93 protein-coding genes (1 of these 93 only partly in view) are annotated in these 115,343 nt (G+C 37.4%); 36 read left to right on the forward strand and 57 right to left on the reverse strand.

From position 1 onward, the window contains the following. Positions 1 to 609, reverse strand: the 5' portion of a protein-coding gene (locus tag AB8P06_RS02420) for a helix-turn-helix domain-containing protein (RefSeq protein ID WP_369837374.1). 264 nt of this gene lie to the left of the window's left edge; only the first 609 of its 873 coding nucleotides appear in the window; the start codon lies at positions 607 to 609; its stop codon lies beyond the left edge, outside the window. 227 nt (positions 610 to 836) lie between these two features. Between AB8P06_RS02420 and AB8P06_RS02425 the strand changes: the two genes are divergently transcribed. From AB8P06_RS02425 to AB8P06_RS02485, 13 genes are all read left to right on the forward strand, one after another. Next, on the forward strand, positions 837 to 1,715 hold the full coding sequence (locus AB8P06_RS02425) for an AraC family transcriptional regulator (RefSeq protein WP_369837377.1): 879 nt from the start codon (positions 837 to 839) through the stop codon (positions 1,713 to 1,715). A 403-nt stretch (positions 1,716 to 2,118) separates the two neighbouring features. Beyond that, positions 2,119 to 5,061, forward strand: a complete 2,943-nt coding sequence (locus AB8P06_RS02430; protein WP_369837379.1) for a SusC/RagA family TonB-linked outer membrane protein — start codon at positions 2,119 to 2,121, stop codon at positions 5,059 to 5,061. A gap of 11 nt (positions 5,062 to 5,072) precedes the next feature. Beyond that, positions 5,073 to 6,704 carry a SusD/RagB family nutrient-binding outer membrane lipoprotein gene (locus AB8P06_RS02435; protein WP_369837382.1) on the forward strand — a complete coding sequence of 544 codons (1,632 nt, stop codon included), beginning with the start codon at positions 5,073 to 5,075 and terminating at the stop codon, positions 6,702 to 6,704. A 159-nt stretch (positions 6,705 to 6,863) separates the two neighbouring features. After that, a complete protein-coding gene (locus AB8P06_RS02440) occupies positions 6,864 to 8,156 on the forward strand; it encodes an MFS transporter (RefSeq protein ID WP_369838370.1) in 1,293 nt (430 codons plus the stop codon). A gap of 39 nt (positions 8,157 to 8,195) precedes the next feature. Further along, on the forward strand, positions 8,196 to 9,167 hold the full coding sequence (locus AB8P06_RS02445) for a glycoside hydrolase family 130 protein (protein ID WP_369837385.1): 972 nt from the start codon (positions 8,196 to 8,198) through the stop codon (positions 9,165 to 9,167). A gap of 123 nt (positions 9,168 to 9,290) precedes the next feature. Further along, the gene (locus AB8P06_RS02450) at positions 9,291 to 11,525 is read left to right on the forward strand and encodes a GH92 family glycosyl hydrolase (protein ID WP_369837387.1); all 2,235 of its coding nucleotides are present in this window, start codon (positions 9,291 to 9,293) and stop codon (positions 11,523 to 11,525) included. 36 nt (positions 11,526 to 11,561) lie between these two features. Beyond that, positions 11,562 to 12,989 carry a glycoside hydrolase family 125 protein gene (locus AB8P06_RS02455; protein ID WP_369837390.1) on the forward strand — a complete coding sequence of 476 codons (1,428 nt, stop codon included), beginning with the start codon at positions 11,562 to 11,564 and terminating at the stop codon, positions 12,987 to 12,989. Positions 12,990 to 13,036: 47 nt separating this feature from the next. After that, on the forward strand, positions 13,037 to 15,361 hold the full coding sequence (locus AB8P06_RS02460; RefSeq protein ID WP_369837393.1) for a glucosamine-6-phosphate isomerase: 2,325 nt from the start codon (positions 13,037 to 13,039) through the stop codon (positions 15,359 to 15,361). Between the two features lie 41 nt (positions 15,362 to 15,402). Continuing rightward, entirely contained in the window at positions 15,403 to 17,793 is a 2,391-nt protein-coding gene (locus tag AB8P06_RS02465) for an endo-beta-N-acetylglucosaminidase H (protein WP_369837396.1), read from the forward strand. 87 nt (positions 17,794 to 17,880) lie between these two features. Beyond that, positions 17,881 to 18,747 (forward strand): ROK family protein, encoded by an 867-nt coding sequence (locus tag AB8P06_RS02470; protein WP_369837399.1) that lies wholly within the window; start codon positions 17,881 to 17,883, stop codon positions 18,745 to 18,747. Positions 18,748 to 18,768: 21 nt separating this feature from the next. Beyond that, positions 18,769 to 21,039, forward strand: coding sequence for a GH92 family glycosyl hydrolase (locus AB8P06_RS02475; RefSeq protein WP_369837402.1), 2,271 nt, complete (start codon positions 18,769 to 18,771; stop codon positions 21,037 to 21,039). Positions 21,040 to 21,075: 36 nt separating this feature from the next. Then, entirely contained in the window at positions 21,076 to 21,573 is a 498-nt protein-coding gene (locus tag AB8P06_RS02480; RefSeq protein WP_369837405.1) for a cupin domain-containing protein, read from the forward strand. 80 nt (positions 21,574 to 21,653) lie between these two features. Continuing rightward, positions 21,654 to 23,762 carry a glycoside hydrolase family 97 protein gene (locus tag AB8P06_RS02485; protein ID WP_369837407.1) on the forward strand — a complete coding sequence of 703 codons (2,109 nt, stop codon included), beginning with the start codon at positions 21,654 to 21,656 and terminating at the stop codon, positions 23,760 to 23,762. Positions 23,763 to 23,819: 57 nt separating this feature from the next. Here AB8P06_RS02485 and AB8P06_RS02490 read toward each other — a convergent pair whose 3' ends face one another. The 5 genes from AB8P06_RS02490 to AB8P06_RS02510 all read right to left on the reverse strand — a co-directional run bounded on the left by AB8P06_RS02490 (position 23,820) and on the right by AB8P06_RS02510 (position 30,053). Then, complete coding sequence (locus AB8P06_RS02490) at positions 23,820 to 26,495, reverse strand: TonB-dependent receptor domain-containing protein (RefSeq protein ID WP_369837410.1); 2,676 nt, start codon at positions 26,493 to 26,495, stop codon at positions 23,820 to 23,822. A 65-nt stretch (positions 26,496 to 26,560) separates the two neighbouring features. Then, positions 26,561 to 26,917: a hypothetical protein gene (locus tag AB8P06_RS02495; protein ID WP_369837413.1), complete on the reverse strand. Its 357-nt coding sequence runs from the start codon at positions 26,915 to 26,917 to the stop codon at positions 26,561 to 26,563. Between the two features lie 19 nt (positions 26,918 to 26,936). Continuing rightward, entirely contained in the window at positions 26,937 to 27,596 is a 660-nt protein-coding gene (locus tag AB8P06_RS02500) for a hypothetical protein (protein ID WP_369837416.1), read from the reverse strand. 79 nt (positions 27,597 to 27,675) lie between these two features. After that, positions 27,676 to 28,362 (reverse strand): response regulator transcription factor, encoded by a 687-nt coding sequence (locus AB8P06_RS02505; RefSeq protein WP_007842513.1) that lies wholly within the window; start codon positions 28,360 to 28,362, stop codon positions 27,676 to 27,678. 143 nt (positions 28,363 to 28,505) lie between these two features. Further along, a complete protein-coding gene (locus AB8P06_RS02510; RefSeq protein WP_369837420.1) occupies positions 28,506 to 30,053 on the reverse strand; it encodes a sensor histidine kinase in 1,548 nt (515 codons plus the stop codon). A 200-nt stretch (positions 30,054 to 30,253) separates the two neighbouring features. Here AB8P06_RS02510 and AB8P06_RS02515 point away from each other — a divergent pair, with 200 nt between their 5' ends. Continuing rightward, positions 30,254 to 30,742: an SRPBCC family protein gene (locus AB8P06_RS02515; protein WP_369837422.1), complete on the forward strand. Its 489-nt coding sequence runs from the start codon at positions 30,254 to 30,256 to the stop codon at positions 30,740 to 30,742. 175 nt (positions 30,743 to 30,917) lie between these two features. Here AB8P06_RS02515 and AB8P06_RS02520 read toward each other — a convergent pair whose 3' ends face one another. From AB8P06_RS02520 to AB8P06_RS02535, 4 genes are all read right to left on the reverse strand, one after another. Next, positions 30,918 to 31,259, reverse strand: a complete 342-nt coding sequence (locus tag AB8P06_RS02520; protein ID WP_007842509.1) for a hypothetical protein — start codon at positions 31,257 to 31,259, stop codon at positions 30,918 to 30,920. After that, positions 31,256 to 33,304 carry a S9 family peptidase gene (locus tag AB8P06_RS02525; protein WP_369837425.1) on the reverse strand — a complete coding sequence of 683 codons (2,049 nt, stop codon included), beginning with the start codon at positions 33,302 to 33,304 and terminating at the stop codon, positions 31,256 to 31,258. Before AB8P06_RS02525 ends, AB8P06_RS02520 begins: the two co-directional genes overlap by 4 nt. Positions 33,305 to 33,392: 88 nt before the next feature. Next, the gene (locus tag AB8P06_RS02530) at positions 33,393 to 34,133 is read right to left on the reverse strand and encodes a uroporphyrinogen-III synthase (protein ID WP_369838373.1); all 741 of its coding nucleotides are present in this window, start codon (positions 34,131 to 34,133) and stop codon (positions 33,393 to 33,395) included. 12 nt (positions 34,134 to 34,145) lie between these two features. Continuing rightward, on the reverse strand, positions 34,146 to 34,907 hold the full coding sequence (locus AB8P06_RS02535; protein ID WP_369837428.1) for a DUF4271 domain-containing protein: 762 nt from the start codon (positions 34,905 to 34,907) through the stop codon (positions 34,146 to 34,148). Between AB8P06_RS02535 and AB8P06_RS02540 the strand changes: the two genes are divergently transcribed. The 4 genes from AB8P06_RS02540 (at position 34,891) to AB8P06_RS02555 (ending at position 38,299) form a co-directional block, all read left to right on the forward strand. After that, a complete protein-coding gene (locus tag AB8P06_RS02540) occupies positions 34,891 to 35,607 on the forward strand; it encodes a polyprenol monophosphomannose synthase (protein WP_369837431.1) in 717 nt (238 codons plus the stop codon). The genes AB8P06_RS02535 and AB8P06_RS02540 overlap by 17 nt on opposite strands. After that, positions 35,604 to 35,972, forward strand: a complete 369-nt coding sequence (locus AB8P06_RS02545; RefSeq protein WP_369837434.1) for a DUF4296 domain-containing protein — start codon at positions 35,604 to 35,606, stop codon at positions 35,970 to 35,972. Before AB8P06_RS02540 ends, AB8P06_RS02545 begins: the two co-directional genes overlap by 4 nt. A 75-nt stretch (positions 35,973 to 36,047) precedes the next feature. Further along, positions 36,048 to 37,178: a tRNA guanosine(34) transglycosylase Tgt gene (tgt, locus tag AB8P06_RS02550; RefSeq protein ID WP_369837437.1), complete on the forward strand. Its 1,131-nt coding sequence runs from the start codon at positions 36,048 to 36,050 to the stop codon at positions 37,176 to 37,178. Positions 37,179 to 37,189: 11 nt separating this feature from the next. Then, positions 37,190 to 38,299 carry an LptF/LptG family permease gene (locus tag AB8P06_RS02555; RefSeq protein WP_369838376.1) on the forward strand — a complete coding sequence of 370 codons (1,110 nt, stop codon included), beginning with the start codon at positions 37,190 to 37,192 and terminating at the stop codon, positions 38,297 to 38,299. Here the strand turns inward: AB8P06_RS02555 and AB8P06_RS02560 are convergent. After that, entirely contained in the window at positions 38,293 to 39,006 is a 714-nt protein-coding gene (locus tag AB8P06_RS02560; RefSeq protein ID WP_369837440.1) for a biotin--[acetyl-CoA-carboxylase] ligase, read from the reverse strand. The genes AB8P06_RS02555 and AB8P06_RS02560 overlap by 7 nt on opposite strands. An 87-nt stretch (positions 39,007 to 39,093) precedes the next feature. Between AB8P06_RS02560 and rsfS the strand changes: the two genes are divergently transcribed. The 5 genes from rsfS (at position 39,094) to AB8P06_RS02585 (ending at position 43,737) form a co-directional block, all read left to right on the forward strand. After that, positions 39,094 to 39,462 (forward strand): ribosome silencing factor, encoded by a 369-nt coding sequence (gene rsfS, locus AB8P06_RS02565; RefSeq protein ID WP_007842497.1) that lies wholly within the window; start codon positions 39,094 to 39,096, stop codon positions 39,460 to 39,462. Positions 39,463 to 39,478: 16 nt separating this feature from the next. Beyond that, complete coding sequence (ftsH, locus tag AB8P06_RS02570) at positions 39,479 to 41,464, forward strand: ATP-dependent zinc metalloprotease FtsH (protein ID WP_369837444.1); 1,986 nt, start codon at positions 39,479 to 39,481, stop codon at positions 41,462 to 41,464. 136 nt (positions 41,465 to 41,600) lie between these two features. Next, positions 41,601 to 42,182, forward strand: a complete 582-nt coding sequence (locus tag AB8P06_RS02575; protein WP_369837447.1) for an LUD domain-containing protein — start codon at positions 41,601 to 41,603, stop codon at positions 42,180 to 42,182. Positions 42,183 to 42,206: 24 nt separating this feature from the next. Beyond that, complete coding sequence (locus AB8P06_RS02580; protein ID WP_369837450.1) at positions 42,207 to 43,079, forward strand: phosphatidate cytidylyltransferase; 873 nt, start codon at positions 42,207 to 42,209, stop codon at positions 43,077 to 43,079. A 4-nt stretch (positions 43,080 to 43,083) separates the two neighbouring features. After that, on the forward strand, positions 43,084 to 43,737 hold the full coding sequence (locus tag AB8P06_RS02585; protein WP_369837452.1) for a phosphatidylserine decarboxylase family protein: 654 nt from the start codon (positions 43,084 to 43,086) through the stop codon (positions 43,735 to 43,737). Between the two features lie 230 nt (positions 43,738 to 43,967). Here AB8P06_RS02585 and AB8P06_RS02590 read toward each other — a convergent pair whose 3' ends face one another. From AB8P06_RS02590 to AB8P06_RS02605, 4 genes are all read right to left on the reverse strand, one after another. After that, a complete protein-coding gene (locus tag AB8P06_RS02590; protein ID WP_369837455.1) occupies positions 43,968 to 44,315 on the reverse strand; it encodes a DUF1801 domain-containing protein in 348 nt (115 codons plus the stop codon). Between the two features lie 24 nt (positions 44,316 to 44,339). Next, complete coding sequence (locus AB8P06_RS02595) at positions 44,340 to 46,178, reverse strand: ABC transporter ATP-binding protein (protein WP_369837458.1); 1,839 nt, start codon at positions 46,176 to 46,178, stop codon at positions 44,340 to 44,342. A gap of 53 nt (positions 46,179 to 46,231) precedes the next feature. After that, positions 46,232 to 47,155 (reverse strand): M28 family peptidase, encoded by a 924-nt coding sequence (locus AB8P06_RS02600; RefSeq protein WP_369837461.1) that lies wholly within the window; start codon positions 47,153 to 47,155, stop codon positions 46,232 to 46,234. A 194-nt stretch (positions 47,156 to 47,349) separates the two neighbouring features. Continuing rightward, positions 47,350 to 47,739 carry a DUF4293 family protein gene (locus AB8P06_RS02605; RefSeq protein WP_369837463.1) on the reverse strand — a complete coding sequence of 130 codons (390 nt, stop codon included), beginning with the start codon at positions 47,737 to 47,739 and terminating at the stop codon, positions 47,350 to 47,352. 143 nt (positions 47,740 to 47,882) lie between these two features. Between AB8P06_RS02605 and rho the strand changes: the two genes are divergently transcribed. Then, positions 47,883 to 49,691, forward strand: a complete 1,809-nt coding sequence (gene rho, locus AB8P06_RS02610; protein WP_369837466.1) for a transcription termination factor Rho — start codon at positions 47,883 to 47,885, stop codon at positions 49,689 to 49,691. A gap of 201 nt (positions 49,692 to 49,892) precedes the next feature. Beyond that, positions 49,893 to 50,489, forward strand: a complete 597-nt coding sequence (locus AB8P06_RS02615; RefSeq protein WP_369837469.1) for a superoxide dismutase — start codon at positions 49,893 to 49,895, stop codon at positions 50,487 to 50,489. 50 nt (positions 50,490 to 50,539) lie between these two features. Here the strand turns inward: AB8P06_RS02615 and AB8P06_RS02620 are convergent, their stop codons facing one another. After that, positions 50,540 to 50,962, reverse strand: a complete 423-nt coding sequence (locus AB8P06_RS02620) for a DUF6146 family protein (RefSeq protein ID WP_369837471.1) — start codon at positions 50,960 to 50,962, stop codon at positions 50,540 to 50,542. Between the two features lie 48 nt (positions 50,963 to 51,010). Beyond that, positions 51,011 to 52,210 (reverse strand): endonuclease/exonuclease/phosphatase family protein, encoded by a 1,200-nt coding sequence (locus AB8P06_RS02625; protein WP_369837474.1) that lies wholly within the window; start codon positions 52,208 to 52,210, stop codon positions 51,011 to 51,013. 239 nt (positions 52,211 to 52,449) lie between these two features. On the opposite strand from AB8P06_RS02625, the gene AB8P06_RS02630 reads away from it, so the two are divergent. Further along, the gene (locus AB8P06_RS02630; protein ID WP_369837477.1) at positions 52,450 to 55,185 is read left to right on the forward strand and encodes a carboxypeptidase regulatory-like domain-containing protein; all 2,736 of its coding nucleotides are present in this window, start codon (positions 52,450 to 52,452) and stop codon (positions 55,183 to 55,185) included. 10 nt (positions 55,186 to 55,195) lie between these two features. Continuing rightward, positions 55,196 to 57,310 (forward strand): DUF5689 domain-containing protein, encoded by a 2,115-nt coding sequence (locus AB8P06_RS02635; protein ID WP_369837478.1) that lies wholly within the window; start codon positions 55,196 to 55,198, stop codon positions 57,308 to 57,310. A 370-nt stretch (positions 57,311 to 57,680) separates the two neighbouring features. On the opposite strand, the gene AB8P06_RS02640 is transcribed toward AB8P06_RS02635, so the two are convergent. The 5 genes from AB8P06_RS02640 to AB8P06_RS02660 are packed head-to-tail and all read right to left on the reverse strand — an operon-like array spanning position 57,681 to position 61,249. After that, entirely contained in the window at positions 57,681 to 58,151 is a 471-nt protein-coding gene (locus AB8P06_RS02640) for a DUF6702 family protein (protein ID WP_238536291.1), read from the reverse strand. A gap of 60 nt (positions 58,152 to 58,211) precedes the next feature. Continuing rightward, the gene (locus AB8P06_RS02645) at positions 58,212 to 58,964 is read right to left on the reverse strand and encodes an LOG family protein (protein ID WP_369837481.1); all 753 of its coding nucleotides are present in this window, start codon (positions 58,962 to 58,964) and stop codon (positions 58,212 to 58,214) included. Between the two features lie 8 nt (positions 58,965 to 58,972). Further along, positions 58,973 to 59,686, reverse strand: coding sequence for a nucleotidyltransferase family protein (locus tag AB8P06_RS02650; RefSeq protein ID WP_369837483.1), 714 nt, complete (start codon positions 59,684 to 59,686; stop codon positions 58,973 to 58,975). Between the two features lie 60 nt (positions 59,687 to 59,746). Further along, entirely contained in the window at positions 59,747 to 60,160 is a 414-nt protein-coding gene (locus AB8P06_RS02655) for a RapZ C-terminal domain-containing protein (RefSeq protein WP_369837486.1), read from the reverse strand. A 57-nt stretch (positions 60,161 to 60,217) separates the two neighbouring features. Then, positions 60,218 to 61,249, reverse strand: a complete 1,032-nt coding sequence (locus AB8P06_RS02660; protein ID WP_369837489.1) for an aminoglycoside phosphotransferase family protein — start codon at positions 61,247 to 61,249, stop codon at positions 60,218 to 60,220. Positions 61,250 to 61,299: 50 nt separating this feature from the next. Here AB8P06_RS02660 and xrtF point away from each other — a divergent pair, with 50 nt between their 5' ends. Both xrtF and AB8P06_RS02670 read left to right on the forward strand, forming a co-directional pair. Further along, positions 61,300 to 61,830: an exosortase family protein XrtF gene (gene xrtF / locus AB8P06_RS02665; RefSeq protein ID WP_369837491.1), complete on the forward strand. Its 531-nt coding sequence runs from the start codon at positions 61,300 to 61,302 to the stop codon at positions 61,828 to 61,830. Next, complete coding sequence (locus AB8P06_RS02670) at positions 61,817 to 62,251, forward strand: exosortase F system-associated membrane protein (protein ID WP_369837494.1); 435 nt, start codon at positions 61,817 to 61,819, stop codon at positions 62,249 to 62,251. Before xrtF ends, AB8P06_RS02670 begins: the two co-directional genes overlap by 14 nt. A gap of 32 nt (positions 62,252 to 62,283) precedes the next feature. On the opposite strand, the gene AB8P06_RS02675 is transcribed toward AB8P06_RS02670, so the two are convergent. The 26 genes from AB8P06_RS02675 to AB8P06_RS02800 form a co-directional block, all read right to left on the reverse strand. After that, positions 62,284 to 63,282 carry a cation diffusion facilitator family transporter gene (locus AB8P06_RS02675; protein WP_369837497.1) on the reverse strand — a complete coding sequence of 333 codons (999 nt, stop codon included), beginning with the start codon at positions 63,280 to 63,282 and terminating at the stop codon, positions 62,284 to 62,286. Between the two features lie 54 nt (positions 63,283 to 63,336). Next, positions 63,337 to 64,329: an aspartate-semialdehyde dehydrogenase gene (locus tag AB8P06_RS02680; RefSeq protein WP_369837500.1), complete on the reverse strand. Its 993-nt coding sequence runs from the start codon at positions 64,327 to 64,329 to the stop codon at positions 63,337 to 63,339. A gap of 30 nt (positions 64,330 to 64,359) precedes the next feature. Continuing rightward, positions 64,360 to 64,791, reverse strand: coding sequence for a hypothetical protein (locus tag AB8P06_RS02685; RefSeq protein WP_007842450.1), 432 nt, complete (start codon positions 64,789 to 64,791; stop codon positions 64,360 to 64,362). A gap of 61 nt (positions 64,792 to 64,852) precedes the next feature. Further along, positions 64,853 to 65,758 carry a glycoside hydrolase family protein gene (locus tag AB8P06_RS02690; RefSeq protein ID WP_369837504.1) on the reverse strand — a complete coding sequence of 302 codons (906 nt, stop codon included), beginning with the start codon at positions 65,756 to 65,758 and terminating at the stop codon, positions 64,853 to 64,855. Between the two features lies 1 nt (position 65,759). Continuing rightward, positions 65,760 to 66,638 carry a thiopeptide-type bacteriocin biosynthesis protein gene (locus AB8P06_RS02695; protein WP_369837507.1) on the reverse strand — a complete coding sequence of 293 codons (879 nt, stop codon included), beginning with the start codon at positions 66,636 to 66,638 and terminating at the stop codon, positions 65,760 to 65,762. Continuing rightward, positions 66,631 to 68,889 (reverse strand): lantibiotic dehydratase family protein, encoded by a 2,259-nt coding sequence (locus AB8P06_RS02700; protein ID WP_369837510.1) that lies wholly within the window; start codon positions 68,887 to 68,889, stop codon positions 66,631 to 66,633. Before AB8P06_RS02700 ends, AB8P06_RS02695 begins: the two co-directional genes overlap by 8 nt. Positions 68,890 to 68,900: 11 nt before the next feature. Next, positions 68,901 to 70,061 carry a lanthionine synthetase LanC family protein gene (locus AB8P06_RS02705; protein ID WP_369837513.1) on the reverse strand — a complete coding sequence of 387 codons (1,161 nt, stop codon included), beginning with the start codon at positions 70,059 to 70,061 and terminating at the stop codon, positions 68,901 to 68,903. Positions 70,062 to 70,107: 46 nt separating this feature from the next. Further along, positions 70,108 to 70,281: a hypothetical protein gene (locus AB8P06_RS02710; protein ID WP_369837516.1), complete on the reverse strand. Its 174-nt coding sequence runs from the start codon at positions 70,279 to 70,281 to the stop codon at positions 70,108 to 70,110. 92 nt (positions 70,282 to 70,373) lie between these two features. Beyond that, positions 70,374 to 71,126: a nucleotidyltransferase domain-containing protein gene (locus AB8P06_RS02715; protein WP_369837519.1), complete on the reverse strand. Its 753-nt coding sequence runs from the start codon at positions 71,124 to 71,126 to the stop codon at positions 70,374 to 70,376. Positions 71,127 to 71,198: 72 nt separating this feature from the next. Further along, entirely contained in the window at positions 71,199 to 73,910 is a 2,712-nt protein-coding gene (locus AB8P06_RS02720; protein WP_369837521.1) for a TonB-dependent receptor, read from the reverse strand. Positions 73,911 to 74,120: 210 nt separating this feature from the next. After that, the gene (gene nadC, locus AB8P06_RS02725; protein WP_369837524.1) at positions 74,121 to 74,981 is read right to left on the reverse strand and encodes a carboxylating nicotinate-nucleotide diphosphorylase; all 861 of its coding nucleotides are present in this window, start codon (positions 74,979 to 74,981) and stop codon (positions 74,121 to 74,123) included. A 12-nt stretch (positions 74,982 to 74,993) separates the two neighbouring features. Further along, positions 74,994 to 76,565, reverse strand: a complete 1,572-nt coding sequence (nadB, locus tag AB8P06_RS02730; RefSeq protein WP_369837527.1) for an L-aspartate oxidase — start codon at positions 76,563 to 76,565, stop codon at positions 74,994 to 74,996. A gap of 30 nt (positions 76,566 to 76,595) precedes the next feature. Continuing rightward, positions 76,596 to 77,222, reverse strand: a complete 627-nt coding sequence (locus tag AB8P06_RS02735) for an NAD(P)H-dependent oxidoreductase (RefSeq protein WP_369837530.1) — start codon at positions 77,220 to 77,222, stop codon at positions 76,596 to 76,598. A gap of 124 nt (positions 77,223 to 77,346) precedes the next feature. After that, complete coding sequence (locus AB8P06_RS02740) at positions 77,347 to 79,605, reverse strand: FIDD domain-containing protein (RefSeq protein ID WP_369837533.1); 2,259 nt, start codon at positions 79,603 to 79,605, stop codon at positions 77,347 to 77,349. A gap of 237 nt (positions 79,606 to 79,842) precedes the next feature. Next, on the reverse strand, positions 79,843 to 82,107 hold the full coding sequence (locus AB8P06_RS02745) for an FIDD domain-containing protein (RefSeq protein ID WP_369837536.1): 2,265 nt from the start codon (positions 82,105 to 82,107) through the stop codon (positions 79,843 to 79,845). Between the two features lie 207 nt (positions 82,108 to 82,314). Then, positions 82,315 to 84,576, reverse strand: coding sequence for an FIDD domain-containing protein (locus AB8P06_RS02750; protein WP_369837539.1), 2,262 nt, complete (start codon positions 84,574 to 84,576; stop codon positions 82,315 to 82,317). 167 nt (positions 84,577 to 84,743) lie between these two features. Further along, positions 84,744 to 85,220, reverse strand: a complete 477-nt coding sequence (rnhA, locus tag AB8P06_RS02755) for a ribonuclease HI (protein ID WP_369837542.1) — start codon at positions 85,218 to 85,220, stop codon at positions 84,744 to 84,746. A 69-nt stretch (positions 85,221 to 85,289) separates the two neighbouring features. Further along, positions 85,290 to 86,870, reverse strand: a complete 1,581-nt coding sequence (gene dnaB / locus AB8P06_RS02760) for a replicative DNA helicase (RefSeq protein WP_369837544.1) — start codon at positions 86,868 to 86,870, stop codon at positions 85,290 to 85,292. A gap of 156 nt (positions 86,871 to 87,026) precedes the next feature. After that, the gene (locus AB8P06_RS02765; protein WP_369837547.1) at positions 87,027 to 89,093 is read right to left on the reverse strand and encodes an FIDD domain-containing protein; all 2,067 of its coding nucleotides are present in this window, start codon (positions 89,091 to 89,093) and stop codon (positions 87,027 to 87,029) included. A gap of 115 nt (positions 89,094 to 89,208) precedes the next feature. Further along, on the reverse strand, positions 89,209 to 91,293 hold the full coding sequence (locus tag AB8P06_RS02770) for an FIDD domain-containing protein (RefSeq protein WP_369837550.1): 2,085 nt from the start codon (positions 91,291 to 91,293) through the stop codon (positions 89,209 to 89,211). 89 nt (positions 91,294 to 91,382) lie between these two features. Further along, on the reverse strand, positions 91,383 to 92,618 hold the full coding sequence (locus tag AB8P06_RS02775; RefSeq protein WP_369837553.1) for an MFS transporter: 1,236 nt from the start codon (positions 92,616 to 92,618) through the stop codon (positions 91,383 to 91,385). Between the two features lie 93 nt (positions 92,619 to 92,711). Continuing rightward, on the reverse strand, positions 92,712 to 93,074 hold the full coding sequence (locus tag AB8P06_RS02780; RefSeq protein ID WP_007847320.1) for a hypothetical protein: 363 nt from the start codon (positions 93,072 to 93,074) through the stop codon (positions 92,712 to 92,714). 69 nt (positions 93,075 to 93,143) lie between these two features. Continuing rightward, positions 93,144 to 94,643, reverse strand: a complete 1,500-nt coding sequence (locus AB8P06_RS02785; protein WP_369837556.1) for a GH3 auxin-responsive promoter family protein — start codon at positions 94,641 to 94,643, stop codon at positions 93,144 to 93,146. Positions 94,644 to 94,769: 126 nt separating this feature from the next. Beyond that, the gene (locus AB8P06_RS02790; protein WP_369837558.1) at positions 94,770 to 95,033 is read right to left on the reverse strand and encodes a hypothetical protein; all 264 of its coding nucleotides are present in this window, start codon (positions 95,031 to 95,033) and stop codon (positions 94,770 to 94,772) included. Between the two features lie 178 nt (positions 95,034 to 95,211). Further along, complete coding sequence (locus AB8P06_RS02795) at positions 95,212 to 95,607, reverse strand: hypothetical protein (protein WP_369837561.1); 396 nt, start codon at positions 95,605 to 95,607, stop codon at positions 95,212 to 95,214. A 220-nt stretch (positions 95,608 to 95,827) separates the two neighbouring features. Then, positions 95,828 to 97,663: a T9SS type A sorting domain-containing protein gene (locus AB8P06_RS02800; RefSeq protein WP_369837564.1), complete on the reverse strand. Its 1,836-nt coding sequence runs from the start codon at positions 97,661 to 97,663 to the stop codon at positions 95,828 to 95,830. Between the two features lie 202 nt (positions 97,664 to 97,865). Between AB8P06_RS02800 and mfd the strand changes: the two genes are divergently transcribed. The 7 genes from mfd to pth all read left to right on the forward strand — a co-directional run bounded on the left by mfd (position 97,866) and on the right by pth (position 106,470). Further along, the gene (gene mfd, locus AB8P06_RS02805; RefSeq protein ID WP_369837566.1) at positions 97,866 to 101,231 is read left to right on the forward strand and encodes a transcription-repair coupling factor; all 3,366 of its coding nucleotides are present in this window, start codon (positions 97,866 to 97,868) and stop codon (positions 101,229 to 101,231) included. Positions 101,232 to 101,368: 137 nt separating this feature from the next. Further along, entirely contained in the window at positions 101,369 to 102,196 is an 828-nt protein-coding gene (locus tag AB8P06_RS02810) for a hypothetical protein (RefSeq protein ID WP_369837569.1), read from the forward strand. A gap of 3 nt (positions 102,197 to 102,199) precedes the next feature. Beyond that, positions 102,200 to 103,015 carry a hypothetical protein gene (locus AB8P06_RS02815; protein ID WP_369837572.1) on the forward strand — a complete coding sequence of 272 codons (816 nt, stop codon included), beginning with the start codon at positions 102,200 to 102,202 and terminating at the stop codon, positions 103,013 to 103,015. Between the two features lie 7 nt (positions 103,016 to 103,022). Next, positions 103,023 to 103,763 carry a hypothetical protein gene (locus AB8P06_RS02820; RefSeq protein ID WP_369837574.1) on the forward strand — a complete coding sequence of 247 codons (741 nt, stop codon included), beginning with the start codon at positions 103,023 to 103,025 and terminating at the stop codon, positions 103,761 to 103,763. A 117-nt stretch (positions 103,764 to 103,880) separates the two neighbouring features. Continuing rightward, positions 103,881 to 104,786 (forward strand): hypothetical protein, encoded by a 906-nt coding sequence (locus AB8P06_RS02825; protein WP_369837577.1) that lies wholly within the window; start codon positions 103,881 to 103,883, stop codon positions 104,784 to 104,786. Between the two features lie 101 nt (positions 104,787 to 104,887). After that, complete coding sequence (locus AB8P06_RS02830; protein WP_369837580.1) at positions 104,888 to 105,820, forward strand: hypothetical protein; 933 nt, start codon at positions 104,888 to 104,890, stop codon at positions 105,818 to 105,820. A gap of 86 nt (positions 105,821 to 105,906) precedes the next feature. Continuing rightward, the gene (gene pth, locus AB8P06_RS02835; protein WP_369837583.1) at positions 105,907 to 106,470 is read left to right on the forward strand and encodes an aminoacyl-tRNA hydrolase; all 564 of its coding nucleotides are present in this window, start codon (positions 105,907 to 105,909) and stop codon (positions 106,468 to 106,470) included. A gap of 50 nt (positions 106,471 to 106,520) precedes the next feature. Here pth and AB8P06_RS02840 read toward each other — a convergent pair whose 3' ends face one another. From AB8P06_RS02840 to AB8P06_RS02880, 9 genes are all read right to left on the reverse strand, one after another. Beyond that, positions 106,521 to 106,958: a hypothetical protein gene (locus tag AB8P06_RS02840; RefSeq protein ID WP_369837586.1), complete on the reverse strand. Its 438-nt coding sequence runs from the start codon at positions 106,956 to 106,958 to the stop codon at positions 106,521 to 106,523. Positions 106,959 to 107,112: 154 nt separating this feature from the next. Continuing rightward, positions 107,113 to 108,708 (reverse strand): SulP family inorganic anion transporter, encoded by a 1,596-nt coding sequence (locus AB8P06_RS02845; RefSeq protein WP_369837589.1) that lies wholly within the window; start codon positions 108,706 to 108,708, stop codon positions 107,113 to 107,115. A 142-nt stretch (positions 108,709 to 108,850) separates the two neighbouring features. Continuing rightward, complete coding sequence (locus tag AB8P06_RS02850) at positions 108,851 to 109,150, reverse strand: hypothetical protein (protein ID WP_007847301.1); 300 nt, start codon at positions 109,148 to 109,150, stop codon at positions 108,851 to 108,853. 24 nt (positions 109,151 to 109,174) lie between these two features. Further along, positions 109,175 to 109,843 (reverse strand): carbonic anhydrase, encoded by a 669-nt coding sequence (locus tag AB8P06_RS02855; protein WP_369837593.1) that lies wholly within the window; start codon positions 109,841 to 109,843, stop codon positions 109,175 to 109,177. A gap of 394 nt (positions 109,844 to 110,237) precedes the next feature. Beyond that, positions 110,238 to 110,795, reverse strand: a complete 558-nt coding sequence (locus tag AB8P06_RS02860) for a serine acetyltransferase (protein WP_369837596.1) — start codon at positions 110,793 to 110,795, stop codon at positions 110,238 to 110,240. Positions 110,796 to 110,915: 120 nt separating this feature from the next. Next, the gene (locus AB8P06_RS02865) at positions 110,916 to 112,127 is read right to left on the reverse strand and encodes a hypothetical protein (RefSeq protein WP_369837599.1); all 1,212 of its coding nucleotides are present in this window, start codon (positions 112,125 to 112,127) and stop codon (positions 110,916 to 110,918) included. Between the two features lie 324 nt (positions 112,128 to 112,451). Beyond that, a complete protein-coding gene (locus tag AB8P06_RS02870; protein WP_369837602.1) occupies positions 112,452 to 113,603 on the reverse strand; it encodes a glycosyltransferase in 1,152 nt (383 codons plus the stop codon). After that, complete coding sequence (locus AB8P06_RS02875) at positions 113,604 to 114,167, reverse strand: acyltransferase (RefSeq protein WP_369837605.1); 564 nt, start codon at positions 114,165 to 114,167, stop codon at positions 113,604 to 113,606. It lies immediately after the preceding gene. Between the two features lie 2 nt (positions 114,168 to 114,169). Further along, on the reverse strand, positions 114,170 to 115,327 hold the full coding sequence (locus AB8P06_RS02880; protein WP_369837608.1) for a glycosyltransferase: 1,158 nt from the start codon (positions 115,325 to 115,327) through the stop codon (positions 114,170 to 114,172). Positions 115,328 to 115,343 lie beyond the last annotated feature (16 nt).

Raw genomic sequence — 115,343 nt, forward strand, 5'->3', positions numbered from 1 at the left:
CGCATAATCTGCTACATTATGTTTTTCTCTGAAATGAATTTCCAGATTTCTGCTGAAGTCCCTGAAAATATCAAGTTCATTATTGGGAATATTCACCGTTTCGGTCTGCAGGTTTTGTTTTTTCCATTTCCGGGTCGCATGAATGATGATCTGTTTTAAATAGGTTCTGATCATTTCTTCACCGGAAGATTCTTTCCATTCAAGCTCATTCTTTATATGGCTGAATAAACTTCTGATAATATTTTCTTCTGAAGAATCAAGTTCTACTTTCGGAATTTCAAATACATTATGAAAAAGCAATCCGTCACAGGCAACCTCTTTGTCATGAATCTGGATACAGTAAAAATCCCTGTTATAATGGAGAAGGATAGACTCATCAGCATTTCCTTTTTTGACATCGAAATATTGATTGGTCAGGAAAAACAGGGTAGGCGTTTTTGTTTTATAATCATTAAAGTCTATCCTTAATTCATATCCCGGTGGGACAAAAAAAACTTTGATCTCAGAATTGAATTTATTTTCATTCAGGTGCTCTAAATTTTCCCCGGAAAAAATACCCAATCCAAACCTTTTGTAGTGATCTTCAAAAATGAAATTATGTAGCTGCATGAATAGACTTAAAGAATAAAGATACAAAAAAGGAGTAGTGAGGAATGTTAAATTATTGAATTATGCTTCAATTTTTAACAATAAGCTTGTACTGTCGTAGTGTAATCAGGATTCTATAAAAAATAAAAAATAAAATTTATATATTTCCATTTGCGTCATAGGATCAATGGTGTAAAGATTTGCGTTTGTGTTATAATTTAATTTTCTTTAAAAAAATAAATGGCTAAATGAGCAACTTAGAAAATATTTTAAGAGAAATAACCCCCTTATCTCTTGAAGACAGTTTTCTTGTATTTGACAGGATAAAGACCTCTTTTGATTTTCCGTATCATTATCACCCGGAAATTGAGATCAATTTTATCTACAAAGGAAAAGGGTATCGCCGGATGATCGGAGACCACACCGGAGAGATCGGGAATATTGAACTGGTACTGGTTGGTCCCAATCTGCCTCACTGCTGGGCAAATTATAAATGCAAAACAAGGAAAACCCACGAGATTACGGTGCAGTTTAATCAGGATTTTTTTAACCAGTCATTGATGGAAAAGAATATCCTGAAACCCATTAATAACCTGATCAAAGATTCAATCAGAGGAATTTTGTTTTCCCGTGAAACTGCTGAAAAGCTGATGGAATCTTTTCTCAATCTGTCCAAAATGAATAGTTTTGAATCTTTCATTGAGATCATGAAAATTCTTAACGAATTGGCGATTGCTGAAGACAAAACGTTTTTATCATCCTACAGCATAGAGCTTGAAACCTTCGTTGATAATGATAAAATGAAGGTTGTTCATGATTTTGTCCATAAAAATTTTGAAAATAAAATAACACTGGATGACGTTGCGTCACTTGTCAATATGAGCAATGTGACCTTCAACAGATTCATCAAAAAAAGAACGGGGAAGACTTTTGTGAATTATCTTAATGAAATAAGAATCGGGTATGCGGCCCGCTGGCTGATGGAAAAAAACCTTACCGTTTTCGAGATTGCTTTTGAGGCTGGCTTTAATAATATCGCCAATTTCAACAAGGTTTTTAAATCCATTAAAAAAACAACGCCTACCGAATTCAAAGAACAGTTCAAAGGAGTGAAAAAAATCGAATAATGTTTTTTTGGCTTAAAAAAAGTGAATACATATTTTCAAAATCCGGACAATAAGGTTCGGATTTTTCTTTTAAATCAGATAAAATTAACGGTAATCTGGAAAAAATGGCAGAAAAATTACATTACATTCTCAATTTTAAAAACTATGTATAGTGTTGTAAATCAGGGCTTAATTAAGGTTGTTGAAAATCATCAGAAAAAATAATATCGTTTTATGATAAAATAGTATTATATCCGGGTGGCTACAAAATTTAGATTTGCTAATATGAATTAAATCTTAACAAAACTTTAATTATTTGATGCCAATAAAACATAATATTTAACAAAATATGTTTTAAAGCTGAAAAATAATATTTAAAGCAATTTAATTGAATTCTCAAATAAACCTTAACTAAACTAAACTTATGAGAAAAACTGTTATTCCAATTTTATTAGCTTTTCCTTTGTTTGGGTATGCGCAAGATACAAAGTCTGCCGACACTACTAAAACAGTTAATATCCAAGAGGTGGTTGTTACTTCTCTGGGTATTAAAAGGCAGGCGCGTTCTTTGACATACTCCAGCCAGCAGATTGGCGGAGATGATCTTACTGAAGTGAAAACTCCCAATCTTTTAAACTCTATCAACGGAAAAGTTTCCAACGTGCAGATCAATAAAACCAACGGGGGTGTCGGTGGATCGGTAAGAGTGGTGATGAGGGGAGATAAATCTACCAGAAACAGCCAGCCGTTGTATGTCATTGACGGGATTCCTATCATTAATAACACAGGAGTCACGGGTACAGGAGGCCCAAATGTAGATTATTTTGCATCTATGCCTGATACAGGAGATGTATTGAGTACCATTAACCCTGAAGATATTGAGAGCATCAACTTTCTGAAAGGAGCTTCTGCCGCCGCTTTATACGGAGCACAAGGAAGTAACGGGGCGATACTTATTACGACGAAAAAAGGAACTGTTGGAAGAAGCAGTCTTTCTTATACTTCGAGTTTGACATTTGATAAAGTTTATAATCTTCCAAAGCTTCAGCACAGCTACCTTCAAACGACACCTTATGATCCGGCCAACGGAAACACAGGATCATACGATAGCTGGGGACCAAAAGGTTCTTCTAAAGATTATACTAAAGACTTTTTCCAAACCGGAGCTACATGGATTAACAGTGTAAGTTTTCAGGCGGGTAACGAAAAAACAACTAATTTTTTCTCTTTAGGAAATACGACCAATAAAGGAATTATTCCTACTTCTAACTTAGATCAGTATAACATAAATTATAGAACAACGAGTAAATTTCTGAATGATAAACTTGTTTTGGATGCGAATGTAATGGCCTCATTACAAAACTCCAAAAACAGATTGTCACCGGGATCATATTTTTCTCCTATTACCAATCTTTATTGGTTGCCGAGAGGAGTAGATTTTGATCAGTTTGCTCAAAATTATTCTTACTTTGAAAAATCGAGGTATCTGGATGCGCAAAACTGGTGGGCAATAAAACCAAATGGAGAATTTGTAGATAATGAAACCCAGAACCCGTATTGGATCCTTAATAAAAACCCGGTAATAACAAAAAATAAAAATTTATACGGATCTGCAGCGTTAAGCTATACGATCAATAGCTGGTTAACTGCAAAAGTCAGAGGGAATTATAATTATTTTAGTTCAGATTCTCAAAGAAATGTGGCAGCATATTCCCAACCAACTGTTTTGGGATTAGAAACTAAGATCAGTAATGGGAAAATTTATAAAAACACAATTGAGAAGACAACTACATACGGTGATTTCTTATTAATAGGTAATCCCAAAATTAATGATGACATCAGCTTGGATTTCACTTTAGGAACCAGTATTTCTGATCTGAAATATAGCATTACAAATATCGAAAATAACAGGCTTTTTGTTGCCAATTTATTTACCCTTAATAATTTAGATTGGGGAAATCAACAAGGTGAGGGAGTTTTTGGTAATGGAAGAAGCTATACGATTACAAACCCGCACAGACAGGATCAGTCTGTATTTGCAAGCGCAAGCTTTGGGTATAAGAGCAAAGTATATCTGGATCTTACATTCAGAAATGACTGGTCTTCAACCTTAGCCGGAACGGGTAATAACGGGATTGATTATGAATCGATAGGAGCGAATGGGATTCTGACAGAGATTTTCAGCCTTCCACAAGCTATTTCTTTCTGGAAAGTGAGAGCATCTTATGCCACAGTAGGAAATGCATTGGATCCTACCTCCACCATGCCACAACCGGAATTTAATGGCGGGGTTATCACAGGGTCTTATTCTTCTGCTCCTGTAAGTAATGAAATGTTTAGAGATTTATATCCAAAACCCGAATTCAACAGAACCTTTGAGGCCGGAACAGAATTAAGAATGTTCCATAATAAATTATCTTTTGATTTTACATTCTATAATTCTGTGGTTAGCAATCAATACCTGAAAGGGGTTGACGCAGCCACCAATTTTGGAGTACAGTCTGGTAAAGTGGATATTAATGCGGGCAAAATTCAGAACATAGGTTTTGAATCAAGTTTATCATACAAAATTTTTAACAGTGAAAAATTTGGATGGACAGCTACTCTTAATGCTTCAGCAAATAAAAACAGGATAAAAGAACTTTTACCTATGAAATATTATCCGGATCCGGATAAGCTCTTTGTATTGACCGGAGGTGGCTTCAATATGTTAAAGGTTGGAGGCTCGTTTGGTGATCTTTATGGTACCGTATTTAAAAGAGATTCTGAGGGAAGAATAATTGTAGGAGCTAATGGCGTTCCACTCATTGACAGTGATAAAAGAAAACAGTATCTTGGAAATCCTAATCCAAAATTTATGCTGGGTCTTAATAATAATTTCTCCATTGGAAAGCTTAATGTAAGTTTCCTTGTAGACGGAAGGTTTGGAGGCCAGGTTTTAGGGTTTACCCAATCGGTTAATGATGGTTTAGGAGTAAGCCAGGCATCGGCAGATGCCAGAGATGCTGGTGGGGTTTCTATTCCCAATGCAGTATATGAGAACGGTACTCCTTATACAGGGTTAACGGATGCTGAAGATTATTATAAGTCAGTTGGCGGAAGAGATGGTATAAACGAAGCTTATATTTACAAAGCTACTGCCGTTAGATTAAGACAGGCTTCCATTTCTTATACACTCAAAACGAATTCAAAAATTTTTAAAGATGCTACAGTAAGCATTATCGGAACTAACTTATTCTTCTTCTACAAGGATGCTCCTTTCGATCCTGAACAGGTATCGGGTGTAAATCCTGGCGGAGTGGGTGTTGATATGTTTGGAACACCGATTACGCGTTCTTTAGGTGTCTCTTTAAAAGCAAACTTCTAATCTCCTGAAATATGAAAAAAATAAATTCTAAAATAGTTATTTTGAGCATGGTAGCTGCTCTATTTGCCGGTAGCTGTACCAAAGACTTTGAAGATATAAATTCACAATATAGTGGCATCACCGACGAACAGTTACTTGCAGATTTTGTGGCTCTTACCAATCCGATGAAACAGATGCAGAAGAACCTTCAGAATCCTACAAACTGGATATATCAGCTACAAACTAATTTAAATGCTGATATGTACAGTGGTCTGTTCAGTACAGCCACTCCTTACAACGGCGGAAAAAACAACACTACTTATTTCATGATGGATGGTTGGAATGAAAGGATAATGATGAATCAGCTTGAAGATGTAAATCAGCAGTATAAAAATTTCTTCGCACAGTCAGAAGAAAAGTATCCGGGAGTAGATTTCTCTCAATCAAAAGCCATTCTTATGATTTTAAGAGTGATTGCCACTCAGAAAGTTTCAGATGCTCATGGACCTGTAATTTATAGCAAATTTCAATCTCCCAATTCAAATGGGGTTACTGATTTTGACTCACAGCAAGATGCCTACAACTATTTTGTTGCAGACCTTAATAAAGCGATTCAGGCTTTTTCCGGAACACTAAGTATAGAAGATAAAACAGTAATACAGAAATCTGATGTTGTGTTTTCCGGAAATACGGCAAATTGGGCAAGGCTTGCCAACACGCTTAAACTGAGACTTGCCATGAGAATCAGCTATGCAGACCCCGTAAAATCCAAGCAATATGCAGAAGAAGCACTTTCTTCTCCTGCAGGCTTAATTGAAGATAATTCACAAAATGCATTAGTAAGCTATGGTGGAGCTTCCCCATTAAATGATATTATTTATTCCTGGGGAGACTGTAAAATCGGAGCACCTTTAATGGCATTTATGAACGGATATAATGACCCCCGAATTTCAGCTTATGCCAAACCTGCTACAGATCCTACGGTAATCGGAAAATATATAGGGGTAAGACAAGGGGTTGATTTAGGTGGAAGTAAAGACCGATACGGAGATTTCTCTCAGCCAATTGCTGCTGCGGCAACAGGTGATTATTTTTCATCAAGCAACGGTAAAAATAAAATATGTACGGCAGCAGAAACCTGGTTCCTGAAGGCCGAAGCAGCTCTCAGGGGGTATGCAGGAGCAGGAGATGCCGGTGTAAATTACAACAAAGGGATCGAAATGTCATTCGCAGAATGGGGTAAAAATGCAGATTATGCTACTTATGTGGCAGATGCGGTTTCTACGGAAGCTCCATACATTGACCCTAAAGTTCCATCAAATAGTATTTTAGCGGGAGACCCGATGTTAAGTACAATTACAATCAAATGGAACGCGGGAGACTCTTTCGAAAAGAAATTAGAAAGAATTATAACCCAGAAATGGATTGCCATTTATCCTGACGGGTCCGAAGCATGGGCAGAGCAGAGAAGAACAGGCTATCCGGTCATTTTCAAAAATATTCTGAATGACAGCCAGGGAACGATCAGTACCAATGCAATGATCAGGAGAATTCCAATTCCAACCAAATATAGAAACAATACGCTTAATTATCCGCAGGCTGTACAATATCTCGGCGGACCGGATACAGGAGCCACAAAACTTTGGTGGGATAAAAAACCATAATATTAAAAGTACAGAGGCCGTCTCAAATGACAGATATCAATTGATATTTTTTATTCCGGGGTAGAAAAATCTACGTATTTTTTATTTTTCACAATGTTTCGTTTAGACCGGGATGAAACTTTTGAGATGTCCTCTTTCTTTATCATCTATAATTTTAATATGGGAAAAAACAATTCCGGAGCTCAGCTGATAAAACCGATTTTCTGGATCTCAACATTATATTTTGCAATGGGAATGCCCTTTGTAACCATTAATGCAGTCTCCGGGATTATGTATAAAGATATGGGAGTTTCGGATACAAAGATCACTTTCTGGACAGGGCTTATTATGCTTTCCTGGACCCTGAAGCCGCTTTGGAGCCCGTTTCTGGAAATCTATAAAACAAAGAAATTTTTTGTCGTTTTTACCCAGTTTGCCATAGGATTTCTGTTTGCTTTAATAGCATTAAGCCTGCCCCTGAACGATTTTTTCAGGTACAGCATTGCCCTTTTTGCAGTCATTGCATTTTTTGGAGCAACACATGATATTGCTGCAGACGGGACATATATCCATTTTCTGACAAACAAGGAACAGGCAAAATATATAGGATGGCAGGGAGCTTTTTATAACCTGGCTAAAATTATCAGCAGTGGAATTCTGGTGTATTTCGCCGGAGTTCTGGAAAAAAAGAATGGGGTGACCAATGCATGGATGATCATCATGGGAATTTATGCGGTGCTATTTTTCATGGTAGCGGTTTATCATTATTTTTTCTTACCGAAAGAAAACAGACAGGAAAGGCAGACAATGGGGAAAACTGCCGGCAATGTCCGTAAAGAGCTGCTGGAAGTGATCACCTCTTTCTTTACAAAACGAAATATCATATGGTCTGTATTGTTCATTATTTTATACCGTTTTGCAGAAGGATTTGCCATAAAAATTGCTCCTCTGTTTTTTAAAGCTCCGAGAGTCTCCGGAGGATTAGGATTATCCACTTCGGATATCGGGCTTATTTACGGAACATATGGTTCAGCCGCATTTATTTTAGGATCAGTGCTGGCGGGCTATCTGATCTCTTTCCGGGGATTGAAAAAGTCACTAATCTGGCTGTGCTGTGCATTTAATATTCCATTTGTAGTGTATGCATTATTGGCTCACTACCAGCCGGTTGATCTGCTTCCTGTAGGAGCTGCGGTTGTAATCGAATATTTCGGCTATGGCTTTGGCTTTGTGGGGCTTACATTGTATATGATGCAGCAGATTGCACCGGGAAAGCACAAAACCGCCCACTATGCTTTTGCAACAGGTATTATGAACCTTGGGGTAATGATTCCAGGAATGTTCAGCGGAATGATCAGCGACTGGATAGGATATAAAATGTTCTTTATCTGGGTAATGATCGCAGCGATCCCTGCATTCATCATTAGTGCACTGGTTCCTTTTACCTATCCGGAAAAACCAAAAGATCAGTAATCAATCATTTAATTTTAAATAAAAAAGTAAAAATACTTTATGACATCTCAATCAGTAATGATCCCTTGGCAGGATCGTCCGAAAGACTGCCACGATATTATGTGGCGTTTCTCTGAAAATCCGATTATCAACAGATACGCGATACCTACTTCCAACAGTATTTTCAACAGTGCGGTTGTTCCTTTTGAGGATGGGTTTGCAGGCGTTTTCCGATGTGATAACAAAGCGGTACAAATGAATATTTTTGCAGGATTCAGTAAGGATGCCATTAATTGGAATATCAACCATGATCCTATTGAAATGCAGGCCGGGAATACCGAAATGATCGAATCTGATTATAAATACGATCCGCGTGTTACCTTTATAGAAGACCGCTACTGGATCACATGGTGCAACGGATACAACGGGCCGACCATCGGAATTGGCTATACTTTTGATTTTAAAGAGTTTTTTCAGTGCGAAAATGCATTTCTTCCCTTCAACAGAAACGGAGTTCTCTTCCCTGAAAAAATCAATGGAAAATATGCCATGCTGAGCCGTCCGAGTGATAACGGGCATACGCCTTTCGGAGATATCTACATCAGCTACAGTCCTGATATGAAATACTGGGGCGAACACCGTTGTGTAATGAAAGTGACACCGTTTGAAGACAGCGCATGGCAGTGTACAAAAATAGGAGCAGGACCTGTTCCCATCAAAACAAACGAAGGGTGGCTGCTTTTCTATCATGGGGTGATCAATACCTGCAGAGGTTTCCGGTATTCTATGGGAGCGGCACTGCTTGATCTTGAAGACCCTTCAAAAGTATTATACCGTACAAAACCATACCTGCTGGCTCCGGCTGAGCTTTATGAGCTTACGGGAGATATTCCTAATGTGATCTTCCCTTGTGCTGCATTATCAGAAGACGATAAAGTAGCTGTTTACTACGGTGCTGCCGATACGGTGGTGGCCGTGGCGTTTGGATATATTTCAGAAATTATTGATTTTATAAAAAAGAATTCAATTTAAAACCAGCTCTAAGTTCCTGGAAATGATGATAAACATTGTTTTTCTTATTTATAGCATCATTGTTATGATTTTTATATTTTTAAATAAACTCTTATCTTAAAAAAAATTTGAGATCTCCTTATTATGAAAAAAGAACTGTTGATATATTTTTTGATCACTTTGTTTTCCCACACTGCGAATGCCCAGCAAAATAAGAATGATGTTCTTTCCTGGGTAGACCCGTTTATAGGAACCGGAGGGCATGGTCATACATTTCCGGGAGCTACGACACCATTCGGGATGATACAGCTAAGCCCGGACCAGAATACCAAAAGCGGTGACTGGGACTGGTGTTCAGGATATCATTACAGCAGCAAGACGATCATGGGATTCAGTCATAATCATCTTAGCGGAACCGGTTGGGCAGACCTTGGAGACATTCTGGTAATGCCTACCGTGGGAGATGTAAAAATGCTTCCGGGTTCAGAAGATAAACCTGAGACAGGATACCGCTCAAAATTCAGCCACGAAAGAGAAACGGCATCGCCGGGATACTATTCGGTTATGCTGGACAGTTACGGGATCAAGGCTGAGTTGACGGCTTCTCCGAGAGTGGGATTCCATAAATATACTTTTCCAAAAAGTGGAGAATCCAATATTATTATAGACCCTACCAATAAAATCTTCGGAAATGTATATCATACCCTTGTAAGCATAGAAGGAAACAATAAGATTAAAGGATATTGCTACAGCACAGGTTGGGGTGGAAAAAGATTTGCCTATTTTGTAATGGAGTTTTCAAAACCGTTTAAATCTTATGGGGTTTATTCAGAAGGAAAAATAAAAAACAATGAAAAAATAGCCCTTGCCAAAGATGCCAAAGCTTTTGTAAGATTTTCTACCCAAAAGGATGAAAGCATCGAGGTAAAAGTTTCCCTGTCTCCCGTAAGTACAGAAGGTGCACAGGAGAATTTTGATGCTGAAGCTAAAAATGTGGATTTTGCAAAAGCAAAAGAGACCGCACAAAATACATGGAGAGATCTTATCAACAGGTTCCAGGTAACAGGAGGTACAGACGATCAGAGAAAAATTTTCTATACAGGTGTATATCATACGTTCATTGCACCCAATCTTTATATGGATGCCAACGGTGACTATGTTGCCGCTGAAGAAAATATGAACACCAAATGGTTTACCAATTACAGCACCTATTCTTACTGGGACGGTTTCCGTGCAACCCATCCGCTGCTGACGATCATGGATCAGAAACATACCAAAGAATTTGCCAACTCGCTGATCAGCAGGTATACCGATCGAAAAGATCATATGCCGATCTGGGAACTTTGCGGCTATGATAATTTCTGTATGTTGGGTTATCACAGTGTATCGGTGATCTGGGATGCCATTTCCAAAGGTGTTCCCGGAATTGATCCGGAGAAAGCATTCGCTGCAATGAAAGATGCTTCTTTAACAGATAAAATGAGCAGCAGTGATGGCGGTGGCGGTCTTAACGATTATATTAAACTGGGCTATACACCGTCAGAAAACGGAGCTTCCGTTTCGGCAACTCTGGAATATTCATATGACGACTGGTGCATTCAGCAGCTGGCAGAAAAATTAGGTAAAAAAGAAGACGCTGAGGTTTACAAAAAACGTTCTATGAGCTTCCTCAACACATTCAATAAAGAGAATAATCATTTCTGGCCAAAACAGAAAAACGGAGAATTCCTGGCTGATTTCAAGTTAAATGACTGGAAAAAGCTCCAGCCTCACTGGGTTTCAGGAAATATCTGGGCCTATGACTTCTTCGCTCCCCATCAGATCGATGAAATGATGAACCTTTATGGCGGAAAGAAAGGATTTGAAGACAAGCTGGACAAAACTTTTACCGAAGCCCTGAAAATGGAAGGTGAGCAGCATGTTGATATCTCAGGATTCATCGGGTCTTTAGGATTCGGTGATGAGCCGGGACATCATGTTCCTTATCTCTACAATTATGCAGGTGCTCCTTACAAAACCCAGAAGATGGTAAAATTCATCCGTGACAATATGTATGCGGCAAAGCCTGATGGAATTGTAAATAATGAAGACTGCGGGCAAATGTCGGCATGGTACATCTTCTCTTCATTAGGCTTTTATCCGGTGACACCCGGTAAACCTGTATATGCCATTGGTGCACCGCAATTCCCGAAAGTTTCTCTAAAGCTGGAAAATGGGAAAACCTTCACCGTTGTTGCAGATAAGATATCCGATAAAAACATCTACGTTCAGAAAATGTTTCTGAATGGTAAAGAATTTAAAAGCTGGGAAATTAATCACAGCGATATTATGAACGGGGGAGAACTAAAGTTTGTAATGGGAAGCAAACCGGCAAAATAAAATTAATAGAAAAAGAATAACGAAATAAAAGTATCAATGGAAAGGAGAAAATTTATAAAAACAAGTGCATTGGCTGGAGCAGGCTTACTGTTTAGCCAGAATGTTTTCGCAAAAAGTTTCAGCATAGAAGAATTTCCTGTTGTTCGTGTACCGAAAGATAAAAGACATTTTACCAGTGAAGCGGTAGACGGCGCCATCTCAGCCTTCAAAAAGAAAGTTAAAAATAAAGAACTGGCATGGCTTTTCGAAAACTGCTTTCCAAACACCTTAGACACTACTGTTTTTTATAAAGAAACCAATGGAATACCGGATACCTATGTAATCACGGGAGATATCGATGCCATGTGGCTTCGTGACAGCTCCGCACAGGTTTTCCCCTATCTTCAGTTTTCAAAAAAAGATGAAAAGCTGCATAAGCTTATCTCGGGAGTTATCCATAAACAGACGGAATTTATCCTGAAAGACCCTTATGCCAACGCATTTTATAATGACGTTAATAAAATAAGCGAATGGAAAGAATTTGACCACACTGATATGAAACCCGGTATCCACGAAAGAAAGTGGGAAATCGATTCACTGTGTTATCCTATCCGTTTAGCGTATCATTTCTGGAAGACGACAGGTGATACAAAACCTTTTGATAATAATTGGCTGCAGGGTATTAAACTTACCTTACAGACTTTTACGGAGCAGCAGAGAAAAACAGGTTTAGGGCCATATAAATTCGAGCGTACTACAGCCTGGGCAACCGATGGTATTCCGATGGGAGGCTATGGTTATCCTACGAATCCGGTTGGGCTTATTCATTCCATGTTCCGTCCAAGTGATGATGCGACGATTTATGCATTCCTGATTCCTTCCAATCTATTCGCCGTAGTAAGCCTGCGCCAGGCTGCCGAAATGGTTTCGCAGATAAAAAATGAAAAAACTCTGGCTCAGCAACTTAACAGCCTTGCTGATGAGGTAGATGCAGCCATCAAAAAATACGGAATCTACAATCACCCTGAACACGGGAAAATATATGCTTTTGAAACCAACGGATTCGGAAGCTACAACCTGATGGATGATGCCAACTGTCCGAGCTTACTGGGATTGCCTTACCTTGATGCTGTAAAACCCGATGATCCGGTTTATCTCAACACCAGAAAATATATCTGGTCGAAAGATAATCCGTTCTTTTTCAAAGGTAAACTGGCAGAAGGAATCGGCGGACCTCATATAGGTCTTGATATGATCTGGCCGATGAGTATCATTATGAAAGCCCTTACGACTAAAGATAAAGCTGAAATTAAATGGTGTATAGAAACCTTACAGAAAACCCATGGCGGAACAGGTTTTATGCATGAATCTTTTCATAAGGATGACGATAAAAAGTTCACCAGGGTATGGTTTGCATGGGCTAATACCTTATTTGGCGAATTATTATGGAAAACCTATAATGAGAACCCGGATTTATTGACCTAAAATCAGCATTTTATAACAACATTCCCACAGATAAAAACTCTTGAAAAATGGAAAGTGCTAAAATTTTTACACCGGTGGAACAGTCTTTTTTAAATGATGTTCCGAGAAATAATAAGGCCAATGTGCCCTATATTGTAGTAGATAATTTTCCTGATTTAGGAATGCTTACAGCACTGCGTTTTCTGGAATGGGTGTATGAAAACCCGAAAGGGGTGATCAGCCTTCCCACCGGAAAAACTCCGGAATATTTTATTTTCTGGACCAAACATATTCTTGAGAACTGGGAAAAAGAAAATATATTAGAACTCAGAAAAAAACACCATTTATTATTTAAAGATAAGCCTTCGCTGGCAGAACTTCATTTTGTACAGATTGATGAATTTTATCCTATAAAATCATCTCAGGCGAATAGTTTTTACCATTACGTAAACAAATATTATATCGAAGGCCTGGGACTGAAAAGAGAAAATGCACAGCTTATCAACTGTGATGAAATCCTGTTGGCTGAAGGAAAAGGTTTTGAAGAAATTTTCCCAGATAACAAAGTAAACCTTGAATTGCGGTACCGGGAAGCACAGAATCCGTTGGAGAAACTTCAGAAAGAATCTATTTTCCTGATTGATAACTGGTGCTCAGACTATGAACAAAAAATCCGTGAATTGGGAGGGATCGGATTTTTCCTTGGCGGGATCGGTCCGGACGGGCACATTGCTTTCAACATTAAAGGTTCAGATCCTTATTCCACGACACGCTTAACTTCTACCAATTTTGAAACACAGGCTGTTGCGGCCGGAGATCTTGGCGGAATTGAAATTTCAAGGGAGCGTCTGGTAATCACTATTGGTCTGGAAACCATTACTTACAACAAAGAAGCAGTAGCCATTATCTTTGCAGCGGGAGAAGCAAAAGCACCCGTGATAAAAAATGCACTGGAGCTGCCTCCTTCCAATCTGTATCCTGCATCTGTCCTTACCCATCTTCCAAACGGCAGATTCTATCTTACACTGGGTGCGGCAAGCATGCTGAATGATTTTGTTGATGATTATTACCGTTCAGGCAGCTGGTCTCAGGAAAAAACAGATAAGGCTGTGATGTCTCTGACCCAGAGGCTTAATAAATACGCGGAACACCTCACTCTGGATGATCTCAGAGAAGATAAATATACAAAGTTAATTCCCGGTCTTGATGAAAATACAACTCAGTCAGTCATAGATTCCATTAAAAGTAAAATAAACAAAGGAACAGAACGCCTCGGGAATGAAGTTTTTTATCATACCGGCCCGCATCATGATGATATTTCTTTAGGGCTTTTACCCTATATTCATTATCAGTCCCGTAATGAAACGAATGAATCCCATTACTCAGTTCTTACCTCAGGATTCACGGCTGTTACCAATAAATTTTTAATAAAAATTCTCTATAATGTCCTTTCTTTCATAGAAAAAGGAGAAATCGAAATGCTTGAATATCCGGACTTTTTTGAAGTTGGATATAAAAATAAAAAAGACAAAGACGTTTATCATTATCTGATCAATATTGCCTCCGGGAATGCAGAGGAAAGATCAAGAGCTGTTTCCCATAGAATGGTAAGGAATATTGTTGAGCTCTGGAACCTGAAAAGCAAACCGGGTTTAGAGGAAAAAATTAATGAAATCATTGCTGCCGTCAATTCCAGTTATGACGGTCAGAATCCCGAGCCGAAGATTCAGACTCTAAAAGGAATGATTCGTGAGTACGAAGAAGAACTGGTTTGGGCCCATTTTGGAGTTAAAACAAAAAATGTTCAGCATCTGAGGCTTGGTTTCTATACCGGGGCTATTTTCACAGAAAAACCGAACCGGGAAAGAGATGTGATTCCCATCCTGCAGCAATTGAGAAACATCAACCCAACGGTCATAAGCCTGGCTTTCGATCCTGAAGGAAGCGGACCGGATACTCATTATAAAGTGCTGCAGGCGATTGCTGAAGCTGTACGTGAATGGGGCAAAGAAAAAGACCTTTCGGATCTTAAAATCTGGGGCTACAGAAATGTCTGGTATCAGTTCAATGCGGCAGATGTTACCCATATCTTTCCCGTATCACTTAATGCAATGAGTACCATGGATGAAAGCTTTACCAACAGTTATATGAGCCAGGTGGATGCCTCATTTCCAAGCTACCGATATAATGGGAAGTTCAGCCACCTTTCAATACAGACCTGGGTAGAACAGTTAAAGGCGGTTCAGCTGATATTGGGGAAACCTTATTTCTATGATAATGAAAGTCCGCGTCTCCGGGCAACTCACGGACTGCTTTTCTTTAAAGAAATGAACGTGGAAGAATTCCTGCAATCTGCCAGAGAGCTCGAAAAATCTACTGAAGGAGCATTCTGATCCGTGTTAAACCTTATCCAACAAAAACAAAAAATTATATCATGAAGAAAAAATCTATTTTTATAACACTGGTCTTACTGATTTTTCAGGCAGGATCCGTGTTCAACGCCCAACAGCTTAATCCTTTGGGAATATGCTATGTGGAAGTAAATAACAACAATATGCTGAATGTAGGGTCTTATACTCTGCAAAACAGCAATAAGCAGCTTTTTGATGTAGCCATTATTTTTGCGGCCAACATTAATTATGATGTTTCCAAAAACCGGGCTTATATCTCCAGTAACAATAACGTTACTAAAGTCTTAAACAATCTAGATACCTATGTAAAACCTTTACAGCAAAAAGGAATAAAAGTATTGCTGGATATTCTGGGAAATCACCAGGGAGCAGGTATCTGTAATTTTCCGAACCGGGAAGCGGCCCGTGACTTCGCTTTACAGATTGCCCACACCGTATATACTTACGGCCTGGATGGTGTAGACTTTGATGATGAATATGCCGGCTATGGAAATAACGGCACCGGCCAACCCAATGACAGTTCATTTGTGATGCTTTTACAGGAGCTTAAGGCAGCGATGCCGGATAAGCTGATCACTTTTTATTATCTGGGGCCTGCAACATCAAGACAGGCTTATAATGGCGATATGGCCGGAAATTATATCAATTACAGCTGGAATGCATATTATGGAACCTACAGCGCGCCAAGTGTACCACCTCTTAATAATACCAAGCTTTCTGCTGCGGCAACATGGATCAATAATACTTCTTCTTCCATACTGTCAACATTGGCAACCAATACGATTAACGATGGCTACGGTGTTTTTATGTGGTATGATCTTAAAGGAACAAATAGCGCGAGTTATCTGAGCACAGGATCAAATATTTTATATGGTGAAAATACACAACTTACCGGGCAGCTGTATTCATGGACTCAGGGAGTAACCTGTAATCCGCCTTTAGGACTGGAAGTAACCAATATTGCAGGTACTACAGCCAAACTAAACTGGACGTCCGGAGGCTCTCAAACCTATAATATTGATTATAAACCTGCAAACTCGACCACATGGATAAATGCTACAAATAACTATTCCGGAAACAGTATTGTCCTTAACAATCTGACTCTAAATACGAATTATGACTGGAGAATACAATCCAACTGTTCTTCGACATTAAAGAGCACGTATCTGTTTGCCCCAAGATTTAATTCAGGGAACGGATGCGAAGTTCCCGGAAATCTGGTATCTCAAAGCTTTCTTGGAAACACGGCCCAATTATCCTGGGATGCAGGAAACGTTTCATCGTATACTCTGCAGTATAAAACAGCGGCTGCATCTACCTGGACTGAGATTCAAAATATTTCAACCAATACCTACACGTTGCAGAATTTATCTGAAAATACAAACTACGTATGGAAAGTACAATCGGGATGTGGTGGAACCAATGCGAGTACATATTCAGGTGAGGCCTCATTTAACAGTGGTTTCGCACCTGTTCAAAGTCCCGGGGCAAGATCGCTTTCTTTTAACGGAAGTACTCATTACCTTAATGCAGGACAGTTTAATCTCAGCGGGAATGCCTTAACCTTTGAAGGCTGGGTAAAAGTCAATTCGTTCAAATCCGCCTTCCCTTATATCTCGTCAGTGCTCGGAATCGAAGTAGGAGACAGTAATTCAGCAATGCTGAGGTTTGGTGACGGTAATCTTGCCAATAACAAACTGCAGTTCATCCTGAGTTTCGGATCTTCTCAGATAAAACTGAACAGCAATACAGGACTGAACACAAATACCTGGTATCATATAGCGGCTACTTACGATGGAGCTTCTATGAAAATTTATATCAACGGAAATCTTGATGCAAGCTCTTCCGCTACAGGTAATTTTACAGCAAATGGTATCCTTTATCTGGCGAGGAATTATGATAACTCACGTACGCTTAACGGTTTACTGGATGAATTCAGGGTCTGGAAAAAAGCACTGACCACCCAGGAAATTACAAATAATATGTGTGCCATTGCAGCAAATACTCCCGGTCTTGAAGCGAATTGGAAAATGGATGAAGGCAGTGGTAACGGAGCTCTGGATGCTACTTCAAATACTCATTTTGCTACCTTAATCAATATGTCAGATTCTAACTGGAAAACAGACGTAGCCTGTAATACTTCATTATCCGTAAGAGATATTAACGCAGAAAAAGGAAACAGCGTTTATCCGAATCCGGTTAAAAAAGGAAATGACATCCATTTTACCATCAACGACAGCTCTGCGGATGAAATCATATTGTATGATATGTCCGGAAAACTGGTAAAAAGACAGAATATTAAGAAAAATAATACGGTAATTAATACCCATAATTTATCCGCCGGCACTTATATCTATAAAATAGAATCTGGAAATAATCAGATGATATCTTCCGGAAAAGTAAATGTGGAATAAATTTCAGTATTGACAAAACAGTCAGCTAAAAATATAGAATTGGAATGAAGCCTGAGACCGAAAACGGGCAGGCAAAGATTGAAAATAATGAAGAAAATGCAAAATATTGTAGGAATAGATATTGGTGGTTCGCACATCACAATGGCTCAGGTACATCCTGAAAAACGTGAAATTATTACATCAACCTATGTCAGGGAACATGTTGATTCCTTCGAATCCCGGGAAGCTATTTTTTCTGCATGGGTTTCCGCTATAGAAAAAGTTACTCATGACCTGATCAGAGAAGATCTTTTAATAGGCATTGCAATGCCCGGCCCGTTTGATTACGAAAAAGGGATTTCTTTGATGCAGCAGGGAAAATTTATGGATATCTATCAGGTTAATATTAAAGAAGAATTAGCAAAAAGACTTTCTGTTTCAACCGGTCAGATTCATTTTGTAAATGATGCGGCTGCCTTCCTTGAGGGCGAAGTTTTCGGAGGTTGTGCACAGGGATTTAAACGGATTTTTGGCGTTACTCTGGGAACAGGGCTTGGTACAACGTTTTATAATGGTGAGATTGCTACAGATGAAGATCTCTGGGATTCTCCTTTCAGGGATTCTATTTGTGAAGATTATCTGGCGACCCGTTGGTTTGTAAATTATTATAAGCAGATCACCGGCGAAGAAATTTCAGGAACCAAAGAATTATTAAGCAAACCTCAGGAGATTCAATCCAGGATATTTGATGAATACGCAGATGCTTTCGCTGAATTTATTGTGAAATATGTCATAAATTATAATCCTGAAATTCTGGTGATAGGCGGAAATATTGCAAAGGCTTACCCTTATTTTAAAGGAAAATTTAATGAAAATTTAGTGAAAAATAATATTAACTTGCCTGTCAGAATTTCTGATATTTTTGAAGATGCCGCTATCTTGGGTGCTGCCAGCTATGCACTGAAGAAAGCCTGAATAAATTAACAAAACGATACAATGAAGTCTCTATTTTCAACTTTTTTCTTTTTATTAAATGCCTGGGTTTTCAGCCAGAATATAGCTCCGGCAGACTACGTGAATCCGTTAATGGGAACCCAGTCTAAGCCGTCTTTATCCAACGGAAATACCTATCCCGCAATAGGACTTCCATGGGGAATGAATATCTGGACACCGCAAACTGGTAAAATGGGCGACGGATGGGCTTATACCTATGATGCAGACAAAATAAAAGGTTTTAAACAAACCCATCAGCCTTCTCCCTGGATGAATGATTACGGAGCTTTTGCCATTATGCCGGGCGTGGGAAAGCTGAAGTTTAAAGAAGATGACCGCGCAAGTTGGTTCAGTCATAAAGCGGAAATCGCAAAACCATATTATTACAGCGTTTATTTAGCCGATATCAACGTAACAACTGAATTTACACCAACGGAAAGAGCCGCCTTTTTCAAATTCGATTTTCCAAAAACAGACAGTGCCTATGTGGTGATCGATGCGTTGAATAAAGGATCTTACATCAAAATTCTTCCGAAAGAAAGGAAAATTCTGGGCTACACTACCAAGTATTCCAGAGGGAAATATGAAAATTTCAAGAACTATTTCGTTATCCAGTTTGATAAAGATTTTGATCTGACAACAACCTGGAAGGATGATAAATTCATAAAAGACCAATTGGAAATTACAAGCGATCATGCAGGAGCAGTGGTAGGGTTTAAACTGAAAAATAAAGAAGCAGTCTACGCAAAAGTAGCTTCATCATTCATTAGTTTTGAGCAGGCTGAGCTGAACCTGAAAAGAGAAATAGCCAACAAAAATTTTGAGCAGGTAAAAGCAGATGCCAAAGATACCTGGAATAAAACGCTGGGAAAAATCGAAGTAAAAGGCGGAACAGACCAGCAGATGAGAACATTTTATTCCTCTTTGTACAGGACCTTGTTTTTCCCTCAGAAATTATATGAAATAGATGCTCAGAATAAAATAAAACACTGGAGTCCTTACAACGGGAAAATACTCGACGGAAGAATGTTTGCCGGAACAGGGTTTTGGGATACTTTCCGTGCATTATACCCTTTCCTTAATCTGGTGTATCCGGGGATCAATGTCGAAATGCAGGAAGGCCTGGCAAATACATTCAAAGAAGGAGGCTTTCTGCCGGAATGGAGCAGCCCGGGATATTCAGATATCATGATCGGAAACAATTCTGCCTCCGTAGTCGCAGATGCTTATATAAAAGGTTTGCGTGGCTATGATGTTGAAACACTTTGGCAGGCGGTAAAACACGGAGCTGATCATGAAGGACCGATTGATGCGGTTGGCCGCAGAGGAGTAGAATATTACAATACACTTGGCTATGTTCCGTATGATGTGAAAATCAATGAAAACGCAGCCCGGACTTTGGAATACGCCTACGACGATTTTGCTATTTATCAACTAGGAAAAGCTTTAGGAAAACCTGCCTCAGAAATTGATATTTATAAAAAAAGAGCTTACAACTATAAAAACGTATTTGATACGGAAACGGGTCTGATGCGGGGTAAAAATAAAGACGGGAAATTTCAGGCTCCTTTCAATCCCTTCAAATGGGGGGATGCTTTTACCGAAGGAAACAGCTGGCATTATACCTGGTCGGTTTTCCAGGATATTGACGGACTTTCTAAACTGATGGGTGGCAAAAAGAAATTTGAAGCTAAGCTGGATGAGGTTTTCTCTCTTCCACCGGTCTTCGATGACAGTTACTATGGAAGTGTAATCCACGAAATCCGTGAAATGCAGATCATGAATATGGGACAATATGCACACGGGAACCAGCCTATTCAGCATATGATTTATTTATACAATTATGCCGGTGCTCCGTACAAAACACAATACTGGGCAAGGCAGGTGATGGATAAATTGTATATGGCAACACCCGATGGTTATTGTGGAGATGAAGATAACGGGCAGACTTCTGCATGGTATGTATTCTCGGCTTTAGGATTTTATCCGGTAACGCCAGCAACAGATCAGTATGTTTTGGGTGCGCCGTTATTTAAGGAAGCAAGCATTCACCTGGAAAATGGTAAAAAAATCGAAATAAAGGCTCCGGAAAACAGTGCCGATAATTTATATGTAAAATCATTGAATGTAAATCTTCAGCCTTATTCTAAAAACTGGCTGAGCCATAAAGAGCTGATGAAAGGAGCTGTCCTGGAATTTAAAATGGATAATAAGCCCAATAAAGAAAGAGGCTCACAGGAAAAAGATTTCCCGTATTCAATGTCAAAAGAATAATTATAGAAAAATAACATTAAATAGTATTACAACCGTATGAGTGCAGAAAAAAAAGAAATATTTGAGAAAGTAGAAGAAATGTTGAAAGGCCAGGGTTTTGATCTTGCAGCAAAAGATGATACAAGGCCCTGGGGAGGTTTTTTTGTGATTGATGAAAATCAGGCACAGGATTTTGCCAATCAGTATTTTGATGGTATTGATGTAGAAAGCTTAAAAATCGGTGGAAAACTGAGTCCAAAGATCCTTCTTGTTGCACCGGATGCAAGGCTGAGCTGGCAGTATCACCACAGAAGAGCTGAGATCTGGCAGGTAATTGAAGGGACGGTAGGTATCAAAACAAGCCATACTGATGAAGAAGGAGAGTTGAAAGAATATGGGCCTAAAGATCAGATAAAACTTCAGCAGGGTGAAAGACACCGCCTGATCGGTTTACAGGGTTGGGGTGTAGTGGCTGAAATCTGGCAGCATACGGATGCGTCAAACCCGTCAGACGAAGATGACATCGTCAGAGTACAGGACGATTTCGGAAGGTAATCTAAAATAAGTATATCCATCTGTCCGCAAATTCTCATACCCGGAGAAGTTGCGGACAGAGTTTTTTAACGGCTGATATTATGAAAAAAAGTATTTTATGTTTTTGTATAAGTATTCTGTTTATGGTTATGACCAGAGGACAGGAATTCTCATCACCCAACGCTACCTTAAAACTGAATTTTAAAATTGAAAAAGAAGGAGCTCCCTATTATTCTTTGAATTATAAAAACAAAACCATATTAAAAGACAGTAAGCTCGGATTTATCCTGAAGCCTTCCTATTCTTTTTTTTCCGGATTTAAAGTAGAGAATATTGAATATGCATCTTTTAACAAAAACTGGAAACCGGTTTGGGGACCCGGCAAAGAAGTTGTAAACCATTACAATGAAATGCTTGTACATTTGGTACAGGCCAAAACCAATTGGAAACTTGATATAAGATTCAGGCTTTTTGATGATGGTTTGGGTTTCAGGTATGAGTTTCCGGTTCAGGCAGACCTAAGGCATTTTACGATAAAAGAAGAAATGACGGGCTTTAATTTAGGTCAGGATTACAAAGCCTTCTGGATTCCGGCAGATTATGATACCAATGAGTTTCCTGTAACTACCTCTAAATTGTCTGAAATTTCCGGATTAATTGATGAGGTACGGAAAGAGCCGTTGGCAGCAAAAGCTCCAAGTGCTACCCTTGCCGTACAAACTCCATTGATGCTGAAATCTAAAGAGGGTATTTATATCAATATTCATGAAGCAGCTCTGGTCAATTTTCCGGCAATGACACTTAATCTTGATGAGAAAAACTTAATCCTGTCTTCTAACTTAACACCGGATAAAAACGACGACAGAGGATTTGTGCAGACAGGTTCTGTTAGCCCCTGGCGTACAATGATTATCAGTGATGATGCTCGGGATATTTTATCTTCCAACCTCATTGTCAACCTGAATGAGCCAAGCAAAATAAAAGATACATCATGGATTAAACCTACCAAATATATTGGTGTTTGGTGGGAATATTTTACGGGCGGTGGCTCTACATGGGCATATTCTGACAATCAGGATGTCAGAATTGGTGAAACAGATTATAAAACTTTAAAGCCGAACGGAAGACATGGAGCCAATACAAAACATGTAAAAAAATATATTGATTTTGCAGCAGAAAACGGCTTTGATGCTGTTTTGGTAGAAGGCTGGAATGAAGGTTGGGAAGACAATCAGGCCTATAGGAAAGAACATATTTACAGTTTCACAAAAGCATATCCGGATTTTGATGTAAAAGAGCTTCAGGCTTATGCAAAAAGCAAAAATGTGAAAATCATCATGCACCACGAAACAACATCTTCTGCGGTTGATTATGAACGACAGCTTAAAGATGCCTTTCAGTTCATGAATGATAACGGATATGATGCGGTAAAAACAGGATATGTAGGACCGATTATTCCCCGAAGTGAATACCACGACAGCCAGTGGATGGTAAATCATTACAGATATGTAGCCGAAATGGCAGCCCAATATCATATTATGGTCGATTCGCATGAAGCGGTACGGCCTACAGGTCTGCACAGGACTTTCCCCAACTGGATTGCCCAGGAATCTGCCCGTGGAACAGAATTCGAATCGTTTAACGGAAGCAAACCGGATCATACTACAATATTACCATTTACCCGGCTGATAGGCGGTCCGATGGATTATACACCCGGTATATTTGAAGGGGATTTATCTGTTTATGGCAACAATAAAGCTCAATTAAGTACAACGCTTACCAAGCAACTTGCACTTTATATCACCATGTACAGCCCGCTTCAAATGGCTGCGGATTTGATTGAGAACTACAAAAAATATCCTGATGCTTTTCAGTTTATTAAAGATGTGGCAGTCGACTGGGATGCTTCATATATCCTTGAGGCAGAGCCCGGAGATTATATTACCATAGCAAGAAAAGCAAAAAATAAAAATGAATGGTTTGTGGGAAGCATTACCGATGAAAACCCAAGAGAGGCAACTGTAGACCTGTCATTTTTACCCAAAGGTAAATTTGAAGCCATTATTTATAAAGACGGAAAAAATGCAAGCTGGAATCACAATCCTAAAAGCTATGAAATTTCCAGACAACAGGTCGGTTCGGGGAATAAGCTAAAAATAAAAGTGGCTCCCGGCGGTGGTTTTGCCATCAGTATCAAAGCTTTGAAATAAGAATTCGGGGCGGCACCTTTGGTGCCGCCCCGAACTTTATCTTCTATAATTAAGTATTTAAAAAGTCACATCCAAGCCAACATAGAAATTGGCCTTCATAATTGGAGCATAAATCATTCCGCCGTCAAAATAATTTCCGAAAGGATTTTTATAATCTATAATCGCATTTTTCTGGGTATAAGAAGTTAAATTCTCTCCACCGAAATACGCCCTGATCTTTTTATTGAAATTTCTCGAAATCTGGGCATTCAGGATTGCATAAGATCTGGAATAAGCCGGCAGCTGAAACTCTTCAGGATTTATTGAAGTATTAGGAAGCCTTTGTTTTCCTACCCAGTTTAAAGTAGTGTCAAAGCTCCAGAATCCATCATTTTTATCCTTGTTGGTTGCATACGCTAAATTCACAAAACCTCTGTGTTTGGCCATAAATGGGACTTCTCTTCTGCCATCCATATAATCGGCCTGTACATCATAATATTTATAAGCCAGTCTTACATCAAAATTTTTGAAAGGCGTAAAATCCCATTGCGTCTGAAAACTGTTCGCGAAAGATTTCCCTTCAAGATTGTAAAAGGTAAGCTGCTGAGGTGAACAGTCAAGATCAACTAAAACCTGGTCCTGGAAATCCGTTCTGAAAAAATCGGCAACAATGGAAGATTTTCTCCCGAAAATTTTAAACTCCTGCTGCAGACTTAAGCCGTAATTCCATGCGATCTCCGGCTTTAAACCATAAATATCACCACCATTCTGAATAATCTCGATCGTACGGTTAGACGCAAAATATTGCTGATTTTCCGCAAAAACAGAAGCTGTTCTGAAGCCTCTTCCGGCAGAAAGCCTTACAATAGTCTGTGGCGTGATATCATATTTGAAATTCAATCTTGGCGTAAACTGTGTTCCTGCAAGATTATGAAAATCAATCCTCGCTCCGGCTACCAAAGTATATTTTAATCCTGTTAAAGTATATTCTGCAAAAGCTCCCGGAACAATCTCATTCCTTTTAAACGGAGTAGTCAGGTAGGTTTCATCATATCCGTCATACATAAAACTTGCTCCGGCTTTATATTTATGATTGGTATTTCCGAGAATACTTTCAAAAATCAGATTGGAATAAAATGTATTCTGCTTGCCGGAATAATTTCTCAAACCGAAAAAGCTGTCCTGCTGATGATACACATACTGATTCATCCAGCCTAAGCTCTGGTAAGGCTTTCCTTTAAAAACATAACCCGTTTTGTTCCAGACCTGGAATCTTGAAATATTAATTCCTACACCATAAGCAGACTGTTCTTTCTGATCTAGTTGTTTATCAAATGCCGTTTGCCCTGCCGTTCTTTCATCCTTTACAAAATTGATCCCGAAGTGAGATCCCAGTCCTGATTTTTCCAGATCATTGTAATTAAGCAAATAAGCTGTATTCAGTTGAGTTCCTTTCGGTCTGTCGAGAAAACCGTCGTCATTCATATCCGTATTCCCGAAAGTTCCGTTTCCATGTAATAAAAACGTTTGTGACCATTTTTCGTTAATAGGGGATACGCTGGTGATATTGGCTTCAGCCCGGCCATTAAAATCTGAAAAAAGATTCAGTGAGGTTTCCGGTTTTTCTGCATTTTTTAAAAGTTCAGTATTAATTTGCCCTGTAATGCTTTCATATCCGTTAGTAACGGTACTTCCCCCTTTGGTAAGCTGAACATTTTCAATCCATCTTCCGGGAATGAAACTTAGTCCATAAGCAGATGCCAATCCTCTGATTTCAGGCAAAAGCTCCTTTGTTAAACTTGTGTATTTCTGATCCAGGCCGAGCATTTTCAGCTGTTTGGTTCCGGTAACAGCATTGCTGAATGAAACATCTACCGTTGCATTGGTTTCAAAGCTTTCAGACAGGTTGCAGCAGGCCGCTTTTAAAAGCTCTTTTTTGTCAATATTAAAAACCAGTCCGGCTTCTTTCTTACTCAGTGAAGTAGAAGCTCTGGAAGCCGATAACTGTATCCCTTCAATTCTTTTTTCATTGGGCTCCGTACCGGTCTCCGATTCTCCGGAAGAATGCGTTGAATGGTCAGGCTTTTCCTCTTCCAAATGTACATTGGCTCCTTTTTCTCCCATCGGAATTTCCCTGTCGTAAAGACAACAGCCCGGAAGATTATTATAAACTTCGTCTGTCGACTTATACTTTTCGTTGTCATGGCCTGCTTCGGCAATCTTTTTTAAAATTTTATCTGCAGAAGTTTTGGAAGGGGTAAAGCTTAAAACAACCGTTTGTTTCTCAGCGCTCCATTCTGCCGAATCTGCCCCTGCATTTTTAGCGGCTTTTTCAATTCTTGCCTTGCAGGAACCGCAATTTCCTTTTACATAAAATTCATTTTCTGCTTTAGCATTTTGAACAGCAGCATTGGAAGGTTGGAGATCCCTTTCATAATGGCAGCAGTCCGGAAGGCTCTTATAAGTTTCGTCAGAAGCCTTGAATTTTTCATTGTCATGGCCTGCTTCAGCTACTTTCTTAAGGATCTCATCCGGTGAAACAGTGCCTTCGGTTTCTAAAGTAAGCATCTGCAGATCGATGGAATATCTCGCTGCTTTTGCACCTGCTTTCTGTGCCGCAGATTCTATTCTATCCTTACACATTTCACAGTTTCCTTTGACTTTAAACTGACTTTTTGTAAGATTCTGAGCAAAAATAAATGGGGTAAATAATAGGAATAAACCAAGAATAACCTTGGAAATATATAATTTCATTTTGTTTAAAATTTAGTTAATTAAAAAACGGTTCATCAGAATATAATGAACCCTACTGGTTTTAATTAAGCTATTTTAGGCGGTTGCCAGATCTCTTTTAAACGGTCTGAAAGATGAGGATCACAATATTGAAACTGTAATCTTTTATTGGCTTTATAATAAGATAATTCTAAAAGAAGTCCTTTGGAAAAAGGAGTTTCTATGAAAGTATAACAAGCAACACATGTTGAACAACAGTTGTCACTACACGATTTTGTTGTTTTTTCATGGTTTGAAGATGACTGATGGTTTTTACAGCAGTCATCTGCTTTAGAATCAGCTTTGCAGCAGGTTGCCTGTTCAGATTGTATATAGAAGTCAGCCTTAGGGATCAGAAAAACCCCTAAACAGAAAATGATTGTCAGAATCTGAAATAACTTCATGAATGCAAAATTACAAAAATTATGGTAATGGCTCACCTACTTTTACCGCACAATTATGGAAAGGTTCTCCATGTGCCGGATTTAGCTTGGGTTTTTCACCACTGGCTAAAGCTTGTTGTACAGGAGCAGGATTGCTTTGCTGAGCAACATTCTGAACCGGTTGTGGAGCCGGAGCCGGTTTGCTGTTTAACGGCTGTCCTACAGGAATGTCACAACGGTGTCCCGGCTGTCCGTGAGGCGGATTCATTCCCGGAGCTGTCTTGACTACTTTCCCTGTGTTATCTGCTGTGAATTTTCCGGGTTTCACGGAATTCGGATCGATTTGAATGGTTTGGGTACCGTCACTGTTTACGGTAACATTCTGCCCGGATTGTGCAGGCTTACTGTTTAGCGGTTGTCCTACAGGAATGTCACAACGGTGTCCCGGTTGCCCGTGAGGAGGATTCATCCCCGAAGCTGTGGGCGTAGCCGCATTTACGGCAACTGGATTCGCTGTATTCTGAATATTGGTTTTGTTAATGCCTGCCTGGTCTAAAAGGGAAACTTTAGGCGTGTTATTCACTGCTACACCTGGTTGCTGAACACCGGCTTCCTCTTTTAAATAAGTTGCTCTTTCGTCTTTTTTGCAGGAAACGGTAAATAGTGAAACAGCTATAAGGCCCAAGAATGTCTTTTTCATATCCAAATCGTATGAAACAAAATTAGCAAAACATTTTGAATTGTTTTGCTAATTTTATATTTATAATCCTGTTTTGGAATTAATTCTTTACCAGAAGTCTGAACCCTTCTCCGTGAACGTTGATAATTTCCAGTCCTTCGTCATCTTTTAAAAGCTTACGAAGCTTGGCAATATATACATCCATACTTCTTGCCGTAAAATAATTTTCTTTCTTCCAGATCTTTCTTAACGCCAGGTCTCTCGGCATAAAATCATTGCGGTGGATGCAAAGAAGCTTAAGTAATTCATTTTCTTTTGGTGAAAGCTTATATTCCTTATCACCTACTCTTAATTGTCTCAGCATAGAATCAAAGAAGATATTGCTGATTTTAAACTGTTCCTGTTCTTCATTTTCAAGCGTTGAGCTTCTCTGAAGAATAGCCTTGATTTTGTATAAAAGCAGCTCGGTGTCAAATGGTTTGGTGATATAATCATCTGCTCCCAGTTGATAACCTTTCAGAATATCCTCTCTCATATTTCTTGCTGTCAGGAAAATAATAGGCGTATTCTTATCGATTTTTTTCACATCCTCAGCCAAAGAAAATCCATCTTTTTTAGGCATCATGACATCGAAAATACAAATGTCAAACTCATTCTCCGTAAATTCCTTCAGCCCCTGTTCTCCATCTGTTGCAAGCGTAACCTCGAAATTATTGATCGTCAAATAATCCTTCAATACAGCGCCAAAACTTTGGTCGTCTTCTACTAATAATATTCTGTTGCTCATAATTTTAAAAATTAAAAATTAATAATAAGAATGACTCTCTCACTCTCTCTTTTCTTATATATTTTTGTTAAATGGTTTTTTATGTTATAAATTGATTACTGATAAAATGATGATTGCTTTCCGGCATCATTTATTACTCATTTCTACGTCATCGGCAGTTTAATGGTAAACGTGCTTCCTTTATCTTTATGAGAGTCTACAATGATCTGTCCTTTATGCAGCTCTACAATCTTTTTAACGTAGGAAAGTCCAAGACCCTGTCCTTTTACATTATGGATATTTCCTGTTTCTTCCCTGAAGAATTTTTCAAAAATCTTTGTTTTATTCTGGGTTTCCATTCCCATTCCTTTATCTGAAATTTCAATGACATACAGGCTGCCCTCATTCCTTGTCTTCACATGGATTTCAGGAGCTTCAGGTGAATATTTATTGGCATTATCCAGAAGATTCACCAGCATATTTGAAATATGGAACTCATCTATTTTAAAGTTGTAGTGAGTGGCATTGAATTCCTGGGTAAGTAAGCCGTTCCTTTGTGATACAATAAGATTGAAAGATTCCGTGGTCTTTTTAATCAGCTCCCTTACATTGGTTTCCTTTAAGAATAATTCCACTTCATTTCTTTCAAGCTTAGACATATTCAAAACATTTTCCACCTGCTTCTTCATTCTTAAATTCTCCTGCTTGATCAGTTCGGAATAATACTTTACCTTATCCGGATTAGTGGCAATTTTATCATTGGCTAAAGAATCTGTAGCTACAGAAATGGTTGCCAGTGGAGTTTTAAACTCATGCGACATATTATTGATAAAGTCGGTTTTCACCTCTGCCAGTTTCTTCTGCTTCATCATATAATTGATGGAAATAATATAAATTCCGAGAATAGTCAGTAATGAAAGGAAGGTTCCCAAAAGCATTGGCCAGTTGTTCATCGCCAGGGAATATTCTTTTTTAGGGAAAACTAATGCCAGATTATATAAAGTCCGGTCTTTTTGATCGGTGAAAATAGGATAGCTGTAAGTATTGCTGTCATTTTTCTCTTTATAAATCTTATTGGTAACGCTTGTGAGATTATTGTTTTTGTCTGTGATCCCGTATCCGAATTTTGCCGTAATTCCCCTTATTCTCAGTTCTTTTGTAATCACCGAATCGAGGATCTTCCCATCCACTCTTTTCGTAATCGGTAAGTTATTTCCATATATTTTAGCAAATTCTTTCATGGAATAATCACCGTTTTCAATATCCTGGTTGAGATCAGTGGTCAGGAGCTCACGGTTGGTCGTGTCTCTTTTTACTTTATAAGCGGCTTCATCCGTATATAATGTGGTAAGTTTTATGGAATCTCCTTTTTGAGAAATCGGAAGCTGGGTTTTTTCGATAATATTTTTAGAGTAAATAATCTGTCTCTGAGTGCCGGAATCTTTTACCTGCTGAATCGTGGTTAAAGAAGGCTGATCATTATTCGCCAGAATATTTTTTCTGAAATTTTTAAAATCATCATTCAGGTATTTTTCCACCTCAATTTCGGAGACACTTTTGGTGGTGCTTTCCAGTGCAGAATAAACCTTATTTGAAAAGTCCTGTTCTAAGGCACCATAATATCCTTTCAGCCAATAAAATTGGAGCGTCACAAAGACAATCAGTGAGATCGTCATAAACACTGAAATTATTGGTATGAATTTGTTATTCATTACTTTATTTTAATTTATTTGGAATGATGAGTGTTAAAATTAATTATTTTATGACTTGATGAACAAAAAACGAGCCAAAAAATTGTCTTTTTTTTCTTAAAAGAATGTTTTTTAACATTTAATTATAAATATTTGATTACTTGTCCTATGAAAAGTCCTGCCAGAAATTAAAATAGTAAGTTTGTTAAAAATAATTACTTATGGAATCAAATATCGTTTTTAACAAAGATTTTGACTCAGACAGCGTATATGTAATGAAAATCTATAACGCTGATGTTTCAAAAGTGTGGGATTATTTTACCAAATCCGAATTATTGGATCAATGGTGGGCTCCAAAGCCTTGGAAATGTGAAACGGTGAATCAGAATTTTAAGGAAGGAGGAGAGTGGCTCTATGCTATGGTAGGTCCGGAAGGTGAAAAGCACTATGCGAAGGTAAAATATGGAGAAATCATGGAACACAGAAGCTTTGACGGGATTGATGCTTTCTGTGATGAGAAAGGAAATATCAATGAATCTTTTCCGCAGTCTCAATGGTTGTTAGGTTTTACAGGCGTAGAAGAAGGAACTAAAGTTACGGTTAATATTCATTTTCCATCCCAAGAGGCTCTGAAACAACAGCTGGAAATGGGATTTGAGGAAGGCTTCAAGATGGGCTTGAATCAGCTGGAAGGTATTTTGAATGGCTAATTTGAACGGTTTCTCATTATTTAAACTTAAAAAATATCAATAGAAACGGGCTTTAGCCCGTTTCTTAATTAAAAAAATCTGTTGGCTTTAGCCAAAACCTATTCGGAGTCACGAAATGTCAAAATAAAAATGGAGAGTAAAAACTATTCTCCATTTTAATATACTAATGATATTTTCAAATTAATTCTTCATCCTGAAAATATTGGATAATTGCTTTTTTCATAAGCAAAGCCTGTTCGTTTGGCCTCAATTCCGGAAGTTCTTCCAGCTTGTCAAACTGTGGCCATCCATCCTCATAATGTGAAAATTTATAATATCCGAAGGGTTCCAGCAATCTGCAGACTGCAATATGTATTAAATTTACTTTATCGTCTTTAGTATATTTCTGCTGGCCGCTTCCTAATTCCTGAAGTCCGATTAAAAACAATAAGGTTTCAATCGGTGGATTTTTTTCAGTCTGGAAATTGTCTTCAAAAAACTGTTCTATTTTTTTCCAGTATTCAGCTTCGTTAATCATTCTTTTTTATTTTCTAATTTTAATAAAAAGGCATATTCCAACGCATCTTCTTTTAAGGATTCAAATCTTCCGCTTGCTCCTCCGTGTCCGGCGCTCATATCCGTTTTGAAAAGTAAAAGATGGTCATCAGTTTTTAGCTCTCTCAATTTTGCGGTCCATTTTGCAGGTTCCCAATACTGAACCTGTGAATCATGCAGGCCGGTTGTAATAAGCATATGCGGATAGTCTTTTGCCTCAATATTATCATAAGGCGAATATTCTTTCATGTAATGATAATATTCTTCGTCATTCGGATTTCCCCATTCATCGTATTCGCCGGTTGTCAACGGAATTGTTTCATCCAGCATTGTGGTAACCACATCCACAAAAGGAACCTGGGCAACAATACCATTGAATAAATTAGGCTCATAATTGACAACAGCTCCTACCAATAACCCTCCCGCACTGCCACCCATAGCATATAAATGCTTTGATGAAGTATAATTTTCTTTTATTAAATGTTTTCCGGCATCTATAAAATCAAAGAAGGTATTCTTTTTAAACAGCATTTTTCCGTCTTCATACCATTCTCTTCCTAAATATTCTCCGCCACGGATATGGGCGATGGCATAAATAAAGCCTCTGTCTAAAATTGATAATCTCACGTTAGAAAAGCTGGCATCTACCGTATGTCCGTAGCTTCCGTAGCCATATAAAAGAAGAGGCGTATCTGCTGATTTTTTTGTGTCCTTATGATAGACCAGGGAAATAGGAACTTTGGTTTCGCCATCTCTTGAATCTGCCCATATTCTTTCCGAAATATAATTTTCAGGAATGAATTTTCCCCCTAAAACTTCCTGTTGTTTAAGAAGTTTAGTGGTTTTCTCCTTCATGTTGTACTCGAATGTTGAGCTTGGCTGGGTCAATGAAGTATATCCATACCGTAATATTTCGGTATCAAATTCAAGGTTAATTCCGATATAGGCAGTGTAAGTAGGATCTGAGAAAGGAAGATAATAAGCTTCCTGTGTCTTCTCATCAATGACTTTGATCTGAAGCAAACCTCTTTCCCTTTCTTCAAGAACCAGGTAATCTTTAAATATTTCAAAACCTTCCAGTAAAACTTCAGCGCGGTGCGGAATTACATCCACCCAGTTTTCCATCCCACACTTATCTATTTTTGTTTTTGCAATTTTGAAATTGATGGCATCATCTGCGTTGGTAATGATATAAAATTCATCTTTATAATGCTCAACAGAATATTCGAGATCATCAATTCTTGGCTGAATGATAATCCATTCCGCAAAAACATTATCCGACGGAATAAAACGATGCTCATCCGAGATTGTGCTTGAGCTGGCAATGAAAATGTATTTTAAAGATTTTGTTTTGAAAACATTCACGTCAAAAGTGTCATCCTTTTCGTGGAAGATCAAAATATCTTCGGAAGAATCTGTTCCCAGCTTATGTCTGTAAACCTGGAAAGCACGCAGATTTTTATCTTTCCGGATATAAAAAATGTGCTCATTATCATTGGCCCAGACGGCTTTTCCTGTTGTGTTAAGAATGGTGTCAGGTAAGATTTCTCCTGTTATAAGGTTTTTGAAATTGATACTATAAATTCTTCTTCCCACATCATCGGAGGAAAAAGAAGTCAATTGATTATTGGGGCTGACTGCCACGCTTCCCACTTCAAAAAAAGTTTTCCCTTCGGCAAGAATGTTTACATCTAAAATAATTTCTTCTGTGTTTTCCAGGCTCTTGTGTTTCCTGCAGAAAATAGGATACTCTTTTCCCTCTTCATATCGTACAATGTACCAGTATTCATTAAAGAAATAGGGTAGGGATTCGTCATCTTTTTTGTACCGGGATTTCATCTCTTCGAAGAGCTCATTCTGAAAATCTTCGGTGTCTTTCATCATGAAATCTGCGTAAGCATTTTCTTCTTCAAGGTATTGTATGACTTCAGGGTTCTCCCTTTCATTAAGCCAGAAATAATGATCATTTCTCCGGTCTCCGTGTATTTCTAGTATCTTTTCTATTTTCTTTGCCTGTGGAACTTTCATCAATATTAATTCTTGTTCAAATTTAGTTAAAAAAAAACCATCTTTCCTTTTAATGAAAAGACGGCTGTTTTATGTAGGATATTAAAAGCTATTTGTGAAGGCTTTTAACATATTTTTCCAATGCCATTGTCATGGATGGGGTTTCCTTTGTAGGAGCCATTAAATCTACTCTTAAAGAAGCTTCTTCTGCTGCTGCCAGAGTCGTATTTCCGAAAACACCGATTTTAGTTTCATCCTGCTTGAAATCCGGGAAGTTCTGCTGTAAAGACTTGATTCCTTGCGGACTAAAGAATATCAGCATGTCGTAATCCTTGATGTTAACATCAGTCAGGTCACTGCAAACCGTTCTGTACATAATTGCTCTTGTCCAGTCTACATTAGCTGAATCCATGGTTTTAGAAATGTCCGGACTCAACACATCAGAAGACGGTAAAAGATATTTTTCAGTTGGGAATTTCTTGAAAAGTGGTAACAAATCTGAGAAATTTTTCTCTCCGAAACTGATTTTTCTTTTTCTGTAAACAATATGCTTTTGGAGATAGTTGGCAATAGCTTCAGACTGGCAGATATATCTCATCGTATCCGGGACCGCAAAACGAAGTTCTTCAGCCAATCTAAAGTAATGATCGATCGCATTTTTACTGGTAAATATAATTCCTGTATACTGCGTCAGATCTATTTTCTGTGTTCTAAGTTCTTTGTTGTCAACCCCTTCGACATGGATAAAAGGACGAAAGTCAATCTTTATTTTTTCCTTCTTCGCTATATCCAGATATGGAGACGATTCACTAGGCGCTGGTTGAGATACCAATATAGACTTTATTCTCATCATTGACATTTATTAAAAAAATAATAATTTCCAAAGCAACAATAATGGTGCGATTTGGAGGGTGCAAATATACAAAAATTTATAATACCATTTTTTCGGTAATATATTGTTTTTGTGAAATAAATAGAAAAAAATCTTGAATATAAATACAAAAGCAAAAAAGCATAAATAGTAAAAAAATGCTTTATTTCTGTCTATAGGGAAATAATAGTGGGTTACATTTAAAATTATCAGTAAAAATGATAAGATGAAATAGAATTTTGTAGAGGTAAAATAAAAAATTGACCATTTTTTACCGTCACCTATACTCTGATAAAATAAAAAACCTAATGTAGATTTTAAAGCATAAAAAAATATGACCACCATCAAACAATATCCAAATTTATTCAACTGGTACCCTGCAATCTGTAAATCCGCAATATATTTTGGGACTATCGGAATATACTGGGATACCAGAACGGCCAAAGTAAGAGCAGTGACACAGGACGTGATAATCCAGCTGGGTAAATTGTTACTTGCGTCAAAATATTTTTGAAGCAGAAAGTCTTTCAGGTTGGCTTCCCTCTCTATGATATTCATCATGAAAACATATAAAAAGATGCAGCCCAGCAATATAAAGATTACCCAGTCGTTGTTCTCAGGTATTCTTATATGATTTGTAAAATTTTGTGATCGTGGCAACGGAATATTTTTTGCAAAATTATAGATTATTTTGTATAAAATAAAAAGGTTAAATAAACTATCTTTGCAAACTGAAATGAAAAAACTTGTCATTATCCCAACCTATAACGAAAAGGAAAATATTGAAAATATTATTTCCGCGGTTTTTGCGTTGGAGGAAGACTTCCATGTTTTAGTAGTAGACGACACTTCTCCGGATGGAACGGCTGATGTGGTAAAAGACCTACAGAAAAGGTTTTCGCACAATCTGCACCTGTCGATAAGACACGTAAAAGACGGCTTGGGAAAAGCATACATTCATGGTTTTAAATGGGCTATTCAAAATAATTATGATTATATTTTTGAGATGGATGCCGATTTTTCACACAATCCTAAAGATCTGCCTAAACTTTTTGAAGCCTGCTTACATGCAGATATGGCAATCGGCTCCCGATATTCCAAAGGAGTGAATGTGGTCAACTGGCCCATGGGAAGAGTTTTACTTTCGTATTTTGCTTCAAAATATGTAAGATTTATCTTAGGGCTTCCTATTCATGATACGACGGCAGGTTTCGTTTGTTTTTCAAGAAAAGTTCTCGAAGAAATCGGACTTGATAATGTAAGACTGAAAGGATATGGGTTTCAGATTGAAATGAAATTCAGGGCCTTTAAAAAAGGTTTTAAAATTGTAGAAGTGCCGATCATTTTTACAAACAGGATATTGGGAGAAAGCAAAATGAATGGCGGAATCATTCACGAAGCCGTCTTTGGAGTTTTAAATTTAAAATGGAAATCATTAATTAACAGATTATGAAAAAATTGATTTGCCTTTTTATTTTACTGTTTATGTTTTCCTGCAGGGATTATATAGACAAACCAAAAAATCTTGTCCCTGAAGATAAAATGTCAGAAATTCTTGCCGATCTGGCCATTAATGATCAGGCAACTTTTATGTATCCTAATTCTAATCTGGAAGCCGGAACAAGATTTGTCCTAAAAACCTATAATGTGAAATCAGAAGATTTTGTCGAGAGTTTCAAATATTATGTGGTGAAAGAAAAAATGAGCGGTATTGCAGAAGATGCACAAAAAATATTATTAAAAAAAGACCCGAAAGCAGATCAGTACGTAAAGGATAAACTGAAGAAAAACCTAAACGTACCTTCTTTCGCAAGATAATTGATGATGGAGAGATATAGTTCCATTCGACAAAAAATATCAGCCACATTAGTGGTGAAGTAAAAAAATATACGAATGAAATTTTTTAATATAGAAAAAACCTCTGAAGGAAAGGCTAGAGCAGGAGAAATTACCACAGATCACGGTAAAATCCAGACGCCTATTTTTATGCCGGTAGGAACTGTTGCCAGCGTAAAGACCGTTCATCAGAGAGAATTAAAAGAAGACATTAAAGCCCAGATTATTTTGGGTAATACCTATCACTTATACCTTCGTCCGGGAATGGAAACCATGCAGGATGCAGGAGGCCTTCACAAATTCATGAATTGGGATCTTCCTATTCTTACAGATTCAGGAGGTTTTCAGGTGTTTTCATTGGCAAGCAGCCGGAAAATGACAGAAGAAGGGGCAAGGTTTAAATCTCACATCGATGGAAGTTATCACATGTTCAGCCCGGAAAAATCAATGGAGATCCAGAGACAGATCGGAGCAGATATTTTTATGGCTTTTGATGAATGTACTCCTTACCCTTGCGAATACAATCAGGCGAAATCTTCAATGGAGCTTACCCACCGTTGGCTAAAAAGATGTATTGACTGGACAGAGCAAAATCCTGAGCTTTATGGTCACAAACAAAGACTTTTTCCTATCGTTCAGGGATCTACCTATTCTGATTTAAGAAAAATATCTGCCGAAGTTATTTCTGAAGCCGGTGCAGAAGGAAACGCCATCGGAGGACTTTCTGTAGGAGAACCTGAAGAGGAAATGTACAGAATCACCGATGAAGTGACCGATATTCTGCCTAAAGAAAAGCCAAGATATTTGATGGGAGTGGGAACTCCGTGGAATATTCTGGAATCAATAGGCCTGGGAATTGATATGATGGATTGTGTAATGCCTACAAGAAATGCCAGAAATGCAATGCTCTTCACATGGCAAGGGGTTATGAATCTTAAAAATGAAAAATGGAAGCGTGATTTTTCGCCTTTGGATGAGTTTGGGACAAGTTTTGTAGATAAAGAATATTCAAAAGCATATTTACGTCATTTGTTTGTGTCTAAAGAATACCTCGCAAAACAGATCGCGTCAATTCATAACTTAGCATTTTATCTGGATCTGGTAAAAGTAGCCAGAGAACATATTATTGCCGGAGATTTCTACGAATGGAAAAAATCCGTAGTTCCTGTGCTCAGACAAAGATTATAAAGAGAATTATGATAACAATTGTAGATAAATATATCATTAAGAAATATCTTGGAACCTTTAGTTTCATGCTTATATTACTGTCTATAATTGTTTTGGTCATTGATGTCCAGCAGAAAATACCGAGGATTGAAAATGCTACTGCTATCGATGCAAAGCTTAATCTGTCCTACTTTCTGATTCACTTTTACCCTTTCTGGATCGTCAATCTGATCATGACGTTCTTATCTATTCTGGTATTTATTTCGGTGATTTATTTTACATCCAGGATGGCAAATAATACTGAGATTGTCGCAATCATCAGCAGTGGAGCCAGCTTTCACCGTTTTGCAAAACCTTATCTGCTTACCTCTTTATTTATTGCCGTAGTGTCTTTGGGGATCAATCACTTTGTGTTGCCTTGGGCCAATATTCAAAAAAATCAATTGGAAGCTTATACCTATAATTCGGCCAATAAAGAAAAAGTATTGGGGACAGCTCCCGTTTCAGCGCAGTTAAGCCGGATGGAATATATTTTCATTAATTCCTGGAATAAAAGGGAACAAAGAGGTTCCGGGTTTGTTTTTCAGAAATATGATAAAAACAGGAAAATGCTTTATGAGCTTAAATCTTCCGACGTATATTGGGATAAGACCAAAAAGCAGTTTGTTTTAAATAATTACGTTGAGAAAAGCATCAATAAAGATGATTCAGAAAAGCTGGGCAATGGTCCAGAACTGAGAAAAAGTTATGGACATTCGCCGGAAGAGCTTTTCCCAAATGAGCTTTTAGGACAGAATAAAACAACACCCGAGCTTATTAAATTTATTAAAAGAGAAAAAGAAAAAGGAAACAGTAATCTCAATACACACCTTAACGAATTGTATCAGAGAACTTCAATGCCTATATCCATCGTTATTCTTACATTTCTGGCCCTTTCACTTTCATCACAGAAAAAACGGGGCGGGTTGGGAATCAATTTGGCGATAGGGATTTCTCTGGCGTTTGTATTTGTATTTTCTTTTGAAGCCTTGAAAGTGGTTTCAGAGAACAAGAGCATGTCTCCCGCACTGGCCATGTGGTTTCCGAATATTATCTTTTTCCCGGTAGCGCTGTATTTATATTTAAAAAGGGCGAATCAGTAAAGAAGCTTTACTTCTTTGTGGTAAAAAGATTTCATTCCTTCTTCCAGTTCAATCCAGAGTTCTCCCTTTTCATCGGCATATCGTATGATGCCATTTTGTCTCTCTTTGTCAATTTCAAAAACGGAGATCTCATCCTTACGGAATAAATTCTGGTTAAACTGATCTGTAATTTCCTGCTCGGAGGGGATATTGTTTAGTCTTTCAACAAGATAATCATGAAGCCGGGATGTAAAATCATTCAGATCAAATCTCTTTCCTGTTTGAGTTAAAAGAGACCCTGCATTACTGATTGTATCGAATTTCTCCTGCAGGACGTTGAATCCGGCTCCGATAATGAAATAATGATGCTCATTAATTTTTTTCTTTTCAATGAGAATTCCAACGATTTTTTTATTTTTCAGAATAATATCGTTCGGCCATTTTATTTTCACTATATTTTCAGTCAAATTGGCAAGAAAATCCCTTATGACAATTGCGGTATAATAATTGAACGTAAAATCGGAAAGAATAAAGTTCTCAGTCTTTACAGCCAATGTATAGGCTAAATTTTTTTCAGCAGTTGATGCCCATGTATTTCCATACTGACCACGGCCTTTGGTTTGATTGAATGTATGTAAACCCGTAAAATCTGAATTTCCGTAAAGTAAAAACTGAGATATTTCGTCATTAGTAGAAGGGCATTCCTTTAGGTAAAATAGTTGAGTCATTTAAGAAAACTTTAAGACTTTAAAGGGCTAAAAGTAAGGCTAAAGTAAAGAAAAAACAATAAATTTGCAGATTATAGTATTTTTTTAATGAATAAAACAGTAGAAAAACAAGAATTATTAGATAAAATCGTTGAAGCTATCCAGGATGTAAAAGGTGAAGATGTAATGATCTTCGATCTTTCCAATATTGAGAATTCAGTGGCGGAAACGTTTGTAATATGTAGTGGAAACTCTAATACTCAGGTAGCAGCATTAGCTGGAAGTGTAGAGAAGAAAGTAAGAAACGAACTTAAAGAGAGACCTTGGCATGTAGAAGGTACCGAAAATGCAATGTGGGTTCTGGTAGATTATGTTTCAGTGGTGGTACACATTTTTCAAAAACAGGTACGGGAGTACTATGACATAGAAGAACTCTGGGGTGATGCAGTGATCACCAAAATCGAAAATGAATTTTAAATTTTAAAAAGTATAAATGAATAATAAAGGATTCAACTGGTTCTTTCCAATTGCAATCATAGCTCTTTTGCTATTCTTTATCCCGAATTTTTTTGGGGATAACAGTGCAAAAACTATTGATGAAGATGGTTTCTTCAGAGAAATGCAGTCGGGGAAAGTTCAGAACATTATAATTTATAAAGACACCGAAAAGGCTGATATTTTTTTAACGCAGGCTGCGAAAACAGCTATGGTCAGTAAAACGGCCAAAGAAAACGATCCGCTTTCTGCATTTTCAATGACTCCCAAAGCAGATTATACTGTAAAATATGGAGACCTTCAGCTTTTCCTTCAAAAATTTGATCAGATTAAAGCAGCGAATGCAAACATCAAAACCACGAAAGATTACGGTGCAGGGAAAAATCCTTTCACAGATATCCTGGTTTCAGCATTGATATGGATTGCTATTTTAGGATTATTTTATTTCCTTCTTTTCAGAAAGATGGGTGGCGGTGGCGGCCCTGGTGGCCAGATTTTCTCTATCGGGAAATCCAAAGCAAAACTTTTTGATGAAAAAGAAAGAATTCAGGTAACATTTAAAGATGTTGCAGGATTGGAAGGAGCAAAAGAAGAAGTTCAGGAAGTGGTAGATTTCCTGAAAAACTCTGAAAAGTATACCAAATTAGGAGGTAAAATTCCAAAAGGTGTTCTATTGGTAGGCCCTCCGGGAACCGGTAAAACATTATTGGCAAAAGCAGTTGCAGGTGAGGCTAAAGTTCCTTTCTTCTCACTTTCAGGTTCAGATTTCGTTGAAATGTTTGTTGGGGTAGGTGCATCGAGAGTAAGAGACCTTTTTGCCCAGGCAAAAGCAAAATCTCCGGCGATTATCTTCATTGATGAGATTGATGCAATAGGACGTGCAAGAGGAAAAAATAATTTCTCAGGCGGAAATGATGAAAGAGAAAATACATTGAACCAGCTTCTTACGGAAATGGATGGTTTCGGAACAGATACCAACGTTATTGTAATGGCAGCAACCAACAGAGCGGATATCCTTGATAAAGCTTTGATGAGAGCAGGGCGTTTTGACCGTTCAATTTATGTAGACCTTCCGGAATTGCACGAAAGAAGACAGATATTTGATGTTCATTTAAAGAAAATCAAACTTGATGATAATGTAGACAGAGAATTTCTGGCTAAACAAACTCCGGGATTCAGTGGCGCTGATATTGCCAATGTTTGTAACGAGGCAGCACTGATTGCAGCGAGAAATAATCATAACTCAGTAACAAAGCAGGATTTCCTTGATGCTGTAGACAGAATCATCGGTGGTCTTGAGAAGAAAAATAAAGCGATCAAACCTTCCGAAAAGAGAAGAGTAGCCTACCATGAAGCGGGTCATGCAACAATTTCCTGGCTGGTAGAGCATGCTTCACCTCTTTTAAAAGTTACGATTGTTCCAAGAGGACGTTCTTTAGGAGCAGCATGGTATCTTCCGGAAGAAAGACAGCTTACGACTACAGAACAGATGCTGGATGAAATGTGTGCTACCTTAGGAGGTAGAGCGGCAGAGCAGGTGATATTCAATAATATTTCTACCGGCGCGCTTTCCGATCTGGAAAATGTGACGAAGAGAGCTCAGGCTATGGTTACGATTTACGGATTAAGCCCAAATATTGGGAATATCTCTTACTATGACAGTTCAGGACAATCTGAATACAATTTCGGAAAACCTTATTCTGAAGAAACAGCGACGAAAATTGATGTTGAGATCAAATCGATTATTGAAAATCAATATGACAGAGCAGTAAGAATTCTTGCAGAAAATAAAGATAAGCTGGATGCTTTGGCTAATAAGCTTTTAGAAAAAGAGGTTATTTTCCGTGAAGATTTAGAAGAAATATTTGGTAAAAGAGCATGGGATCCTGAATTGACAGAGAAACCGGTTACCAACACGATTCCTTTGAAAGAAAAAGAAGAAGAAAGCGAAATTCAGGCTCCGGAAAGCCCGGCACAGCTTTAAAATATTCTTAAACAAGACGAAAAAAACCTGACAACTTTAAAAATTGTCAGGTTTTTTCATATTTAAAGGGATATTTTTAGAATGTATTGTAATTAATTTTCTATTTTTGTATAGAGTTGACTAAAAATAGATTAAGTTGAGTTTATTTAAGAAGATTGTAAGCAAACTTACCAACCAGCCTGAAGAAGAGGAAAAACAGAGTTTGGAAAAATTAGGGGATTCGCTGAAAAATGCGGATCTTGACTATAAGTTTGCGCAATTATTTACGCATTCGGGGGGATTTTTTAATTATTGTGCAGATGAAGCGGAAGCTCTACAAACTTTACATCAGATCATCAGGATAGAAGGAATACACAGTGTTTTCTGTTGGGATAAAGAACTTCAGAATTTTATGAACGTTGTGAAAACTCCTTACACTTCTGAGCTGGGACACGCCAATGATGCTGCTTTCATTACGTGTGAATATCTGATCGCCTACGACGGAAGAATTATGCTTTCTCATAATAATATTCTTCACTATCACTCTTCGAGATTACCGGATAAAATTATTATTATGGCCAATGTATCTCAGATTGTCAACAATCTTAATGATGCAATGGGTAAGATCAAAAGAAACGGTAATATCAAAAACCTTACCTCCATTAGCGGAAATCATTCGAAATTGGATACCTCTTCCAATTCGAATACTAAACTGTTTTTATTGTTGCTTGAAGATTAAGCATCAACTTATAAATTATACATTTTGGACAAAAATCTTATTCAAAGAACCATTTCCGGCATTGTTTACGTAGCCGTTATTATCCTTTGTACAACTCCACTCGGGGCTCAGCTGATCAACAGTATTTCTCCGGATCTTATCAAACAGCAATATCTGTATTATGGATTAATTACTTTATTGACATTTGTGGGCTCCTGGGAATGTGTCAAAATTGTAAAATTTGGAAATGGGTACGAAAAATGGGTGGTATTTCCCGTAATCCTGATTATCTTTTACATGTTTTCCAAAAGGTATTTTTACCATGATTTTTACTTTAATTTCAGACTGAGTGAAATCCTGGCTCTTTCATTAATTGCCATTGCTGTCGTTACTTTGTTCAAATATCCTACAGAATTATACTATGACAGCGGAAAGCTGATCTTTACTGTGATTTACGTAGCCCTTCCATTTAGTTTTGCATTAGGGCTCCCGAAATATTCAAGCTATGAAAATACCTTTTCTTTGGAGGTCTTATTTCTGTTTGTTCTGATCTGGAGCAGTGATACTTTTGCTTATCTGACAGGAAAATTCTTCGGAAAACATAAAATGGCCCCGAAAATCTCACCAAAGAAAACCTGGGAAGGTTATGCAGGCGGAGTGATTTTAACTTTGGTTTTATCATACTTTATAGAACGTTATCAGCATGACCTTCGGGGAAACTGGATGGTCGTAGGTTTTCTCGTGGCCAGTTTTGCGCCATTAGGAGATCTGGTGGAAAGCCAGCTGAAAAGAACTTTCGGTGTAAAAGACAGCGGAAACATCATTCCGGGGCATGGTGGAGTATTAGATAGGCTGGATAGTTTTTTAATCTGCGCGCCTGTCGTATATTTGTACTTTATTTTAGAAAAATTTATTTAAACTCATGAAATTACATCGAGAATCAAAAGGGACGATTACCGTAGCCACCATACTTTTCATTATTATTGGTGCTTTAGCTATTTATTTTCTTAAAATCTGGTCACTTTTGATCATCATGCCGCTGTTGCTGGTTTACAGCCTTGTATTCTGGTTTTTCAGGGTTCCGAAACGTGATATTCTTGAACACAGAGAAAATGTAATTGCTCCGGTTGACGGGAAGGTCGTAATGATCAAAGAAGTTGAAGAAACAGAATTCCTGAAAGAAAAAGTGATTCAGGTTTCTATTTTTATGTCTCCTCTGAATGTGCATATCTGCAGATACCCGGTTTCCGGAGAAGTGATCTATAAAAAATACCATCCCGGAAAATATCTTGTAGCATGGCATGAAAAATCTTCTACGGAAAACGAGAGAACGACAGTTGCCGTACAAAGTATGACCAATCATAAAATCGTTTTCAGACAGATCGCAGGATATGTTGCCAGAAGGATTGTTTTCTATTGTAATGAGGGTGATAAGGCAAAAGCCGGGCATGAATTCGGATTTATTAAATTCGGGTCGAGAATGGACGTTTTCCTGCCTTTGGATACTGAGATCATCTGCAAGATCGGGGACATCACAAAAGGTGGCCTGGATGTGATTGCAAGAATGAAAGATTAAGATTTAAATTAAATATAAATGAAAGACTGCTTCTTTGAGGCGGTCTTTTTTATTTAAACACAAAAATGATACAAATGTTATTTCACGAATGAGCACAAATTATTATACGAAGCTTAAAAAACGGAATTCTTATCAATAGGGACGGGCTTTAGCCCGTCTAACAATTAAAATAGAAATCAATTGGCTTTAGCCAAAACTTAATAATTCTGAATTCCTGCACTTTAAAACGCCTATTTTATAAACTTTTTCACTTCATCAATCAATCTCAGAATAAACTCAACAGGTAAATCCTCTTCCATATCAATCAGAAGGATTTTAAACTTCTTTCTGCCTTCCTGTAAAAGCTCGGTATAATCTAGCCTGTCACCGTGATAGAAGCTTACATAATGTTTTTTATATTTTTTGCTGTAATATAAATAACACAACATCTTCTTTTTGTATTTGAAAAAAGGAAGCCCGAAACTTAAAGTCTCCGTAATGTTTTCCGGATCAGATTCAAGGATCTTTTTACGTAAAAAAAGAAGAGTACTTCTGTCAGGCTCTTCGATTCTGTAGAAATACTCTTGTATTGGATTCATTTTAAAAATTAATTTAAAAATATTTTAATCAAAATTCTGAAGCTCAACAAGTTTGTGATATATTCCTTTTTTAGCGATAAGATCATGGTGGGTTCCCTGTTCTACAATATCCCCTTTTTCCATCACTACAATCCAGTCTGCCTTTTGAATGGTTGAAAGTCTGTGGGCAATCACTAATGACGTTCTGTTTTCCATCATTTTTTCCAGAGCATCCTGTACGAATCTTTCGGATTCCGTATCCAATGCAGAAGTTGCTTCATCCAGAATCATAATCGGTGGATTTTTCAATACCGCTCTGGCAATAGAAACCCTTTGTTTCTGGCCTCCGGAAAGCTTACCTCCGTCGTCTCCGATATTGGAATCATAGCCTTCGGGAAGCTGGGTGATAAATGAATCTGCATTGGCAATTTTCGCGGCTGCAATCACTTCTTCTCTGGTTGCATCGGGTTTACCCATCAGAATATTGTTGTAAACGGTATCATTAAATAAAACCGATTCCTGGGTTACCATTCCTAAAAGTTGTCTGTATTCCTTTAGTTTTAAACTTTTAATATCAGTTTTGTCAATTAAAATTTCACCTTCCGAAACATCATAAAAGCGGGCTAAAAGGTTGGCGATCGTTGTTTTTCCGCTACCGCTTTGCCCTACAAGAGCTACCGTTTTACCCTTTGGAATGATCAGTGAGAAGTTTTTAAGAATCGTATGGTCTTTATCATAGTAAAAACCAATATTATTAAATTCAATCTGATGGTTAAGCGTAGAGATCTCTACCGGCTCTGCTACTTCATCAATTTTCACATCAGCATCAAGGATTTCTAAAACCCTTTCAAGAGAAGCCTCTCCTTTCTGAACATTGGAAATGGAAGTTGATAAACTTTTCGCAGGCGGTAAAATCTGGAAAAACATTCCCAGGAAAACAAGGAAGTCTGCCGGAGAAATAGATTGATCCACGATAATTTGTTTCCCTCCGTACCAGGCGATGATCAGGAAAGTAATAGATCCCAGAAATTCGCTCATCGGAGATGCCAGTTCTTTTTTTCTTCCCAGGCTGATAGAGCTTGAGATCCATCGTTGCATAGACTGCATAAACCGGTTGCCCATGATCTTTTCAGCATTGAATATCTTGATCACTTTTGATGACTTCAAAGTCTCATCTACGATAGAGAATATAGTTCCCATTTCGTTCTGAGCTTCGTGAGAATCTTTTTTAAGGCTTTTTCCTACCAATGCAATCATAGTTCCCATTACAGGCAATACAAGCAGGGAGAAAAGGGTCATTTCCGGGCTTAAAAAGAATAAGGTAATCAATGTGCTGATCAGCATAAAAGGAGCGTTGATCAATTCTATCAAACTTCCTAAAATATTACCTTCAACCTCACCTACGTCATTTGACATACGGGACATAAGGTCTCCTTTTCTGCGTTCTGTAAAAAATGAAACCGGTAACGACAGTATTTTGTTGTACATCGCACTACGAAGATCTTTCGTAACACCCACCCGATAATTGATCAGTAAGAAAGAACCTAAATAGCGGAAGATATTTCTCAGCAAAAACATGAAAGCAGTAATCACACACAGCCACGCCAGTACATTAAGTGCTCCACGCTCTGCGACCATAGTCTGAACGTAATAATTAGAATATTCTTTTAAAAAGTTAAAAAAGTCGCCAATTTCTCCTGAATAGACAGGTGCAGCATCATATTTCTCAGGTTTTATGGTTCCGAAAAGCATTCCTAAAACCGGTAAGATCGTTCCTAAGGAAGCAATCTGAAATACCGAGTACATGATGTTGAAAAATAAACTTCCGTATATGTATTTTCGGTGTGGCCTTGCGAACTTTAGTATTTTAATATATTGATTCATTCAATGAAAAATTGGGAAAACAAAATTACGTAAAATTAAAGGATAAGACGTTCTTAATTAAATTTTACTTTATCATTATACTTCGGAGCAAAATTAGCCGGAGTTAATTTTTCCAGGGTTTTACCGAAATTATTGATGATCTGTGTCATATTATTAAAATCAACGATGCTTACATCATCACTTTCATTATGGTAATGTTTAGCCTTGGTCATATCAACCGTAGAGAAAGAATGGGCAATAATTTTCTTCTTTACAAAGCTTACATTGTCTGATCTGTAAAATAATTGTTGGGCAGCATATGGATCCGGGTTGACCGTTAATCCGTTCACTGCATTCTTATTGAAAAGCTCATCAAGATCGGAAAATTCATCACCGGTCATGAAAAGCGCATTTTTACCGAACTGAGATTCTGTAGCCAACATTTCAAAATTGAAAAGAGCAGTTAAATTATTATAGATCTTATCTAAATTTTTGTCCTCAGTAATGGCTCTTGAACCAAGCATCCCTTTTTCCTCACCGTTAAATGCGATGAAAACCATTGAAAAATCAGGCTTTTTATTTTTAAAATAATCTGCTATTCCAGCAAGAGTGGTAATGCCGCTTGCATCGTCATCTGCACCGTTGTAAATATTGTCCCCGCTTTTGTTGCTGGTTCCGATATGATCGAAATGTCCTGAGAATCCCAGATATTTATCGGTTTTTCCTTTTTTAACCCCACAAACATTGTAAACCGTCTTTCCTTTATAATCAAAAGGAACGAGATAAGAATTTCCCGTACAGTATTCAAGATTGTTTTCCTTGAAAAGCTTTGCAATATAATTGGCAGCATTATCATTTTCCGGAGTACCGATTTCACGGCCTTTCATTTCATCCGAAGCAAGAGTGGAAAGAATGGTATTGATTCTCTCTGTGGAAACCTCCTGTGCAAAAGAAAATATGGAGAAAAGTGACAACGTAAGAAAAGTTAATTTTTTCATTAGATTATAATTTATAAATACATAGGTCGCATATTTATCGAAAATGTTGCAAGAGTTTTTAATATTTAAAATAAATATTCATTAGCCCAGATTAAAAAGATTTAAAATATAAAGTAAACCGGAAACCTATATGCTAAAATAAAAAAACAGTTCCCGAAAAAGGAACTGTTCTCACTCAAAAAATCGTTGTAAGGTTATCGAAGCCTGTCTACAGATTTTACGAGCCTCTCATCTTTTCGGATAAATATATTTGCAATAAGCAAACAGATCACCGCAATCAATGGGAAAATCGGCTCAATACCCTTCTCAGGAAATTGTATTCCTCCGGATAAGTTTAGTAACCAGTAAATCAATATACCAATCAACAAAGCGTTTATAATAATGCTGATCGTATTCAGCAATATTTGTCTTTTTCTGTTTTTAAAGCTGAATACACTCAGTAATCCAACCAAAACAAGCACGATACAGCCAATATTAATCACGGGAATAGAGCCAAAAACAGCAACATCTTGTCCCGTAACGAAAAGAGAAACAGCAGCTAAGACTGCCAGAAAAACCCATATAGTCTGTATTCTTTGTAACATTGAATATTAAATTCCTGGCAAAAATAGCATAAATTTTGCACAATTCAAAAATAAGTGTAGATTTGCATTATACAATGTACTTGAAAACAAAAGTCACCGGACTTACTTTTCTTACTCACAATTAATTACATTTTTACATAAATATGTTTAACATTGAAACGTTAAGGTCAAAATCCGTAACGGAATTGACTAAAATCTTAAGGGATTTAGGCGTTAAAGTTGCAAGAAACAGCACAGAAAATGATAAAATTTTTGCTATTCTTGATTTTCAAGCTTCCAACCCTAAAGTCTCAAAAGATTATTTCAACGCCACAGAAACCAGTATGAATACTGAAGAAAAACCGGCAGAAAAAGAAGCGAAAGCTCCTGTCAAAAAAGCAGCTCCCAAGAGAACTGCAAAGCCAAAAGCTGAAGCAAAAGCTCCGGCGGAAACACAGCCTAAAGTAGAAGAGCAAACAGAAAATAGAGCCGCAGAAAGCAAACCCGTTTCCGAAGAAGTAAAACCAGAGGAAAGAAAAGCTGAAGCAACAGAAGAAGGATCAACTTCTGCAGCGGCTAAGAAAAAAAGGAAAAGGGTTTCTCCCAATACGGGCAACACAGAAAATCCTGTTCAGGAAAAAACAGAAGCTCCCAAAAACACAGATCCTCAGGAATCTGCTCCCGCAGAAGAAAAGCCGAACAACCCTCAACCTCAGGCCAGATCTCAAAAAGGACACAATCATCCACAAAACAGTGGAAACCAACATAAAAATCAAAACCAAAACCAGAACCAGAATCAAAACCGCCACTCTGACAGATCAGACGAGCAGCATCATGAGCACAAAAAAGAGTTCAGCTTTGACGGTATGGTAAGTATTGAAGGTGTTTTGGAAATCCTACCCGATAACTACGGATTTTTGCGTTCATCAGATTTCAGCTATATTTCTTCGCCGGATGATGTGTATGTTTCCACAGCACAGATCAGAAATTTCGGATTGAAAACCGGAGATACGGTAAAAGGTATCGTAAGGCTTCCGAAAGAAGGTGAAAAATATTTTTCATTATTGAGGCCAACAGAAGTTAACGGACGTGACCTGGCTTTCATTAAAGACCGTGTCGCTTTTGAATATTTAACGCCGCTTTTCCCTGAAGAGAAATTCAACCTTGCCGGAAATAATTCTACTATTTCCACAAGAATCGTAGATCTTTTCGCCCCAATTGGAAAAGGACAGAGAGCAATGATCGTTGCACAGCCTAAAACAGGTAAGACGATGCTCCTTAAAGATATTGCGAATTCTATCGCTGCCAATCATCCTGAAGTATATATGATGGTGCTCCTGATCGACGAACGTCCTGAAGAAGTTACCGATATGGAAAGAAGCGTAAATGCAGAAGTTATTGCCTCTACATTTGATGAAGCGGCAGATAAGCACGTGAAAGTAGCTAACCTTGTTCTGGCAAAAGCTCAGAGAATGGTTGAATGCGGACACGACGTGGTTATTTTATTAGATTCGATTACAAGATTAGCGAGAGCTTATAACACGGTAACACCGGCTTCAGGAAAAGTACTTTCCGGAGGGGTGGATGCCAATGCTCTTCATAAACCGAAAAGATTCTTCGGAGCAGCAAGAAAGATTGAAGGCGGAGGCTCTTTAACCATTATTGCAACAGCTTTGATCGATACAGGTTCTAAAATGGACGAAGTTATTTTTGAAGAATTCAAAGGTACAGGAAATATGGAACTTCAGCTTGACAGAAAAATTGCCAACAGAAGAATTTATCCTGCTATTGACCTGGTTGCTTCAAGTACCCGTAGAGATGATTTACTTCTTGATGAGGTTACCTCTCAGAGAATGTGGATTTTAAGAAAATACCTTTCAGAAATGAATCCGGTAGAAGCGATGGAATTTGTAGATAAAAACATTAAAGGAACCAGAAACAATGAAGAGTTCCTGATGTCAATGAATAAATAATTTAATTTAATATTGTTAAGATAGGAAGCACAGACGTTAATCTGTGCTTTCTGTTTTTACAGGTTCTAAACTTTTATTTTTTAGTTGAACACATTTTTGAATCTACTTTATCAATGTTAAAGATTTATTAAAATAATCTTCTGTTTTTGATAATAGGTTAATTAATGGCTAACTTTGGAATATAACATTAAAAATAAAATTATGTCATTTGAATTACCAAAACTAGGATATGCTTACGATGCATTAGAACCAACAATTGATGCAAGAACTATGGAAATTCACCATACAAAACATCATCAGGCATATATCGACAATTTAAATAAAGCAATTGAAGGAACTGAACTGGCAGGGAAAACTATTGAAGAAATCTGCAAAACAGGAACTGATAAGCCTGCAGTAAGAAATAACGGTGGCGGTCATTTCAATCACTCTTTATTCTGGGAAATCTTAACTCCGGGAGGAAGCAAAGAGCCTGTAGGAAATGTAAAAGCTGCTATTGAAAACTATGGTGGCCTTGAAAAATTCAAAACTGATTTTTCTGAAGCTGCTAAGACAAGATTCGGTTCAGGATGGGCCTGGCTGATCAAAAACGAAGACGGTTCCGTATCAGTTTCTTCTACACCCAACCAGGACAACCCGTTGATGCCGGTTGCTGATGCAAAAGGAACTCCGGTTTTAGGATTGGATGTTTGGGAGCATGCTTATTACTTAAACTACCAGAACAGAAGACCTGATTATGTAGGCGCATTTTTTGATGTGGTAAACTGGGATAAAGTTGAAGAATTATATAACAAATAATTACAAACTATATAAAAAATAAGAAAGGTTCAGAATTTTCTGAACCTTTTTTATTGTCTTACGGCATCACTTCCTGAAAGTCCGTTCATTCTTAAGCCATATTTCCAGTTGACATAAGCAAAAACCTGATAGAGCTTATATTCAAATTTCAATCCGTAGTTTTCTTTCGGATCATAGCTTATAGATGATTCTATCACATTTCTATGTCTTCCGGAACTGAAATACGAATTCCATTCGCTTACCAAAAGCGTGTTCTTTGTTTTCAGATAAGATTCCGAATATTGGCTCATCGGTTTGGCAACCACATTCAGAAAATAATCGTATTGAGTGTCTAAAACATCAATATCCCATTCTCCGTCATCATTTTTTGACGGCTTGATCTCAGATTTTTCTTTATCCTTCTTAGGATCTGTCTGCGAAGAGCAGCTGAACGGGATACATGCAAAGAGTAATAATAAGATTAAATTTTTCATACACATAAAGTTACATAAAAAAAGCACTCCATTCAGAGTGCTCATTTATTATTTCTTGATGTATTCTTTTTGAACAATTGATACGGCAGGGAAGTGATCACTGTAACCTCCCGTAAACCTGTCGCCATCCCACGAACGGAAAGGGTATCCTTTAAATTGCCCTTCTTTATTCACCAAATAAGATGGAGCATAAATTTCCGCTTTATAGATAGAATAGGTTGGAGTAATTTTTTCCGGGGAATATAAATTTTTTGAAACGATGATCTGATCAAATAAGTTTCCTGAATCTCTGTACGCCAAAGAAGCAACTCCCGCTTTGTATAATTTATACATCAGGTTGTAATAAGGGTATTTATCGGAAAGCTCACCCGGATCTCCTATAGCACCCAAATGTTTTTTTAAACTCGGGCTTACCGGATCATCATTGTAATCTCCCATGGAGAACAATTTGATTCCCGGATTTTCAGATGAAATCTTATCCATTTCATTTTTTAGAACCGTTGCTGCGGCATTTCTTTTTGCCTGTGAAATCGCTTCACCGCCTCTTCTTGAAGGCCAGTGATTCATGAATATCGCGATTTTTTCACCGTCCAGTAATCCGATCGCAATGACAACATCTCTGGTGTATTCTCTTTTTCCTTCTTCATCGAAAATTTTGATTTCCTTTTTGTAGGCATTTAAAACGGAAAACCTTGTTTTCTGATAAATAATAGCTACATCAATACCCCTTGCATCATAAGAGTTAAAATGGACAATTCCGTAATTGCTTTTTGCTAAAGCAGGCTGTTTGATAAGGTCTTCAATAACCTGTCTGTTTTCAACCTCGATAAGTCCGCAAATAGCAGGATTGTCATTCGTGTATTGTCTTCCTAATTCTGAAATTACTTTGGCTTCGTTTGCCAGTTTCTGATTGTAAAATTTGGTTCCCCATCTTTTAGGACTGTTTACCGTAAATTCATCCGCCAAAACCTGTTTACGGATCACTTTTTTACCAATCAAAAGATCATCACTCAATTCACCTTTATAGTCTTCGGTAGTTTCCAGATATTGTAAGGAATCTAAAGGAACGCTTCTGTGGAACTTAGGGTTTGAAACCTGTAATGTTCCATCGATATAATCTGCAGACGGAATCGTATCCCAAAGGTTTTCTACATTTAAAAAACCGATGGCAGCTCTTTTTACCTGCTTTTGCTGTGAAAAGGCAGATCCGAAGCAGAAAACGGCAGCGATGATTAGATATTTTTTCATTGTAAAGTATATTTCAACAAATTAAGGGGCGTAAAATTACTAATTTTATATAAGAACTAAGATTAAAATTTTGTAACAAAGACTTTTTTAGTATTAATGACAAGCTGATTCTTTTTTTGAGATAATACCAGTACGTTAAGAAAAATTAATAGAATAAAGTATTTAAAATGTTTGAGTTAATGAAAATAGTCCTAAATTTGTTGCCCCTCAAAAAAAGAAGGATTAAAAATAAGTTTATTATGATTAAAAAACTATCCCTAATCTCTTTGTTTACCTTATTACCTGCATCTTATTATTTTGCGCAAACTACTGTTTTTGCGTATGTTAAGGGTCAGGATGGTAAGCCTTTGGAGAGAGCAGAAGTAGATCTTGCCCAGTCGACAGACGATGTAACTGCGGATAAAATCGGATATTTCCAATTTACGGATTTACAACCTGGCCACTATCTTATTACAGTGACAAAGCCAAACTTTGATTCTAAAATTTTAGAGTTTGATGTAATTGCTGATGAAAAGAGAAAAGACTTGGGTGTTATTACACTTAATTACAATGTAGGAACAGATGCCGGAGTTGTTGTTATTGACGATTCTGCAAGCGATACTGAAGACGGAGGCTCTGCAATGCAGCCTACTGTAGGACTTTTGAGCTCAGGGAGAGATGCTTTCCAGAATGTTTCGGCTTTCGAATTAGGTGCTTACTGGTTCAGACCGAGAGGGGTAGACAACAGATTTGAGGATGTGGTTTTCAATGGTGTTCCGATGTCTAAAAATGATGACGGAAGAATTGATTTCAGCAACTGGGGCGGATTGAATGATGTAATGCGATATCCTTATGAAAATGTGGATAACATTACCCCGTCAGAATATACGTTCGGGAATTTGGGAGGTGTGGCTTATTATAATACAAGAGCTTCCAGCTATAGAAAGCAGACATCACTCGCGTATTCTTTTACCAACAGAAGTTATATGCAGAGAGCGATGGCTACCTATTCATCAGGACTTACCAAAGATGGCTGGGCATTCACTTTCTCAGGAAGCAGAAGATGGGGTGACAGAGCGATTCTTGATGGGGTTTACCAGGATGCTTATGCTTATTTTGGCTCTATTGAAAAGAAATTCAGTGACAGACACTCAATTAATTTTACCGGTTTCGGATCGCCTACATACAGGGCATCCAACGCTCCGAATACTCAGGAAGTGTATGACATTATGGGAAAAAACTATAATTCATACTGGGGATGGCAAGATGGTGAGAAAAGAAACTCAAGGATCAGAAAGGTTTTTGAACCGATATTTATGTTAACCGATTATTTAAAACTGGGTAAAAGCTCAAACTGGATCAATACGGTTTCCTACCAGATCGGAAGTGATGCAAGAAGCAGATTAGACTGGTTCCATGCTGCAGACCCGAATCCTACTTATTACAGAAAATTACCTAGTTATGGTATTTATACTGAAGATGAATTCAGACAAAATGCACAGATCGACTGGACTTCTTTATATAATGCCAACAAATTGAACCTTACCGATATGAATGGCGATGCAAGAGGTGCCGTTTATACGGTAGTAGAAGATGTAAACAAAGATAAAACATTCAATTTTGCCTCTCATTTTGATACAAGATTAAATGATAACTGGAAATTAAACATCAACTTCAATTATCAGAATTTAAAATCAGATAATTTCAGAAGAGTTAAGGATTTGTTAGGTGCAAATTTCGCTTACAACCTTAATGCCTTCGATAACGATATAAGATATAATATCGATGATTCTAATATACAGGTGAAAGAAGGAGACAGAACCCAGTATTCTTACGAGCTGACAAAGAATCAGTACTCCCTGAATATTTCATCTGAAGTTGATTACAACAAATGGAATGTGATGGCTTCCATTTTCTCTTCTTATTCTGAATCTCAGAGAGACGGTGATTTCAGAAGTTTCAGATTCCAGAACAATTCCAAAGGGAAAAGTGCTATTTATGATGCCCTTGATGCAGGGATTAAAGGAAGAATTACTTATAAAATCAACGGTAAAAACTTTATCGTATACAACGGAGCTTTCTTTAGCCTTGCACCGACGCTTAATGAAATCTATATCAACCCGAGAGTTGTAGATTACGTAACACCGGGTGTGAAAAACCAGATGATCAATTCCAATGAATTGAGCTATATCTTAAGAGGTCAGATTTTAAAATTAAGATTATCAGGATTTTATACCACAATCAATAATGCGACTGAAATCTCAAGATATTATGCAGATGTAAACAGCTCTACAGGTACCTCATTAAGTACTTTGGTTAATGAAGCAATGACAGGGGTAAACAAAAGATATATAGGTGCAGAATTAGGATTTGATCTGAAAATCACACCTACTTTAAATGCCATTGGGGTAGCAAGTGTTGGAGAATATAAATATACCAACAATCCTAACGTAGCAACGTTTGACGATATCAATGAATTCAGGGGATCTGATCTTTGGGGTAAAGCCAACATTAAAGATTATAAAGTAGCAGGAACTCCGCAGAAAGCCTTTTCTTTAGGATTAAAGTATAATTCTCCCAAATACTGGTGGGTAGGAGCTTCTGCCAACTATTTAATGGATCAGTATCTTGATCTTTCAGCGTTAAATAAAACCCCTTATATGTATACGAATCCGCTTACGGGAGATCCTTATGACGGAGTTACACCGGAGCTTATTCAACAGATTACGGCCCAGAAAAAGTTTGATGATCAGTTTATGTTGAATGCCAATGCCGGAAAATCTTTCCTTTTAGGGAAATACAGAATGGGAATTAGTGTTTCAGTAAATAATATCCTTAATAACAGAAACTATGTAACAGGTGGATTTGAGCAGGGAAGAAACGTAAACTTCCCGGATGCACTTGCTGATGCCCAGAGAGCGACACCTTATTTCGGACCAAAACTTTGGTATGACAGAGGAACAACCTTCTTTACAAACGTTTATTTAAGATTCTAAAACTACTACTATGAAAAAGTATACTTCAATTTTCACCTATATTTTCATTGTTTTTGCCTCTCTTGTCATAACGGGATGTGTACATGATGATAAATATAACGAGCCGAACCTTGAAAATTTTCAATGTGCGGATCTTACTGCTACCATGACACTGGAGCAGGTTAAAGCAAAGTTTGCCAATAATACAACTTATATTTTCCCGGATAATTCTACAGATGTTATCGAAGGCTATGTTTCTTCAACAGATGAAACAGGAAATATTTACAAAACAATTTATATCCAGGATAAGCCGGAAAATCCTACACAGGGATTTACCTTGAGTGTGGATATGGTGAGTACCTATACACAATATCCTCAGGGATCTAAAGTATATGTAAAATTAGCAGGTCTGGCTGTAGGTACTTACGGTGGTGTTGTGCAATTAGGAGTTAAAGACCCTACTTCTACATTAACGAATGCTGTAGCGAGAATGCCTGAAAAGCTGGTTCCGAACCGTGTATTCAGATCTTGCTCTGTCAGAGAAAAAATTGTTCCTAAGGTGATGACCTTTGCTCAGATGGTAACTGCCAATGATCAATATCTGGGATGTCTAATCCAGGTGAATAATGCCGAATTCGACAGCAGAGTATTGTGTACAAACTATGCGCCTAACGGTGTAACGGTAGACAGACAAATCAAAGATGCAAGTACAACTACGGCAAGAGTGGTAAGAAACAGTGGATTTGCTTCATTTGCGAACCAGATTATGCCTGCAGGAAACGGAAAATTCGTGGCGATCTACAGTAAGTTCAACACGACTTATCAGATGTATATCAACAAAGTGACGGATCTTGAAATGAATAATTTTCCTCGTCTGGATGGGATTGCTTCAGATCCTTGCCAGTTCAGTGATACAGGTCTTACCCAAAAAACAATTGCTGAACTGAAGCAAATGTATACCGGCGGAAGCTGGACGCAGATTACGGGAGATTTCTATGTTAAAGCCCAGGTCACTGCAAACGATCAGACTGGAAACCTTTATAAATATGTGTTTATTGAAGATGCAACCGGAGGAATAAGATTTGGGATTAATAAACTGAGCTTGTACCAGGACAACCGTTTCAGAGTAGGGAAAGATATTTATATCAAACTTAAAAACCTTTATGTAAGAAACGTAAACGGAGAATTCCAGTTAGGATCATTATATAATTCCGGAGGAAATATGCTGTTTGGTGGAGTAGAGGAAGCTGATCTTTATAAAAGTGTTTATGACGGGAACGCCCCTGTAAGAATGGTTACCCCTTCAGACAGAACAATTACCCAATTGACTCCGGGTGATATAGGAAGATGGATTAAAATTAAAGATCTTCAGTTTATTGATGCTGATTTGGGAAAAACTTATGCCGACGGGAATAATGCCACCAACAGGACTTTACAGGACTGCTCAGGAAATAAAGTTACTTTAAGAACCAACGGACAGGCAGAATTCGGAACAAGTGACAACTCAAAAAGAGCAAGCTCTACTGAAGTCGACGGTGGTAAAGGCGATGTATATGCCATTGTAAGTGTTTATAACGGAGATTATCAGTTATGGATTACAAAACTAACGGATATCGATTTAGATAACCCCAGATGTGACGGAAGCGTATATACACCACTACCGACTATTTACAATGATACTTTCGCAGCAGGAGGATTCGGCCCGGACTGGACTGTAAAAAATGTAACCGGAGCTCAGGTCTGGAATACTTCCAACCAGGGAAACGGAAGTAATTATTATGCCGTAATGAACGGATTTGCTTCCGGAAACAATGTGAATGAAGACTGGCTGATTTCAAAAGCGGTAAGCTTGGTTGGAAAAACAAAAGCAGCCGTTAGCTTTACAACAGACGTAAGATATGCAGGAAATGCATTACAGGTTTATGCTACGGATAATTATACCGGAGATCCGGCTACCACAACATGGGTGCAACTACCGGCTCTTCTGGACACCAATACCGGTGCATTCGGAGATTGGGTAAGCTCAGGAAATGTAAGCTTAAATGCTTTCTTAGGGAAAAACGTAAGAATTGCATTTAAATATACTTCTACAACTTCTGCAGCAGCAACATGGGAAGTTGATGACTTCAAAATAAAAGGAGAGTAATTAACTTTTAATCATAAAAAAATGCGGACTGAAAAGTCCGCATTTTTTGTTTATCTGTGGGCGTTCTGATAAATTTTCCAAACAATACACCGTTTATATGCTACGACAAATCTCCCAATCCAATAAGTTTGTTTAGATCTATTTCCAGGGTCTGCTGTGTTATTTTTGCATTTTTACAATCGGGATAAGTAATAATAAATTGACTGAGTTCTCAAGAGAAAGCATATCATTGATAACAGATTCCTGCCTGTTTCTAAGTGGCTTTCAGGTTTACTGTTTTTAAAAGATTAGTGATTTTGTTTTTAAGCAAAAAACTACCCTGAAAATTTACTTTTCAGGGCAGTTCATTGAAATTAGATAATTTTAATTTTTAAAACGAAACTTCGTTTACTTCTTTTCCTCTCTGAAAGTTCATTACTTTCTGGCTTCCTTTGTAAGCAACACTCACAATGTTGATCTGCTTTGGAAAAGCGCTCAAGAGGATCGTATTTTTAATCTTCAGGGTATTGATATCAGAAACACCTCCGGTTTCAAAATATACCCATACAGTTTCTCCGCTTACCTGACTTCCTGTAAATGTTATTGTTTTAGGAGAGCCGTTGACGTATACATCAAAATTGTTGTTTACATACTTTTTTACCTCTGCTTCAAATCCGGCTGTATTAGGATTTATTTTAATAGCATCAGAAATATGGTTTGTATTCATTTTTGTGGTAAACTTCAATGTCTTACTTCCATCAATATAATCCACCTTTGTCATTGAAGAGAAAAAGTCTACATACATAAAACTCATTAACACAAAAAATGTTAAAATACCCGATATATATAAAAGTTTTTTCATCTTAATTAATAGATTTACAATCATAAATTGTTAGGTTATAAGTCACAAATAATATGCCAATTAAAAATTCACGTTCACAGAATATTTATCATAAAATGCTTTAATGTGTGCTACAGCCTCATCAGCAGTATCTACCACTCTGTAAAGATCAAGATCATGCTCTGCAATCATTCCTTCTTTCAGTAAGGTTGTTTTAAACCATTCCAGCAATCCGCCCCAGAATTCCGATCCTACCAGAACGATCGGAAACTTTCCTATTTTATTCGTCTGGATGAGCGTAATCGCTTCCGTAAGCTCATCAAGAGTCCCAAAACCTCCGGGCATCACGATAAATCCCTGGGAATATTTTACAAACATTACTTTTCTTACGAAGAAATAATCAAAATTCATAGAATATGATTTATTGATGTAAGGATTGAAATGCTGTTCAAAAGGCAGGTCTATATTTAAACCGATGGATGTCCCTTTACCATTGAAAGCCCCTTTATTTCCTGCTTCCATAATTCCCGGGCCGCCACCTGTAATAATTCCGAAACCTATTTTGGTGATTTTTTCAGCAATATCCACCGCCATATTGTAGTATTTACTTTCAGGCTTTAATCGTGCTGAGCCGAAAATAGAGACACAAGGCCCTATTTTTGCCAGTTTTTCATAACCGTCCACAAATTCAGCCATAACTTTAAAAACCATCCAGCTGTCTTTAGTGACGGTCTCATCCCATGTTTTTTGTCTGAAGCTATTATGCAGTTTCGTTTCGTTACTGTCAAATTCCGGATTTACTAAGCTTTCATCTCTTGTTCCGTCCATTCCCATTGCAAAAATTATTTAAAATGTTTTTCGGCCTCTATTACAGATTCCGGTCTTCCTACATCGATCAGGATGCTGTCATGCACAAAACCGTGTATATGCTCGGTCTGCATGAGATCCAGATATTCTTCCATAACAGAAAATTTGCCTGTTCTTTTTATTTTATCAAAGATAGCAGGGTTGATACAGTGTACTCCGCTAAAAGCCAGTGCTTTAAATCCTTTATTGAATTCTGCAAGCCTTTGTTCTCCGGTTTGTACATTAAGCCATCCTCTCAGTACGCTGTCATCATTGAAAAGTAGTTTTCTCGAACTCTCTCTGTCTGAAACAGCTAAAGTAGCAAAATCTTTTATCTTTTTATGATATTCAACGAAGTCATTGATATTGATATCCGTTAAAATATCGGCATTCATGATTAAAAAATCTTCCCCATGATCCAGAAATTTTTTAGCAAAAATTAAACCGCCTCCTGTTTCCAGAAGCTCATTGGTTTCATCTGAAATCTCAATCCTGCAATTAAAATTATCATTCTTTTTGAGAAAATCAACAATCTGATCCCCAAAATGATGAATGTTGATGACAAAATCTTGTATCCCGAACCGTTTGAGATATTGGATGTTTCTTTCCAGAAGCGGAATGCCATTTACCTTTGCCAGTGCTTTCGGATGATGATCTGTAAAAGGTTTTAAACGGGTACCTTTTCCTGCTGCAAAAATTAAAGCCTTCATATATTATAATTAATGAGTGAGGGATAATTGGTAATATTAAAAATTACCAATTGCTTATTACTAATTACTGATGTTAAGTTGATGTTGCTCGTCGTGGTGAAGGCTGATTTCTGTCCCTTCCGGGTATTTTTCCTTAACGAATTCCGCTATTTTTATTGCTGAATATACAGATCTGTGCTGACCACCCGTACATCCGAAATTGATCTGTAAGTTTTCAAATCCTCTTTCAAGATAATTATCGATATTGATGGAGATCATGTTTTTTACCAGTTCGAGAAATTTCGGCATTTCGGTTTTGGTTTCCAGGTATTCCTGAACACCAATGTCATTTCCTGTCTGGCTTTTATACTCTTCGATCCTTCCGGGATTTAAAATTCCTCTGCAGTCGAAGGTAAAACCGCCTCCGTTTCCTGTTTCATCTTTTGGAATTCCTCCTTTTTTGTACGAAAAACTGTGTATATCGATGTGTAGCATGTTTTCTATTGTTTTAATTGAACCATTAAGGTTGATTAAGTTGTTAAGTTTTTATTTTCAGTCTTTGGCTCTGCAAACTAATATTTCATTAATTTTCAATCCCGTTTTTTCTAAAGTCAATTGCCGGATCACTTTCTCAAGCTCAGGATAATCTTTCATATTTTCCCAGGACTGAGCAAATTGTGTAACATTTTCAATTCCTTTTTCCATGCTCGAAATAAAATGTTGTTTTCTTTGAATCAATCCTCTGAAACCGTAGGCGCCTAAAACCTGAAGGAATCTCATCATCTGAACCGGTTTCACTGAGTTTTTTAGTTGAAGCTGGACCGTTCTGTCTTCAAACTGCTGAATGTAGAATTCCAGCATTTCATTTTTAAAATCTTCCGGAAAATTGGCTTTGGCCTGGAAAAGAAAAGAAATGACATCATACATCAAAGGTCCTTTCATGGCAGATTGATAGTCAATAAATGAAACTTTACCGTACTCATCGACCATAATATTTCTAGCCTGAAAATCACGGATCATTAATCCTTTAGGTTCTAAATTCTCGATGAGGTTGGCTATTCTTTTGAATTCTTTTAAAAGTGCTGATTTATGATATTCCAGTTCAAGAACATCTGCAACGAAGTTTTTAAAATAGTAGAGATCATGGATAACAGGCAGCTCATCATAGCTTTCATATTCAAATGTGCGCGTGAAATCTATCTTTCCAAGCGTCCTGATCTGCAGCTGATAAAGTTTTTCTAAAGTCTGTTTTACCAAAGATTTTACACGGTCAGACAGTCCTTCCTGAGCGATAATTTCCGATAGGGTATGTTCGCCCATAAACTCCTGAATATAGAGTTTCCGGTCGTCTGAAACGGAGAAAATAGTTGGGGTATTCAGTTCTAATTGCGAGAAAATTTCAGAGTAATAAAGAAAGGCCTCATTTTCCTGAATATTTTCGTTATATGTGATAATGTATTTTTCACTTTCAGCTGTTGCCAGAAAATTCACCCTCGCGGAACCGCTTTGAGCCAGTGTAACGAACTCAGAAGATTTTTTACCGGTATGGTTTTCAAAAAATCGTTTTGCGTTTTCAGAAATCATAATATGGAAACAAATATACTAAATTACAGTCTAATTTTTATCTTTGTAGTATGCTAAAGGATTTTAAGCCGGTTTTGGGCATATTGCTGAGATTCATCATCATTTATGTGGTGTTGCTTTTTGCGTACCAGTTTTATTTAAACAGTTTCAGAGAATATGGTCTTGATCCCTTTTCGAGAATGATTGCGGAACAGGTGAAGGCTATTCAGAATTCGATGCATTACCCAACTCAATTATATAATGATGTAGCCAAAGAACAGGTGTGGTTTTATGTGAAAAAAGCATATGTGACCCGAATGGTGGAAGGCTGTAATGCTATTTCAGTAATGATCTTATTTGTTTCTTTTGTGTTTGCATTTTATAAAGGAGCCAAGACTTTTATTTTTGTACTGATCGGGCTGCTGTTACTTTATATCATGAATCTTCTTAGAATTGTAGGGCTCAATCTTGTGGTAAGCGATTATAAGGAATATGAAAAAATAGCTCATGATTTTATTTTTCCGGCTGTTATTTACGGAACGGTGGTGGTTCTTTGGCTGGTCTGGATTAAACTTTTTGCACTGAAAAATGAAAATAATTAACTGGCTTTTGGTGATAACCGGGATTTTGGGATTGATCGGTGTGCGAATATTTGAGGACCGGATTTTCTATGATCCGTTTCTGAATTATTTTCATGAAGCTGATAAAAGTGTGTCATTTCCCGCATTTGTTTGGGGAAAGCTGATCATCAGCCATTTATTCAGATTTATTTTAAATCTGTTTTTTTCTTGTCTCATCATTCATTTTATGTTTAAAAATAAAGAATGGACTTTTCAGGGAGCTATTTTGATCAGTATTATTTTTGCGATTACTTTTCCGATCTATCTGTATTGTATTTACGACCGGTTTGAAACCGGTTATCTTTTCTCGTTTTATATGAGAAGATTTGTTATTCAGCCTTTGATATTGCTGCTGATCGTTCCGATGTTCTATTACAGGAAACAAGTTCTCAGAAAAAACTAATTCAATAACTTCTAAATACTTGTTTGTGAATATCAGTCTGCAGTGTGCTTGTCCACTCCCGTTATATTTTCCGGAGTCCATGTAACTCGTTTTACAAAATCTTTTTCCCGTACAGGGCATTCTTTAATCTGACAGACAGGGCAGGAGATAGGCTTACAATCATCCATATGGAAGTTGAATTCAATATTCCGTTTAATGTTTTTCGCTAAAAGAATAATTACTTTTTCCATTTCACTGTGAGCGTCGCGCAGGCTGTAATACCATGGAAGTGTAATATGAGCATCAATATGAAGTGCTGCACCAAATTGCTGGATTTTCATATTGTGAACGTCTATCCACTCCGTATGTCTGTTGTTTTCAAGAATCTCAACGATCTGGTTTAATAATTCGGGATCCTGCTCATCCATAATTCCACTTAAAGATTTACGGACAATTTTATAGCCGACAAATATGATGTAAGCTCCGAAAACCAATGCCACCACGGAATCCAGCCAGTAAATCTTAGTAAGATAGACTACCACCAAGCTTATCACGACTCCAAGCGTTGTGATCGTATCGGATTGAAGATGCTTTCCTGAGGATATAAGGACTAAAGAGTTATCTGTTTGACCCTTTTTAATGGAAATATACCCCAATAAATAATTAATGATGGCAGTGGCTGCTATGATCGCTATTCCCCAATCTAATTTATCAAGTGTTTTCCCGACAATCAAGCTGTTCACTCCTTCGTAGATAATCATAATCCCGGCAATGGCAATTAAAGCACCTTCTATTCCGGAGGTTACAAACTCTACTTTTCCGTGGCCGTAAGGATGGTCTTCATCTTTAGGCTTAGCGGCCAGATGCAGGGAATAAAGCCCCATAAAAGCGCTGATGACATTGACAATACTTTCCATGGCATCTGAAAATACCGCATCTGAATTGGTAAGCTTCCATGCAATGATCTTTCCGATGAATAAAATAATCCCGAAAGTTGCAATCCATTTTTGAAAGCCTATCTTATCTTTATTGATATTCTTCTTTACGTTCATAGGTTTGATAAAAAAAAGAATCTCGGTTTGAGACTCTTTTTTTATTTTGTTAGTTTATACTAAGTTATTTGCTACCAGGTATTCTGCGATCTGTACTGCGTTGGTTGCAGCTCCTTTCCGCAGGTTATCAGCCACAATCCACAGATTCAGTGTTTTAGGCTGTGATAGGTCTCGCCTTATTCTTCCGACGAATACTTCATCTTTTCCTTCAGAATGTATCGGCATTGGGTACTGGTTGTTTTTTACATCATCCACTACCACTACTCCCGGGGTTTCAGATAAGATTTTTCTTACTTCGTCAAGTTCAAATTCATTTTCGAATTCGATGTTTACACTTTCTGAATGTCCTCCCTGAACCGGTACTCTTACCGCTGTTGCCGTTAAATTGAATGTGTCATCACCTAAAATTTTCTTAGGCTCTTTCATTAATTTAATTTCTTCTTTAGTATAATCATCGTCTGCAAAAACATCGCAATGCGGCAATGCATTTTTGAAGATCTGATAAGGATATACTTTAGCAATAGAATCATCACCGTTGATTTCAGCGTTTAATTGATCTACAGCGGCTTTTCCGGTACCTGTTACAGACTGGTACGTTGAAACAACCACTCTTTTCAGATCGTATTTCTTGTTAAGCGGTCCTAAAACCATTACCAGTTGAATGGTAGAACAGTTCGGATTGGCAATAATTTTATCTTCTGCGGTTAAAACATCCGCATTGATTTCCGGTACCACTAATTTTTTATCAGGATCCATTCTCCATGCGGAAGAATTATCAATTACGGTAATTCCTGCTTCTGCAAATTTCGGGGCAAACTCAAGGGAAGTAGAACCTCCGGCAGAGAAAATTGCAATTTCGGGTTTGGCAGCTATAGCGTCATTAATGCTTACAATGGTATATTCTTCCTGTTTATACTTCACCTTCTTACCTATAGATTTTTCCGAAGCTACCGGAATTAATTCTGTGACAGGGAAGTTTCTCTCCTCCAAAACTTTAAGCATGACTTGTCCAACCATTCCTGTTGAACCTACTACAGCTACTTTCATTGATTGATAAAAAATTTTAAAATTAATATATTATGCCCCGAAGACTCTCATCCAAGGGAACGCGAATGCAAATAATCCCACTGCGATTAATCCCATGATCACAATTCCTAAAGAAATGGTGTCATTGGATTTCACTTTTTTATTGATAATGGTCATCAATACTGCAGCGATAAGCATTGAAAAAGGATGTTCTACATACTGAAATCTTAAGTCAGCATTTTTCATTACTGCTCCCATATCCAATCCTTTGGTAAAATTAGTGATCAGCATAATGATGCCTATCAAAAACTGTACGTGGAAGAAGATCATGGTGAAAAGAGTAGTCTTCTTTAAAAATTTGTTCACTTTACCACTGAAGCCAAACATAGTCGCTAAAAGGGCAATAATAAATAATGTAACTAAAAGAAGTTCCAGATAACCAAATCCTTTATGAGCATTCAGTAAAATTTTGTAAAAATCCATATTTTGTTTTTTCTTACGCAAATATAAAGAATCCTTTAGAATAACAGGTAGGCTAATTTGTTTAATCTAATTCAAATAAATATTTAAAAGGCTTTTTTTGAATATTGTCTTTTTCGATGATCAATTGTAAGCCTGCCCGTGCGTAACCGATATTCCAAATACCGATATTTTTCGAAAGATTGATTTTTTTTAAATCATTTATATCTTTTGTATTAAGTTTGGTTTTTTTAGGAACTAGGATTCTTACTTTTTTATAGAGCTTATTGTCGTTAAGGTATAGTAAGGACTTTAAGAGATGATTGAGATTTACAGGGTTGTGTTCTAAGTTTACAGACAGTAATATCCAGTGAATACTTTTTGACAGTAGAAAATTCAGTAGAGGTGAGGGAAAGATTTCAATGAGAAGGTTCAAAGTTTTTATAAATGACATTAAACTTTTTGAAGACAGGTTTTCATAAAGCTTATTGGAGTCAAGCTGATAAAAATAATGCGTAAACAGTATTAGGCTATGATTGATAAAAATGGAATATTCTTTTTTTAAAACATCGGATTCTGTTGTGGTGAACCTTTCGATAAAATAAAACAAAATATCAGTATTAATTATGAACTGTTCTACGGAGATTAATATTTCTGTTGAGAAAAAGAGATCTTTTAATTGCTGTTCCAGTAACTCGGGAAGAAAAATATCATGATCAATTTCAGCCATTTTTTCAGCTGATAGGTGATTGACAACCCATGCAATTCCACATATTCCGTTGAACAAGCCTGGATTGAATACGAGTTCTAAATTATTTAATTCATATTCCAATAGCTCAACTCCTTTATTATAAGCAACGAGATCTTTTTTGCTTTTGTTGTAATGAAAAAAAAATAAGGCTGCAGCACTTCTTCCATTGAGTCCTGAATCCCAGTTTTCCAGATTCTGTAAATCTGATAAATGGGTGTAAATTTCCTCTACTGATACCATTTTAAGAATTTATCGATTTAAAATAAACTTTTTTATAATGTCTCCATAAGAAATCATATAATGTTAATTCATGTAATCTGTTATTGGATATAAAAAGCCGGTTAACAGACATGTGGATGTAACTGGATATTAAATGGTATATATCAATCTCAAGAGCATTCTTTTTTTGCAATGCCGTGATGATTCTGATATTTTTTTGGATCTCTTTTTTATATGGGAAAATACTTTTTGTCAAAGAGTTACTTTTGTTGATATTAGAAGATAAAGATGTATTGATAGTAGCCTGATTATCATTAAATAGTTTGTCTAACTGTTTTTTTATATCTTTTTCTGAACTGAATTCTTTATAAAATGAATTTTTTAATGATTCTGTGAATTTTAATTTTTCATGGAGAGAAATATCAAACGAATCTAGATAGAATTTCATCAGCCTTAAACCAAAAAGGCTTTTAGTATAGGTCTCTTCATTGTTTAAAGATTCAATAAAATTGCTGACCATGCAGCTGTCCAGGTAAAATATATTTTCTGAAATCAACATGGTATTTCTTCCATATCTTTCTATTTCCCTTTTATAGGTATCTACTTCAACAGTCCAGATAAGTTCATTTGAAATAAAATTTCTCAGATGAACATTTATTTTTTTAATTATATAACCAATAGATTCTATATCTGTTATTTGTACTCTATATCTTATGTGATAGGACGGATTATTGTAACGGATGAAAAACCATTGCTTAATTAATTTTTCAGCAAGAAACTCTTCACTAAGCGGTTTAAGTATTTCTGTCAATATTTTGTTTGAGGCACTATGACCACAAAATATTTTGTAATATAACCATTCGTCCCCAATTATAAAATCACGTTGTATTTCTTTAAGCATTTTGGATAGTAGACAATTTTTGTTGATTATAAAATGTAATAACTATTTGATTGGTAAAGGATTCTTCTTCTTTACGGACAATCTGTTCTTCGTCCGTAAATAAAAATTCTTTAAACGTAAAGTTTGCTTTTTCCCCTATGGCATCAAGCATCATCTTAACACTGCTTATATTACTGAGGTTAATTAATAGTTCATTATCATTTTCTGCAAGAAGTATATACTGCGGCATTTTCCATTTTTTTCTGGATTTATCTAAAGCCTTCATCAAATCAACATCTGATTCTAGATTTTCTGTAAATATTTCCATGTCTTTTTTTCTTAAATTCCATGTTGCGGGTTTAAGAATAAGATTGTTTAATTCAATTCGAGGAATAAATTTATAATTTTTCTCCATGGGTCCCAATTCCAAACCTAATCCTGATCTTTTGCCCTGATACTGCAAATCGCATAAAAAATGATAGATAGGAATTGAATTTGCGGCATAATTATGAGCATTAATAAGTCTTGGCAGTATTCTTTTATTTAATTTTTTTGATCGTAAAATGATCTTGTCCGATTTTAAGGAAATCATTAAATCATCTATCAGTATCTGATATTCGTTCGGTTTTATAGAATTTGATAAATAGGGAATTTCATAATCATTAAAGCCAGGTCTGCATATTACATTTCCTATTCTTGATTCGGGGAGATGTGAAAGATCTGCCAATATAATATCTTGGTTAATTTTTTTTTCGATATCCAGGATCGCCTGTGTGTGATTTTTAATTTCGTCGTCATTTAAGCAGAATCGTCCGAACAGATTTGAGCCGCTTGCCCCTCCTGCACCATCAAGTTTTATTTTTTGCTTTCCTTCTGTTTTTACAAATTCTGTCATGAATGAAAGGGTATCCGGAAGGTCATCCCAGGCTTCTTCAATCCAGGAGGGTAAATCGTCAGTATTTAACGGGATGGTGTAATCACCACTCTTGTAAGCCTCGGTTATTTTATAATGAAAAATAGAATTGGTATTAGTCCAGCTGATTTCAGCTTTGTTAGATCCTGTTGATGAAATTATTAAATGATCTATAAAATTATTATCAGGAATAATTTCACTCATATCATTATTTTTATATCCAATCCCGGATTCAGGATCCAAAGCTTTAGTAAGCGGGACCTCCTGATCTTCATACCGCTCCCGGAATTTTTTTATGAAATTATCCATGTAAGTTACAGTGGCATTTTTAGAAATTATGGATAGCTTATTTAAGAAAATAATACCTTCTTTGATATCTTTCAACGCCCTTCTGTCTAACAGGTTACTATAAATTGAAACTTTTAAATCCGTTTGAAAAAAATATTTCAGATCAATTTCTGTTTCCAGATTTTCTGCCAATGATTTGATCTCATTATATTTTTTCACCTGATTAGGTATTTGGTTATCAATCATACCTATGGCATTGCTAACCTGATTAAATATCAGGGATGTTTTCTTAGAGGTAATAGCTTCCCTAATGGTACTAAAATAATCCTTTCCTATTATTACAGGGTCTATATTACTAGTAAGAATTTGATTATCAATTAATAGATTGATATATTCCTTTGCTTCTTTTATGCTGATTTTCGAATCAAAATTTGTTAGTTCTAGTGCAAGCCTATCGATGGTGTAACCACTGTGTGAAACTTTAAGAATATACTCGAAATAGGGATCTGTTTCGACGGCCTCTATATGATGAGTTCTTTTTAGACCTCCGGAATATGTATATTCTATATATCGATACTGGTTACCATGTCTGTATAAACTTGTATTGGGGCTGAATATTAATTGTTGCCTTATCGTTTTCTTATTAATTAAATTTTGTGAAAGTGTAACCAGATACTGCATATCAAGTCTTGTGGACTTTTTATATGAAGAGAGATCATTATTTAATCTGATGTCTGTATAGTCATTTAATAGTCCTATCGAATATCCTGCAAATAATCCAAAAGGAGTGCATCTGGATGACATTCTGGATATATATTTTAACAAACTTGTTTTTAACTTGTTTGATTTCTCTTCGTTTAATATTTTCCCATTAAGCCAATCAATAAGAATACTATACAGGTTGGGTGACGCCAGAAATAATGCTTCTTGGAAGAATGGATCTGAACTGATTTTTTTTAAATCATGATCAGAAAGATAATCAGTACTAAATAGTTTTTTCAGAGAGGTGAGTGACCTTGAAGGTGTTCTTAAAACAAAATTATTTAAAGCTTTATACGGAAACTTACTCATTTATAATATTATTATGAAATTAAAAGACATTCTCCCCAGTTATGATCTATGTCTGTATAGGCATCTATTAAAGCTAGTCCAATTCCAGCCTGTCCATTGAGGATGGATAAATCAGATGGTATATTGTTATTAATACTTTCCAAGCCTTTTTTCAGCCAATATTCTTTAGCAGTTGAAAATATTTTTTCTCCTGTAAGAGAGTATGCTCTTGAGAAAATTTTATAGGCACCAAAAAAGCCATGACACATTCCGGGAGATTCTAAAAATGATTGTTCTTTGGTGATCCTTTTTGCTGAATGCTCAAGAATTTCAATAGCTTGATTTTTAATACTGATATCGTGTATGTTTTGTGCTGTATTTAAAAGTGCTATTCCAATACCCAAGTCTCCTGCACACCAAGATAATGCTGATTGTGTGTTATGTATATTTGTGGATTGGGTAAGCCATGACGGAAAGTAAGATACTTTATTTTGAGAAATATTCTGTGTGTCTGTTAAAAAGGAGGTATAGTTTTTTAATAAAGCCAAGGATTCGTTTTTAAACGGATGAATTAGAGATAGTTTGCTTAAAATTAAAATGATCCCTGAAATTCCGTGAGCAAGTCCAAGGTAGGTTCTGTTTTTAAAGTCTTGGTCTGTTTTTAAAAGTCTGTAGTCTGTAATTTCCTTGATTCTGCTTGAGAGTCCTTTTATAAATAATTTTATTAAAGCTTCAATATCTTTTTTTTGATTTCCTTCTACGTGTTTAATCCGGTTTATAAAATAGGACAAGTATCCCGCCGAACCATGTAAAAAATCAAAATTGTTTTTTTGGATAGTAACCTCTACCCACTCGCCGATATATTTGTCCAGTATGTCTAATATACCGTTTTCACTATTTTCAAGAAAGTTATTATTTTGTAGAAAGAGCAGTGTCCACATAAAACCATTTATACCATCACAATAGGTTGGCATTTCATATCCGGCATTGATTTTTTCAATACAAATATTGAATAATTTTTCTGTATCAATGAAATGATTTTCTGATTGATTGATAGAAGATTTATAATATTCTAGAAATAGGCTGTATCCGCTGATTCCGGTTAAAACTCCAATATCCGGGCTTTGAGAGTAATTGTTTTGAATATTAGTATGTATTGATTCTATTTTTTTTAATAGGGAAGAGCTTTTCATTCTTATATGAAAAGTGCTTCTTTACGAAGCACTTTAAAATTTGTATTTAAGATTGCCTTGTATTGCAGGTAGTATCTTCTTCAGATCCCTGTGTTGCACAACAGCTGGTAATACTTGGAGCCATTGTAGTAGGTGTACCTCCGATTGTACCAATTGTTACAACTGAGAATGCACAAGAGTCACCTCCTCCCTTTACATTTTTTAAATTACCCAGAGACATTGCAGAGCCAGACAATTTTGCAATCTTAACCTTTTTAAGGTTTAGTTTTTTCTTTTCCATTTTTAATATTATTTTAAACAAATATATAAAAATCAAGATTCAAACCACGATATAGTGAATTGTTTTTTGTCGATTTTAACAATTTGTTCTTCTAAGTAATAATAAATTAATATAACAGATTTTTTATTCACGTTATCAGGTCTTATACCGTTGAGCCAAATATCTGCAAATTCCTGATCTGGAAATTTTTCCCAGAGGTAGATATTTCTGTAGTTCTCATCTGTCAGAATTTTTTCAATTTTAGAATCTATAAAAAATTCATAACCCAAAAATAAAGAATACCACTTTATAGCCTGCCTAAAAAAGTTATAATAATGATAATGGAAAAAAGGTGATTTTTCGGATAGTGATTCCAGGCTAACTTTACTGTTGTATAATGCATACATACTGGTATTGATCACATCTCTATCTGTTTTTTTTTGTAGAAACGGTGTTGTGAAATATACCCGGGCATTATCAACCAGTTCTTCAACGGACTTATTCTTATCATAAAGAATTTTTCCAATGCCGAATATGCGGGCTTCAAATTTATTATAATTGAAAAAGTCAATAGAAAATCTTTTTTTTGTTATTTCGGAAGATCTTCCTAAATATGAGAATGTATATCCGTTAATTACCGTTAGACCCTTAATGTTTTTTTTATATTTTGAATTAAAAATTAACCTTATATCTATATCAGAATCTTCATTTTCTAAGCCAACAGCATAACTTCCGCTCAAAAGTATTCCTTCTACATATTTTTTAGATTTCCATTTGTTTATAAAGATTTCTAATGCTTTTTCCATGAAAATTATTTTTCTAAATATAGCAAAAATCCCGGCGATAAGCCGGGATTGATATTTATAAAATCTAATATTTTAGAATTTGAAAGCTATTGATGCAGCCCATGTTCTACCGAATCCGAAGTAAACCTGGTTGTTTACGTCAATTCCTTTGTAGAAGTTGTTCGGATTAGCATTATATGCATCCAATTGCTGTTGTGCTGTAGCAGTAGGTGTTGGTGTAAAATCCGAAACAGTTTTCTTAATAGAAGATTTACCATCAGAAATGTAAGTTGTATCAAACAAGTTGTAAACGTTACCTGTAAGTACAAGTCTGTTTCCATTCTTCAGATTGAAAGTATAGGATAAACCTAGATCAAATAGATTGTAAGAAGGATATTCTAACGCACCGTTTTGAGCATTGTTACTGATAGAACCATCAGGCTTTACAAGATAATCACCATTGAAGTTGATTAAACCGTAGTAATTGCTGTAATAATTCCAGTTAGAGAAGATACTAAGTTCTTTTACCGGTTTTACAGTAAATCCTAATGATGCAGTGGTCTGAGCAGCATCTGAAATTTTTACTTTATCTAAAGCAAAAGTTACATCTGTACTACCGTTGAAACTGATTGGCGTTCCGTTTTCATCATATAGATTTCCAGAAGGGTTTCCTTTATAGAACCAGTCTCCAAGAGAGAACATTCCGTTAAATGATAAGTAATCAGTAACTTTTAAGCTACCTTCAAATTCTACTCCCATATGGATTTCATGAATTCCTAACAAGTTTGCATAAGGTCTGTTATAACTTCCTCCTGCAGGGTTTGGAATGTTAGGTAGGTTTGAGAATCTCTGGTATCTGTCTTTCCAGGAAGTATAATAAAGGTTTACATTACCATTGAATATTTTACTTCTGAATCCGTAACCTAGTTCTGCCGAAGCGATTTTCTCGTTTGTTAATAGTGGGTTTACAATTTGCTGGTTACCTGTTGCTCTTCCATCCGGAGAGTTGAAAGTTGGATCAAGAGGGTTATTTGTAGCAAGCGGTGAATTATAAACTGCGAAGAAGTTTGGTTGTTTTGAATAGTATCCTACATTTACAAAAACATTACTCTTTCCGTCAATGTTATAGTTAACACCTCCTTTAGCGTTGAATCCGAAAAGGAATTTCATCGGAGTTTTAGTATTAACTTTTTGTCCTTGCTGGATTGTTACCCCATCAATGATCCAGTTGTCAATTCTGCTATATCCTTGTTCTGAAGCAGATCCCTGAATGAAAGCTGAGATTTTATCACTAGTATACTCAAGCTGTCCGAAAATTCCGCCCCATAATACTTCTCCATTGTAATTTCTGTAAACAACCTGGCTTTTATCTTTTAGAGCTTTAGCAAAAGGATTTGCAGAAGGTTGAGGCTCTTGTACCAAAGTTACGTCATAACCTCCGGGCATGTTCATATTGTCCTTTTCAATATATTTTGTATTCCCCCAAAGATCAGTTAAAACTCCCGGGTGATAACCATAATAGTATCTTCCGTCAAAACCAACTGAGAAATTCCAGTTGTCATTGATTTTATGTTGGAAGTTCGTAAGGATTCCGTACCAGTCATGAGAGTTTACACTTGCTCTTCTTGTTAATCCGTTTGTTCTTGTTGCAACTCCTGGTGTTGCATTAACCTTATTAATACCGGTATTATTAGGTACACTAGGGTTCCAGATTATATTTTGTCCCTGGTTCCAAGCCTGGATATCATCAAATCGGATAAGCCCGTCTGCTGTTTTAGGTAAAGAGTTGATGTTTGTTCCGTTGATATTTCCCATTACACCAGTTCCTCCACCTCTTCCCCAAGAAGCATATCCTACTGTAGATAATTTAGATTTTTCAGAGATTTTCCAATCCCAGTTGATTGATGCAACAGGTTTGCTATAATAGTTAATAGATTGAGACATCACTTCGCCGTTCATATAACCCCAGTTAGAGTTGTATCTTCTGTTCGGCTCATCAACCCCATTTCCGTACTTAATAAAGTTGGCAATTGTACTTTGGAAATTCTGCATGTGCCATTGTGGAGCACCTGTGAATGTAAATTGGAAATCGTGTTTCTCGTTTGGTTGATATCCTAGAGCGAAATAATAGTTATAAGCTTCAAATTTACTTGCATCAATATAAGTATTACCTGCAGTTCTACTCATTAAGAATGAAGTAGACCAACCTTTAGCACTTTTTCCTGTATTGTAAGAGAATAATGTTTTAAGGTATCCATCGTTACCTACACCTACCATTACGTTACCTTCTCTTTTTTTATCTGCTGCTCTTGTAATGATGTTGATTGTACCTCCGATAGAAGCGATTGCTAATTTTGAAGAACCAAGACCTCTCTGTACCTGCATTGCAGAAGTTACATCAGAAAGTCCTGCCCAGTTAGACCAGTATACAGTACCTCCTTCCATATCGTTTACAGGCACACCATTGATCATTACCGCAGTGTTGTTTGTGTCAAATCCTCTGATGTTCAAACGTCCATCCCCAAAACCACCACCACCTTTAGCAGAGTAAATGGATGGAGTTGTTTTTAAAATCTCAGGAAATTCTTGATTTCCTAATCTTTCGACAATTTGTGCTTCTTTGATTGTTGAAACTGCAACCGGTGTTTTTCTATCTTTAGCGATATCGGCAACCCCTGTTAATACAACTTGTTCAATGTCTTTGGATCTTGTATTGACAGTATCCTGAACTTGCTGTGCATAATAGACGCTGGCCGTAGAAAGTGTGATAACCGCAGTTAGCATCGATTTGTTGATTAATTTCATAATCGTTAGTAATAGTTAGATTTAAATTTTCTGCAAAATTGGGGAAATAAAATTTAACTAATATTAACTCAATGTTAATTTTTAACGAATGTTAACAATCTTTAACTTGCTGATTTTCAAAATAATGAATAAAAAACGAATTTTCATATGAAAAAAATCACATTATTTAATTTTTAACAAAAAGGGGTCATTTTTATTAAAAATACAATACTATTTCACGGCCTTGAGGCTTAAATCGATATTCTCTGCTGAGTGAGTAAGGGCGCCCGCAGAGATGTAGGTAACTCCTGTTGAAGCTATTTCTTTAAGAGCATCACGGGTGATTCCTCCGGATGCTTCAGATTCACAAGAACCGTTAATTAGTTTTACGGCTTCTTTCATTGTTTTTACATCCATATTATCAAGCATGATCCTGTCAACTTTTGCTTTGATGGCTTCCTGAACTTCTTCCAGGTTTCTGGTTTCTACCTCTATTTTCAGTTTTTTCTTATTCTTTTTGATGTAGTCTTTTGCCATCTTTACAGCATTGGTAATGCTCCCGTTATAATCAATGTGGTTGTCTTTCAGCATGATCATGTCATAAAGGCCATATCTGTGATTGGTTCCGCCTCCGATGGCCACTGCCCATTTTTCACATATCCTGAAATTCGGAGTGGTTTTTCTTGTATCCAGCAATTTGGTTTTTGTTCCTACCAATCTTGAATCCCAATCATTTGTAAGGGTTGCAATTCCACTCATTCTCTGCATGCAGTTAAGGATAAGCCTTTCTGTAGACAGGATAGATTGGGCGCTTCCGGTAACGATAAAAGCGATGTCTCCTATTTTAGCCGTTTCCCCGTCCTTAATAAAGCGTTCTACCTTTAGATTTTTATCAAAAGTTTTAAAAATGATTTCAGCCAATTCAACTCCTGCCAGAATACAATTTTGTTTTACCAAAAGTTTAGCACTTTGTTTCAGGTCTTTCGGAATAGTAGAAAGGGTAGAATGATCGCCATCCCGGATGTCTTCTTCTAAAGCGTTTTTTATGAATTGTTTTAAAACTTTATCTGTTACGTAAGCTGGTCTTTTCATTTCGTATGCTTTTTAAGCTAAATCTTTATTATAAAATGCACCCTTATTTTCAGTCATTTCCATAGACTGGGTAATGATGAGGTGGGCAACGGTAGTTAAATTTCTCAGTTCGGACAATTGGGGTGAAAGAATGGAATAGTGGTAGATTTCATCAACAGCAGCTGCAATTTCCTGATGTTTCTGCAAAGCCATATTCAAACGCCTGTTGCTTCTTACAATTCCTACAAGGTCACTCATCATTTCCTGAAGTTGTTTTCTGAGATAACTGATGATCACCATTTCATCCATGATTTTCATGCCTTCTTCATTCCATTCCGGAACAGCTTTCAGATCACCAAAGTTGAAGTTATTCTCATTTAAAAGATTTACCGTTTTCATAGCGGCATTATGACCGAAAACCAAGCCTTCCAGTAAGGAATTGGAAGCCAGTCTGTTGGCTCCGTGCAATCCTGAGTTCGTACATTCTCCAACGGCAAATAGATTTTTAATTGATGACTGCCCGTCTTTATCCACTTCAATTCCGCCCATTAAATAATGACAGGCCGGAACCACGGGAATGAGTTGGGTGAAGGGATCGATGGCTTCTTCCCTGCATTTTTTATAGATGTTGGGGAAGTGCTCTAAGAATTTATCATGATCCATATCACGGCAGTCTAAGCCGACGTATTCGTCACCGGAAACTTTCATTTCGTTATCGATGGCCCTTGCCACAATATCTCTGGAAGCTAATTCTTCACGCTCATCATATTTGTGCATGAATTTTTCGCCTCTTTTTGTTCTTAGCTTAGCTCCGTCCCCACGTACTGCCTCGGAAATTAAAAATAACATTCCGTCGATTTTACTGTACAAAGCGGTCGGGTGAAACTGGTAATACTGCATATTGGAAACCTGTCCTTTCGCACGGGCTACAAAAGCAATTCCGTCTCCGGTTGCAATTTTAGGGTTGGTCGTATTTTTGTAAACATGTCCGGCTCCTCCGGTTGCAACCAATGTTATTTTAGAAGTTATTTTTTTGATCGTCTTGGATTTTTCATCCAGAATATAAGCACCATAACAATGAATGTCTCCTTCATTTAATTCTTTACCCGGAACGTGGTGCTGGGTAATGATGTCGATAACATAATGATGATCCAGGATTTCAATATTCGGGCTTTTGTTGGCTGTTTCCAAAAGTGCTCTTTCGATCTCAAAGCCGGTAATGTCTTTATGGTGTACGATCCTGTTTTCCGTATGACCGCCCTCTCTGCCTAAAGCAAATTCACCATTTTTCATGTCAAAGTTTGCTCCCCATTCAACGATCTCATTAAATCTTGTCGGAGCTTCTTTTACCACCATTTCCACTACATCGCGTTTGTTTTCGCCATCTCCGGCACGCATTGTATCTTCGATGTGTTTTTCAAAATTATCATTTTTAGAATCTGTAACTACGGCGAGACCTCCTTGTGCATATTTGGTATTGCTTTCGTCTTCATCAGATTTTGTTACTATGATTATTTTGGCATCAGGAAGTTGCTCAGAAACTTTAATGGCATAAGAAAGTCCCGAAATACCGGAACCAATTACTAATACATCCGCTTTTATCATATGCTTGCTTTAAGACAATCGTCTAAATAATTAAATAAATTTAAACAATTTTTCGTTTGGTTTTCTTACTTTTTTCATGTGTTGGAAATGATCTTCCTCAGAGCGGTATCCTAAAGCGAGGGTGACGGTTACTTTTTCTGTCTCAGGATTAATGTCCAGAACTTTTTCTATCAAATCCTGGCGGAAACCTTCCATAGGGCAGGTGTCAATATTTTCAATAGCTGCAGCATACATCAGATTGGCCAAAACGATATAGGATTGCTTTTCTGCCCAGTTAAAAATTTCGTCATGCGTTTTTTGGGTAATATGCTGGCTGATGCTGTTTTTAAAAAGATCGAGTTTTTCTAACGGAATATCTCTTACTTCCGAAATATGGCTGAAATATCCCCGGATGTAGTTTTCATCAATTGTTTTTTTTGAAATAATAACAATAAGATGTGAACAGGTGGAAATCTGAGACGGATTATAAAAGACAGGAATTAATTTGTGCTTCATTTCTTCACTTTCCACCACTAAGATTTTGTATGGCTGAAGACCCAATGAGCTTGCAGACAGCTTACCCGACTCAAGAATGTTATGAAGTGTTTCCTGAGGAATAAGCTGGTGATTAAATTTTTTCACAGAATATCTTCTGCTTAAAGCTTCCAAATAATTCATAGGACAAATTTAATCATTGAAGCTGAATAAAACAGGTTTAAAATGAAATATCTGTTTCTAAATAAGACAAAAACCACCTCAATAGTGAAGTGGTTTTATTTATAGAAAAATGGTTTTCCCGTATTTATTCTCTGTTTTTCACCAATATCCAACCTGAATATTTAAAAGGGGTATTGTGTTTATCCCTTTCGTTCCAGGTTACAGAATACCAGTAGCTTCCTGTAGGGACTCTTCTGCCGCTTACGGTTCCGTCCCATTTGTATTTATTAGTCCTGTCTCCCTGGTGGATTTTTGCTCCGTATCGGTCAAAGATGCTGAAAACAAGATTCTGTTTACCTGCCAGAGCTGAATAATCAATCACATCATTTACTCCGTCGCCGTTAGGGGTAATTACGTTAATCAGGTTAGGGACAGTAATTGTAATATTGATTGGTTCGCAATCATAAGCATCTTTTACAAATATCTGACTTTCTCCTCTTGGTAAATTGGTAAATATGTTAGAATCCTGCCAGTTGATGTTGTCAAGGGAATACTGATATGGTGGTGTTCCTCCGATTACATTCACAGTAGCTGTAGAATTTGAGATGTCTACATTGGTGATTACCGGCTGTTCTGCAGGATATACCGTTACGGTTTGAGTAGCAACGCATTCTCCTGTTTTCAGTTTTACCCAGTATACACCCACTCCAACATTGGTAATAGTTTGAGTTGTTGCTCCTGTGCTCCATTCATAAGAAGCAAAGCCGGGTCCTGCATCCAGGGTCGTTTTATCTTCCATACAAATCGTCTTGTCTTGTAAAACAGCAGATAAAACCGGTGCCAGTACAATAAGGGTAACTTTTGCAATAGCATAACAGCCGTTTCCGTTGGTTACTTTGATATAAACTACTCCGTTAGGGGCAGTGTATGCCGTTGGGGTTGTGATTGTATTGGTTCCGTTGATTGCATCGGTTAGAGAAGGGTAGTAACTTTTAATAATTCCTGTTTGGGTAGTTACTCCTGCAGTGGTAAGATTAAAGGTCGCAGTGGCAGGATTGTTTTCGATAAAGCATGATCTTAATGTGGCATCATTCACTACAACAACCGGTAAAATGGTTAATGTAATCTGGGCAGTATCCACGCAACCCTGAGGTGTAGTTACTTTCACGAATACGGTACCTGCTGCAGAAGCATAATTGGTTGGGTTTAAAATTTCATTAGTTCCCGCGTTGAGGTCATTAAGCGTTGGATAAAACTGCTTGGTAACTCCGGCAACGGTTGTAACAGCTGCTGTTGTCAAATCAAATGTGGCTGTTCCTGCATTGTTATTATTACATCCGCTCAATGTGGCATCATCCGCTGCAAAAGGAGTAGGGTTTAATATGATCTGCGCATCTCCGTTGTCACATAATGTAGAAGAGGGATCTTTAATAACCACGGTAATCGTTGTGTTCCCTGTATATTGAAAGCTGCTTGGGTTAGCAATCGGTACAGAACTTCCCAATACATAATAAGTGAAAATATAGTTCGCCGGATTGTTAACGAATTGGGAATTATATGAAGTTAAATCTACTGTCCCACTGCCGGTAGCCGGATTCACACATACAAAAGGAGTGATTGTATTCGTTAAAATAGGAACTTTATCTACAAATATTTTGGCGTTTTTAATAGAGTGCCTTGCGGATGCACCTCCTGTGGCTGCTGAGAAACCAAAGTATCCCTGAGTCATTCCTACTGCGCCTCCGGAAGGTGTGAAAGATTGATCTACGATCAATACCCCGTCAATTCTTACTTTAATGATCCAGTTCGTAGGGTTGGTAAGATCAGTCTCACCGTTTACTTCTACATGCTTGTAAGTTGCTCCGACAAAAGGCTGGGTAGGATTCAGATCCGGTGAGTGAAATGTACTTCCGGGGGTATTATTGAATTCTATGTTGTTATTCGTAGAGTTATTGGTTCCGTACAAAAGATGAACCTTACTCATTTGTCCTTCAGTGGTGTTGTTGAAAATGTCAAAGCCCACCATAAGGCCCGATGCATTAGCCGGAATTCCAAGCCCGCCTCCTGATACAAATCCTGTCGGCGGATTTGCCAGATACCAGAATGTAAATCCATCTCCTCTTCCGTATTGAGGAGTACCATTTCCGTCAATTCTAAAATCGAATTCGACTTTCCATTTGTCACAATACCTCAGATTGATAGGATTGGCTAGTTTTATAGCTCCATATTGGCCTCCCTGATCTGGGGTAAGTTGTATAAAGTCTCCACTTACGGCGCCACTTGAAACCAGATCCCAACCTGTAGTATTTACAGGATTTCCTGTAAGCTGGTAGGTTTGGGATAGAAATGTACCAGGCAGACTTACTAAAATGATAAAAAGATAAGTGAGTAGAGTTTTTTTCATTTGAAGCAAAGCTGTTTAATTGTTAATAAATGCAAATTTATATTTTTTTAACCATTTATTCGTTAAAATGATATTAATTATATACTCATTTCCTACTTGATGTTGTTATTTTTCAATAAATATTAAATTTCATAATAAAAATGACAATGTTTAATGTTTTCTTCGGAAATAAAATTCATTAAAAAAGGATCACTCTATTTATGGAGTGATCCTTTTAATTCTTTATTTTAATCTGTTCTATTCTCTGTTTTTCACCAATATCCAACCTGAATATTTAAAAGGGGTATTGTGTTTATCCCTTTCGTTCCAGGTTACAGAATACCAGTAGCTTCCTGTAGGGACTCTTCTGCCGCTTACGGTTCCGTCCCATTTGTATTTATTAGTCCTGTCTCCCTGGTGGATTTTTGCTCCGTATCGGTCAAAGATGCTGAAAACAAGATTCTGTTTACCTGCCAGAGCTGAATAATCAATCACATCATTTACTCCGTCGCCGTTAGGGGTAATTACGTTAATCAGGTTAGGGACAGTAATTGTAATATTGATTGGTTCGCAATCATAAGCATCTTTTACAAATATCTGACTTTCTCCTCTTGGTAAATTGGTAAATATGTTAGAATCCTGCCAGTTGATGTTGTCAAGGGAATACTGATATGGTGGTGTTCCTCCGATTACATTCACAGTAGCTGTAGAATTTGAGATGTCTACATTGGTGATTACCGGCTGTTCTGCAGGATATACCGTTACGGTTTGAGTAGCAACGCATTCTCCTGTTTTCAGTTTTACCCAGTATACACCCACTCCAACATTGGTAATAGTTTGAGTTGTTGCTCCTGTGCTCCATTCATAAGAAGCAAAGCCGGGTCCTGCATCCAGGGTCGTTTTATCTTCCATACAAATCGTCTTGTCTTGTAAAACAGCAGATAAAACCGGTGCCAGTACAATAAGGGTAACTTTTGCAATAGCATAACAGCCGTTTCCGTTGGTTACTTTGATATAAACTACTCCGTTAGGGGCAGTGTATGCCGTTGGGGTTGTGATTGTATTGGTTCCGTTGATTGCATCGGTTAGAGAAGGGTAGTAACTTTTAATAATTCCTGTTTGGGTAGTTACTCCTGCAGTGGTAAGATTAAAGGTCGCAGTGGCAGGATTGTTTTCGATAAAGCATGATCTTAATGTGGCATCATTCACTACAACAACCGGTAAAATGGTTAATGTAATCTGGGCAGTATCCACGCAACCCTGAGGTGTAGTTACTTTCACGAATACGGTACCTGCTGCAGAAGCATAATTGGTTGGGTTTAAAATTTCATTAGTTCCCGCGTTGAGGTCATTAAGCGTTGGATAAAACTGCTTGGTAACTCCGGCAACGGTTGTAACAGCTGCTGTTGTCAAATCAAATGTGGCTGTTCCTGCATTGTTATTATTACATCCGCTCAATGTGGCATCATCCGCTGCAAAAGGAGTAGGGTTTAATATGATCTGCGCATCTCCGTTGTCACATAATGTAGAAGAGGGATCTTTAATAACCACGGTAATCGTTGTGTTCCCTGTATATTGAAAGCTGCTTGGGTTAGCAATCGGTACAGAACTTCCCAATACGTAATAGGTGATAACATAGTTTGCCGGGTTATTGACAAACTGGGAATTAAATGAAGTTAAATCTATCGTTCCGCTTCCTGTTGCAGGGTTTACACATACAAATGGAGTTACAGTATTCGTTAAAATAGGAACTTTATCAATGAAAATTTTGACGTTTTTAATAGAATGCCTTGCTGATGCACCTCCGGTAGATGCCGAGAAACCGAAGTATCCCTGTGTCATGACTGCAGCTGCGGCATCCGGTGCAAATGATTGAGAAACAATTTGAACTCCATCAATTTTTATGGTAATAATCCAGTTGGTAGGATTGGTAAGATCGGTTGCGCCGTTTACTTCTACATGTTTGTAAGTTGCTCCGACAAAAGGCTGGGTAGGGTTCAGATCCGGTGAGTGAAATGAGCTTCCGGGAGTGTTGTAAAATTCAATATTATTCGTATCCGATGTGTTAGGAACCAGACCATAAGCAAGATGCACTTTGCTCATCTGTCCCTGTGTGGTATTGTTATAGATATCAAATCCCACCATAAGGCCTACTGCATTCTGAGGAATTCCTAATCCGGATCCCTGCTGGCTGGTGATGGGCGGATTGGCAAGATACCAGAATGCGAAACCGTCTCCGCGGTTAAATCCGGTGGTTCCGTTTCCGTCAATTCTGAAGTCGAATTCGACTTTCCATTTATCACAGTATTTCAGGTTGATCGGATCATTGAGTTTTATCGCTCCGGAGCTGTTGCCTACGTCATCTGTAAGTCTTATAAAATCTCCGCTTACAGTGGCGGCCGGAACGACAGTCCATCCGGTAGTATTAACAGGATTGCCTGTAAGTTGATAGGTTTGGGAATGTAAGTTTTCTGACAAGCCTAGTAAAATGATAAAAAGATAAGTGAGTAGAGTTTTTTTCATTTGAAGCAAGTTGGTTAAGTTTTTTATTAATATTACAAATATATTCATCTTTTATTAACTAACGTTCGTTAGAATTAATATATATGATGGATTTTATCAATGATGTATTGAAAGCTTTAATGAAATAAAAAGCCTGAAATTTATTTAAAGTAAGACCGACTGATTATAAAAAAAGATCACTTCGAATGGAGTGATCTTTTTTGTAAATTATTCTCTGTTTTTTACCAGTACCCAGCCGCTGTATTTTGTCTGGGTATTGTTTTTGTCATTTTCATTCCAGGAAATGGTGTACCAGTAGGTGCCGGTGATGATTTTTTTACCGCTTGCCGTACCGTCCCATTTATAATTTCTGATTTTATCAGCTTCATATAATTTGTTTCCGTATCTGTCATAGACTGTAAAAACAAGGTTGTTTTTATATGCCAAAGCGGAGTAGTCAATATAATCATTCACATTATCCCCGTTTGGAGTGATGGCATTGATTAAATTAGGAACTGTGATCTGTGTGTGAATAGGATCACAATTGTAATGATCTTTTACAAATACCTTGACTTCACCTCTTGGAAGCCCTGTAAATACATTTGAATCCTGCCAATTCACACCATCTAATGAATACTGATAAGGAGGTGTTCCGCCATTTACATTCACGGTAATTGTATTATTTGTGATGTCTATAGTTGAAATAACAGGTTGCGGAGCAGCGTTTACTTTTACCATTTGTGTGGTGATGCAGTTTCCTGTTTTCAGCTCGACCCAGTAAATTCCAACCGGAACCCCCTGAATCGTCTGAGTTGTTGCTCCTGTACTCCATAAATATCCGTCAAAACCGGGACCTGCATCTAAATCGGTTCTTCCGTCGATACAGATGGCTTTGTCTTTAAGAACAGCTGATTGCACCGGCGGTAATACAATAAGATTGATCTTGGCGATGGTATAACAGCCTGTTGTGTTGGTTACCCTGACATATACTGTTGTGCTTGTTGAAACATACACTGTCGGGTTTGCAATTTCATTTGTTCCGCTAAGTGCATTGGCTAATGACGTGTAAAATTTCTTAGTAATCCCGGTTTGTGTTGTTACATTTGCGGAAGTAAGATTAAACGCAGCCGAAGTTGTATTGTTTTCAATAAAACAGGATTCAATGGTTGCATCATTTAATATCACCTGAGGTAAGAATCCTAATGTAATCTGTGCCGTATCGGTACAGCCCTGTGCAGTCGTTACTTTTACAAATACGACACCTGCTCCTGAAGTGTAAGCTGACGGATTGGTGATCTCATTGGTGCCTGCAGTAAGATCGTTCATCGTTTTATAATACTTTTTCGTAACCCCTGTAGTAGAAGTTACATTGGCTGTTGTAAGATTAAAAACTGCGGAATTTGTATTGTTGTTGTTACATTCCAGAAGAGTGGCATCAGTTGCATTGAATGGTGCCAGATTCAGTTGTATCGTTCCGTCGGGATTGTCACACAAAACACCTGCATTATCTTTCACGACAACTGAAATAGTAGTATTGGCACTGAACTGATAATTGGCAGGGTTGGCTATCGGCGTTGAACTGCCTAAAACATAGTAAGTAAAGGTATAGTTGGCCGGAGTGCTTACAAACTGAGAGTTGAATGTTGTTAAATTTACAGATCCGTTCCCTGTCGTTGGATTAGGACAGAAAGATTGTGTAATGGCATTTTGTAAAATAGAAACTTTATCGGTAAAGATTTTTACATTTTTAATGGAACTTCTTACTGATGCGGCTCCTGTAGATGCAGAAAACCCGAAATATCCCACACCCATTGTAGCAGCTGCTCCAGCCGGTGCAAAAGATTGGTTAATCACGGTATTTCCGTCGATCTTTAACGTAACGATCCAGTTTGCAGGTGTGGCAGGATCTACTTCGCCGGTTACTTCCACGTGTTTGAAATTTGCTCCGACAAGAGGAATGGTACTTGTAAGATCAGGAGAATGGAATGAACTTCCGGCGGTATTAAAATATTCAATATTATTGTTGTCGGTCGTATTCTGCACTACACCATAAGCAAGGTGCACTTTATTCATCTGGCCCCCTGTAGTGTTGTTGTAAAGGTCAAAGCCGATCATAAGGCCTATTGCATTTTGCGGAATTCCCAATCCGGAACCCAGCTGGCTTACTACAGGCGGGTTTTGAAGATACCAGAATGCGAAGCCGTCTCCTCTTCCGGAAGAAGTTCCATTTCCATCAAGTCTGAAATCAAATTCTATTCTCCATTTATCACAATACTTCAGGTTGATCGGATCGTTTAATTTTATCGCTCCCGATTTGTTTGTAAGATCTTCGGTAAGTACGACGGCATCTCCGTTCACCGCAGCTGAAGGAACGACGGTCCATCCGGTGGTGTTAACGGGATTTCCTGTAAGTTGATAGGTTTGTGAAAAAAGCTGTCCTGACAGGAAAAATAGAATAATAGTAAAATAAAACAGTAATTTTTTATTCATTTATTAGGATACTTAAAATTAGACGCGTAAAGATATTAAATCCTAAGTAATAAATGTGTATTATGTGTTAATTTTGCAGTAAATATTAATTAATTTTTAATGAAAGTTAATTTGTTTAATGAAATGGTTAATGGGAGTGGGGTAATTTTAGATTTATTCAAAATTAATCAGAAAAGTGAATTCTGGTCAAGATTCTCAAAATAAGTGTCTACTTCCAGATTGGCAGAAGCAGCTGCTGCAACGGCTAGTTTGTCGCATAATTCATTTTCGAAATGCCCGGCGTGTCCTTTTATCCAGTGCATTTTCGGCTGATGTTTATTGTACAGGGGAATGAATTTTTGCCACAGATCCGGGTTTTTCACATTTTTCCAGCCTCTTTTTATCCAGCCTGAGATCCAGTTCTGATTAATGGCATCTGCAACATATTTGCTGTCGGTATAAACATGAATGTCATTTTCTTCTGATTTCAGTTTTTCCAGAGCGGTAATGACAGCCAGAAGCTCCATCCGGTTGTTGGTGGTTTTCCTGAATCCTTTAGAAAAAGTTTTCTGATAATTTTTTTCGGGTACACGCATAAGAATTCCATATCCTCCTTTTCCGGGATTTCCGCTGCATGCTCCGTCAGTATATATTTCTATTTTCAAGATGTATTGATATGCAATTAACTTTTCTTACCAATGAAGATTGTTAAGGGCTGAATTTTAGTTTTAAATTTAGAATGGGAAATCGTCATCATCATCAAAATCATTCATTGAAGATCCTGAAAGCTGTGAGTTATCCGGCAGGTCAAAGGCTGCACCTGGTTGTATCGTAGTTTTTATCTTATCAAAACCACTCGGCTCATTCGATCCGAAATTGGAAGGATAGCCGCCACCATCTAATGCGGCTTCAATATCTCCGAATTTTGCAAAATGTTTTAAGAAAGACAATCTTACATCTGCTGTAGCACCGTTCCTGTGTTTTGCAATAATTAATTCTGCCTGGTTTTCAGTTGAGGTTTCCTGTCCCTCTTCATCATTATCCCACACGGAAATCTTATAATATTCTGGTCTGAAAATGAAAGATACGATATCTGCATCCTGCTCAATCGCTCCTGATTCCCTAAGATCCGAAAGCTGAGGTCTTTTTCCCGGACGTGTTTCCACACTTCTTGAAAGCTGGGAAAGAGCAATTACAGGAACGTTCAATTCTTTAGCGATTGCTTTTAATGAACGGGATATCATAGAGATTTCCTGTTCACGGTTTCCGGTCCCTTTTCCTCCTCCGGCTGTCATCAGCTGAAGGTAGTCGACCATGATCAGCCTTACCCCATGCTGCATTACCAGTCTACGGCATTTTGCACGAAAATCAAATATGGATAGCGAAGGGGTTTCATCGATAAAAAGTGGTGCGTTTTCCAGCTCGGATACATTGGAGAATAATCTCTGCCACTCTTCATCATCAAGAGTTCCTTTTCTTAATTTTTCTGAAGATATTCTTGTTTCGGATGCGATCATCCTTGTGATAAGCTGTACTGATGCCATCTCGAGTGAGAAAAGTGCCATCGGGATTTTATGTCCTACTGCAATATTCCTTGCCATTGAAAGAAGGAATGCGGTTTTCCCCATCGCCGGACGGGCTGCAATAATAATAAGGTCGGAATTTTGCCATCCTCCGGTTTCTTTATCAATATCCCTGAATCCTGAAGGTACTCCGGAAAGTCCCTGCTTGTCTTTTAAGGATTTAATGGTATCAATCGCCTGTTTCACCAAAGAGTTGGCTGTATCAAATCCCTTTTTGATGGTCCCGTTGGTAATTTCAAAAAAAGACTGTTCTGCTTTGTCCAGAAGTTCAAATACATCGGTAGATTCTTTATATGAAGAATCGATAACGTTGGCAGATACGTTGATTAAACTTCTTAAAATATATTTTTCAAGAATAACTCTTACGTGGTATTCAATATGGGCAGATGAGCTTACTCCCATTGTAAGGTCGATAATATAGTGATCACCACCTGCCGAAAGCAGTTTGTCTTCTTTTTTCAGGTCCTGGATGATGGTCATAATATCCACCGGCTGGTTTCCTTCATATAGCTTTAAGATGGTTGCAAAAATCACCTTATGTCTGGGATCGTAAAACACTTCCGGAGTAAGCAAATCTACGGAATGATCAAGCCCTTTTTTATCAATTAAAAAAGTTCCTATAACCAGTCTTTCGAAATCTACTGCATTAGGAGGCATTTTTCCATCTGCAATCGACAGTTCTTTCGCGAAGTTTCCATGCGTAAGAGATGATAATGTTTCTTTCTGCGCCATGGTGCAAATATAGTTTATTTAAAAAATAATCGGAAAATAGTAATTAACAAATTATTGCTGAAAAGACTTAAAATACTGTCAACAAAAGATAAAATATGTTGATAAAAAAATCACCCCGAAATTGAGGTGATTTTAATTTGCTAATATAATTGAGAATTATTCTCTGTTTTTTACCAATATCCAGCCGCTGTATTTGGTCTGGGTATTGTTTTTATCATTTTCATTCCATGAAATGGTGTACCAGTATGTTCCTGTGATGATTTTTTTACCACCGGAAGTACCATCCCATCTGAAGTTTCTTATTTTGTCTGCCTCATACAGCTTGTTTCCATATCTGTCATATACAATGAAGATCAGGTTTTTCTTGTAGGCTAATTCTGAATAATCAATATAATCATTCACGTTATCTCCGTTTGGAGTAATGGCGTTCAACAGATTTGGAACTGTAATCTGTACTTCCACCGGTGTACAGTCGAAAGAATCAATTACATATATTTTGTTTTCTCCTCTCGGAAGACCTGTGAATACATTGGAGTCCTGCCAGTTGATTCCGTCTAAAGAATATTTGTAAGGAGCAGTACCCCCTGAAACATTTACAGTGATTGTATTGTTTGAAATATCAATAGTAGTGATTACAGGTTGCTGAGACGGGTGTACATTTACCTGTTGTAACGTGAAACATTTACCTGTTTTTAATTTTACCCAGTACGCGCCTATTCCAACGTTGGTAATTGATTGCGTAACAGCTCCGGTGCTCCATTCGTATCCGTCGAAACCAGGTCCGGCATCAAGAGTGGTGGTATCTTCCGCGCAGATGGTTACATCTTTAAGAACGGCAGATTTTACAGGAGGTAAAACTTTAAGGGTAATTTTCGAAATGGAGAAACAGTGATTCTCATCTGTTACTCTTACATAAACGTCCGTGCTTACAGTGATATATACCAATGGGTTACCGATTGGGTTGGTTCCGCTCATTGCATTGGCAAAAGTGGTATAGAATTTCTTGGTTGTTCCTGTCAGGCTTGTAACGTCTGCAGAGGTAAGGTCAAATGCTGCCGTTATAATATTGGTGTCTATATAACAAGATTCCAAAACTGCATCTTTCACGACTACCAGCGGATGGAATTTTAACTGAATTTCAGCGTCATCGGAACATCCCTCGGAAGAAGTAACTTTTACATATATTGTTTTTTCACCTGAAACATAAGCCGTAGGATTAGTGATCTGATTGGTTCCCGCATTCAGGTCATTCAATGTAGGGTAGTACTTTTTGGTAGCACCCGGCTCGTTAAATGTATCTGCTTCCGTAAGATTAAAGGTAGCGGTACCTGCATTGTTGTTATTACATGCAAACAAAATGGCATCTCTCGCTATAATATTTCCCTGCTTGAATTTAAATTTCCCGGTAAGGAAGCATCCATTGACAGGGTTGTTAGGGTTAGTTGGATCCTGATACTTCAATCTGTAATAATAGATCGTCGTTCCGTTTATTATGGTAGGATTCGGAAGCGGGCTGTCTCCGGTAATAGCATCATTGGTATTGTCATGATAAGTAACCGTGAAGTTTGGATTTCCATTTAAAATACCGGGAGTAAGGGTATTGAAATCAAAAGGAGACGGAAGTGCGCACTTTAAAATTTCATTAGGAGAATCCGGGGTCGGACCAGGCACACCAGGAGTGATGAAAGGATTAGGAGTCAATGCCGGATCATTAAATGGCGACGTTAACGTTGCTGTTCCTCCCCATGTCAAAGAAAACCCGTTAGATGTGCTCAGGAAATTATCAACAATCAGATAATAGGTTTCTCCTGCGATTACATCCATGGCCGGGCTCCAGTAAGGAGAGTTTGTAGGAGTAAGTTCAAGACCCGTATTTCCTGTAGGAGTTGATCCTGCATAGTTACATCTTATAGGTGCACCTAAGGCAGCACAGTTGGCATTAGGACCATACACTGCAAAATCGTAATCGTCCGGATTATTGTTCGAATCAATCGTAAATACCAGAGTTCCCGAAGTGGCTACTGTAAATGAATACCATACCGAGAAGTTTTCATCCTGCATTAAGCATCCGGGATTTGATAAATCTTCCTGTACATTTCCTGACCCGGAAGGGGTATATGAAATGTCGGAATTTCCGCATACGGGAATCGCTGATATACAGTCGGATTGCGAAAAATATAATTGAGATAAGAATACAATAAAAAGAAGTAGTAGTTTTCTCATTTTAAAATGATTTTTATGTAACAAAATTAAGTAAAATAATGATAATAATAGAATTATTACTCATTTTGAAAGGAAAAAAACCGCTGAAAAGCGGTTTTTTATTTTAAGATATAAATTACTCTCTGTTTTTCACCAATACCCAGCTTGAGAATTTGAAAGCAGTGCTTTTCTTATCATTCTCATTCCAGGTTACAGAATACCAGTAAGTTCCTGTAGGTACTTTTTTACTTCCGTTGGTTGTTCCGTCCCATTTGTAGCCGTTTGTTTTGTCGGCCTGGTGTACTTTGTTACCATATCGGTCATAAATGTTGATAATCAGGTTTTGTTTATAAGCCAATGCTGAATAATCAATCACATCGTTGATTCCATCACTGTTTGGCGTGATCACATTGATCATGTTAGGAACAGTAACCGTAATATCGATCGGATCACAATCATAATCATCTTTCACATAAATATGAACATCTCCTCTCGGAAGATCTGAGAATGTATTGGAATCCTGCCAGTTGATATTATCGATTGAGTATTTATATGGCGGTGTTCCTCCGATTACATTTACCGTAATGCTGTTATTGGTAATATCTACATTGGTAATAACAGGCTGCTCGGAAGGGTAAACTTTTACCGTTTGAGTGGTGAAACATTCTCCTGTTTTTAATTTTACCCAGTAAGTTCCCACACCCACATTGTTGATAGCTTGGGTAGTGGCTCCGGTGCTCCATTCATATCCGTCAAAACCGGGTCCTGCATCAAGAGTGGTCGTATCTTCCATACAGATGATCTTATCGATAAGAACAGTAGATTTTACCGGTGGTAAAACGATCAGAGTCACTTTTGCTATAGTATAACATCCGTTTCCATTAGTCACTCTTACGTACACCACTCCGTTTGGAGCGATATAAGCTGAAGGGGTTCCGATTACATTGGTCATATTGATCGCATCGGTTAAAGACGGGTAATATGTTTTTGTAACTCCCGGCTGAGTGGTCACACCTGCAGCAGTAAGGTTGAACGAAGCTGTTGAAGGATTAGATTCAATGAAACATGATCTCAGGGTAGCTTCATTGACTACAACCACAGGGTAGAAGCTTAATGTGATTACTGCCGTATCGGTACATCCGTATTGAGAAGTTACTTTTACATATACTACTCCGGTTGAAGACGTATAAGCCATAGGTAACGTTATTTCGTTTGTCCCGGCATTAAGGTCATTCATCGAAGGATAATATTGTAAAGTTGCCGTAGGATCGGCAATCACATTCGCAGCTGTTAAATCAAATACAGCAGTTCCTGCATTGTTATTATTACATTCCGTTAAGGTAGCATCATTTGCCGTGATAGATCCGTCTTTGAATTTGAAATTTCCTGTCTGTCTGCATCTGTTGATAGGATTATTCGGGTTGGCAGGATCAGAATAGGTAATGCTGTAATAATAAGTAGCGGTCATGCCTACAGGAATCGGAGCTGTAATAGGATTGTTTCCTGTTAATGCATCATTTTGGCTTGTGTGATAAGATACATTGAAGTTAGGGTTTCCATTAAGAATACCTGCTGTTAATGTGCTGAAATCAAATATTGCAGGGTTTGAACATACGATCACTTCTCTTGGATCTGCAGGGTTAGCTGCAGGAATTCCCGGTGGAATAAACGGATGTGGCTGGATCGTAGGATCGGTAAAAGGAGAAGCCAAAGTAGCCGTTCCACCCCATACAAGGTTGAATGTATATACCGTATCAGAGAAATTGTCAATGTATAAATAATAAGTTTCTCCAGGTAATACATCCATGTATTTTACAAAACCGTCTCCACCGGCATTTTCAGTAGTATCTGTAGAGGTCATATTAAGACCGGTCTGAGGATATAATGCATACCCGCCTCCTGCATAAGAACATCTTACCGGAGTTCCTTTGGTTGCGCAGGTTTTGTTAGGTCCGTATACAGCCCAGTCATAATCTACGTCACCTGTGGGGTTAATTAAGAACGTCAGTGTTCCGCCTGTAGCAATCGTAAAAGAATACCATGCAGAGTGATGTTCTGTGGAAAGGCATCCACCCAGAGGGGATTCGTTTACGGCGCCTATTCCTGAAGGGGTATAACTGATATCAGAGTTTCCGCAGACGGCGATTGCTGTTGCACAATCTTCTTGAGCGTATGATATCTGATAAAAAATCATCAGAAAAATTAGTAAAAGTTTTTTCATAAGGGGAAATTTTATACAGCAAATATAAAAAATTATTAATCTTTAATTGAAGTTTTTATGATTAATTTAATAGAACGAAAGATATATACTTAATATTGCATTTTCCTAAGTTTAGGATTTGTAGTTCCTACAAGTAATGCGATAAGTACTGTCATACTGCCTCCAAAAATTACTGAGCGAACGACACCCAGAAGCTTTGCACTTAATCCACTCTCAAACTGTCCCATTTCGTTACTCGACATGATAAATATTGAATTCACACTCAAGACCCTTCCTCTGATATGATCCGGAGTTTTAAGCTGAACAATGGTCCCCCGGATAACAACTGAAATCCCATCAAGCATTCCACTCAATACTAAGAACATAAATGAAAGCCAGTAGAGATTAGACAGTCCGAAGCCGATGATGCAAAGACCAAACCCGGTAACAACACCCAATAAAATTTTTCCCTGGTTTTTTCTCAGTGGGATAATGGATAAAGTTGTAATAATACACATGGAACCTATATCTGAAGCCGCATTCAGCAGTCCGAAGCCTTCAGCGCCTACTTTTAAAATATCAGTGGCATATACCGGAATCATTGCAACAGCGCCTCCGAAAAGTACAGCGAACATATCAAGGCATAATGCCCCTAAAATTTCTTTGGTTTTAAATATATAAGAAATCCCTTCACGCATACTTTCAAAAACATTTACATTTTCTTTCTTATGTTCAGAATACTGTTTTTTGAGTTGCCAGAAAAACAAAGAAGCAATTATAATTAATGAAATAATAACCACCAAAGTCCATTTTACGCCAAAAAAACCGATAAGAAATCCCCCGACAGCATGGCCACACACCGAAGAAATAAGAAAGGTAGCCTGATTTAAAGTGACGGCATTAGGCAAATTTTCTTTTTTTACAATTTTCGGAATCATAGATGGAACAATAGGCCCGATAAAAGCCCTTGCAATACCCGTAAAAAAAATAACACCATAAATAAAATAGGTGATCTGATGTCCTGTAAAATGCATTTCCACGTTAAGAAAAGCAGGAATTAGCAATAAACCGATCAGAAAAACATAGGCATAATTGCAGATCAGCAGAAGTCTCTTTTTTTCATTCATGTCAATAACATGGCCTGCATACAAGGCGCAGCTTACCGCAGGAATTACCTCTGATAAACCTATTAAACCTATTGAAAAAGGATCTTTTGTTAATTGATACACCCACCATCCCAATAAAGTAGCAAGCATCCTAAAGGCTAAAACGATAAAAAATCTTCCCGTAAGAAGATTCCTAAATTCAACATTCTGCAATGTTTTTAACGGCGTAAAAGAAATCATGCACAAAAATAGCCCTAAATATTTATTTAAGGCTATCAATATATCGTCTTTTTAAATGATAAATCAAATGAAGACCAAAAGATAAAATCTATTTTAGTCCGCTCTTGAAGAGCTTAAAACCAATGCGGCAACACCTGCTGCGCCAATCACCACAGCACCTGCCGTAGTTCTGGCTCTTCTGCTGTCTCTTACTGCCGATACATTGGATTTTGGAATGATCACTTCTGTACTGTCTTTCTTTCCGGCCGTTCCGATAAGATTATCGCCATCTACATTACGGAACAGCATTCTTTGGTTTTTTGAGCCGTCCTTCATGGTAACAACATACGTTCTTCCGGCTTGTAAATTAGAATAATCATTTTTCGAAATATCCTCGCTGTATTTTGTAGTAGCACAAGATGAAATTACAAACAGAGAAGTCAATAAAGATGATTTTAAAAGTACAGATGCTTTCATTATTATTTTTTAGTTTTCCAAATTTATAATTTTTTTCGAATATACGTTTCCGGAATTAAAAAAATGTGTTTAAAGTTTGTAAATTTCTAATAAATTTCCGATTTTTCTGTCATTGGCCAATCTCGGGGTCTTATTTTGTCCACCCAGTTTTCCTTGCGATTTGGCATATTCATGAAAAGCGTTTTTCTTTAACACAGAGATGTGGAGTTTCTGTAAAATATTCCCTGAAATCAAATCATCATAGTATGTGTTACGTTTTCTCAACTGCAGGTCAAGCTCATCTCGGAATGCATTCAAATCTTCAGGTCCCTTTTCAAACTCAATAAACCATTCATGATAAGGAAGTCCGTCATCCGGATTTACCTGTGGCGCGAGATGGAATTCCGTAACCTGAGCCGGAAATTTTTCCAGAGTCGCTTTGATGGCCTCTTCCACTTCAAATGCAATTACATGTTCTCCAAAAGCAGAGGTGAAATGCTTTGTCCTTCCACTTACTAAAATCCGATGCGGGTTTTTATCGATAAACCTCACGACATCACCAATAGAATAGGCCCATAAACCGGAATTGGTAGTTAATATCAAAGCATAATCTTTATTGAGCTCAATATCCTTTAAAGTCAATCTCCTGGCGTCAGGCTTGCCGTATTCCTCCAGCGGAACAAATTCATAGAAAATTCCATGATTGGTTAAAAGCAGCAATCCCTCTTTGGTATAATCATCCTGAAAAGCAAAAAATCCTTCGGAAGCCGGAAATGTTTGTACAATATCTACATTTCCGCCCAGCAGATCTTCCATTTTATCCCGGTAAGGCTCGTAATTGACACCGCCGGTAACGATAAGCTGTAAATTCGGAAAAAGCTGCTTGATTTTCTTTCCGTGCTTTTCCGTTAATTTTTCAAAATACATGATCAGCCACGGCGGGATCCCGGAAATTAAAGTCATATTTTCCTTTTCGGTCTCGGCTACGATTTTGTCAACCTTAGCCTCCCAGTCTTCCATAATATTGGTTTCCCAGCTTGGCAGACGGTTTTTCTGAAGATAATTCGGAATGTGATGGGCCACAATTCCGGAAAGCCGGCCTGTTTTTATTCCGTATACCTCTTCCATTTCAGGGCTTCCCTGTAAGAAGATCATTTTCCCCTGTACAAAATCAGCATTGTTTTTTTTGGCGATGTAATGAAACAGTGCGCTTTGAGCACCTGCAATCTGATAAGGCATTCCCTCTCTGGAAATAGGGATGTATTTTGATCCTGAAGTAGTACCTGATGTTTTTGCAAAATATTCCGGAGTATCGGTCCAAAGAATATTAGCCTGGCCTTTTTTTACTCTTTCAATATAAGGTTTCAGGTCTTCATAATCTGCAACGGAAACTCTTTCCTGAAAGTCTTTAACAGAACGGATGTTTTCAAAATCATGTTCCCTGCCAAAAAGTGTTTTTTTTGCAGTATTCACCAAAGATAAAAGCAATTCTTCCTGATCCTTTTCTGAATTTCTTTTGAACTCTTCAGTTTTTTGAACATGCTTTTTTGCCCAAACCAACGCTATATTTTTCTTGAGGAAATTTAACATGCTTCAAATTTATAAATAACTGAAGAATCTGATCGTATTTTAATTCAATATGAGCAAAAAAAACCGATGATTGCACTCACCGGTTCTTCGAAATTTGATTATGAAAATAACAACTATATGTTTAGTTTACTTGTTTGCTTTGTACCTTTTATCCGGGGTACCATCCTTTTTAAGCATTTTGTTTTCCTTATACCTTTTGTCCGGGGTTCCGTCTTTTTTCATTTTGGCTCCGGGAGCTGGCGTTGCAGCCGGTTTTACTGTTTTCGGGCTGGTCGCTTTTACTGTTTTTGTAGTTTGATGAGGGGCAGCGCTTGTTGAAGGAGCTGTCTGCTGAGCAGTTGCAAGACCTAATCCTAAGATTAATGACATTGCTGATAATAATTTTTTCATAGTGACTATTCTTTGTTTTCGTTGATTAAAGGTATACAAAAACTAAGCTGAAAATATTAGCTTTTAGAAACTTAACTAAAGTTTATTACTGCTTAAAAAAATATTAAAGGTGGTAATGAAAAATAAAAACCTGCCTTCAAAATGAAGACAGGTTTTGGTATGAATAGTTGGGTTGTTATTAACGTGTACAATTGGCGGTCCATGTTTTACCGTCTTTTGCAAAGAAGATTTTCAATTCATCATTATCAATTCTGATATATGAGGTTGCATTGGAACCCACCATAACCAATGTGTGGTCACCTTGTTGTTCAAACTGGATTCCGTTAAGATCCGGAATACTGTTTGAGAAAGCAAAATTGTATTTCGTACCACTTGCAATTTTAGTTACAAATACACTTCCGTTATCCGTACTTATATTCGTAGAGCCACCGTCATTATAAGAGATGCTTCCACGATAAGTTCCCGCAAAGAAGTCGTTATTGGTAGGGTCATCATCATCGCTGCAAGATGATAATGAAGTCACAGTAAAGAACACCAGCAAAAGCATTCCTAAGATTTTAATTGCATTTTTCATAATTTTATTTCTTTAAAGGTTTAGTAGAGTTAAAGTTTCCAACATTGTGCCATGTGGTAGATATGAAGGTTTTTTTAACTTTTAATTAAAAATTTTTGGCAAAAAATTATGAATAATAACGAGTTTCTTTTAATTCTTTGAAGATGTGTATTTTTGAATAAAATAAAAACGGTTTCAAACTTTTGAAACCGTTTTTTTATAAGGGAGTAAGATCAGTGATTTATTTTTTAACGGTCATTTTAAAACTTTTCAGGTGGTCTCCGGCTTTTCCGGTGATGCTTATAAAGTAAGTTCCATTGCTGAGAAGGTTCTGAAGCGAAAATTTCTGTTTACTATTCTTAGCAAGGTTTTCCTGGTAGATGAGTTTTCCTGAAGCATCATATAGACTCATTCTGCAGTTTTCTTTTTCTAAAATATCACCTTTAATGATGAAGTTTCCATTATTAGGGTTGTTATAAAGGATAAGATTGTTAAACTGTGATGTTTCGGAAGTTCCCAGAGTCTTGATGTTAAACTTGGCAAGAAACGTTACATTTTTTTCAGATCCCGTAAGAGTAGGATCAGGATCGATGATCTGGGGCTGCCAGCATCCGGAGGTAGCATATCCGCTTTGTGCTGTAGTTTCTCCATAAAGATATAAGGAGGTTTTGTGAATGGCTATATTGATGGGCTCATTAAATTTCTCACTGGTTCCTCCGTAATAGGAACTCCATTGAAGTGCTCCGTTCGAATTGAACTTTGCAAAAAAGTGGTTTGATGAATTACTGGTGTTCTGTTGCGGGCTTTGCTGATAAACATTTGGAGTTGCCATATTACTCCCCGTTCCATAAGATAAACCGCAGACATAGATATCATCGCCTACAATGGCCAAGGGTTTTTGAGATCCCTGAGAAGTTTCCCAGGCCGTTCCTCCTATATAAGTGCTCCATATTCTGTTTCCTGAATGATCAAATTTAGTAAGAAAAATATCGCCGGATCCGGAGATCTGAGGTTGATGGCTCCCCGGCGTACCATAATAATTATTACTGTTCATTGTCGGATCGTTGGTGATGAGGTCTCTTCCTGCGATATATAAACCGGTATCGTTGACTTCAAAATTGGTCATACCGTTATGCCCGAAGCCTGCACCATAATAAGTTCCCCAATCTCTGGTTCCTGTGTTGGCATTCATTCTCATAATAGCGCCGGAGGATTTGGCTGTTTGAAAGGCTCCCGGTGACGGGATTGAAATCTGATTGGAAGCAAATTCCTGGCCTATCATCATGTAAAGCGCGTTGTTGTGATATTGAATAGATGAACCATAGCCCGGATAATACGTTCCCCAAAGCCTTTGTCCGCTCGGATTCAGTTTTACCAGAAACCCGTTTTGGATCTGAACTCCGTTTATGGTCATGATCTGGTAGTTTTCCTGAAAAACTCCGGAAGTGGTAATATTCTGCGCCGAATAGGTAAGGCCTGAAATATAAACATTCTCAGAATCGTCAACGGTTACTCTTGACAGAGAAGGAAGATATGTCGCCCAGGTAAGGGTGTTGTTTGCAGAATACTTGGCCAGTATTACGGAAGGGTATGTTGAGGTGGTTGTCATCCATACACCGGGAGTGGCAGATACCGGAAGATTGCCACCGGAATGGTACTGGTAATATTTGTTGTCCTGAGCATCAATATACATCAGCTCTTTCTGATAAGTGCCCGGAATGTTAGGGTGAAACTGGTCATATTCATAAAATAAAAGATTTCCTGCAGAATTGAACTTGGCATTGTAAACAGACTGTGGATAAGGGCCGGTACCGAATGAGTAAGGCTGTCCGTTTCCCACACTGAATTGCTGATAATAAGAAGTATTGTAGCTGAGGATTCCGGTAACGAAACCTTTTACATAAATATTATCCTGCGAATCGAAAAGAATAGATTTTGTGTCGAAAAGTGAAGTCCATGATCTTCCGCCTACGGGCCCGAAATACGTTCCCCAGGATCTTAGATACTCAAAATTATTTTGAGCCATTGTAAAATTGAAAAGGAAGATGTTTACTAAAAAGAATAATTTTTTAGCCATATTATATTTGAGTTTAGGTTATTGTGATAAAATTACAAAATATATTCAATATGATTGATAATTATATTTCATTTATCTGTTTCATTTGTGAGTTTCGAAATTATTAACAGGTATGTTGGATGTTGTCTTTTACGTATCTTTGCATAGAAAACGGTTTCAGAAAAGTTCTGAAATCGCTTTTGGCGTTTATACCTAATATATTATGCAGTTAAAAACCATCAACGAAAAATTTCTTCCGGATTTGTTACAAAAAGAGTTTGGAAAAGAGGTTTTTACCCAACTGGAAGCTCATCAGCATATTTCTGTAAAAGGAAATGCAGGATCTTCGGCTTCTATTTTTGTGGCAGAGCTTTTTTTAACCCAAAAGAAAAACATTCTTTTTCTGGTGGATGATAAAGAAGATGCGTTGTACGTGAATACCGAGATGGAAGACTTATTGGGAAAAGAGAAAGTACTGTATTTTCCGGCGACTCATCTTGAGCCCTATCAGGTTGAAAAAACGCAGAATGCCAATCTGGTATTAAGAACGGAAGTTTTAAATAAAATAAATTCAGGGAAATCTCCGAAGGTCATTGTTGCCTATGCGGGAGCTGTATCTGAAAAAGTTCTGAAGAAAGAAGATTTCAAAGCGATTTCCCACCATATAAAAGTCGGGGATCAGCTTGATTTTGATTTCGTAGACGAGCTTCTTTCCCATTATCAGTTTCAGCAGACAGATTTCGTTTCCGAGCCGGGAGAGTTTTCGGTAAGAGGGGGAATTGTAGATGTCTTTTCATATTCTTATGAAAAACCTTATAGGATTACGTTCTTTGGAAATGAAGTGGAAAGTATTAAAACCTTTGATATAGAAACTCAGCTTTCTGTAGACAAGGTGAAAGAATTCCAGCTGGTTTCCAATATGAATTTTTCGGTTACGGGAACTAAAGTTTCACTGCTTCAGCTTCTGCCGAAAGAAAGTTTTGTGGTTTCTAAAAATGGTGTGGTCGGGCTTCAGAAAATTAAAACCTTTTACGAAAAGGCGCTGGAAAAATATGATGCATTAAATAAAGATATTGCCCACAGGACACCACAGGAATTATTTATTTCCGATCAGGAGTTTTTATTCGATTATAAAAAATTTAAAACGATAGATTTCGGTAGCGTTTCAATAGACATAAAAGAGCTTGCCGAAGTTAAAATAGAACAGACTTCACAACCGTCTTTCCATAAAAATTTCGAACTGCTTATTGAAGACCTTGAGGAAAAACAGGGTGAAGGTTTTGATACGTGGATCTCATTTTCCACTGAGAAACAAAAAGAAAGACTGGAATCTATTTTTGAAGAACTGGAGCATGAAGTTCCTTTTAAGAGTTTCAGATCCGAGCTTCATGAGGGGTTTGTAGATAATGAGCATAAAATTTCGGTGTATACCGATCACCAGATTTTTGACCGTTACCAGAGGTATAAAGCCAAGAATACATTTGCCAAATCAGAGCAGCTTACCCTGAAAGATCTGATGTCTCTGAAAATCGGGGATTATATTGCCCATATTGACCACGGGATCGGAAAATTTATGGGATTGGTGAAAGTAAACAACGACGGGAAAATTCAGGAATGTTTTAAACTTACCTATAAAAATGGCGACCTGCTTTATGTAAGTATCCATTCCCTTCATAAAATTTCAAAATATAACGGCCCGGACGGAAAGGAAATTGTTTTAAGCAAGCTCGGATCACCTGCCTGGAAATCTTTAAAACAGAAAACAAAAGCCAAAGTCAAACAGATTGCTTTTGACCTTATTAAATTATATGCTCAGAGAAAAACAGCTCAGGGATTTGCCTATACCCCGGATTCTTATTTACAGAATGAGCTTGAGGCAAGCTTTATTTATGAAGATACCCCGGATCAGGAGAAGGCAACCATTGATGTGAAAAAAGATATGGAAGCGAGTACGGTAATGGACAGGCTTGTGTGTGGAGACGTAGGTTTCGGGAAAACTGAAGTTGCCATCCGTGCAGCTTTTAAAGCGGCTACAGACGGGAAACAGGTGGCGATTTTAGTGCCGACAACGATTCTTGCTTTTCAGCATTACCGGAGTTTTAAGGAGAGGCTGAAAGATTTTCCGGTTAATGTTGCCTATGTCAACAGATTCAGAACGGCAAAACAGAAATCAGAAACTTTAGCAGGTCTGAAAGACGGGAAAGTGGATATCATCATAGGAACCCATCAGTTGGTAAGCAGCAGTGTGAAATTTAAGGATCTCGGACTTCTGATTATCGATGAAGAGCATAAATTCGGAGTGTCTGTAAAAGACAAGCTGAAAACACTTAAAAGTAATGTGGATACACTTACATTAACAGCGACACCTATTCCGAGAACATTGCAGTTCTCTTTAATGGCTGCAAGAGATTTATCAGTAATTAAAACACCTCCACCCAACAGACAGCCTGTAGATACGCAGTTGATCGGGTTTAATGAAGAGATACTTCGTGATGCGGTTTCTTACGAATTGCAGAGAGACGGACAGGTTTATTTTATCAATAACAGAATTGAAAACCTTAAAGATATTGCAGGCCTCATTCAGAGGCTGGTCCCGGATGCCAGAGTAATTACGGGGCACGGACAGATGGAAGGAAAACAATTGGAAAAGAATGTCCTGGATTTTATGGAAGGCAAGTATGATGTGCTTGTTTCTACAACGATTGTGGAAAGTGGGGTGGATGTACCGAATGCCAATACCATTTTCATTAATGATGCCCAGCGTTTCGGGATGGCTGACCTTCACCAGATGAGAGGCAGGGTAGGACGGAGCAACAGAAAGGCTTTTTGTTACCTGATCACTCCGCCTTATGATATGATGACGGCAGATGCAAGGAAAAGACTGGAAGCGATTGAGCAGTTTTCTGATCTGGGAAGTGGTTTCCAGATTGCAATGAAAGACCTTGAGATCCGTGGTGCCGGTGATTTATTGGGTGCTGAGCAAAGCGGCTTTATCAACGAAATGGGGTTTGAGACTTATCAGAAATTAATGCAGGAGGCGCTGGAGGAATTAAAGGATGATGAAGACTTTGAAAATTTATTTGACAATGAAGAAGACAGGCAGAAACTTTTCAAATCTGTAAAAGAGGTTAATATTGATACCGATCTTGAGCTTATGCTTCCTGATTTTTATATCTCAAATACCGAAGAAAGATTACTGCTGTATCAGAAAATAGCCGAAATAGACAATGAAAAAGATCTTCAGAAGTTTGAATCTGAATTAATCGACCGTTTCGGTGCATTGCCGCAGGAAGCAATCAATCTTTTGAAAAGCGTTTCTTTAAAATGGCTGGCTGCAGATATTGGCTTCGAAAAAATTGTCATGAAAAACGGTATTTTCTTAGGGTATTTTCCGGGAAATCCACAAGATAAGTTTTATCAGACCGATAAATTCAGGCATATTATTAATTATTTGACTCAAAATCCTGCCGAAGCGCAGCTTAAAGAGAAGATGGGTAAGGATGGAAATCACCTGATGATGAGAAAAGATAAGGTGAAAAACGTAGATGAGGTCAACGTTTTGTTAAGGTCGATTCTTCAATCAAATTAATTTTTATGTTCCGCGTAGAAATAATTCTACTTTTTTGTACTAAAAATTCTATGCGGTAGTCAGCTTATTTCTATGATATAAATCATTCGATAATAAGGGTTTACGAATTCTAAATTTGTATCTTTGCAATCCTTATTATGAAAAACACTACAAATTATTTCGTGGTTGTGCTATGCTCAATCTGTAGCCACGCCTATGCTCAGGTGGGAATTGGGATAGATACGCCTAATTCCACCCTTGATGTGAATGGGAAAACAACCTTAAGAAGAGAGCTAAGACTGGGCGGTACATCGTCTCAGGTCGGAAATGCGGGATTAAACGGCCAGGTGCTGGTTTCGCAGGGAGAAAATTTACCTCCGGTTTGGAAGTCCGTTAATGTGGCTTTTATGGAGGAAGGACAGTACAAATTGATCAATTCGTACGTGTCATTAGATCAGAAAGGAATTACTACTTTATCCAATGGTATTGCCGGTGATAATATCTACAACAACAGTGTTGGAGACAACGTCACGGATACCAACAAAGGAAAATGGGTGAAAATTGCAGGCCTTGAAAACAACTTTACGGTAAAGAATGCAAAAAACAGGATCACCTATCAGTTCCAGACGGGGATTGAATTGAAAGCACCTTCTGCAACCATTTCACAGAACATCAGTTTTACCTGTGGAGTATTCAGGGGCGGTAAGCTTGTTGCCGTTCGCCCGGATAAAGTATCTTCAAACAACAATACTGAAAAGCTAGGGATTCAGGATTATATTTTCACACTGAATTATACGGAACTGAATGTGCCTTTGGGAGCGCAGAAAATTGAAGTTGCATGCAGAAAGATTACAACATCTGATGTTAACAGCCAGTTTTCTATCGGAAGAAATATTGCAGATACCAATACGGTTTCCAATGCTTTTACTTTAGAATCTACCCTCAAAGTCGATATCATCGAATATGTAACTTACAAAGCCAATTAATTCATGAATAAAATATTTTCTATCCTATTTTTAACTATAGGGTTATCTCTCTATGCTCAGGTCGGGATCAATACCGCAGGGCCAAACGCAAAATTAGATGTAAACGGCGACTATAACCTTCGTGATAAAATGGTTGTATTGAATGCTACAGATAACAGCCTTTCCCAGGGGACGAATGACCAGATTCTGGTTTCGCAGGGAGAAGGATATCCACCGATCTGGAAAACCCTTAGAATTCCGGAATATGAACCGAATAAATTTTATCTGATCTTCAACAACTCTTTTTCGGACAGAACGGGAGTGAAGTTTACCAGTGCCGAAGAATCCACTTCTGCATCTTCAAGGTCAACAACATTTGTGAAAGGAGCCAATTTCAGCACTTTCAACAGATTTAAAAAAATTACATCCTTAACCCAGCCTATTAATGTCTACAGTACTGAAAGCAAAACTTATTTCCAGTTTGAAACCGTTGTACATGCCGATTTTGCAGCCAATGGTACTACAGACAGTTCTGTAGATTATGCTTGCGGAATCTTCGTGGATGATAAACTGGTGAATCTGAGACAGGGAAATTTAAAAGCCAATAATGCATCCAATCCTTTCTTAACGCATAACCAGATCGGAATTATTGAAAACCTGACGAAAGGACAGCACACCATCAGTGTTGCCTGCTCAAGGCTGAAATCTTATACCACGACCAATATTACCTTAGGAATCGGGATTAATGTGGCGACCAATATCGATAATTTCATTGCTCAATCTTCTCTGAAAGTAGATGTATATGAGGTTCCACAAGTATTTAACACAATTTTAGACTAAAAAACACATGAAAAAATTATTTTTAATCCTGATATCTTCTGTCGGTCTGTTAAAAGCCCAGGTCGGAATTAATACTTCAACACCCGTGAATGCTTTGGATATTAACGGAGATCTGAATCTGAGACGGGAAATGAGAGTTGGAGGAAACAATACCCAGAAAGGAAATGCCGGTAATGCCGGAGATATTTTTCATAATAACAGCGATTTGGCTACCAATGACTGGAAAGCCATAAAAATTGCAGATGGAGAAGGTAGTATGTCTTTATTTTCCATGAATACTGTGGCTGATCAGGCCGGAGCAACTTTCAGCGGTTCAAACGGTTCAACATCACCTTATACCGAAAATGCGGCTTTAGATGCTACATGGACGGTTCTTAGCGGTGCTTCAGATACTTTTTCCATCACCAATGCGACCAATAAAGTAACGTTTACTTTTCAGACAACGGCTCAGAAAACAGCCAATACCAATGCTTCCATAAGTTTTGCATGCGGTATTTTTGTGGATAATAAACTCAGAGCGGTAAGAACAGATGTTTTATTAGGTGGTGACGGAACGAATAAGATTTTTAATCTTAATGCAACATTAACGAACCTTACCCCTAAAAATAACTACAGTGTAAAAGCTGCCTGTACAAAAAGGAATTTAAATGCCGGAACTTTAGGGATCGGAAAAGCGGTAAATGCTACTTTTTTAAATGCTGATATGGCCCAGTCTGTACTGACAACTTCAGTGCTGCAACCGTATTAATATTTACAAATCGATTCAAAATATAAAATCCAAAAGAATGCCTTTGGATTTTTTTTATTAAATATCTCAAATAAGAGAAAATAAATTATATTTGACTGTTAAAAAAACTAATAAACTATGACTAAAAACTACTTTTTGAAAGCATGCATCTGTATGCTCTTCGGATTTCTTTTATCTTGTGATAATACTACAGCCGATCCCATTAATAACAGCCTTAATAACCCGAATAATCCTTCCGGAGGAAATAACGGCGGTAATGGTAATGGCGGCGGTACAACAATTACGGGACCCCGTATTCTTGAAAAAGTGACCGTAAACAACGTAGTGAATGAAGAATACGTTACCACTGCCGGATTTCTTGAAAAAGCAATTTTTAAAGATGAAGGCGGACCTAATAATTATCTGACGGGAACCGTGACCTATACCAATAACAGAATCTCAAAAGTTAAGTTTGTATCAAATGCTGCCGGGGCTTTAACGTATGATTATAATATTACTTATGACGGTAACGGAAGAATCTCAGGAACAACGGGAAGTTCGGGAATGAATTCTATGACCACCACCGAAAGCATCTATACCTATACCTACGATTCTGCCGGAAAGATCTCGAAAATCTTTGAAAGAATAAAGCAAGCCGGTACATCGGCATATACCCAGTTTAAAGAAAGTACACTTACTTATTCGGGGGATAATGTAGAAAAAGTAATTTGGAAGATGGGAATGACAGATTCCAATGGTAATCCGGATATGTCTACCGGTTCATCTACAACTTACGGCTATCAGAATTATGACAGTAAAATCAGTCCTTACACCACACTTCCCAAAACATTTTTTGTAGTCTGGAGTTTATTGCATCCTGCTAATTTCTATACTCTGTCTGCCAATAATCCTCAGACCCTGAATTTTGTGCTTCCTTCGCCATTGGCTCCAGTCAGTGTGCCGAAGACTTATTTATATGATTCACAGAATTATCCGGTTTCTGACCAGAGCCAGACGCAGAAATATATTTACAAACCACTGTAAGCCGTTTATTTGATTGCTACTTTTGTCATAAAATGAAGAAATGTCTATTTTTTTTGTAAAAAAAAATTATATTTGTGGGAAAATAAATAATCCCCTTTGGAATGAAACGATTTTTCTATTTTATTTTATTATTAGCAGGGCTTTCCTCTATACATTCTTGTAAAGATTTAATTGATGAAGATGGTAATCCGCTATTGGATATGCATAACAATCAGGGCTTAAACGGACCAAGAGCATTGTACAGAGAAATTACAGATACAGATACAACCGCAGAATATCATTACAGCGGGTTGCTTTTATCAAGAGTTCTTACAAAAGGTGCTTCTATTACAGATGTAATGTATAGCGGAGACAAGATCAGCAAAATTGATTTCAGAGGATTCCTTGATTTAGATAATGACGGAGCTCTGGATGAAGACAGTATATCTTATTCTCAGATCTTCACGTACGGGCAGGGAGGAAGAGTTCAGACCATATCTGAAAACCGTTGGGTGTACAGAAGACCTCCTTTGGTTCCGCCGGCTACAACCCCTAATCCTTTTGCGCTATTAAGAAAAACAAAAACGCTTTATAATCTGAAGTATGCAGCTGCAACCAACAAGCTGGATTCTATTATTATGAAAACCGGGGAAGATGTTCCGGGAACGCTGTTTGATTATACAAACTATTCCAAAACAGGATATACCTATTTAGGAGACAATATATCAGGTGTTGTAAGACATTACGGACCTATGAGCGGTGGGGTATTCAGCCCGGCTATCACCAAATTGGGGTATGATTACTCAAACTTTGATACCCGAATCAGTGCTTATACATTATTGCCTTTTGCTTATAAAGTTTCTGTACTTTTATCTACAGAAATTAATGACAGAAGAAGCTTGATACTATCACCGAACAGTCCTAAGAGAATGGCGATCACAGATCTTACGACTCCTATTCCGGTACCGGCTATATTCAGTACAGATTATAACTACGATCCTCAGACTTATGTTACCAAAGGATTCGGAATTAATTTCATCTACAAGCCTTTATAAAAAATAATTTTATTAATATTTTAAACTCAATTCTTTTAAGAATTGAGTTTTTATTTTTTATCGCTTAATTTTGCAAAAAATTTCTAATGAAATATTTAATAGTCGGCCTTGGAAATAAAGGACCTGAATACGAGAATACACGACACAACATAGGATTTAAAGTTGCCGAAAAAATCGCAGAAACCTTAGAAGTTTCATTCAACACTACTAATTTCGGCTGGATGGCTGAAGGAAAATACAAAGGCCGGAAAGTATTGGTTTTAAAGCCCGATACGTATATGAATCTGTCAGGAAACGCCGTAAGATACTGGATGCAGAAAGAAAATATCCCTTTGGAGAATGTACTGATCATTACCGATGACCTTGCATTGCCATTCGGAACTTTAAGAATGAAAATGAAAGGTTCTGATGCAGGTCACAACGGACTTAAAAATATTAATGAAGTATTGCAGACCCAAAATTATGCAAGATTACGTTTCGGGATATCGGCGGATTTTTCCGAAGGCCGGCAGGTTGATTATGTTCTGGGAACGTGGACTGAAGAAGAAAATAAAACGCTGTCCGAAAGAATTGAAAAATTTTCAAAAGCTTCCTTGTCATTTGTTTTTGCCGGAATCAACAATACAATGTCCGCTTTTAACGGTAAATAATTAAAGGCATATAAAAATATAATACAAACCTCCACCTCAGGAGGTTTTGTTTATTTGTAGACAATGATATCCTTTACGACTTTCTTTGTAAAAAAATTCTTTTCGCTTACGGTAAAACGGTAATTATGTTCCTGCTCAGAAAACTCAATCGGAGTCGTGGGTATATTATCTGTCTTCCATTTAACGAGTAAAATAACTTCGTTGCCGGAATCCGGTGCTTTGCCGGAGAACCCGAATAGGGTACTGGGTATGGAACGGGCCTGATCATCATTGAATGTTGATTTTGTTGTTTTCGGTTGCATTTGATCCAGATCTTTTAGCAGCCTGGAGAAAGATTTTCCTATATATTTCTCCTTGTTGGTTTCAAATTTTTTAAGATAATTCAGAGTATCATTCACTGCTTTTTTATTTGAAACTTCCTGTGCTTTTGAGAATCCGTTCAGGAATAATAAAAGCCCGGCAAGAAGTATATAGATCTGTAATTTCATAAGGAATAATAAGGTATTTGTAGTCCTGTTATTTTATTCAAAATTAAGTATTTTTTCAGCTTAATACGGATAGTTTGTTTAATTAATCGGAAAAAGGTCACCGAAATCGGTGACCTTTGTATTGTACTTTATCATTAATCTCCAATCTGATCTTCTACATAGCTCTTCTGTGGGTGATCACGATATGGGAATCTTCATCCCTTTCATAATCCTTATAAGAGGTTTTAAAGCCTAAAAGCTCCACATTGATATCTTCTTCCTTAGCACGGATATTGGCAAAATCCTGAATCATTTCAAGGACATCTGTTGCAATATAGGAAGTTCCTCTTGCGTCAATACTTACCGTAGAATTGGATTTGATATTTTTTAACGTCTTTTTAATCGCAGCTTTATTTAAGAAAGATACTTCCTCAGCAAGCTTGATGGTAATTCCATCAGCATCATCCAGCTTTTCTCTGCTTAAATAATAAGCACGTTTCATATTTCCCTGTAAGATATAGAAAACGGAAATTGCCAGACCGATTCCTACTCCTTTTAACAGGTCTGTTGCGACTACAGCTACCACCGTTGCTACAAATGGAATAAACTGGAATTTTCCCAAATGCCAGAAATGCTTGAATGTAGCCGGCTTTGCAAGTTTATATCCTACTAAAATTAAAACAGCAGCCAAAGTAGCAAGCGGAATTAAATTTAATAGAAAAGGAATGGAAAGTACACATACCAATAATAAAAACCCGTGAATCATTGCGGAAGCCTTAGAAGTAGCACCTGCATTGGCATTCGCAGAACTTCTTACCACAACGGAAGTCATAGGAAGTCCGCCGATAAATGCACTGATCAGGTTTCCGATTCCCTGGGCCTTAAGCTCAAGGTTGGTATCTGTAATCCTTCTCTGGGTATCAAGACGGTCTGATGCCTCGATACAAAGTAATGTTTCAATGGAAGCTACAATAGCAATAGTGGCACCCACAATCCATACCTTTGGATTGGTAAATCCGTTGAAATCCGGCATGATGATTAAATTTTTGAAGTCGTCAATAGACTTGGGAACAGGTAAAGAAACAAGATGCTGGGTTTCAATAGCCAATCCGCTGCCTGTCATTTTAAAAACTTCATTTAATAAAATTCCGGCCACTACAGCAACCAGAGCTCCCGGTAGCATTTTCATTCTTTTCAGCGTTGGAATTTTATCCCAGGCCAAAAGAATAGCTACGGAAACCAGAGTGACTAAGATTGCTCCGGGATGAACAGCATTAAGCAGTTCTCCGAAATAATTAAAGTTTAAGCCATTGTCAAATATAGATTCATGGCCTTCATAATCCTTATCAAATCCCAAAGCATGCGGGATTTGTTTTAAAATAATGATGATACCTATGGCGGCAAGCATTCCTTCAATAACGTTATTGGGAAAATAATTGGAAATACTTCCTGCTCTTACAAATCCCAGAACCAATTGAATAAGGCCTGCAATAATACCTGCGCAAAGGAATAGCTCAAATGCGCCCAAATCAGTAATTGCCGTTAAAACAATTGCTGTTAAACCTGCAGCAGGTCCCGATACCGAAATATTCGAGTTACTTAGGAACCCTACTACCAATCCGCCCACAATACCCGCAATGATTCCGGATAACGGTGGTGCTCCCGATGCAAGGGCGATTCCTAAACACAGCGGAAGTGCTACTAAAAATACAACGAGTCCTGAAGGGAAATTCTCCTTGATTCCTCCTAATAATGAATTTGTTTTTTTCATGATGATTTTGAAAAATGCTATGATATAACTGACCGGCTTATTCTTACCATATCAATTATAAAAGATTGGAAATTTAATTTTAAAGCATGCGTATCCAATATCAGAAATGATATGAATATTCGTTAATAATCTTACTTGAAAATTAAGCTTCCGGAGGCGGAGAAAATATAGTGAGTAATGGGGACAGATGAAAAGAATCATCTATCAACACAAAAGACCTGTCTTTGAGATCAGGCTCGAAAAACTTCAGGTAATCAAATACGTCTAAAGTTTTTGGAAGTGTTTTTTCGTAAACAATAAAAGAGGTAGGGTGAGAGTGTGGTTCTTCTTCATTCAGTATCACGTTGGTTCTCGCTAAATCCCAGCCGGCCACTGCAGCAATGCCTGGCAACGCTGTAAAATTTAGGAAAATCGTCAATACAATAATACTCCAGAATTTCATTTCACATTCTTTTTTTTGAACAGATTATTTAGTTTTTCTGCTCATTACCCAATTAGATTCCGTAAGATTATAGATCTTTTGGATGTCTTTCAATACTTTTTCGAAATCAATCTCCAAATCAATAATTTTTCCGGTTCTAAGGTCAAACACCCAGCCGTGAACGATAGGATACTCTTCAAGGATGTATCTTTCCTGTACACAGGCCATCTTAATCACGTTGATGCACTGCTCAAGAACATTAAGTTCCACAAGTCTGTCATAACGTTTACTTTCGTCCTCGATAGAATCAAGCTCTGTCTGGTGCAATCTGTAAACATCACGGATGTTTCTCAACCACGGATTTAATAATCCTAAATCCTCGGGAGTCATCGCTGCTTTTACGCCTCCACAGTTATAATGTCCGCAAACAATGATGTGCTTTACTCTCAGATGTTCTACAGCATACTGAATAACCGCTGTTGAACTCATATCCAGAGTGTTGACCACATTAGCAATGTTTCTGTGAACAAAAACTTCTCCAGGCTTAGCCCCCATCAATTCTTCTGCTGTAGCTCTGCTGTCTGAACATCCGATGTATAAATAGTCAGGATGCTGTGTCTTGGCAAGCTCTTCAAAAAAATGCGGGTCTGTTGAAAGTTTAGACTCTACCCATTTTCTGTTGTTTTCGAAAATAACTTCGTACGATTGTGACATAAAATAAAATTTTTAAGGTTTATAATTATTTATTTCGTTTAAATTATTTTCAAATTCAATAGACTGAATCAATAATCATGCAAAAATATAATTTTTGAGGAAAAAGCAATCACTTTTAACAAAGTTTAATATGAGAATATGTCTAAAATCATATCAGATTGTCGGGATAAAGCTGCTTTTTATGCTTTTTTAATGTCCTTATAATATTAATTTAATAATTCAAACAACTGAAATCTGAAGATAAAAGTACAAACTATAAATTATAATTGAACATTCAGGAATTAAAAAAATCTTAAATCTGCTTAAAAAGCCAGATTGTTTTGAGTAAGGAAGATAAAGTTTAATGAAAGAAATCCGGAAATTAAATAAGTAAAATCAACAGTATAATTATAATTTATACTTTATTATTGATATATCCTTCGGTGGCATTTTCAGTGGAATAAATTTTTCCGGGATTACCAATGACTACAGAATTGGACGGAACATCAAAATTGACGTATGAGTTCGGACCGATCAAAACATTGTCTCCTATCGTGATTCCTCCTACAATTACTGCATTAGGGCCAATCCATACTTCATTGCCAATTTTAGGAAAACCTTCATTTTTTCCCCTGTTCTGTTGTCCGATCGTCACGCCCTGTGCAATATTGCAGTTGATCCCGATTTTCGCATTAGGATTGATAACCAGGCTACCCCAATGTCCCAGGTAAAAGCCTTCTCCGATCTCTGTCTCAGGATAAATCTGAAAACCATATTTAATCTGGTGATGTCTGAGCACAAATCTCCAGAAAGTTCCGGGTAAAGACTTTTTCTTATATTCCTGAGTCTTCCTCAAAAGATAGATAAAATGAAGATTGGGATTAATGCATTTTGCCCAGATTTCAAACCTTGAAAGCCATTTTCCACTTTCGCGATAAAAATCTTTTTGAATAAGGGAATGTTTTTCTGACATGTCACAAAGTTAGAGCCTGTTTGAAGCAGCAATTTATAAAAAATACTTTAGAATTAAAATCAGGAAAAACAAAAAAATAAAGGCTGCCGTAGTAAACAGCAGCCTTATTGAATCAGATGACTATAATCTCGAATTAAATTTGATTTGCCCACTGATGTTTCTTGAATAGCCATTCATATGTGGCCCGGTACTGCTCCAGTGCAAAATAATACCTTTGTCATAATAATCATCAGCGGAACGATATTGATGGGATGCATTGAAACCATTATTATTAATACCTGTAAATCTGACTCCTGTTGGCCATGAATCTTTTTCAAAAATCACATAATTAAATGCATTTCCCTGCCATCCGTTTGCATTGGCAGGTCCCGGATCCCATGATCCTGCATAGCCACATACAACATACAGGGATGTATTAGGAATCATATATCTCATGAATTTTCGGATAAAAACTTCTCCACTTGGATTGTTTGTCCACATAAGCTTAGGTAATGAAGGGTTACATGGGTTTACACTGTTTGGAGTATCCCATGCCGTATAGGTTTTGGTCCAGATATCACTTTTCCCTGCTAAGAAAGACTCATTATGTTTTCTTATGGTCATGTATTCAAAATAAGGCCAATAATGAATTCCGTCCTCACAACGATCATCCGGCGGCGGAGCTGAAGGTCCTTTGTGAGCAGCAGGAACCACATCTTTTGGCAGTACGGATAAATCGATTGTATTGACAAAAGTCTCATTTAATGAGAATACCCATACTTCTTCATTCTCAATGGTCTGCTCATCTACCATTTTTACAAATTCCCAATTTCCTGATGAATTCAAGGCATATGCTTTTGCAGATGTTTGTGTTTCATCACCTGTATAGAAAACAGTTAAGATCGGATTTGATGTACCCGTTTTACCGGCAGATTTTAAACCGCTATAGTTGTAAATAAAAACCTGTGGGAAATATTTACTTCCTTCTAAATCGTTAAAAGCAGTAAGGCTGTTTTTAAATTCAGGATTGGTATACAGAGCGGGTATATTCTGGTAGAAGATATCAACTAATGCATTATCGTCGCCATCGATATTTTTTTCCAGTTCACCATATATAACATTTCTTGTCTCAGCACTTTTCTGGGCTTCTAAAATAATATATTTGGCAGAATTCATCAGGATAGACTCCAGATAGGCTCTTTTGTCATCAAGAGTCAGACTTGATAAATTGGTTTTCATCATTTCAGACTTTGAAGTTTTCTGATCCCCATTGGGCAGAGTATCAGAGTCGCTATTACTGCAGGAGGAGAGAATGATTCCCATTGTTACTGCGGATAAGACAATTTTTTTCATGGTTTTTATAATTTAGTGGTCCCTTACTCCTTTTTAAAGTTGTTTTTCAGGGTTAATTCCAACCTTTAGAATTTGTATAATCAGGATTGAGAAAACTCTGTGATTATTCACAAGTGTAGGATATTTAGCCCGGAGAATAAAGCCGGACTTAATAAGTGTAGAAGATTTTTGAGTAAGTGTAATTTAGCCGGCTTTCGCAAAGAATAGAAAAACCTAAATTAAACCGGAATGTTTACCGGAAGAGATACCTGTAAAGCTTTATTCTGACGAATTAATAAATACGTCATCAGTTGGGCATAAAAAAGTAAGGGATGTTATTTTAAGTTACAGTTCATCAAGTATTGATGTAATTTTATTCACCGAATTTTCCAGATTGAAGGGCATTTGATATTCCTTTAACCTGTTTTCATATTCAGTAAAGGTTTCAGGTTGTAAAAGAGCCTGCTTCATTCCCTGGTAAATTCCATCTTCCGAATTATCTGTAATCAGTCCGAGTCCTCCGTTATCAAGCATTTCTCTGGCACCGGAAACTTCGGTGGAAATGATTTTCTTTTTCAGTGTAATTGCTTCGAACAGTACAGTAGGAAAGCCTTCATACCGCGAGCTTAAAATATAAAAATCCGCGTTTTTGAAATAAGGATACGGATTGTCAGTAAATCCCAGCATGATTGCCGTTTCATCGACTTGCAAATCTGATTTCAGTTTCTTAATGTTCTCAAAATCATAGCCGTCACCAATGATTAAAATTTTATGTGGAAAACCCTCATCAAGCAGTCTTTTATGAACTCTTAAAAGCCTGTCAAAACCTTTTTGCGGGAAAACGGTACCCACGGAAACAAAAGTAGGAACAACCGGATCGAACTTATAATTAATAACCGGCATTTCTGCTTTAGTCAGAATTTCCTGTGTATCTAGTGGATTGTAGATTTTTACAATTTTATTTTTTTCATCTTCATTTTTCGCAAGGTCCAGGAATAATCTCTCAATTTTTTCAGAAATCACCATTATTTTATCAAAACCGAAGAATTTACGGATCTCATCATTCGTATATCCTTTTACCTGTGAAAGATCATTGTGAATCCAGACTATTTTTTTAGAAGACTGAATGGGAGAGCTGAGAATCTCATCCCTCATTCCATGGATGGCGGCAAATTCAATATCATACTTTTTATTATGCAGCTTTCCTTTGTAAAGAAAATCCGGAAATTTTTTTAATATTTTCTGATAAATAACCCTCGCCGCTTTTTTAGGAATATCCTGTGGACGGTTAGTCGTGATCATTTCTCCTTTATTGATATAAATAACATTAATCCAATCCGGGACTTCCGGTAAATATTTTCCGGAATAAAGATTGAGAAGCAGATCAATTTCGTAATGACCTTCCGGGAGGTTTTTAAGAAAAGTCACCAGTACTTTTTCTGCGCCACCATGACGAAGGGAACCTATTCTGATCAGTATTTTCTTTTTTTCAGGCATTTATTTTCTTACAGGTTTGTAGGTGTGTGGAAGGTGTTCTTTGATGTAAGCTTCCAGCTGCGGACGCACAAGTTCCAATTCCCTCGGGTACATTACATTGTTAGCCAGTAATTTATCACCGTATTCTTCTATTGTACAGATGAATTTGGCGGGAACTCCGGCAAAAACGCTTCCTTTAGGCATTGATGTCGTTAAAATAGAGCCTGCCCCTAAAATGCAGTTGTCTTCCATTTCTACACCGGGCATAAGGATGGTATCTGCTCCGATGAGGCATTGCTTACCGATTTTTATTCTTCCGAAAGTTCTTACATCTTTATATTTTTCAAAAAAATGCAGGGCATTCTGGCCGCCGTCGTGGTTTACAAATCTTACATTATTCGAAAATGTGGTTTCATCACCGATCTCAATGAGAAATGGTTCCGTCCCGAATTGGGGAACTTCTACAAAACGTACATTTTTACCTACTTTCAGACCTTTTGCAGTGCATATTTTAAGGTAAATCTGCTGAATCATGTACTGGTAAGAAGTATGGATTTTTAAAATCAGCCGGTATATCAAAAGCATGCTTATTTTTTTACTAAATTAATAATGATATTTTCAACGGCATCAAAAATTTTCTGATTGTCAAACTGCCTTTCAATATCCTTTAAATTCTCTTTGATTGTGGAAACCAGCTCCGGTCTGGTAAGAAAACTTTTCATTGATTCATACATATCGTCCACTTCATAATTGATGAGGTAGCCGTTTTTTTCATGGGTAATCATCTCCGGAATTCCGCCTACGCTAGTTGCTATGATGGGTTTTTGAAGAATCAGGGTATCTGCAATGATTAAAGGCCAGCCTTCGGATTCGGAAGGAAGGATAAAAAAGTCTGCCCTTTTCACATAAGGATAAGGATTCATCATAGACCCTAATAATTCAAAACTACTGGTAACACCAAGGCTTTCAGCTTGTTTTTTCAAATTCTCTTTTTCTTCGCCGTCTCCTATGATTACAATGTGATGATCAAAGCCGTCTTTCAGTAATCTGGCGTGAGCTTCCATCAGCTTGTGAAAACCTTTTCTTGTATGTAATCTGGCAACGGATGCAAAGACGGGTTTATCCGGGAATTCAGGTTTAAATGCCACCGCTTTTTGCTTTAGCTCCTCAATAGGAATCGCATTTAAAATAACCTGGTTTTCGGGAATTTCCAAATCGGGATAAGTTTCAATCAATATATCTTTAGTCTGTTGAGAACCGAAAATAAAGTAATCGAACTTCGGGATTTGCTTTAAAATTTCAGGAACCAAAGGCTGAAGTTTTGGCAGCGTAATATCAGAATGGAACCAGCCTATTTTCTTTGAATTTTTGTTGGATGAGTTTAAAACAGATCCGAAAGCAGCATACGTAGGAGCGATTTCCACATCATAGTCTTCTTTCAAAAGCCGGGCTGTAAATTTCGGGTCTTCCTGTGCTTTTTTAAGTTTAAGTCTTCTGCGAATCAGCTGAACTTTCTGAAGGATTGAATTTTTTGAAAGATCTTCCTTACCATCAGTAATGTAAACTTTTCTTACATGATTAGGAAACTCATTCCGTAGCTCTCCCTGGTTGATATTCAGGCAAATCGTGAATTCAAATCGATTCGTGTCGAGATTATTGAGCATGCTTAAAATTACTTTTTCCACGCCACCCATTTCCATGGAACGATGTCTGAAAAGGACCTTTATTTTTTTTTGATCAGGCATTGTGTGTTTTGAAATG

This window comes from Chryseobacterium tongliaonense, from assembly GCF_041224435.1.
GTDB classification, from domain to species: domain Bacteria; phylum Bacteroidota; class Bacteroidia; order Flavobacteriales; family Weeksellaceae; genus Chryseobacterium; species Chryseobacterium tongliaoense.

Coding starts and splice junctions, on each gene's coding strand:
- AB8P06_RS02425 (WP_369837377.1), top strand. CDS start 837: ATGAGCAACTTAGAAAATATTTTAAGAGAAATAACCCCCTTATCTCTT.
- AB8P06_RS02430 (WP_369837379.1), top strand. CDS start 2,119: ATGAGAAAAACTGTTATTCCAATTTTATTAGCTTTTCCTTTGTTTGGG.
- AB8P06_RS02435 (WP_369837382.1), top strand. CDS start 5,073: ATGAAAAAAATAAATTCTAAAATAGTTATTTTGAGCATGGTAGCTGCT.
- AB8P06_RS02440 (WP_369838370.1), top strand. CDS start 6,864: ATGGGAAAAAACAATTCCGGAGCTCAGCTGATAAAACCGATTTTCTGG.
- AB8P06_RS02445 (WP_369837385.1), top strand. CDS start 8,196: ATGACATCTCAATCAGTAATGATCCCTTGGCAGGATCGTCCGAAAGAC.
- AB8P06_RS02450 (WP_369837387.1), top strand. CDS start 9,291: ATGAAAAAAGAACTGTTGATATATTTTTTGATCACTTTGTTTTCCCAC.
- AB8P06_RS02455 (WP_369837390.1), top strand. CDS start 11,562: ATGGAAAGGAGAAAATTTATAAAAACAAGTGCATTGGCTGGAGCAGGC.
- AB8P06_RS02460 (WP_369837393.1), top strand. CDS start 13,037: ATGGAAAGTGCTAAAATTTTTACACCGGTGGAACAGTCTTTTTTAAAT.
- AB8P06_RS02465 (WP_369837396.1), top strand. CDS start 15,403: ATGAAGAAAAAATCTATTTTTATAACACTGGTCTTACTGATTTTTCAG.
- AB8P06_RS02470 (WP_369837399.1), top strand. CDS start 17,881: ATGAAGAAAATGCAAAATATTGTAGGAATAGATATTGGTGGTTCGCAC.
- AB8P06_RS02475 (WP_369837402.1), top strand. CDS start 18,769: ATGAAGTCTCTATTTTCAACTTTTTTCTTTTTATTAAATGCCTGGGTT.
- AB8P06_RS02480 (WP_369837405.1), top strand. CDS start 21,076: ATGAGTGCAGAAAAAAAAGAAATATTTGAGAAAGTAGAAGAAATGTTG.
- AB8P06_RS02485 (WP_369837407.1), top strand. CDS start 21,654: ATGAAAAAAAGTATTTTATGTTTTTGTATAAGTATTCTGTTTATGGTT.
- AB8P06_RS02490 (WP_369837410.1), bottom strand. CDS start 26,495: ATGAAATTATATATTTCCAAGGTTATTCTTGGTTTATTCCTATTATTT.
- AB8P06_RS02495 (WP_369837413.1), bottom strand. CDS start 26,917: ATGAAGTTATTTCAGATTCTGACAATCATTTTCTGTTTAGGGGTTTTT.
- AB8P06_RS02500 (WP_369837416.1), bottom strand. CDS start 27,596: ATGAAAAAGACATTCTTGGGCCTTATAGCTGTTTCACTATTTACCGTT.
- AB8P06_RS02505 (WP_007842513.1), bottom strand. CDS start 28,362: ATGAGCAACAGAATATTATTAGTAGAAGACGACCAAAGTTTTGGCGCT.
- AB8P06_RS02510 (WP_369837420.1), bottom strand. CDS start 30,053: ATGAATAACAAATTCATACCAATAATTTCAGTGTTTATGACGATCTCA.
- AB8P06_RS02515 (WP_369837422.1), top strand. CDS start 30,254: ATGGAATCAAATATCGTTTTTAACAAAGATTTTGACTCAGACAGCGTA.
- AB8P06_RS02520 (WP_007842509.1), bottom strand. CDS start 31,259: ATGATTAACGAAGCTGAATACTGGAAAAAAATAGAACAGTTTTTTGAA.
- AB8P06_RS02525 (WP_369837425.1), bottom strand. CDS start 33,304: ATGAAAGTTCCACAGGCAAAGAAAATAGAAAAGATACTAGAAATACAC.
- AB8P06_RS02530 (WP_369838373.1), bottom strand. CDS start 34,133: ATGAGAATAAAGTCTATATTGGTATCTCAACCAGCGCCTAGTGAATCG.
- AB8P06_RS02540 (WP_369837431.1), top strand. CDS start 34,891: ATGAAAAAACTTGTCATTATCCCAACCTATAACGAAAAGGAAAATATT.
- AB8P06_RS02535 (WP_369837428.1), bottom strand. CDS start 34,907: ATGACAAGTTTTTTCATTTCAGTTTGCAAAGATAGTTTATTTAACCTT.
- AB8P06_RS02545 (WP_369837434.1), top strand. CDS start 35,604: ATGAAAAAATTGATTTGCCTTTTTATTTTACTGTTTATGTTTTCCTGC.
- tgt (WP_369837437.1), top strand. CDS start 36,048: ATGAAATTTTTTAATATAGAAAAAACCTCTGAAGGAAAGGCTAGAGCA.
- AB8P06_RS02560 (WP_369837440.1), bottom strand. CDS start 39,006: ATGACTCAACTATTTTACCTAAAGGAATGCCCTTCTACTAATGACGAA.
- rsfS (WP_007842497.1), top strand. CDS start 39,094: ATGAATAAAACAGTAGAAAAACAAGAATTATTAGATAAAATCGTTGAA.
- ftsH (WP_369837444.1), top strand. CDS start 39,479: ATGAATAATAAAGGATTCAACTGGTTCTTTCCAATTGCAATCATAGCT.
- AB8P06_RS02585 (WP_369837452.1), top strand. CDS start 43,084: ATGAAATTACATCGAGAATCAAAAGGGACGATTACCGTAGCCACCATA.
- AB8P06_RS02590 (WP_369837455.1), bottom strand. CDS start 44,315: ATGAATCCAATACAAGAGTATTTCTACAGAATCGAAGAGCCTGACAGA.
- AB8P06_RS02595 (WP_369837458.1), bottom strand. CDS start 46,178: ATGAATCAATATATTAAAATACTAAAGTTCGCAAGGCCACACCGAAAA.
- AB8P06_RS02600 (WP_369837461.1), bottom strand. CDS start 47,155: ATGAAAAAATTAACTTTTCTTACGTTGTCACTTTTCTCCATATTTTCT.
- AB8P06_RS02605 (WP_369837463.1), bottom strand. CDS start 47,739: ATGTTACAAAGAATACAGACTATATGGGTTTTTCTGGCAGTCTTAGCT.
- rho (WP_369837466.1), top strand. CDS start 47,883: ATGTTTAACATTGAAACGTTAAGGTCAAAATCCGTAACGGAATTGACT.
- AB8P06_RS02615 (WP_369837469.1), top strand. CDS start 49,893: ATGTCATTTGAATTACCAAAACTAGGATATGCTTACGATGCATTAGAA.
- AB8P06_RS02620 (WP_369837471.1), bottom strand. CDS start 50,962: ATGAAAAATTTAATCTTATTATTACTCTTTGCATGTATCCCGTTCAGC.
- AB8P06_RS02625 (WP_369837474.1), bottom strand. CDS start 52,210: ATGAAAAAATATCTAATCATCGCTGCCGTTTTCTGCTTCGGATCTGCC.
- AB8P06_RS02630 (WP_369837477.1), top strand. CDS start 52,450: ATGATTAAAAAACTATCCCTAATCTCTTTGTTTACCTTATTACCTGCA.
- AB8P06_RS02635 (WP_369837478.1), top strand. CDS start 55,196: ATGAAAAAGTATACTTCAATTTTCACCTATATTTTCATTGTTTTTGCC.
- AB8P06_RS02640 (WP_238536291.1), bottom strand. CDS start 58,151: ATGAAAAAACTTTTATATATATCGGGTATTTTAACATTTTTTGTGTTA.
- AB8P06_RS02645 (WP_369837481.1), bottom strand. CDS start 58,964: ATGGGAATGGACGGAACAAGAGATGAAAGCTTAGTAAATCCGGAATTT.
- AB8P06_RS02650 (WP_369837483.1), bottom strand. CDS start 59,686: ATGAAGGCTTTAATTTTTGCAGCAGGAAAAGGTACCCGTTTAAAACCT.
- AB8P06_RS02655 (WP_369837486.1), bottom strand. CDS start 60,160: ATGCTACACATCGATATACACAGTTTTTCGTACAAAAAAGGAGGAATT.
- AB8P06_RS02660 (WP_369837489.1), bottom strand. CDS start 61,249: ATGATTTCTGAAAACGCAAAACGATTTTTTGAAAACCATACCGGTAAA.
- xrtF (WP_369837491.1), top strand. CDS start 61,300: ATGCTAAAGGATTTTAAGCCGGTTTTGGGCATATTGCTGAGATTCATC.
- AB8P06_RS02670 (WP_369837494.1), top strand. CDS start 61,817: ATGAAAATAATTAACTGGCTTTTGGTGATAACCGGGATTTTGGGATTG.
- AB8P06_RS02675 (WP_369837497.1), bottom strand. CDS start 63,282: ATGAACGTAAAGAAGAATATCAATAAAGATAAGATAGGCTTTCAAAAA.
- AB8P06_RS02680 (WP_369837500.1), bottom strand. CDS start 64,329: ATGAAAGTAGCTGTAGTAGGTTCAACAGGAATGGTTGGACAAGTCATG.
- AB8P06_RS02685 (WP_007842450.1), bottom strand. CDS start 64,791: ATGGATTTTTACAAAATTTTACTGAATGCTCATAAAGGATTTGGTTAT.
- AB8P06_RS02690 (WP_369837504.1), bottom strand. CDS start 65,758: ATGGTATCAGTAGAGGAAATTTACACCCATTTATCAGATTTACAGAAT.
- AB8P06_RS02695 (WP_369837507.1), bottom strand. CDS start 66,638: ATGCTTAAAGAAATACAACGTGATTTTATAATTGGGGACGAATGGTTA.
- AB8P06_RS02700 (WP_369837510.1), bottom strand. CDS start 68,889: ATGAGTAAGTTTCCGTATAAAGCTTTAAATAATTTTGTTTTAAGAACA.
- AB8P06_RS02705 (WP_369837513.1), bottom strand. CDS start 70,061: ATGAAAAGCTCTTCCCTATTAAAAAAAATAGAATCAATACATACTAAT.
- AB8P06_RS02710 (WP_369837516.1), bottom strand. CDS start 70,281: ATGTCTCTGGGTAATTTAAAAAATGTAAAGGGAGGAGGTGACTCTTGT.
- AB8P06_RS02715 (WP_369837519.1), bottom strand. CDS start 71,126: ATGGAAAAAGCATTAGAAATCTTTATAAACAAATGGAAATCTAAAAAA.
- AB8P06_RS02720 (WP_369837521.1), bottom strand. CDS start 73,910: ATGAAATTAATCAACAAATCGATGCTAACTGCGGTTATCACACTTTCT.
- nadC (WP_369837524.1), bottom strand. CDS start 74,981: ATGAAAAGACCAGCTTACGTAACAGATAAAGTTTTAAAACAATTCATA.
- nadB (WP_369837527.1), bottom strand. CDS start 76,565: ATGATAAAAGCGGATGTATTAGTAATTGGTTCCGGTATTTCGGGACTT.
- AB8P06_RS02735 (WP_369837530.1), bottom strand. CDS start 77,222: ATGAATTATTTGGAAGCTTTAAGCAGAAGATATTCTGTGAAAAAATTT.
- AB8P06_RS02740 (WP_369837533.1), bottom strand. CDS start 79,605: ATGAAAAAAACTCTACTCACTTATCTTTTTATCATTTTAGTAAGTCTG.
- AB8P06_RS02745 (WP_369837536.1), bottom strand. CDS start 82,107: ATGAAAAAAACTCTACTCACTTATCTTTTTATCATTTTACTAGGCTTG.
- AB8P06_RS02750 (WP_369837539.1), bottom strand. CDS start 84,576: ATGAATAAAAAATTACTGTTTTATTTTACTATTATTCTATTTTTCCTG.
- dnaB (WP_369837544.1), bottom strand. CDS start 86,870: ATGGCGCAGAAAGAAACATTATCATCTCTTACGCATGGAAACTTCGCG.
- AB8P06_RS02765 (WP_369837547.1), bottom strand. CDS start 89,093: ATGAGAAAACTACTACTTCTTTTTATTGTATTCTTATCTCAATTATAT.
- AB8P06_RS02770 (WP_369837550.1), bottom strand. CDS start 91,293: ATGAAAAAACTTTTACTAATTTTTCTGATGATTTTTTATCAGATATCA.
- AB8P06_RS02775 (WP_369837553.1), bottom strand. CDS start 92,618: ATGATTTCTTTTACGCCGTTAAAAACATTGCAGAATGTTGAATTTAGG.
- AB8P06_RS02780 (WP_007847320.1), bottom strand. CDS start 93,074: ATGAAAGCATCTGTACTTTTAAAATCATCTTTATTGACTTCTCTGTTT.
- AB8P06_RS02785 (WP_369837556.1), bottom strand. CDS start 94,643: ATGTTAAATTTCCTCAAGAAAAATATAGCGTTGGTTTGGGCAAAAAAG.
- AB8P06_RS02790 (WP_369837558.1), bottom strand. CDS start 95,033: ATGAAAAAATTATTATCAGCAATGTCATTAATCTTAGGATTAGGTCTT.
- AB8P06_RS02795 (WP_369837561.1), bottom strand. CDS start 95,607: ATGAAAAATGCAATTAAAATCTTAGGAATGCTTTTGCTGGTGTTCTTT.
- AB8P06_RS02800 (WP_369837564.1), bottom strand. CDS start 97,663: ATGGCTAAAAAATTATTCTTTTTAGTAAACATCTTCCTTTTCAATTTT.
- mfd (WP_369837566.1), top strand. CDS start 97,866: ATGCAGTTAAAAACCATCAACGAAAAATTTCTTCCGGATTTGTTACAA.
- AB8P06_RS02810 (WP_369837569.1), top strand. CDS start 101,369: ATGAAAAACACTACAAATTATTTCGTGGTTGTGCTATGCTCAATCTGT.
- AB8P06_RS02815 (WP_369837572.1), top strand. CDS start 102,200: ATGAATAAAATATTTTCTATCCTATTTTTAACTATAGGGTTATCTCTC.
- AB8P06_RS02820 (WP_369837574.1), top strand. CDS start 103,023: ATGAAAAAATTATTTTTAATCCTGATATCTTCTGTCGGTCTGTTAAAA.
- AB8P06_RS02825 (WP_369837577.1), top strand. CDS start 103,881: ATGACTAAAAACTACTTTTTGAAAGCATGCATCTGTATGCTCTTCGGA.
- AB8P06_RS02830 (WP_369837580.1), top strand. CDS start 104,888: ATGAAACGATTTTTCTATTTTATTTTATTATTAGCAGGGCTTTCCTCT.
- pth (WP_369837583.1), top strand. CDS start 105,907: ATGAAATATTTAATAGTCGGCCTTGGAAATAAAGGACCTGAATACGAG.
- AB8P06_RS02840 (WP_369837586.1), bottom strand. CDS start 106,958: ATGAAATTACAGATCTATATACTTCTTGCCGGGCTTTTATTATTCCTG.
- AB8P06_RS02845 (WP_369837589.1), bottom strand. CDS start 108,708: ATGAAAAAAACAAATTCATTATTAGGAGGAATCAAGGAGAATTTCCCT.
- AB8P06_RS02850 (WP_007847301.1), bottom strand. CDS start 109,150: ATGAAATTCTGGAGTATTATTGTATTGACGATTTTCCTAAATTTTACA.
- AB8P06_RS02855 (WP_369837593.1), bottom strand. CDS start 109,843: ATGTCACAATCGTACGAAGTTATTTTCGAAAACAACAGAAAATGGGTA.
- AB8P06_RS02860 (WP_369837596.1), bottom strand. CDS start 110,795: ATGTCAGAAAAACATTCCCTTATTCAAAAAGATTTTTATCGCGAAAGT.
- AB8P06_RS02865 (WP_369837599.1), bottom strand. CDS start 112,127: ATGAAAAAAATTGTCTTATCCGCAGTAACAATGGGAATCATTCTCTCC.
- AB8P06_RS02870 (WP_369837602.1), bottom strand. CDS start 113,603: ATGCCTGAAAAAAAGAAAATACTGATCAGAATAGGTTCCCTTCGTCAT.
- AB8P06_RS02875 (WP_369837605.1), bottom strand. CDS start 114,167: ATGCTTTTGATATACCGGCTGATTTTAAAAATCCATACTTCTTACCAG.
- AB8P06_RS02880 (WP_369837608.1), bottom strand. CDS start 115,327: ATGCCTGATCAAAAAAAAATAAAGGTCCTTTTCAGACATCGTTCCATG.